A 113,518-nucleotide genomic window follows, 5' to 3' on the forward strand; every position below is an offset into this window, starting at 1 on the left:
CCTAGGCAGATGTTACCGGAGACAATATTTCTGTTGTTTTGGGCCGCCCCATCGAATCCGTACGTCCCGTTGTTCATCAGGCGGTTTCCGGTGAACGTTACCTCCGCCGCTATTGATCGCACCCCGGCGCCAGTGTTGTCACGCACCAATGACCCAACGATTGACGCTGAAATCAGTTCGTGATTGATAAATATACCTTGGGACGTGTTGCCGATGGCGTCAAAGCCGGTGATGCTGACATCCAACGGCAGTAGAGGGTTGTCTTGGGACACAACAACTCCGTTTACCCCATTGCCTACGGCCGAGCCGCCCTTAACCGTGATCACACCTTTGATGTTGGTGGCTAGGTCTCCCCGCCCGCGCAAATGAAATCCGGCATTCCCGTTGCCTTCTGCGTGGCAGTCGGTGATATCGAGGAGGTAGGCGCGGGGATCGAAACCCTTCTGCGCGTTGTTCCAAGAGCGGACGCGAGTCAGCCACACGCGATTGGCCGACTTGATGTCAATCCCATCCCCGGAGGTGGGGCTGGATGTTGACCAACCACCATTGGCCTCAATGTCGCAGTCTGTGATACGCACGTCATATTCAAGATTCTCGATACCCTGCAAGCCGATGCCGTAATAGATCGCGTTCTTGACGTGAACGCGCTCGATTGTGAGCCCCTTCGTTCCGGCGCCGCGGATGCCGTGATACCCCGCCATGACCCCTTGGGGGTCTGCCTGCTTGTTCCCGTCCACAGTCAAGTCAAGAATCTGGACGTTCTCGGCAAAGGTCTGGCAGCTGATGACGTGCATCGCCGCGCCGGCAATCCGTTTAAAGATCGTGATCCCCTTGCCGGCGCCTTGGATTGTGACATTCGAGGGGACAGAAAGCCCGACCCCACCGAGCATGATTGTGCCGCGCGGAAAGAGAACGACTCCGCCTCCAAGTGCACTGGCAAAGTCTATAGCATTCTGCGCGGCCACCCGGTCGTCAACGATCCCGTTAGCCTTCACTCCAAGCCAACGGGCATCAATCCGAATGGTGTCGACCAGCCCCCACCACGCGCCGTCTGCGGTTTGAAACTTCGCTGCGTGAGACGGCTCGCTTTCCACCTTCGCATACAGTGCCCCGCCGCCGTCCCCGGCGACTTGATAACCATCGACTGTTAGGGAATCCGTACTAGCGGGTATACCAATGCCGGCCATATCGGCTACTGATGGATACGGCTGAACAGCGGTCCTGACTGTCTCCACTGTCGGCGCTAGGGATTCTGGCGTGACGGCGATCTCGCTCGACGTACCTTCCGCCACGTCGTCTGGGGTTGCAGTCGGGATCTCAAAAACATGCGTATGGTATTGTACGGCCATAGGTCGTCCTTCCCGCGATGGCAGGGTGTTTATGTCGTGCTTCGGCTGTCAGGGGGTCTCTAGATCCTCGACCCGGCCCTCTAGGGCCGTCAGATCCTGCCTAAGCGCCTTGAGGAGAGCGCTCAGGGGTACGTGAACAAATTCCCCATTGATGAAGATGACGACGCGAATGGTCTCAGGATCGGAGACATCCGAAATCGCCTGGATCGGGAACTTTTCGCTCATGTCTTGATGCAATACAGCAAGGCCACGTTCCGGGGGCGCGTCTCGGAACCGCCGGCCGCGTTGGTTGTGAACGAGTGGCTGTGTGTGTCAGTGTTGGTCGTGAACGAATGGCTGTGGCTGTCTGTTGACGTTGTGAAGCCGTGCGAGTGGCTCCCGTCGGTACTAGTGTTCGTCGACCGCGAATTCGCTCCATCGGAGGCATAGAGGATCTGGTTCCCAGGGTCTATAACGCTCTGCGTGCTTGCTGGGGTTTGCCCCGAAACCGTGTGATTGTGGCTGCCGCCGGAGTTCGTGGTGCCGGTGTGGCTATGCGAATCGCTTGATGTCGTACCCGTGTGGCTATGAGAGTTGCTGGCCGTGGTGCCGGTATGGGTATGCTCGTCAAAAGCGTGCGCCTGAGTAGAGCCAAACACACGGCCTGTGTCCACACTTCGGCCGTCCGCCCACCCGCGGATGAACTCGCCGCGAAGCTCTGGGACATTGAACGTCGTCGATCTGTTCCCAGCGCCGAACGCGGTTCCGATCGCGGAGAACAGACCGGCATATGTCGTTCTCGAAACCGCCGCTCCGTTGCACTTGAGCCATCCGCTCGGGGCTGAATTTCGGGCGAAAGCGGAAACTGCGCCAGGCGGGACTTCAACTGTGGCCGCTAAAGGTGTGGGGTTCAGCAGAAGCCATGCCCCGGCACCTCCGTTCAGGAGCGTCGAGTAGACGACCTCGTAGATTCCGCCTATTTTCACCTCACCGCCGGATAGAGCAGTCTCGCCTGACGTCGTGAACTTCACTACCGGCTTGGAGCCCAGGGAATTAACGTTCAGGGACGTGGCAGCGGAGTTGTTGTTTGACGCGCGGAACGCCACACGCAGCCCGTTCGCAAGGGCAGAGAACGGCGTGGGAGCCGATACGGCAATGCCGTTCGCTGTCCCGGTCGCCGAGGCCACGCCGCCGAGATCGTCCAGCAGCTCCTTGATGCGCTGCATCATCACCCGCGCGGAGTTATTCACGGTGGAGGGCGGCTGCCCCTCTGCCCAATTGATGCTGCTATCCGCGTTCGCGTTGTTAGCCGCGATCCGAGACCATTCAAAAATGCTGCTCATGAGCTATATCACCCTGATTCGGAGTGCCTGGACGAGTTGGGAGAGGCCTGATGCTTGATCCCCGGAGGGGCCTACGATCTGGACCGGGGAAAACTGCGGGCCTTGGTCCTGCGCCATCGCCAGCATCCCGAAAATGTCGTTCGCGGTTTCACGCTTGGTTTTCGGGGCAGCTGCTTGCTGGACGGCGGCCGGTATGTTCGCGGGTGTCGGGGATACCGAGGGCTGGGCCGTCATGGTGGGGACGCCGCCGAAGATCGGTTTGTAGCTCTCCTGCCCCTTGGGGCCGTCCGGGACTGCCGATGTGGCCGGGGCGCCGCCGATCCCCGCCCTATTGTCCAGGCCGATGGCTTTCGCCCCATACCAGCGGCCCCAACCGTCTCGCGCTGCGGTATCGAGAGCATAGTCAATGCCCTTGAACGCATTTTCCGGCTTTCGAGGGTCTAGACCGGTCTGGCGGATGAAATCGTTTCCAAGCCCCGCCGGGAAGCCAGTTCCCTCGCCCCCTACCAGAAGCTGGAATGGACCGTAGGATGGCTCTCGGATACCATTCTTCCTTGCGTCCGACTGGCGGACAGGATCGGATAAGCCGCCCTCTGACTTCGCCACCCTCACGGCAATGTCGGGGTCAATGCCGCGCTGGCGGGCAGCCGCACGGATGTATTCCTCTATGGTGTTCATAGGGGCACCTTTGATTTTCCGTAATTTCAGGTAGAATCGCCGGCTATGACCAGAAACCAGCAAGGCTTCCTCGCCGCGATCGCCCTAATCCTGTTTGGGATTGTGATGGGCGTCATTCATTTCCTAATCAGCGGCGTCAGCGAACAGTTTGGCGCCGGGGTTGTCGTCGGCCTTCTAATCGGCTTCGGACTTTTGTTCCTCGCCTCACGCCAGGCTAGAGAAACCCCTTAGCGCTGCTGTGATCCGGCCACAGGTATTGCTTGGATCAGGAGTCTTGCTTCATCTGCTGCGATCTCGCCGCGCTTTGCTGCTTCCTGTACAAGCTTTATGGCCTGCGTAGCCTCTTGCGGGCTGATTGCATCGGCTGTCAGAATACGCGCAAGTTCCTGGTTACCTCTTTCCTGCGACGCAGATCTGATGCCGCCTGTTATCTTGTCTAGCACTGCGCCAGCCGCGTCACCGAAGCGCATATTTGCCGCCATCTTGAAAATTCCGTCGCCTGATTTGCCAACGGTCACGTCATTCTGGGCTGCCAGGCGAGCGGCGCTTTCGCTGTTGCCCGTCACAACGTCGCGAGTCCGTGCGAACGCTGCTTCTGCGTCGAGGGCGCCAAGCATCCGCTTCGCTTCTTCCGGGCCAACGAGAAGTTCCAGTTTTTCCTTATTGTAGCCCTGCGAGAAGAGGTTGCGAGCCGCAAGAGCGTCGTTGCGTGCAGTGCCCATGACGTCGGCCACAGCGGCTCGGCCGCCCTGCATGAATGCTTCTTTCTGTCCCTCGTCCATTTTCAGAAGACTGGTGCGAAGCTGGTTCGGGGTCATGCTACGCTTGAACACGGATTGGCCTTCCTCCAAGGCGTCGAGCACCGACGAAGGTCCTGAAAAGGCTTTGCGGGCCGCGGCATACTCAGGAACAGCGTCGTCAATCATGCCCACGAGCATGTCTTTCTGCTGCTGGAGTATGCGAGCTTCGTTGTTGCTACCCGCCCTCTTTGCGGCGGAGATAACGTCGTCAAGTGCGCGCTTGGTGAGGTCAAGCTGGCGAACGTCTGGGGTCGGTTTCCACGCGATCCCTTCATCCGCCGCCAATTCCTGCGCCTTCTTGAGTGCACGGTCCATTGATGGCCGCTTGAGGAGGGTCTCAAGTTCCTTCGTGAAAGGAACGGACTTGCCATAGGCTGCCTCATATAGCGGGGCGGATGCGGCTGCCCGCTTTGCAATAATATCGTCGGCGAGAGCAATAGTGTCGACGTTCTGGCCGATTGCCTCGTCGAGTGACGATGCTATTCGGCTACCCGCCTGCGCTTGGCGCTGCGAGACGGCGCTTCTAATGGTTTGCTGCGCCTCACCTGGCAACGACGCCAGCGCCCCGGCTTGCCGCTGCAGGTTCGGGCCAAGGTCCATGACCATCGCGTTGTCGCCGAGGTCGGCCAACTTGGTGGCGATTGGGCACAGGTCGAAGGAGATGCGCCCACCCACTGGATGCCCTTGCCCGCCGCCCCCTCCCTTTCCTCTGGCGCAGGAAGGAGTGAGGAACGTGGGTGAACCGCTCGATCCAGCCTTTCACCTATTGCCGGCCGAGCAGATCGACCGCGTTCTCGGACAGCACATGTGCGATATTGACCCAACATTTCTTGGGTTCACGAACATCTACCTCGCGCTGGCGTCGGTCATCCCGAAGCACTGGACGATTGTGGACCTCGGCTGCGCCTACGCCCCGCAGGCCTTCATCTTCAAGGACCACGAAACCTACATCGGCGTTGACCTTGGCATTGCTAAGGAGCGGTTCGAGGCCGGGAACACGACGCACTACACGATGCCCATAGCCGAATTTATCGACAAGTACGGCGCTGACTTCCATCAGGAAACGACCTTTGCGATCTGTTCCTACGTTCCGCCGTGGCAAAACGACAATATGGCTTTGGCCCGTGGAGCGTTCAAAAACGTGTTCACGTACTATCCGGCAAGCCCTCGGGACAGATTTATCGCCATCCGCCAGGCAGCTAGCGGGGAAAGCGGGACATGAGCGCACGCCGACCTTCCGTGATACCGTTCGGAAGCTGGCCGCCCAGAATGTCCGCGGACATGGCGGCCGGATACTGCGGAGAAAAGCACGTTGAGGACTTCCTCGAACGTGTCGGCACAACCTACCCTGCCCCGCGCGTGGTTGACACGACGCGCCGCAAGTTCTGGTATCGAGACGATCTCGATAAGGCAATGAACATCGCAACGGCCACGGGATCGACTGGGATGGGGGCTCTGTTCCGTGAAAAGATCAGGGAAAAGCGGAACCGTGGAACTGCCTAAGCACGTTCACCGAGTTACGAAGAAACGGAAAAGCGGCTCAACGACCGTCTATACGTTCTTCACTAAGTTCCGGAACACAAAGGCAGCGTGGCCGTCGATCGCCCTCCCCGAGCCTCTGGAGCGCGACTTCGAGGCGCGCCTTGCCATATGCGAAACGCTGGATCGTGACGATAAAGGTTTCATCCTGGCTGGCACGCGCCTACCAGACCACAAGGCGCCAGACTTCTGGAAGATTGCGGAAAGAGCCTTCGAAGGTCATATCCGCCGCGGCAGAGAGGGAGTGAAAGACTTCCGGTCGCTTGTCGAAGCCTTCCAAAGCGAGGCAAACCCATTCTGGACAAATCTGGCAGCCTCTACGCGCCGCGGATACACAGCGTCGGGGAAAATGATTGTCGAGTGCTGGGGTGACAGGCTGCCCGCCGATCTAACAACGGTCGACGCGCAGGACGCCATAGACGCGCTTGGCGAGACGCCTGCAACAGCGAACCAGTTCCGCGCCTTCCTATCCCGGCTCGTCGCTTGGGGAGTGCCGCGAGGTTACTGCACAGCCAACGTCGTTGAGAAGACGGAGAAGGTTCCAGGTGGCGAGCCTTGGGTGCCGTGGCCGAACTGGGCGTTCGAGACTCTTTTCGAGCATGCACCCTTCCATCTGCAGATGATCGCAGTGTCGGCGTTTTTCACCGGTCAGCGTCAGGTTGACGTCATTGGGATGAAAAAGCCGAAGAGCGACGACAAGACGATCGAGGTGCGCGCCCAGAAGACTAAGAACACTGTCTGGATCCCGATCCACTCGGAATATCGAAAGTGGATCGACCGCGCCCCGAAGTCCGATAGCATCATGCTCCATGCCGGCGCCCGCTCAGCCTTCTACAAGACCGCGGATGGCTTCCGGACGGAATGGCAGAAGCTGATGTCGCAGGATGAGTTCAAGCGATTCAGGGAGGATCGTATCGTCTTCCATGGGCTCCGGAAGAATGCCGTCATCAACCTTCTGGAGGTTGGTTGCACCGAGAGCCAGGCCGGAGCGATCTGCAACATGTCTTCGCAGATGGTCCAGCACTATGGGCGAGAGGTTGCCCTACGTAGCCTTGCGAAAGATGCGATGAGACTGATGGAAGAGCGTTGGTCGGAAATAGAACCGTTGGCATTCCGAAATAACGGTGATAGACAGGTATAATTGCGGTTGCCAATTCGCTAATTGTTCACGAGATGTCTCGTAGTTTAGGCGATTATGTTGGAAACCGAAAAGCCGGAAAACCGGGCTATTCTTCAAAACACGACAACTCTTAATCAGCGGGTCCACGGTTCGAGCCCGTGATCACCCACCAGACCTCCCCTTAGGGTTCAAGTTCCTGGAATTGCAGAGATTTTTTTGCGCACGCGCGACGTCTTCCGGCGGCTGTGCAGCAAAGGCTGCAGATGGCTACGGCCGCAGTGAGCGCAAGGTTCGACTCTCGAGCGCCTTCGACGTCTACCGCCCCCCAGGATCAACACTGTTCGCCCTGCGCGTTCGCGAATCTTGGCCAGATCAGACTGATCGGTCGGCCTTATGCGGTGTGCCTCGACCGCGCGGGCCCTCGCAGCGCGGTGACCTTCTGCTGCCATCACATCGTGCATGAAAAGCCGATAGCGGAGCCGCCTCTCCCATCAGCCCTGCCACTCGTTGCCACATCTCCAGAGACGGTCGAGATGGCGTAGGCATCAATCTTGTCTGAACAACTGTTGTGCCGGGGGCCTCACCCGGCTCATCCCAGATAATGGATATGCGGACGGCCGTGATGCATCGACCTTTCCACCCGCGCCTTCACGGAGAAGACGTCGCGCAGCAGCGCTTCCGTCAGCACCTCCTCGGGGGTGCCGGCGGCGGCGACGCGCCCGTTCTGCAGCACGATCAGGTGGTCGCAGAACATCGCCGCATGGTTGAGGTCGTGGAGGGCGACGACGCTGGTAACCGGCAGGCCGGCGACGAGGCGCAGCAGGCCGATCTGGTGTTGGATGTCGAGATGATTGGTCGGTTCGTCGAGAATGAGCTCGCGGGGCGATTGCGCCAGCGCGCGGGCAATGTGGACGCGCTGCTTCTCGCCACCCGACAAGCTCTGCCAGAAGTCGTTGCGCTTCTCGCCCATCCCTGCCCGTTCCAGTGCTTCTTCCACCGCCACCTCGTCGGCTTCCGACCATCCGGAGAACATGGACCGGTGCGGGAAGCGGCCGAGCTTTACAACGTCGATCACGCGCAGGTTGACGTTGGTCGTGGCATGCTGCTCGACGAAGGCGACGCGCTTCGCCAGCGCTCGGCGGCCGACTTCGCCTATGTCCCGGCCGTCGAGCGTGATACGGCCGGCGGACGGGGTCTTCAGTCCCCCGAGCAGGCGCAGGAGCGAGGTCTTGCCGGAGCCGTTGGGGCCAAGCAGGCCGAGCAACCGCCCGGGCTCAGCCCGCAGCGACACACCGTCGAGGACGGTGCGCTTGCCGATCTTCCAGACGAGATTGTCAGCCGTGATGCTCATGACGCGCGCTGGAACCGGTAAAGGACGAAGGAGAAGAATGGCACGCCGACCAGCGCCGTCACCACGCCGATCGGCAGCACTTGTTGCGGGATCAGGATGCGCGAGGCGATGTCGGCAAGCACCATGAAAATCGCACCCGCAATGGCACATGCCGGCAGGAGGCGGATATGAAGCGGACCGACGAGGAAACGGGCCGCATGCGGCACGACGAGGCCGACAAAGCCGATCGTGCCGACCATGCTGACGATTGTCGCCGTCATCACCGCCGTCAGCGCAAAGAGCGCGATGCGGGCGCGGGCGACGTTGACGCCGAGCGAGGCGGCGGCCTCGTCGCCGAAGGCGAAGGCGTCGAGGACGCGGGCATAGAGCAGGCAGGGGATGAGGCAGAGGCCGACCACGGTGGAGACCAACATGAATTCCGGCCAGCGAACACCGCCGAAACTGCCGAGCAGCCAGAACATAACGTCGCGTGCCTGCTGCGCATTGCCGGAGGTGGTGACGACGTAGGAGGTGGCGGCGTTGAACAGCTGCGAGGCGGCAACGCCGGCAAGGATGGTTCGGTCGGCGCCACCGCGCGTGCCATTGGAGAGCAGCGCCACGAAGAAGAAGGCGGCAAAGGCCCCGGCAAAGGCGCCGGCCGAGAGCGAGACGGCACCGGCGCCGAGGCCGAGAATGACGACCGCCACCGCACCCGTCGAGGCGCCGGCGGAAATGCCGAGCACGTATGGCTCGGCGAGCGGGTTGCGCAAGAGCGCCTGCATGATGGCGCCCGATAGCGCCAGCCCCGCGCCGCAGAAGGCGGCGACCAGCGCGCGGCTGAGGCGGTAGTCCCAGATCACCGTCTCGTGGATCTGGTTGAGCTCGACCGCGCTCCAGCCCAGCTGGTTGGTGACGGCGGAGATGGTCGTCGACAGCGGGATCGGCAGGTCGCCGATCCCGACGCTGATGGCAACCACCAGCCCGATCGCACCGCCGGAGAGAACCAGCAGCGCAAGCAGGGCGCCGAGCGCGCGGGCGGCCCCAATCGTCTGCGTCACTTGGGCAGACCGAGCGCCTTCAGCTGCTCGGCCACCTGCTCGGCACCGTAGATGGTGCGGATGGTCGGGTTCATCGCCTGGCCGTCCATGACGACGATCGCCTTGTTTTTCACAGCCGGCATCTGACTCACGGCCGGATCGCCGTTGAGGAAGGCGATCTTGGCTTCCGGTTTATCGAGTTCCCAGCGGTTGCGGTCGAGGCTCGCGACGACGATGACGTCTGGATTGGCGGCGATGATGCTCTTCCAGCCCAGCGTTGGCCATTCGGCCTCGGAATCAATCGCGACCACGCCGCCCAGCACGTCGGCGACGAAACCGGAGGCGCCGTTCTTGCCACCGAGATAGGCGTCGGCCGAAGGTGCGGGACTTGAGAACCAGAACACGTAGGAGAGCTTCTTGCCGTTGGTTGGCACGTTTGCGCGCAGTGCCGCCTCGCGCTGCTTCAGGTCCTTGATCAGCACCTGGCCGCGATCGGCCACGTCGAAGATCTGCGACAGCTCATCGATCTCCTTGTAGAGGAGATCCATGTTCCACAGCTTGTCACGGCTGCCGTACTGGTCTTTCACCTTGTCGGTGCTGAGGCAGGTACTGGGCGACAGATAGGTCGGAACACCGACCTTCTCGAAATCCTCGCGCTTGGCCACTTTGCTGGTCGGCCCGATCAGGCTTGGCAGGGCGGCGGCGACAAAATCCGGGTTCTCGGCCAGAAGTGATTCGAAGGTCGGGAATTCTACCGTCAGCAACTTGACCTTGGCATTCGCCTCCTCCAACTGCGGCATGACCTTGCTCGGCCAGAAGGCGGTGCCGACCATCTTGTCTTCAAGCCCGAGCATCAGCAGGATTTCGGCGCTGTTCTGGCCAAGACCGATCGCCCGCTCCGGCGCATGCGCGAAGGTGACTTGCGCGCCGCAGTTTTCAAGCGTCAGCGGATACCGGGTAGCGGCTGCGGACGCCGAGGTTGCGGCCAGAGCGGCGACGGAGGCAAAGACCGAGGCAGCGAGAAGCGATTTGAAAAGGTTCACTGGGCGGATCCTGTCGTTGCGGTTGCCTGCCCTATAGCTTCGGCCACAGCAAAAACAAGACCTACTTAATCATATTTTCAGACCTGGCTGCGCTGGGCGGCTCTCAATTCTGGCCGGCTAGCGCCACCAGTGGAACGACCGCTGTAACCACGGCTGGATAGGATCCGGGCGTGACAGCCGTCACGTGCCAGCCACCAAAGGGTCGACAGACATCGGGCTCGCGATTGCGGGCCCGTTTTGTTGGGGGCTTCTTCCGGAATAGACGCCGTGCTGTTCGCGCACGGCCGTGCATGCACCGGCCTTGCATGTACCGGCGGTGTGTCGCCCGTCAGAATTCCAGCCATCCGCCGGCGACGCGCACCGCCTGGCCGCCGATGCGTGCACCCACGATATGTCCGGCCGCGACGTCGAGATGAAGATGGATCATCGACGGTCGTTCCATCTCCACCCCCTGCTCGATCAGAATAGGGTGATGGCCGTCGACCATCTGGTCGAAGAGCTGGAGGGCGCCGGACAGCGCCGCCACCGCCGACCCTGTCGCCGGATCCTCGCGCCCCATGTCGGAAGAGAACATCCGCGCGTGGAAGCGTGCCAGATGATTGACCGCGCCTCGACAGTATAGATAGGCGGAAGCGAGCCGTCCCTCGGCAAAGGGCACGCAACGCTGCCATATCATCGGGTCGAACTCGGCGTCGGAGGCGGCAGCAAGGTCGTGCACCGGCACCATCAAATAGGCGACACCAGCGCTCCACAGGGACGGTACGTGGTTTTCGAAGCCGATCTGGGTGACCTTGAGGCCGAAGGCGTCGGCGATCGCCTGCCGGTCCAGCGCCGCGTCCAGGCGAACGGACTTGCGCGGCAGGTCGAACTCGGCAAAGGGCGCGCCCTCACTCGGCAGCTTCACCGCACAACGGACAGGCCCGATATTCTCCTCCAGCACGCTCACCAGGTCGAGCGGACGCGTCCGTTCGCCGTTGCTGGCCTCGGCAATCGCTATCGCGGCCCCCACGGTAGGATGTCCTGCAAAAGGCAGCTCCTGCGCGGGCGTGAAGATGCGCAGGCGCGCGGCATGGGCGGCCACCTCCGCCTTGTGGACGAAAACGGTCTCCGAGAGGTTGAATTCCGTGGCGATCGCCTGCATTGCCGCATCGTCCAGCCCGTCGGCATCGAACACGACGGCGAGCGGATTGCCCGCGAGCTTGCGGTCGGTGAAAACGTCATAGACGGCGTATCGACGCGCCACGGTTCACTCCTTCGAGAGATATCTGGGGCCAAACTGCACGAGCACCCTGTGGCCGGCAAGCGCAAATCACGCCTGTCCCCGCTGGAAGAACCATCGCAGGACCGGCGGCATGAAGGCGGCATAGGCGTGGCGCGCCGGATCGCTGTCGCGGATGGCCACGGCGCCGTCGATCTCCGGTTCGGTCTCCGTTGCCATGTGATCGGCGATCGCAGCCAGCAGTTCCTCGGCCGTCCGCGCGAAGCGGTAGACACGAAGGACGGTGACCACGCTGTCGACATGCAGGGCATGCAGCACCGGTTCGGCCAGCGCGGTCGAGAGGTCGAGCCCCGTCTCCTCGGCCACCTCCCGCGCCATGTTCGCCTCGATGTCGCAGAAGCCGTCCTTGATGTCGTGCGCGTCCAGCGAACCGGCCGCGCAATAGACCTTGCCGGGATTGGCGGTGTGCCGACCCATGCGGATCGCGACGACCGCCCCGTCGGACGAGACGAGCAGCGGCAGGCCGAAGAGATGCAGACCGCCTGCCCTCGGACGCCGCTTCCGCCACAGCAGGAAGGTCGAAAAGGGAACGAGATGGCCGGTTGCAAGGACGCCGGCATCGCAGATGTCCACCGCGCTCTGCAGGAGCATTTCGCCATCGTAGAGCGCCGGATTGGCTGCACTTTCCTCCCGCCAGTTCCGCGCGATGGCGTCGCGCTCGGCCAGGAAAAACGGATGGGCCGCATCCGATACGCGGATTTCGACCCGGCGAACCGGGAACACCTCCCCCTCGGGCGGCCAGGCGCGGAGCATCTTGTCGGCGGGCATGTCCATCACACGTCCAGCGTCATGACGACGGGGCAATGGTCGGAGGCCTTCGGGCGGTCCCAGCCGATGCGCGGATAGCGTTCGACCTCCTGCCCCGGCGGAAAGACGGTGCGGTACGGCTGTCCGCCGCGGATGATCTCCGGCACGCGGGTGTGATTGCGGCGGGCAAGGGTCGGCGACAGCAGGATATAGTCGAGCTGGCACAGATGGCGCTCCTCGGGTCCCATGCTGTGATAGAGCGTCCAGCGATCGTCCTCGGGTCGCCGCAGGACAGGATTTTCGACGAAACCGTCCCTCGTCAGCACGTCGAGGCAACTCTGGTCCTCGAGCACCCTGCGGAACGTGTATCCGTTGCGCCGGTCCCCCTCCACCGCCAGCTTCTCCTGATAGTCATTCAGGTCGCCGCAAATCGCGAAGGACTTCTTGGCCACGCCTCCGGCAGCGAACCGGTTCTCGATGATCCGGCGAACCGCGCGCGCCTCCGCAATCCGCAGCGGCATCGTCGAGGAGCGCCCGTCCAAGCCGTCGCGCCCCGGCCCCATCGACTTGAAATGCACGACGAAAAGGGTCAGCGGTCGGCCGCCGATCCGCAGGTCGAGTTCGAGGCAGTCGCGCTTGAACACGCGGTCTGTCGGACGAAGGGGCGCAAGTTCCGGCGCGTAGATGCCGAGATCGTCATAGGTCACGGCGGCATGACTGCGCACGTCCACGCACTCGATCTTCTGCCCGTCGCGGGTCGTCTCCCGCATCAGAACGGCCACATCGATGCCGCGCGTGTCGTTGCCCTCGATCAGATAGCGCTGGCGATAGCCGTTGCCGACCATCTTGAACAGGTAGCCGTATTCGAAGGCCTGCAGCGACTCCATGTTGTCGACCTCCTGCAGGCAGAGGATGTCGGCGTCGGCATCGGCGATCGCCAGCGCCGATTGCTGGCGCGCGTCGTCGGCAAGCCCGATCGTGCGCGCCTCCTCCAGACGCTGGAACTCCGCCTCGCTGCGGATGCTGAACAGCCGCAGCACCCGATCCTGCCGGGTCTGGTTGCGAAATCCGGTGAAATCGAAGCGGGAAAGCAGGTTTTCGACGTTGAAGGTGGCAAGACGCAGGGACATGAGAAAAAACCGTTGAAACGGCGCGGAGTTTACCCGCCGACGCCGCGAAGGGAAGCGCCTTTCTCCGCAACGTGCGCGATTGCCGCGCGCCATCTGGCGCCGGTGGGGAAATGACGGCTTGTTTGTCGGCGGCACAGGCTCCATGATCGCGGCGGAAGAGCGGAATCGGTCGGGAGGACCGAATGAGGGCTTGGACCATGATGGCGAGCGCCCTTGCGGCCGGGCTCTGCATTGCCCTGTTCGCCGCCTCAGTCCATGCTGCCGAAAGCTCCTACATCGCCGACGCGGGGGACGCCACGCGGGCGGTGGACGAAATCATCGCGCAGACCGGGCGAAGCCCTCGCCTGCAATCGATCGAGCTGACCGATCGCCGCGTCACGGTCGATCTGGAGGGCAAGCGCAGCAGCGACATCGACGAATGGCAGATTGGCCGCGTCACGCGCCTTTTCATGGAATTCGAGACGACGGTCGGCCCCCGCCCCTCCGGTTCGCCAGGCTTGGTGAGCGATGTTGAAAGCGGCTTCTTCGACCGCGGGGCGATCAATCTCGACATCGTTCCGGACATCGCCGCCCGTGCAGTCGCGTATGCCGACCTGGACGACGAGGCCCATGTCCAGTCGATCGAGATTTCGCGCGACGTGACGATCCTTCCCCAACCGGCCTATGGCGACGTTCGCTGGTCGATCTATGTCACCTCCGGCCGCGAAAGCGCCATCATCCGCGCCGACGCCGCCGGCAAAATCACCGGCGGTGATCTCGCCAACACCAACCGCGCCCGCAACATGGACCTGCTTGCCGATGCGAACTGGCCGCAGAAGCAGGCGATGGACGCGCTCATGGCGGCGATCGGCGGCGACAGGCGGCTGCGCGAGCTGACCGTTCGCCCGCGCGCGCTCTCGGTCGCCGCCGATCATCCCACCGTTGCCGGACGGAAAGAGGACTACAACTGGACGATCTCCGGCGTCACGCGCTCGCCGCTGCTGTCCCCCCTCGTCCACGGCGCCAGCGCGGATGAGCTGTTTTCGCTCAGCGACGTCGACCTGTCCTCGCTGGCAAAGATCCGCAACATCGCGCGGCGGGAGTGGGGCGACGACAAGGCCCGCCTCGAATACATGACGCTGAAGCGCGTTGCCGGACCGCCGGGCGCCGCGGAGATGCGCTGGATCGCCTACTTCAACGATCTCGATACCGAAGGTGGCATCGCCGCTTCCGCCGGCAGCATCGAAATCGCTCCTGACGGAAAGGTGCGCAAGGTCAACCGGCCGTCGTCGGAAGCTTCCGCGGCGGACTGGCTGGATCCAAAGGTGGTCGCAGAAACGTTCGTGCGCCTGGCGCGGGAATTCGGAACCGGCGCGCGCTTCGCGGAGATCACCTTCGACAGGGAAAAGGCGCGTATCCTCGCCGAAGATCCCGACAGGAACGAAACGATGGCCGAATTCGTAGCCGGCCCCGCACAGACGAGTCGTTCAGACAAGTTGATGCCGTGGGACGCCGAATTCCGCGCCGAGCGCCTGTTCCCCCTCGACGCTCTCGGTGCCTTCAACGCGCCGACAAAGCTGACCGGCTTCAAGGAGCGCGCCTATGCACTGCTCGGTGTCGACGAGAAATCCATGCCGCTTTCGCGCTATACCTTCGCCATTGGCCAGACGATGGGGCCTGACGGCAGCTACAGGGTGCCCTCCCCTGACGGTCGGCCGACGCTGGAGGTGCGCGTCGAAAGTGCGGACGGCCAGAAGATCGGCCGCGTCACCTTCTCCTCAGACGGCAGGGAAATCGACGTCGCAGCGCCTTGACCCGCGCGCAAGTCGTCGCGCGCGGAGCTCACCGCACGCGGATCAGGCCGCCATCTCCTCGCGAACCAGCGCGCCAAGCCGGGAGATGCCTTCGTCGATCGTCTTTTCGTCCGCGCAGGAGAACGAGATGCGGAAGGTGTTGGCGCCGCTGCCGTCGGCATGGAACGCCTTGCCCGGCACGAACGCCACCTTCTTCCGCTCGATCGCCTTGGCGAGCAGATCGGCGCCATCGAAGCCATCGGGCAGCGTCACCCAGATGAACATACCGCCCTCCGGCCGCGTCCAGCGAACGCCTTCGGGCATGTATTTGCCGAGCGCCTCGAGCATAGCGTCGCGACGCTTGCTGTAGGCGGCCTTGATCTTCTTCACCTGCGCCTCGAAGCCGCGCTCGGCGACCAGCGCAATGGCCATCTGGTTGATCGTCGAGGAATGCAGGTCGGCCGCCTGCTTCATCAGCACGAGCTTGCGGATGATGTCGGCGTTGGCGACGATGTAGCCGACGCGAAGACCCGGCGCCAGCGTCTTCGAAAAGCTGCCGCAATAGATCGTGCGCGTGGCGTTGATGTTGCCGCCCTTACGCGCCATTTCCAGCGCCAGGATTGGCGGAATGGCCTCTCCATCGTAGCGCAGCGACTGATAGGCGGCGTCTTCGATTACGGCGACGTCTAGCTCTTCGGCCAGATCGAGCAGCTTCTCGCGGCCAGCGCGGTCGACGGTCTCGCCGGTCGGATTGGCGAAATCGACCGAGAGATAGGCGAACTTCACCCTGCCGCCCGCCTCCTGCGCCACCTTGCGATAGGAGTCCGGCGTGCGGTTGCCGTTCAACGTCAGCTGGTCGTAGGCAGGCTCATAGGCGTTGAAGGCCTGCAGCGCGCCGAGATAGGTCGGCCAGGTCACGAGCGCGGTATCGCCCGGCGAAAGGAACAGCTTGCCGAGATAGTCAAGCCCTTGCTGGGAGCCGGAAACGATGAAGACGTTGTCTGCCGTGCAGCCGATGCCGAGCTTGCCCATTTCGCCGGCAAGCCATTCGCGCAACGGCTTGTAGCCCTCGCTGACGGAATACTGCAGGGCCGCATTCACCGCACTGCCGGAAAAGATATCGGCGTACGCCTTCTTGAACTCCTGGTCTGGAAACAGCGCCGGATCCGGAATGCCGCCGGCGAACGAGATGATGTCCGGTCGGTCGAGAAGCTTCAGCAGTTCACGGATTTCCGACGCCTTCATCCGGGATGAACGCGTGGCAAAGATATCTTCCCAATTCAGCATGGGGGTTTCCTCGGATTTTTTTGACGCGGGAGAGGACCACAGCGGCCACATTAAGTCAATAATACTGACCTATCCTCCGGCACTCCCCGGGCAGGCCGTATCACCGCTGCCGGATTGCGGCAAGGCTTGTCTTTCCTGTGGTCGTCTGCAGTGTTCAGGCCCGGCTAGCCACCAGGCTGGCCTGGCTTCCATCGGTGCCCGTATCGGCTGCACCGTTCCTCCAGCGTTCAGAACGCACGAAGTCGATGACCTCGGCCGCAGGCATCGGCCGGGCGAGCGCAAAGCCCTGCAACGCGTCACAGCCCATGTCGCGCAGGACCTGCACATGGGCCGCCGTCTCCACGCCCTCCGCCGTCACCGTGATGTTGAGCGACCGCCCGATCTCGATGATTGTGCTGACCAGCCGGCGCTGTGCCGCCGAGCGCACGATCGGCCGGACGAGCTGGCGATCGATCTTCAACCGCCGCGGCAGCAGCTTCGTCAGGCTGACGATCGAGGCATGCCCCGTGCCGAAGTCATCGACCTCGATTTCGACGCCGAGCCTGCGGATCTCCGCAAGGTTATCGAGGATCTTGGGATCGCAGTCGTCGAGGAAGATCGATTCGAGAAGTTCGAACGACAGGCGCTCCTTGTGCAGCGGCATGGCGCGCAATGACGCGCAAAGGTCCGGATCCTGCAGGCGTCTGGACGAAACGTTCACAGACAGCTTCGGAATGACGACGCCCTGCATGTCCCAGGCAGCCAGGTCGAAGAGCGCCCGCTCCAGGATCTGCCGGTCGATCGCAGCCACCGCATTGATGTCCTCGGCGATCGACAGGAACTCGCTCGGCGCGAGTATGCCGCGCTCGGGGTGATCCCAGCGCGCCAGCGTTTCCATGCCGACGATATCGAGCGTCCGGGCGCAGAACTGCGGCTGGTAGTAGGGCAGGAACCGCCGGCGCTCGAGGCCTGCCATGATCTCGTCGCCGGTCTTCCTGCTGACGATGATCTGCGCCTGGAAATCGCTGGTGAAGAATTCATGGCGCCCGCGACCGCGGTTCTTGGCGCGGTAGAGCGCCAGGTCGGCATTGATCAGCAATTGCCGTCCGTCGATCGAACTGCCCACCGCGCTCGCAATCCCGATGCTCGCGCCGAAACGACAGACATGCCCCTCGAACAGCACCGGCGCGCGCATGGCCGTCACGATCCGCTCGGCAAGTTCGTCCAGCTTGCGCTGCTCCGTTCCGCAGGCGAGGAAGACGAATTCGTCACCGCCAATCCGGGCGACGAAGTCGTCCGGTCCCATGTGCGCCCGCAACACCGCCGCCGCACGGTTCAGCATTGCATCCCCGGCCGTATGGCCCAGGGTGTCGTTGATCTCCTTGAAGCGATCGAGATCGATGTGGAGGATCGAAAGACGCGTGCCCTCCCGTCCGGCCCGCTGCGCCCGCTCCTCCAGCGTTGCATCGAGATAGCGTCGGTTCGGCAATTGGGTGAGGTGGTCGTGCAGGGCGTTGTGTTCCAGCCGCCCGCGCGCCTCCTCAAGCGCCGCGCTGCGCGCTTCGGCCAGTTCCTTCGCATGCTTCAGCTCCTGCTGAAGCTGGACGTCCTCGGTCACGTCCCAGTTGGCGCCGACGAGCCATTTCACGCCGTCGCTGTCGACGAACAGGGCGCCACGTGAGCGCAGGTGCCGGATTTCGCCAGCGCCGCGAACGATCCGGAAGGCGTTGCTGTACTCGCCGCCCTCGACAATCGCCCGCTTGACCGCCTCGGTGGCCTGCGCCCGGTCTTCCGGGTGGATGGCATTTTCCCAGTCCAGCGGCCGGACCCGGCCCGCGCCCTTGCCGTAGATGTGCCGCAGCCGATCGTCCCAGGTCAGCGTGCGGGCCATGAGATTTGCCTCGAAGACGCCGATGCGGGAAATATCGAGCGCGAGCTCCAGGCGGCGGGAGAGCTGCTCCAGCAACTCCTCGGCCTTGCGGCGTTCGGTAACATCCGTGTCCGTTCCGGCAATGCGCGACGGCTTGCCGTCCGGACCATAGGCGACGACGGCGCCACGGCTTTCGATCCAGATCCAGTGCCCGTCCCGATGGCGCTCGCGGTAGCAGAAGACGTTGAAGGCAGCCTCGGCCGTTTCCTGCCGCGCAATTTCCCGCAGGACGTGCTCCCGGTCGTCGGGATGAACCGTCTCGATCCAGGTCTCCAGTCGGCCGTCCACCTCCGCATCGGCCGCCAGGCCGCGAATGGCCTTCCATTGCCTGGAATAGAACAGGTCGCCCTTTGCGAAGTCGTGGTCCCACACCCCCTGCCCCGCGCTTTCGAGCGCGTTGTTCCAGCGGCTCTCGCGATCGGCAAGCTCCAGCTCGCGCCGCTTCTGTGCGTCGATATCGACGACCTGAAGCACGATCTGCGGACCATCGCGGCACTCGCTTCTGAAAATCGAAACCAGGCACCAGACCCCATCCCCGCTGGGCCTTCGCAGCATAAGCTCCAGCGCGTCGGACGGTGTGGCACCGACGAGGGCCGCAGACAGAAGCGTAACGAAACGCCCGTCGTCGGCGATCCTGTCGAGCGCCGGCAGTTCAGCGAGCTCGTTGACGCCGAAAATGCGCAGCAGCGCGGGATTTGCGGACACGAAGCTGAGCGTATCGTTGGCTATTCCCATGCCGAACGGCGACCGCCGACAAACCGGGTCCACCGGTTCGCCCGCTGGCGAATTCGTCTCCGGATCGTGGAATGCCCCCATGCACGCGCATCCATTCGCAATCATTGGATTGCGAGCATCAACGCATACCGTGAAATTCCGATTAATGACGCAGCTTCTGCGCGCGGAAGCGCTCAAAGTTTGTCAGGGGGAGCGGAACCCGGAGTTCCCGAACGCTCAGCGTCTGTCTGGATCAGAACAAACCGGACAGACGCAGGAAATATCAGGGCTTGAGGCGACTGAGGAACTGCGCGAAGACCATCCCGCCTTCCGGCCAGGGGCCATGGCCGGACTCCGCGTTCAGATGGCCGGAATCGCCGGCATCGATAATAAAGGAGCCCCAGGCATTGGCAATGTCGTCCGCATGTTCATAGCTGCCGAACGGATCGTTGCGGCTTGCCACCAGGAGGGAGGGGAACGGCAGCGGATCGCGCGGATAGGGTCCGAACGTCATCAGGTGCTTCGGCCGGATGGACGGATTTGCCACGTCCGGCGGCGCGACCAGAAACGCGCCGGCGACCTTGCTGCCGAGATGCGGAACCGCGTGGATTGCCGTCGCGACACCGAGCGAGTGCGCCACCAGCACGACGGGCTTCGTCGCCGCCTCGACCTCTTCGACCACGCGCGCAACCCAGTCCTCGCGCACGGGCTTCGCCCACTCCGCCTGTTCGACGCGACGCGCGGTCGACAACTTGGCCTGCCAGCGGCTTTGCCAGTGCTCCGGGCCGGAGTTCGTGTAACCCGGAATGATCAGGATGTCTGCGTCGGATGCTTTCATGGCTGGCGATGTGCGGTCGCCGCGCCCCCATGTCAAGGGCGAACCTCAAGAAGCAGGACAATCCGGGACAGGAATGCTATTGTCGGAGGACCATTGAGGGACCACCGTGCGGTGGCTCGAGGCCGTGCCACGGTGATCCTGCGGTTCGAACCGGCAAGGAGGACTGGAGCATGGCCACATTTCACGTGATGTCGGACGCGCAACACAGGGTCGCCCATCCACAGGTGCGCAAAATTACCGTGGGCGAAGTCTGGGACGCCTTTCTCCTGGGCATCGACGATTTCCGGGAGCAGCCATCGCATTACGCCTTTCTCTGCCTGCTGTTTCCGCTGTCCGGTGTCATCCTGATGATCTGGAGCTCCGGCGCCAATCTGATGCCGATCATGTTCCCGCTGACGGCAGGCTTCGCGCTGCTGGGTCCGTTGCTTGCACTCGGCCTCTATGAAATCAGCCGGCGCCGCGAGGCCGGGCTCGATACCTCCTGGTATCATGCCTTCGAGGTTCGCCGTTCGCCCGCCCTGCCCGCCATCCTTGCCGTCGGCGCCATGCTCGTGGTCCTGTTCATCGCATGGATCCTTGCTGCCGACCGGCTCTATGCAAGCCTGTTCGGTACCGAGCAGCCGCAGTCTCTTTCCATGTTCCTGTCGCAGGTTTTCGGCACGGCCGCTGGCTGGCAGATGATCATTCTCGGCCACCTGATCGGCTTCTGCTTCGCCGCCGTCGTGCTGGCAACGACCGTGATCGCGTTTCCGCTTCTGCTCGATCGGGATGTCGGCGCAGTTTCCGCCGTCGAGACGTCGCTGCGCGCCACGATGATGAACCCGATTCCGGTCGCGTTCTGGGGCCTGATCGTCGCCGCCTGCCTGATGCTCGGCTCCATCCCCGTCTTCGCCGGGCTTGCGGTGATGATGCCTATCCTCGGCCATGCCACCTGGCATCTCTACCGCAAGCTGATCGTCGCCGAGAAATGACCGGACGGGTCCCGCGCACCATCAGGTCGCGCGGGGCGGCCGGCCGGTCCTGTCGGATAGACGTGTTGGAGGGTCAAGTGCTGGCGGTCGCCCGCGGTTCGCAATCCGCTGGCCGAATGTTAGACACGGACGCGCGGCGCAACCTTCGAGTGCGCCGCGGCGGCGTGGCGTGTCGACGCGAGCGCGGGTCGAAGCAAGCACGGGCTCGCCGGCATCGGCAGCGCCGTCCACCAGGCAATACATTTCTAACAACGTCCAGCGACGCTGCCGAAAAACACCGCAAAATTCAACCTTCAGGCTTTCGTCTGCCCCCAAAGGCTTGCCAGGATCAATGTGGCGATCGCTCCCAGGATGAACGCGTCGAACCAGGCGAAATGATATACGAACGTTGCCATCACACTATCCTCCCGATCGTGAAACGACTACGCCGAAATCATGTTCCCTTTCCGCCAAGATTGCAATCTTGTTCTGATGGGTATCATTGCTTGCGCCACCTGACGTACACGCAGCGCATGTCGATCAGGCCTTTCCTGTTCAATCATCAGTTATGCGGGCCGACCTAACCGGCCTCAACCGGCGCAGCCGGGGTGGCTGCGGCTGTCGCTGGCCCGATCGATTTCACCGAGCCGCTGCTGTCGATGACGCAGGTGAACTTGCTGCCGGCTGCATCGAGATCAACACGGTAGTTCGTCGCGTCCAACTGGCTTGAGCTGGTCGGCAGGATCCTGCTGCTGTCGACGCCGGACGGAACCGCCGCAGCGGTGGCGCACATCAGCTGCAAATCCGCGGGCGCCGTCCCGAGGCTGGTCCGCGCCATGTCCTGCGGCGCCGGCGACGACTGGCAGCCGGCCACCATTCCTGCTGCGGCCAGCGTCAGCCAGCCGAATGCTATCCCCCGTGCATCCATTCCAGACACATCCTCTCTTTCGGCCCTCGCGGCCGGTTGCGTCCTGCCGTCGTCATTTTCACTTTTGTGCCATCGCCTCACACGCCCTTGTAAAGGGCCGCCCCCTGCATCAGCACGATCACCTTCGCACCGACGTCGACGCGATCGTAGAGGTCGATGACATCCTCGTTGTTCAGGCGAATGCAGCCGGACGAAACGTCCAGCCCGATCGTCCAGGGCTCGATCGTGCCGTGGATGCGGTAGATCGTGTCGCTGTCGCCGACGAACAGATACATAGCCCGCGGTCCGAGGGGATTGTCCGGTCGGCCGCCCGGCATGCCGGCGGCCCACTTCGCCGCATGGGGATCGCGCGCCACCATCTCCGGCGGCGGCGTCCAGGTCGGGTTCTCCGCCTTGCGGCCGACACGAACCATGCCGGCCCAGCCAAAGCCTTCGCGCCCGACGCCGATCCCGTAGCGGATCGCCTGCCCGCCCGGCTGCACCAAATAGAGAAAATGCTGGTTGCCGTCGATGATGATGGTGCCCGGCGCTTCGGCGGTCCTGAACGGAACGATCTGCCGCTGGAAGGCTTCGGGCAGTTGCTTGTTGCGGGCGTAGAGCTGCCGGGCCTTCTTCTTGTCGTAGTTGACCCATTTGCCCGTCTTGGAATCGTAGATCTGCGTTTGCGCCAGCGCCATGAGCGGAGCCAGCGCAATGCCGGCCGCTACCAGCCATCCGAGGCGGCCGAGCCGGCTCGTGCTTCTCTTTTCCCGAACAGCATTCATGGCTTGGCCCACCCCTCGACCCGCGCTTCGTTCTGCTCGACCCATTTCCGGGCGAATTCGAGCGGCTCCTGGCGCTCCACGCCGAGGGCGTAGCTCATCTGCGTCACCTCCTCGGCAGTGAAGTCCGCGTGCTCCAGAAAATTCGCGACATCGGGCCGCTTCTCGGTGAGTGCGGATGAATAGCCGATCTGGAAATGTGCCGCATCCCAGGCGGTCGTCGCACTCGACTTCTCGATCCAGAGCGGATCGCTGGCCGGCGCGAGCTTCCACTTGGCCGCATCGTGGGCCGGTTCTTCCAGCCGTGTCAGTTCGTGAAGCTGAAAGACGTGGTGCGGCGCGTAGCAGTAGAAGACCATCGGCTGATCGGTGGCGATCGCCGCATCGACCGCCGCCATGGCGACATCCTCTTCCGCCTCGACCAGCGTCATGTTTTCACCGTAGCCATAGCTCTTGGCGCGAACCCGTTCGATCCCCGTCGAAAGCCAGGTCGCAGCGCCGATCCACATCTCGCCCTTCCCATCGCCGTCGGTATCCAGGACTTTCGTCTTCTCGGGATCGCCGAGGTCGCCTATGGACTTGATCGTCCTGGCTGCCGAAGGCGTGGCGCACAGCCCCTGCCACGCAGCGACGCTCTTGCCGGCCAGCGTGACGGCGCCCTTCTCGTCGACATACTTCCTGACGAGGTCGTCGAAATTCGGCCGCCAGATTTCCGGCTGCACGTCGACCGTTCCCTTTTCCAGTCCGACGAACGCGTTCATCGTGCCCATCGGCTTGACGTCGACCGCAAGACCCAGCGTCTTTTCGATGCCGATCTTGAGAATGTTTGCGGTCGCCTGCCCGGAGGGCCAGTTCGGCGCGGAGATGACGAGATCAGCCGCCTGTGCGCCCGCAGCCGCAAGCACACTGGCAAGAACCGTCGACACTAGAAAATTCGATGCACGTCGCTTCACAGCACACTCCCAGGAATTCCAGAAAGAACTGCATGCACGCAAAGGCAATCATGTTGATGGATTTGACGCCGGCTCGCTTCTCTCGTGAAGCCTTCCCCTCCGGCGACGTCCCTCACCGCGCTGGCGAAGATGCACCGACTTGCCGGGGGCGTCAACGTGCCCTCGGACCGGGATCATACAAAAGAGGTGTAAAACGAAGAAACAGTGCAAGTCCGCACCGGAACAGTGCTGCAAAATTCCGGCAGACCGCGACGTGTGGCTAACAACTGTGGCAGATTATTTCTTCTTTTCTCTGACAGTACAGAACTATCAGGGGCCGCTCTTCCTTCGCAGGGAGATCAAAACGTTCTGACAGCCCCAACGACATCGACGACCACATCGAGGCCATCAAATTTCTTCGGAAGCTTCTGCACAATCGCCTGCTTCGAGACTTGAACGTTTATGGCAAGATCGTCGTGCTTGTCATTCAGGCTGATTCCGATACCGACCACACCGCTTTCATTGGCATACGCTTCCTCGAAGTCCTTCTGGATCGCGGTCGCCTGGTCGATCGAATGCCGCAACGCACCCATCGCAAAATCCTCAGATCAGTATTACGCCCAACTGAGCCTTGACCGACGATATAGGATTTCCGCCAGTGATGCCAAGATTTCCTGCACCGCCCGATTGCGAGCCTGCAAACAGCAGCGCCACCGGAACGCCCTGGCCATCGACGATCAGAGAACCACTGTCGCCGGGCGCGGAAAACGCGCGAGCGGGACTGTTGTTCATTTCGAACGTGATCTGGCCGTCGAAACGCGCAAGCCCGATCCCCATGTTGACGACATAGTTGTTCACGTTGACCGCCCGCACCTTGCCGGCCGTATGCCTCGTTGTCCGCCCGGTCTTGAACACCGGCATGCCCGGAAACGCCTGCACGACACCCGTCGGCTGCAGCGTCAACACCTGGACCGGAGGCGTACGGCTATCGTAGATGCCGCGCGTGTCCATGCCTCGCCCGTGGTCGCTCAACTCTGCGAACGCGGCATCCACGGCATTCGGCAAGCCGCCGAACTGTATCGGGACGAAGCGTGTCAGATTGCCAACCACATCGTTCACCCGGTGCCCCGCGTCGCCTGCCGCCTGCTGGATGACGGGCGTGCCTATCGGCACCTGGTTCACATCGGCCAGCACGTGGTTGTTTGAGAGAATACCCGCCTTGTCGCCTTGAGCGTCCCGGCAGAAGCAGCCAAGGGTGCCACTGTAGTTCACCGTTGCCGGCGATGTGCTGCATCCGATGCGGAGCGGCTGGTTCCGGGTCTGCGTCCACAGCGGGACTTGCCGGCCGATGTAGATGATCTCCGCCTCGCGCCGCGAGAGGGCTCGGATCTCGTCGACCACCGAACTGTTCATCAGCAGGTGGTTTTGAACGAGCACGGCCAGTTGCGCTTCCTCGTCCCCGGGTCCCTCCGCGACCCCGAGCGCAATATCTTCGGCGATACGCCGGCGGGCTCTGGCCAGCGAGCGACGGCGGGCTTGCTCCTCGTCCATGAGGACCGGATCGACAAAGGTGGAAGCCACCGGCGCCTCGCCGACAGCGGCCATCGGCATCTCTTCAAATTTGAAGATCTTGCGGAAGACCTCTCCCTGTAATTCCAATGCGGACTGCAGTCTCACGGCACGCCCTCCATCGGTCAGATACAACCAAAGGTAAAATAGCAGAAACAATGCCCGCAGGGAATGTTCTGTCGAAAGGCGGCGCCTGCATGTACGCCACGCAGGATAAACGGCCCGAGAGGCCCGTGTTAAACCCTAACAATCACGCTCAACGAAAACATGAAAAAACCGGACGGTTGCCCGCCCGGTTTCAGCGATGTGATGCAAGCTCGCCTCAGCGAGACGGCTAAACGATCAGTTGACGGCCTTGTCGACCAGCTTGTTCTTGCCGATCCAGGGCATCATGGCGCGCAGCTTGGTGCCGACTTCTTCGATCTGGTGCGCATCGTTGTTGCGGCGGATGCCCTTGAAGCGTGCGCCGCCGGCCTTCCATTCCTGCATCCACTCGGAGGTGAACTTGCCGGTCTGGATGTCCTTCAGGACGCGCTTCATCTCAGCCTTCGTTTCGTCGGTGATGATGCGCGGACCCGTGACGTATTCGCCCCACTCGGCCGTGTTCGAGATCGAGTAGTTCATGTTGGCGATGCCGCCTTCATAGATCAGGTCGACGATCAGCTTCACTTCGTGCAGGCACTCGAAGTAGGCCATTTCCGGGGCGTAACCGCCTTCGACCAGCGTTTCGAAGCCGGCGCGGATCAGTTCGACGAGACCGCCGCAAAGAACGACCTGTTCGCCGAAGAGGTCGGTTTCGCATTCTTCCTTGAAGTTGGTCTCGATGATGCCCGAACGGCCGCCGCCGACGCCGCAGGCGTAGGAGAGCGCGAGGTCGAGGGCGTTGCCCGAAGCGTTCTGGTGAACGGCGACGAGGCAGGGAACGCCGCCGCCCTTCTGGTATTCGCCGCGAACCGTGTGGCCCGGGCCCTTCGGCGCGATCATGACAACGTCGACCGAGGCCTTCGGCTCGATGAGGCCGAAGTGAACGTTCAGGCCGTGTGCGAACGCGATGGCGGCGCCGTCACGGATGTTGCCGGCGATGTCGGCCTTGTAGATGTCGGCCTGCAGTTCGTCCGGGGTCGCCATCATCAGGAGGTCGGCCCACTTGGCAGCTTCGGCAACCGTCATGACCTTGAAGCCGTCGGCTTCAGCCTTCTTGATCGTCGGCGAACCGGCCTTGAGCGCGATCACGACGTTCTTGGCGCCGGAATCCTTGAGGTTGAGGGCGTGTGCACGGCCCTGCGAACCGTAGCCGACGACGGCAACGTTCTTCGCCTTGATGAGGTTGAGATCGGCATCACGATCGTAATAGACGCGCATTTTCGTTTCCTTCCCTTGCTTGTCAGACAGTTTCGGCCCGCCGCCCTATGCGTCGGCCATTGCACCTACGCCGTAGAGGGTGAGGAACGACGTCACCGCCCGTTCCGCCCGCCCGGCGAATTCCTTTTTCATGGCCCGCGGATCCTCGCCCAGCAGCATGCGCAGATGGGCATCCGTCACGATCAGTCCGTAGAGCGTACCGTAGGCCTCGTCCGCATCATCGAACGCCAGCAGGCCCGCCTTTCGCCCGGCCTCCAGCAACGTCGTCGCGCGGCGGCCGATCTGACGGCGCCCGCGCTCCTCCAGCAACCGACCCAGCGTCGCCCCGCCGCTCGCCGCACCGCCACGACGCTCGCCCCTGACCGTCTGGCCAATCGCCAGCCTGTTCAGCGCCAGCGACACGTCGCCGGAAAGAACGTCGAGCAGGTCGAGCGCGAAGGCGGACAGATGCCGGCGCAGCCCCTCCACCGTAAGGCTCTCGGCCCTGACCTCGACGGTCCGGACCTTGCCCGCCTGATAGCCGATCATCGCCGACAGCAGACCGTCGCGATCGCCGAACCACTTGTAGAGGCTCTCCTTGGAGCAGTTCGCTGCGCGCGCGACGCCGGCGGTCGTCACCGCCTTTTCGCCGCCGTCCACGAGGAGGTTGAGCGCGCTTTCCAGCACGGCGCTCTGGCGCTCGGTCAGACCGGCCCCACTCGCTTTTGCTGCGCTCTCCTCGACGACCTGCACGATCCACCCTTAAACAGTCAAGCTTGCGTACCGTACGGTACGGTTCGGCGCCGTTCTAGGCCGTTTGACACAGACCGTCAACAGCAAATCCGCCATACGGCTCACGATCCCGCACGAACGCGTCAAAATCCGACCGGTCGACATGATTCCTCAGCGCATCTTCAGTTCACAGACGCAAAATTGTCCTTCTGCCGCTATGAATCTGCACATGAGAACATTTGCTCAACCGATTGAATGGAAACAAAATTTCCTCACAACCCTAAATTTCCGCCCGTTCGCGCATCATTTTTCCCTTCCCAAGACATTTCATCTCGATAGAATTGGTGAGGTCGCTTTCCGGGATGCAAGCAACCTGGGGGCGATCGCTGCAGGAGTAAGCAGCTAAACCCGACGCCAAGGAGACAGAAAATGATGAGTTTCCTGCCTGACCTTCACGAAGGACACGCTCCAATAACCCTGCAACTTCTTTTTCGCGACGCGATCGATGCCTTCCATGATTGGAAACTCGGCGAGCCGGAACCATCGGTGATGCACGAAGGCACGCTCGTGCCGATCAGCACAGTCTTTGATGCGATGCGGGGCTGCACGGATATCATGCCCAAGACCACCACCGAGCTTGTGACCGAACGCCTGACCAAGCCCTGGGACGGGCAAGGCCCGCTGGATGTCATGACGTTCTCCACGGCCGCCCGGGTCATGGGCGTCCTCATCCGCAAGCGCCGCCTGCAGGAGGTCGAGACCCCATCGGTCTACGTTCAGGCGGAAGGCTGCGCCGCATCGCCGCTTCATTGATGCATGAATTGGCCGCCGCGCCACTCAGCGGCGCGGCGGATTTCGTCCGGATGATACGCCGAGGGGTCGGGTGCCCTCTGCATACGCGGCCTCCAAAAAGAGCGCTTTTCGCCTAGCAAGGCGCGTGGCTCGTGCCTTGACCTCGTCAAGCGAACCAATTATTTCTCTTGGATCGACAATTGAACGACGACTTTTGCTTTTGCGCTTCAGCGCAGTTTGACGAACTTCCCCTTCAATTTCGACCAAATCGAGTTCTTCGGTCCCACGACCGGTGAGCTATCAGCAATGCCACAGAAAGGGTTTCGTCATGGCAACTGGTACCGTTAAATGGTTCAACACCACCAAAGGCTACGGCTTCATCGCTCCCGATAACGGCGAGCCGGACGTTTTCGTACATATCTCGGCCGTACAGCGCGCGGGCCTCGCAGGCCTGAACGAAGGTCAGAAGGTCAGCTACGAGCTCATCCGTGACCGCAAGTCGGGCAAGATGTCCGCCGACCAGCTGGTCGCCGCCTGATTTTTCAAGGCAGCGCCGCCGATTTCGGCAGCCCGCAATAATTTGGAAAGGCCGGAGCGATCCGGCCTTTTTTCATTGCGTTCACCACACGGCGAGCCGAGACACGCCTAGGCTCCCCCCCGGCTTTCCCGTTGCTGAATCGTTTCCCTCTGCGTGATCAGACGGGCACTGTGCTGGCCGCTGAGGAATATCCACAGCCAGCTCCAGGCGACGGCAAAACGGCTGCGCGTGCCGATCAGGAAGTAGATGTGGGCGATACCCCACAACCACCAGGCAAACGCGCCCTTCAGCTTGAACTTTCCGAATTCGATGATCGCCGCACGCCTGCCGATCGTGGCAAGGCTCCCCTGATGCCAGTAACGGAACGGCCCCGGCGCGGGCTTGCCCGATAGCCTGGCGCGGATCAGACGGGCGAGGTAGGTGCCCTGCTGCTTGGCGGCAGGCGCGATACCCGGCACGGGTTTGCCGCCCTCCTGCATCACCGAGGCGGTGTCGCCGATCACGAACACATCAGGGACGCCGGGCGCCGACAGGTCCGGCCCGACGATCGCCCGCCCGGCCCGGTCGGAGGGAATGCCGAGCCAGCGCGCGGCCGGCGAGGCCTGCACCCCGGCCGCCCAGACGAGCGTGCGGCTCGGCACGAACGCGTCGCCGATCGTCACACCTTCCGCCGTGCAGGCGGTCACCGGCACGCCGGTGCGCACCTCTACGCCCAGCGTCTCCAGCGAACGCCGGGCATAGTCCGACAGCTGTTCGCTGAAGGCCGCTAGAATGCGCGGTCCGGCTTCGACCAGAATGACCTTCGCCTGACGCGTATCGATGTGGCGGAATTCTGCCGGCAGGGTGCGCTGCGCCAGCTCGGCGATGATGCCGGCGAGTTCGACGCCCGTCGGGCCGGCGCCGATGATGACGAAGGTCAGAAGCGCCTCGCGCTCCGCCGGGTCACTCGCAAGCTCCGCCCGCTCGAAGGCAAGCAGGATGCGGCGGCGGATGGTCGTGGCGTCCTCCAGTGTCTTGAGGCCGGGAGCGACAGGCTCCCACTCGTCATGGCCGAAATAGGCGTGCGTCGCGCCTGTGGCGAGTACCAGCGTGTCGTAGGCGACCGTGCCACCGCTGCCAAGCTGCACGGTCTTTGTCGCCGGATCGACGCCCACGACCTCGTCCAGCAGCGTCGTGACCTCCGCCCGGTGGCGGTAGAGATGGCGGATCGGCCAGGCGACCTCCGAGGTCGCCAGGACCGTGGTTGCGACCTGATAGAGCAGCGGCTGGAAGAGATGATGGTTGCGGCGGTCAATCAGCGTGATCCGAAGGGGCGCACCCTTCAGCGAATTGACGAGCTGAAGGCCGCCAAATCCGCCGCCGACGACTACGAGGTGATGAAGATCCTGCATTCCGAAATTCCGCCTGCTTTGTGCCCGGCATCACCATCGAGACCTGACGAATGTCAGGCGATGCGCCTAGAGCTACAATCTTCGCGACAGTAGATGGGCACAACGGCTTTCTTTTCATGCGAGCCGTGCACTGAGAACAGCGGTCAGGCTTGGACGGGGTCGGCGATAGTCGGGCCCGTGCTGTCGGGACGATTGAATGCGCGAGCCTAGTCCCTGCCCTGTCCATCGAAGGCGCTGCGCGCCCTCCGGATGGCGGGATGATTGTCCTGCGACCACTGGACGAGCGTCCGCAGCGGCACCAGCAGGGATTGCCCGAGCTCGGTCAGCGCATATTCGACACTGGGCGGCTGGGTGGGATAGACCGTGCGGATCAGGTAGCCGTCGCGCTGCAGATCACGCAGGGTCTGGGTCAGCATGCGCTGCGAGATGTCCGGAATGAAACGGCGAAGCTGCGAAAAGCGCATCGGCCCGTCGGCAAGCGCCAGGATCATCAGCGAGTTCCATTTTCCGCCGATATGATCGAGCACGTCCCGCACCGGGCAATTGTCCATCGACATGGCGACGCCGTCGATGATGATCACCCGTTCACCTTCGGTCCGCTGCGTCATCCTGTTCATGGCGAGGTTCCTTCCAGGTAACCACGGAAGCCAAAACTGCCTCCTTTACAAGCGCCGTTCATAGCATAGAACAGGATAAAGTCTCAATACGAGACCATAAAACGGAAGGGAACCATCTCTCCCGAAGGACCTAGAAAGGGAACTGCCATGTCCGAGACCATTCTCATCACCGGCGCCGCCGGCCAGCTCGGCCGCATCGTGCTCGACCAATTGCTCGCATCGGGCCAGATCGCCCCCTCCTCCATCATCGCCGCCTCCCGCGACACGGCAAAGCTTGCGGACTACGGCGCCCGAGGCGTTGCCCTCCGCAGGGTCGATTTCGACGATCCGTCCAGCCTGCCCGCGGCCTTTGCCGGCGTCGACAAGGCACTGATCATCTCGACGGATGCGCTGGGCGAACCGGGCAAGCGGCTCAACCAGCACAAGGCCGCCGTCGAAGCCGCCGCGAAGGCGGGCGTGGGGCGCATCCTGTACACCTCCCTGCCGCAGCCCGACGACTCCCGCGTCACCTTTGCCGGCGATCATCTTGGAACGGAAAATGCGATCAAGGCGACCGGCATCCCCTGCACCATCTTCCGCAACGGCTGGTATCTGGAAAACCTGTTCATGGCGCTGCCGCATGCCCTGAAGACCGGCCAGTGGTACAGCGCCTCCGGCAAGGGCGTGATCGCCCATGTCGCACGCGCCGATATCGGCGCGGCGATTGCGGCATCCCTTCTCTCGCAGGACAAAGACAGCAAGATCTATACGTTCACCGGCCCGGTCGCCCATACCGTCGACGAGATCGCCGCCGCCGCCGCCAAGGCCACCGACCTGCCGCTGCACGTCGTCCACGTCAGCGACGAGCAGCTCGCCGAGGGGTTGAAGAGTGCCGGCCTGCCGGACTTCCTGATCCCGACGATCGTCTCGTTCGACACCAACACCCGCGACGGCAAGATCGCGATGGTGACAGGCGATATCGAAGCCCTGACAGGGCGCAAGCCGCAGACCCTGGAAACTTTCCTCGAACAGAACGCGAAAGCCCTGACGGCTTGAAGCCACCCGCCGGCGAGGCCGCGCGGGCGGCCTCGCGACCAGCCCGCGAAGTCCGTGCTTCCGATCACGGTTTGCCTGACGCAACCGGTCGGGCGCTCTTCGTGCGGGTTCAGCGTCCGAAATCGGATCTCGCGCTGATGGAGATCGGCTTCAGACCGCTTCGCCGCAGGCCCGGCGAAAGCGGCGAACCGTCTCGGCCATGCCGTATTCCAGCGCGTCTGCGGTCAGGCCGTGGCCGATCGACACTTCGGCAAGTGCGGGAATGCGTGCGGCCAGTGCGGGAAGGTTTGCCACGGTCAGATCGTGGCCGGCATTGACGGCGAGCCCGAGGTCGACTGCGATATCCGCGGTCCTGCCCAGTTCCTCGGCAAGTTGCCCAGCACGCACCGGATCGTCGAAGCAGCCGCCGTAGGGGCCGGTATAGAGCTCGATCCGGTCCGCGCCGACCTCGCGCGCGATCGCCAGCGCGTCGCGATCCGGCGTGCCGTCTGCGAAAAGCGAAACCCTGAGGCCCAGCGCCTTGAGGCGCCCCACCACAACCTCCAGCAGCTTGCGCTCCTTGCGAAAGTCCCAGCCGTGGTCGGACGTCGCCTGGGCGGGATCATCTGGCACAAGCGTCACCTGCTCCGGGCGATGTTCCTCGACGAGCCGCAGGAAGCCTTCTTCCGGATAGCCCTCCATATTGAATTCGGCATCGGGAAAAGAGCCATCGATCAGCGCCCTGATCGGCCCAAGGTCCGAAAAGCGGATATGGCGCTGGTCGGGGCGCGGATGCACGGTAAGCCCGCTTGCCCCCGCTTCAAGCGCAATCCGGCCGAGACCGGTAACGCTCGGCCACGGCAGGTCGCGCCGGTTGCGCAGCATCGCGATCGCATTCAGGTTCACCGACAGTTTCGCAGGCATGGCAGTCTCTTCCCTATTGGCCTGACCAAGCTCTAGCCTGTCGCCCTCGCGCATTCAATCTCCATGCGGCGTGAGCGACGGCCGCAATGCAATCAGCAGGAATGGCGTCGGCATTGGGAGAACCGTGGGTAATCGGTGCCGACACTTGCCGAAACGCAAGAATCTTCGCTACGCTTAAGCCGGCGCAGAGACCGCGCCAAATCACGAATCGAATGGACGGGGTATCGGTCATCGGCATGACTGCGACAGTTTGATGGACGGTGATCGCGCACTTCCCCCGCCACTCGTGCGGGCCTGTGTCGATGACATTCTGGCGAGCAAGAGTTTTTCTCGCTCCGGCCGCCTGCGCGCGTTCCTCTCCTATGTCGTCGAATGCGAACTTGCCGGCAAGGCTGCGCAACTGAAGGGCTATACGATCGGTGTCGATGTCTTCGGACGGCCGGAAGGTTTCGATGCTGGCAGCGATCCCATCGTTCGCGTCCAGGCAGGCAAGCTGCGCAAGCTTCTTGATCAGTACTATGAAATCGAGGGTGCCGATGCGCCCTTGCGCATCCGCGTCCCGGTCGGCAGCTATGCCCCGGAATACGAATGGCGCCATACCGAAGTTCAAGACGCAACCGCAGTCCACAACCCGTCGACGACGGCGCTGCCGTCTGGTTCGTTTTCAGTGACCGGGATGCCACCCAAAGCGCGGGAAGAACGGCGCACTCCGGCTTATCGCTGCTGGAAACCCGCGCCGATCTCCTCGCACCTGGCCCTGCTGACGCTTCTGCCACTGTTGGTGATGGCGCCGGTTTCGTATTCGGAACTTTCCGCAAACTCGATCGAAAACGTGCGCGTCTATGTCGAGAACGCACGCGCGGAACTGGACAAGAGCACCGAGCTTCCAAGCATCCGCATCGAGCGCTGCTGGCCCGGTACCGATGCATGCCGACAATTGGCGGACGCGATCGAGCGGGCGGCGCGATACTACAAGACGGTTCGCCTCGTCGAACGCCGCGCTGAGGGCGAGGAGACACCCCTCGCCTATCGGATACGCATCGAAACGACGCGCGACGGTGGTGAAATCTACGCACGGCTCGTTCATGAGCAGAGCAACGTCACGGTCTATGCCGGCCATTTTCCGGCGGGCAGGCTCGATGATTCGGCCAGCGCCTACCATGCGTTCCGATTCGCCACCCGGGCGCTCTCCACCAATGGCCGGCTTTACAGTCATGCCCGCAGCAGCGGTCTTTCGAGCAGCAGGATGCTCTGCCTGCAGGCGGCCGAAGCCGGACGGAATGCCTGTCTTCGGGAGCATCAGAAGGCGGCGGCGGGCGTTCGGTCGCAGCCGGGCCTCGTTGACGAAGATGTCCGGGCCGACCGGGCGGCTCGTTGAAGGTGCAGCATAAATTGCCCTTGCCCCCTAGATATGGGGGTATCAAAGATCGCACGCCGACGCTAACCTCCCTGCATTCGAAGCAGCGGTGCGCTCCTTCGTATTTTGCAAAGATGGCGGACGCGGCCTTGCCACATCGAGGGGTGCCGGCTGGGCTGCGACATGAAGGGAAAAGTGCCGATGCTGGCAAATTCTGTAGGTGGCCGTTCTGATGAACGGTGAAACCGTGAAGACGACCGAATCCGGCTCACGTACGATCCGCTTCCTGCCGGCCGCACCTTTGCCCGAAAACCTCCCGCAGGGCCGGCTGGCGATCGCGGACATGGCAAATGCCTTCGGCGTCACCCATCGCACCTTGCACTTCTATGAGGAAAAAGGGCTGCTGACCGCAGACCGCGTCGGCCCCATGCGCGTCTACGGCCCCCGGGAAATCCAGCAGATGGCGGTCGTCAATACCTGCCGCGAAACCGGAATGCCGGTAGCCGCCATCCAGGAATTACTCGATGCCCTCTGCCGGGCGGCCGACCAGGGCGAGGCCGATGCGATCTTCCGCGGCGCGATGATCTCGCGCAAGCGCGAACTGGCCGCCCAGCAATCGACGATCCGCCGCCAAATGCAGCAGATCGGCGAACTTCTCGAGTTCAATGGCGGTCCGGAAATCGAGATGAACGACAACACCCGGCCGGAAGTGCTGTCCGATGAGGAGTTGCGCTGCCTGACGCTGATGGCCGAGGGCTATCCGACGACGCGCATCGCCCGCGCGCTGGACGTGGATCCGGGCCAGGTGCAGTCGATGGAGAAGGAAATCATCCGAAAATTCAGCAGCAACAATCGCTTTCAGGCGGTCGCCAAGGCTGTGCTGCTCGGGATCATCGGCCACTGAAGTTCCGGCGCCTGCCGCCGGAATACGCCTGGGCGCAGCCTCACAGCTGCTGTCTGGCCTCCACGGATTGCAATCCGTCCCGGCAGCGCATCTTTCCGGCTGCGGTCAGCGCACGATCGTCAGGGTCTCCGCCGCCCGCGTGATTGCGGTGTAGAGCCAGCGCTCGCGCGTGTCGCGAAACGCCCAGCTTTCGTCGAACAGCACGACGTCGTTCCACTGCGAGCCCTGCGCCTTGTGAACGGTCAGGGCATAGCCGTAGTCGAATTCGTCGTATCGCTTGCGCGTCGACCAGGGAATTTCCTCCTCGACGTTCTCGAAAGCAGCCTTCAGCAGCTTGATCTTCGCAGCGCCCCTGTCCATGTCGTCGTCCTCGGGACGGATCATCAGGTTGATGCCCGGCTTCACCGTCTCCTTGGACGAGGTCATCACCTGCCATAGCGAGCCGTTCAACAGGCCCTTGGCCGGATCGTTGCGCAGGCACACGAGCTTGTCGCCCGATTGCGGATAGCCGGTCGAAAAACCCTTCAGCTCCCGCAGGCGCATATTGTAGCGTCGCCGGGTCTTGTTCGTGCCGACAAGCACCTGGTCGGCCTCCAGCACGAGCGGCTGCGTCACCTCGCCCTTCGGGATCACCTTGGCCGTGCCCCAGTCGCCATACAGGATCTCCTTGCCCTCGCGCACATGCATGGCGAGCTGGATGATCGGGTTGTCGCGTGCCTGCCGGTGGATGTCGGTCAGCAGATAGTCCGGCTCCTGGCTGGTGAAGTAGCCGCCGCCAGTAACCGGGGGCAACTGCCCCGGATCGCCGAGAACGAGGATGGGCGTGCCGAAGCTCATCAGGTCCTTGCCGAGCGCCTCGTCCACCATCGAGCATTCGTCGACGATGATCAGCGCGGCCTTGGCGACGGGGCTCTGGCGATTGATCGAGAACATCGGCGCGATCGACGTCTTGCCGGTCTCCTCGTCGGATACCTCTTCCTCGCCGCGCGGCCGGTAGATCAGGGAATGGATGGTGCGGGCATTGCTGGCGCCCTTGGATCGCAGCACCTGCGCAGCCTTTCCGGTAAAGGCCGCAAACAGCACGTCGCCGTCGACATGCTCGGCGAAGTGGCGCGCAAGCGTGGTCTTTCCCGTGCCGGCGTAGCCGAAAAGCCGGAAGAGCGGCGAACGCCCCTCCTTCAGCCAGCGCGAAACGGCCTTGAGGGCCTCGTCTTGTTGTGGTGCGAATTCCATGGGGCGACTTGGCAGGATTCGTTATTCCGAAGCAAGGAAAACCGCATGCATCCACTGCTTCCGCCCCGTTCGCATCCAAGCCCCGCCGGTCGGTTCGAGCACGATATTCCGGCACAGGCAGGATTTCGCAATAGAAAATGTCATTTGAACGCAATATCAAGGCGACGACCTCTCCCGGCACAGCGCATCGGAAATCGCCCTTGAACGCCAAGCATCCCAATTGCGATCCAGACAATGCGGTGACCGGCTTCGGCCGCCTGAAGCCCCATGCCCAATGGGTTTTGCTGGCAGCGCTGTCGGTTCCGCTTGCAGCGGCACTCGAATTCGCCGGCATCCCGGCGGGGCTGATGATGGGCCCGATGGTTGCAGCCGTGATCGTCGGCGTGAACGGCGGAACGATCCGGCTCCCCCGCATCTTCTTTTTCGGTGTTCAGGTCGTGCTGGCGATGATGATCGCCAGCATGGTCTCGCCCCATCTGGTTAGCACCTTTCTTTCGCGCTGGCCGCTGTTCCTTTTGATCGTCCTTGCCGTCATCGCCATGAGCACGTTTTGCGGCTGGGTCATTACCCGCATGCAGATCCTGCCCGGCACGACCGCCATCTGGGGCTCCTCAGCCGGTGCCGCCTCGACCATGCTGCTGATGGCGGGAGCCTACGGCGCCGACGTGCGTCTCGTCGCCTTCATGCAGTACCTGCGTGTCGTGTTCGTCGCGACCCTTGCCACCCTCATTGCCCATTTCGGCGGCCATCAGGCGGTCGGCGCCGACCAGCGCGCGCTGTTTGCGCCGTTCGACGCCGGCAACGTCGCGCTGACGCTGGGCATTGGCGTTGTGTTCGGGCTCATCGGCCGCTGGCTGCGGCTTCCGGCCGGATCGTTCCTCACCCCGTTTGCCGTCGGCTCGGCGTTGACGATGACAGGAACGGTGCACTTCGAACTGCCGCAATGGCTGCTGGCAATCGCGTTTGCCCTCCTCGGCTGGAACATCGGTCTGGGTTTCACCCGCTCCATCCTCCGCCATGCGCGCCGCGCGTTTGCGCCCACCGCCATCTCGATCATCGCGCTGCTTTCCTTCTCCGGACTGCTGGCATTCGCGCTCGTCGCATGGCTCGGCATCGATCCGATGACGGCCTATCTGGCAACGAGCCCCGGGGGCCTCGATTCGATTGCCGTCATTGCCGCATCGAGCAACGTGGATCTCTCCTTCGTCATGGCGCTGCAGACGGCCCGGCTGGTCATCATCACGCTCATCGGCCCCGTCATCGCCCGTTTCGTCGCCGACAAGGCTTGAGAGGCTTGACCCCGGGGCCTGCCTCCCGGTGTTGCCAAGACGGGAATGACCGCTACCATGTCCTCCTGGGAGGATGAGCGATGGTGGATTTCGTCGAGATCGTCGAGATGGCCGCGCGCGACGGCCTGCAGAACGAAAAGCGCATCATTCCCGCCGCCGAAAAGGTCGCGCTGATCGACCGCCTGTCGGCCTGCGGCTTCCGGCGCATCGAGGCGACGAGCTTCGTCAGCCCGAAATGGGTACCCCAACTGGCCGATGGGTCGGAGGTCATGGCGAACATTAAAAGGCGCCCCGGCGTTCGCTACGCCGCGCTCGTGCCGAACCTGAAAGGCTACGAGGCGGCCAGGACCGCCGGCGCCGACGAGGTTGCGATCTTCGTCTCCGCCTCCGAAGGGTTCTCGCGCGCCAACATCAACTGCTCGATCGCCGAGAGCCTCGAGCGGTTGAAACCCGTCGCCGAACAGGCTCAGGCAGACGGGATCGCGCTCCGGGGCTATGTCAGTTGCGTCGTCATCTGCCCCTATGACGGGCCGACACCGCCGGAAGCCGTCGCCGACGTGACGCAAAGGCTGCTGGCGCTCGGTTGCCACGAGGTGAGCCTGGGCGACACGATCGGCCGCGCCCGGCCGCCCGAGATCGCCACCATGCTGTCAGCGGTCCTCGCCCTTGCACCGCCGAACCGGCTTGCCGGTCACTATCACGACACCAGCGGCCGGGCGCTGGACAACATCCGCGTCAGCCTCGACATGGGCCTTCGTGTGTTCGACGCCTCTGCGGGCGGTCTCGGTGGCTGCCCCTATGCGCCGGGCGCCAAAGGCAATGTGGACACGCGGGCCGTCGCCGCCCTGCTGGAGAACCTCGGCTATTCGACAGGACTGGATATGGTGCGGCTTTCCGAGGCTGCGGACTTCGCCCGCGCGCTCGTCGCAGCCCCCGGAGAGGAACAGAGCCGATGACATTTCCGACCGCCGCATTCCAGACCATCGGGCTGTCCACGGATAGTCGCGGGGTAGCCACGCTGATGTTGTCGCGGCCCGCACAGCACAATGCGTTGTCGGCCGAAATGATCGCCGAACTCACGCAGGCTGCCGCCGCCATCGCACACGCCCCTTCCATCCGGGTGGTCATTCTGACCGGCGCGGGGGCGAGCTTCTGCGCCGGCGGCGATCTCAACTGGATGAAGGCACAGGTGGAGGCTGATCGAACAGAACGCATGTCGCAATCCCGCAAGCTCGCCCTGATGCTGAAGGCGCTGCGGGATCTGCCGAAGCCGTTGATCGCCCGCGTCAACGGCCAGGCCTATGGCGGCGGCGTCGGCCTCATCAGCATATGCGACGCCGCAATATCCGTTTCGGACGCCCGTTTCGGCCTCACCGAAACCCGACTGGGCCTGATCCCGGCCACCATAAGCCCCTATGTCATCGCCAGGATCGGCGCGGCAAACGCCATGCGCTACTTCACCTCCGCACGCATCTTCGACGCGACGGAGGCGCGCACCACCGGCCTGCTCAACGCCGTGGTCGATGCAGAAGCGCTGGACGACGCGATCGAGGCGGAAATTGCGCCCTATTTCGCCACCGCCCCCGCTGCTGTCGCCGCAGCCAAGGCATTGGTTCACGCCATAAGCGCTCCCCTCGACGCCCCGATCATCGAGGACACGCTGAAACGGCTGGCGGACACATGGGAGACACCCGAAGCGGCCGAAGGCATATCCGCCTTCCTGCAGAAGCGGCCTCCGGCATGGAAGACCGAGACGCGGTAAACGCCACCGCAACAGCGGTATCAAGGGGCGATGTAAAGTCGTCCGCAACCGGGTTATACTGGCGGAACAAACCAAAGTGGCAGGCGTTCAGTTCCGATGCAGCATCGAGGACATCGCAGATGGCACCGCGCGCGCAATGGAAAGGCTTCCTGAAATTCGGCGAGGTTGTTTGCCCGGTCTCGCTCTATACGGCTGCGTCCACCTCCGAGCGCATCGCCTTCCACACGATCAACCGCGAGACGGGGAATCGCGTTCGCCGCGAATTCGTCGACGGCGTCACTGGCAACCCGGTCGGTCGCGAGGACCAGGTGAAGGGCTACGAGATCGGCAAGGATGACTACATCGTCCTGGAACCGGAGGAAGTGGCAGCCGCGGTGCCCGAAAGCGACAAGACGCTGGAAGTCGGCTCCTTCGTCAACCTCTCGGACGTCGACGACGTCTATTTCGACAAGCCCTATTATCTGGCGCCGGGCGATCGCATGGCGGACGAAGCCTATGTCCTGCTGCGAGACGCGTTGCGCAAGTCGCACTCCGCAGCGCTCGGCCAGGCCGTGCTGTTTCGCCGCGTCCGCTCCCTCCTCATCCGCGCTGAAGGCGATGGCCTGATCGCGACGACGCTGACCTTCAACTACGAGATCCGGTCGGCGAAGGAGGCCTTTGCCGACATCCCCGACATGGAAATCAAGGGCGAAATGCTGGATCTCGCCCGCCACATCATTACCACCAAGGCGGGCACCTATGATCCGGCCGCGTTCCACGACAGGTATGAGGAAGCGGTGGCCGAACTCGTGAAGGCGAAGATCGAGGGCCGGACGATCGAACGCAAGAAGGAACCGAAGCGCGAGAACGTTACCGACCTGATGGACGCGTTGCGCCAGAGCGCCGCCGCATTAGGCGCGGCGGAAAAACCCGCACCCCGGCGCGCGGGGAAGGCGCAATCCAAGTCTTCGAAATCCGCGTCGAGCCACCGCAAGGCCGGCTGATCGATGGCGCTCGAAACCTATCATCGCAAGCGCGACTTCCAAAAGACCCCGGAGCCGAAGGGCCGGACGACGAAGGCACAGGGCAACAGCTTCGTCGTGCAGAAGCATGACGCGCGCCGCCTTCACTACGATTTCCGGCTCGAGATGGACGGTGTCCTGAAAAGCTGGGCCGTCACACGCGGGCCGAGCCTGGTGCCCGGCGAAAAGCGCCTTGCCGTCCATGTCGAGGACCATCCGCTGGAGTATGGCGGCTTCGAAGGAACGATCCCCAAGGGCGAATATGGCGGCGGCACCGTCATCGTCTGGGACCGCGGCACGTGGGAGCCGCTCGAAGATCCGCACAAGGGCTACAAGAAGGGGCACCTCGAATTCGAGCTGCATGGCGAAAAGTTGAACGGCCTGTGGCATCTCGTACGAATGCACGGCAAGCCCGGCGAAAAGGCGGACAACTGGCTGCTGATCAAGGGCGAGGACGAATACGCCCGACCGGAAGATGCGCCCGACATTCTGGAGGAACGTCCGGAATCGGTAAAAACAGGACGGGAAATCGCGGACGTCTCCGGCGAAGAGCCGGGCTGGTCGTCGAAAACCGGAAAGATCACGAGGAACAAAGCCCGCAAGACGAAGGATAAGGCCGATCAGGCCGAGGGCGAGGCAGATCCCGCCCCCAAGACAGCCACACCCGCAGACCCGTCAAAGGAAGAGGGGGCGGTCAAGGCGCGGCTGCCGGCATTCGTCGAGCCGTCCCTCGCCTCGCTGACTCAAAAGCCGCCGGCGGGATCACGATGGCTTCACGAGATCAAGTTCGACGGCTACCGGCTGCAGGCACGGATCGAGGCTGGGAAGGTCAAGCTTCTGACGCGCGGCGGGCTCGACTGGTCGGCGAAGTTCGGCAAGACCGTCCTGTCCGCCTTCCAGGAGCTGCCGGTCGGAAGCGCGCTGATTGACGGCGAACTGATCGTCGAGGGGCAGTCGGGCATTTCCGATTTCTCGGCGCTTCAGGCTGATCTGAGCGAGGGCCGCACCAACCGTTTCGTCTATTACGCCTTCGACCTGCTCCACCTGGACGGCTACGACGTGACCGCCCTTCCCCTCATCCGCCGCAAGGAACTGCTTCACACGATCATTGCCACGGAGACGGGCTCCTTGCGCTATAGCGCGCATTTCCTGGAGGACGGCGACCTGCTGCTGACGCAGGCCTGCCGCCTCGGGCTGGAAGGGATCGTCTCGAAGGTCGCGGACGATCGCTACCGTTCCGGCCGTGGCAAGAGTTGGCAGAAGGCCAAGTGCGCTCATGCGCAGGAGTTCGTCATCGCCGGCTGGGTGCCGTCGACGACTGCGCGCAAGGCGGTGGGCTCGCTTGTACTTGGAGTCTACGAAGACGGAAAGCTGCAGCATGTCGGCCGGGTCGGCACCGGCTTCAGCCACACGGTCGCCGCCGAGCTTGCGCGGCGGCTGGAGCGGATCAGGATCGAAACCAGCCCCTTCGCAACGCCGCTCACAGGCAACGAGGCCCGCGGCGTGCGTTACGTCCGCCCCGAGCTCGTGGCCGAAGTCGAGTTCCGTGCCTGGACCGCCGACGGCCACCTTCGCCACGCCTCGTTCCGCGGCCTGCGCGAGGACAAGCCGGCAAGCGAAATCGTCCGCGAGGAGAGCAAGGCCGCCGCCACTGCCGGAAAGGGCCGCAGCACGAACAAGGAGACGACGATGGCCAAACCTGCATCGAGACCGGCCTCGAAGGTCCAGTTGACGCATCCCGACCGCGTCTACTGGCCGAAGGAGGGCGTGACCAAGGGCGGCCTTGCCGACTACTATGCCGAGGTGTGGCCGTACATGGAGCCCTACGTCGTAGATCGCCCCCTGGCGCTTCTGCGTTGTCCCGACGGGATCGACGGCCAGCAGTTTTTCCAGAAGCACGGATGGAAAGGCATCAACGCGGCCATCCTGCAGGTCGAGGATCCGAAGGAACCCGGCGAGGCGCCCTATATCGCCATCAAGGATTTCGACGGGTTGATCGGGCTGGTGCAGGCGGCCTCGCTCGAAATCCACCCCTGGGGTTCGACCGTCGGCGACTGGGAGAGGCCCGATATGCTGATCATGGACCTCGATCCGGGGCCGGACGTCGGCTGGGCAAGTGTCATCGCCGCGGCGGAGGAAATCCGGGATAGGCTGCAGGACATGGGCCTGCACGCCTATGTCAAGACATCGGGCGGCAAGGGACTGCATGTTGTCTCCCCGCTGAAACCTTCGGCGGAGTGGCCGCAATTGAAGGGCTTCGCCAAGGATATGGCCGACCAGATGGCCGCGGACAGCCCGGGAAAATACGTCTCCACCATCGCCAAGGCGAAACGGCACGGCAAGATCCTGATCGACTACCTCAGAAACCAGCGCGGCCAGACAGCAGTGGCGCCGTATTCGACGCGTGCCCGTCCGGGCGCCCCCGTCTCCATGCCGCTCGGCTGGGAAGAACTCGATCCCGCAATCGGCCCTGCGCACTTCACCGTTTCGAACGCGCCGACGCGACTGGCAAAGCTCGCCTCAGACCCGTGGGCGGATTTCGGCCGTGACGCGGTCCCGCTTCCGGTCAAGCGGCAGCGGCGGGGGAACGCGGCCTGAGGCTCACTTCTTGTTCTTCTTGGCAGCCGCCACGCTTTTGCGAAGCGCATCCATGATGTTGATGACGTTGGAGGACGGCGCCGGCACCTCGGTCTTTTCCTTCACCGGTTTCTTCCGCCCCTTCTTCTTCGCCGCGATGATCTCCAGAAGTTTTTCCTGAACGGGATCGTCGGCTACGTCAGGGGACCATTTGCGGGTATTCTCGGCGATGAACGTTTCGGCGAGTTTCATCATCGACGGTTCCAGCTTCACCTTGCCGATCCCCTCGAAATAGGCATCGGCCGGGCGGACCTCCTCGCCGTAGCGAAGCGTCCACAGCACGATGCCCTTCTCTCGCGGCTCCAGCAGCACGGCACGCTCGCGCCGATACATGACCAGGCGCGATATTCCCACCATGTCGGCGGCCTTCATCGCGTCACGAATGACGCTGAAGGCCTCCTCTCCGACGGGATCGTTGGGTGTCAGGTAGTGTGGCTTGTCGAACCAGATCCAGTCGATGCTGTCGCGGCTGACGAATTTCTCGATGTCGATCGTCCGCGTGCTCTCGAGCGCCACGGCGTCCAGCTCCTCGTCTTCGAGTACGATGAAATCGCCCTCGCCGCGCTCGTATCCCTTCGCTTCCTCGTCCTCATCCACCACCTTGCCCGTTTCGGAATCGACGTAGCGGCTGACCACCCGGTTCTTCGTCGCGCGATTGAGCGTATGGAAGCGGACCTTCTCGTCCGCGCTCGTCGCCGGCATCATCGCCACCGGACAGGTGACGAGCGAGAGCTTCAGATAGCCTTTCCAGAAAATGCGTGGCGCCATGGCTGCCCCCTCGCGAAGCATCGTCAAAAAACGCGCCTCGCGCGTCTTGGTTCCGCTTTCCCGATCTGCCGGGCAGAAATCTTGCGCCCTCGGGGCGCATCCGACAAGCGCGCTTCCACGACCGGCGCGGGAATATTATCGTCAACCGCGGTGTCTCACGGCTGCACCCGCCTTTGCGGTGTCCATCCACCGGGCACAGGAACCAAGCGCCATGAGAAAACTGCTCCTCGCTTCAGCCGCCTTCATCCTCGCAAGCGCCGCCGCCGCCGTTGCGGCCGCTCCGGTCAAGACCGTCAAGACCGACAAGGGCGAAGTCCTTGCCGGCGAGAACGGCATGACCCTCTATACCTACAAGAACGACATGAAGGACATGTCCATGTGCTACGACCAGTGCGCGACCAACTGGCCGCCCTACATGGCCGCAGCCGACGCCAAGGCTGAGGGCGCCTATACGCTCGTCAAACGCAAGGACGGCCAGATGCAGTGGGCCAAGGACGGCATGCCGCTCTATTTCTGGATCAAGGACAGGAAGCAGGGTGATGCGACCGGCGATGGGGTGAAAGGCGTCTGGAATGCCGCACGGCCCTGACGACGGCGCCGCTGCCGCCTCGTTCGAAGAGGCTCTCCTGGCGCTCGTGCCCGGCTTGCGGCGTTATTCGCGGAGCCTGACGCGAACAGATGCCGACGGCGAGGACCTGTTGCAGGACTGCGTCGAAGCAGCACTCGCACGCCGCGCCCAGTGGCGCGGCGCCAATCTCCGCAGTTGGGCCTTCACCATCATGACCAACCTGTTCCGCAACCGCTACCGGGCGATGATGCGGCGCCCGACGGCGGCGATCGAGGAGGCCGAGCAGGTGGCGCTTGCCGATGACGACGGCGATCCCCTAGAGCGGACCCGTATCCGGGCGGCGCTGGAGGCGCTGACGCCCGACTATCGCACGACGCTGATGCTGGTGGTGGTCGAAGGCTATTCCTACCAGGAGACCGCGGACATGATGCGCGTTCCGATCGGCACCGTCATGTCCCGCCTGTCGCGCGCACGACACCAGCTTGCCTCCCGGCTGGCCCAGGATAACATCGTCCCCCTCAGGAGATCCAAATGATCCAAGCGACCGGCACAGTCGGCGAAAACGATCTGCATGCCTTCGTCGACGGCCTGCTGGATGAAGGCCGCCGCGCTGAGGTCGAAGCCTGGCTTCAGACAAACCCGCAGGATGCCGAGCGCGTGGCAAGCTGGTCGAGCCAGAACGAGCGCATACGGGAGGTGTTTGCCCGCGACTTCGTCTCCCGCGGCAGCGACGCCGAGATGCTCCGGCGCAATCGCCAGTCGCTCGGGTCGCGGTTCACCCGCCCCGCGATTGCCGCCGCCGCCGCACTGCTGATCTTCGCCGCCGGCTTCGGCAGCGGCCGGCTGACCATGGCGACGACTGCCCCGCCGTCCGGGGCGGCCACTGCCTCTCTTGCGCAGGAGGCGCGTTCCGCCTTCCTCGTCTACACCAGCGAGGTGCGCCATCCCGTCGAAGTCGCGGCCGACCAGCAGGACCATCTTGCCGCCTGGCTTGGCAAGCGGCTGGACTATCGTTTGCGACTGCCGGACCTTTCCGCGCTCGGCTACAGCCTTGTCGGCGGCAGGCTGCTGCCGGTCGGCGGCCAGCCGGGTGCGCTGCTGATGTACCAGAACGCCGGAGGCCAGCGGCTGACGATCATCGTCGGCCGCAACGCGGAACACCGGGAAACGAGCTTCCGCCTCGACACGGACGGTCCCGTCCGCACCTTCTACTGGATCGACGGCACAATCGGCTATGCCGTGACCGGAGAGATCCCGGCGGACGAACTTCGCGCCGTCGCCGACGAGTGCTACCGGCAGATGGAGGAAGCTTAGGGTCACCTCGGAGTTCTGCATCAGCCGTTCTCGCCGGCACACGCGTGGAAGCACCCGCCGAAACTTGGCATAGTGCCCGGCAACAGGACGAATCATCAGTTGAGGACGTAAATATGGTCGGCATTCGCGACATCACACTGCCGGGCGGCGGCAGCGTTCCCGCCCTCGGCCAGGGGACCTGGCACATGGGCGAAAGCAGAGCGGCGGCGCAAGGCGAGATCCGCGCTTTGCAGGCCGGGATCGACCTCGGCATGACGCTGATCGACACGGCCGAAATGTATGCGGACGGCGGCGCGGAAGAGGTTGTCGGCCGCGCCGTCGAGGGACGGCGCGACAGCGTGTTCATCGTCAGCAAGGTTCTTCCGTCGAATGCCAGCCGCAAGGGTACGGTCGCCGCCTGCGAGGCAAGCCTGAACCGGCTGGGAACAGACAGAATCGACCTCTACCTCCTGCATTGGCGCGGCCGCCATCCCCTTTCCGAGACCGTCGCGGCGTTCGAGGCTTTGAGGGCGGCCGGCAAGATCGGCGCATGGGGCGTTTCCAATTTCGACGTCGACGATATGGAGGAGCTTTTGTCGGTTGCTGGCGGCGACCACGTCGCCGCGAACCAGGTGCTCTATAATCCCGCCCGCCGCGGCATCGAGTTCGACCTTCTGCCCTGGTCCGACGCACGCGGGCTCGCCACCATGGCCTACTCGCCGCTCGACGAGGGCCGCCTCGTGCGCCATCCTGCCCTAGCCCGTATCGCCGCAAGCCACGGCGCCAGCGCGCCACAGGTCGCGCTGGCCTTCCTGCTTTCGCGCCGGCACGTCATCGTCATTCCGAAGTCCGGCTCGCCCGAACGCGTCGCGGAAAACCGCAAGGCCGCCGATCTGATCCTCACGTCCGACGATATGGCCGCCCTCGACGCAGCCTTCCCGCCGCCAAGGCGCAAGCAGCCGCTGGAAATGATATGACACACCTCCAAAACGCCATAAAGCTGCACAAACTCGAAAGCTCCCCCACCCACTAAAGCGTTGGCAATGGTGTTTCGAACTTTTTGTCGGTTAGGACTGGCTGGCGTGGCTGCCCTAAGTATCGGCCATACATCGAAAGCCACAGCTGCGGAGAACGGAAAAAATCGATCATCGACAATCCGCTTTGGCATCATTTTCGCGGATGGAAGAAAGCACCAACGGGAGACACGATGCAACGAGGCTGAGACTTGCGAGATTTATCGCAACGATGATTTGGGAGTGACGATCGCAATATTGAAAGAGAGAGAACCAAGGCGAAAAATATCGAAAACCGTTCGAATATCATGCAAGGATTTCGATTGTTTCTTTGAAAATTCCCAATCCATTATAGAGATATACGGTTCACAGCCTGTCCGTTTCCACAAGGGAGAGCGTCCCAGAGGATTGGAGTGGCAACAAAACGAACATTACGGAAGTCTCGCAATTCAGTTCGAGACAAAGGCGAAAACGCAATCTTTGATAAAGGAAACGTCAATCGAACTCGGCGGTCCACCCGACAAGAGTCGGGCAGACCAGCGCAAAATTTAGCCGGCAGCGGCTGAATCGTAGTTTGGCTCACATCCCCTGCGGGCCGCGGTTCATCGCGGCGATGCCGGTGCGGCAGACCTCGATCAGGCCGAGCGGCTTCATGATGGCGATGAACTGGTCGATCTTCGACACCTTGCCGGTGATCTCGAAGACGAAGTGCTCGGTGTTGGCATCGATGACCGAAGCGCGGAAGGCATCGGCAAGCCGCAACGCCTCGACCCGGTGATCGCCGGTGCCCGACACCTTGACCAGCGCCAGTTCGCGCTCCAGCGGCCGCTCATGGCCGAGGTCCTTGGCGCGGACGGTCAGGTCGACGACCCGGTGCACCGGAACGATACGCTCCAGTTGCGCCTTGATCTGCTCCAGCACGTGCGGGGTGCCGCGGGTGACGATGGTGATGCGCGACAGATGCGCCTGATGCTCCGTCTCCGAAACGGTCAGGCTTTCGATGTTGTATCCGCGGCCGGAAAACAGGCCGATGACGCGGGCCAGCACGCCCGGCTCGTTGTCGACGAGGACCGATAGCGTGTGGCTTTCCGAAACCTGCGTCTCGGGAGCGATGAAATAGGCCGAACCGGTCGGCTGAAGATGTGCGTTCATGGACTTCGTTCCTCCCGTATATCAGACTAGCTGGCGACCCTTGGCGTCGATCGCGTTCGCGACCGCCTCGTCCGTCGCCTCGTCGGGCAGCAGCATCTCGTTGTGCGCCTTGCCGGACGGGATCATCGGGAAGCAGTTTGCCAGGTTGGCAACGCGGCAATCGAAGATCACCGGCTTCTTGACCGAGATCATTTCCTGGATTGCGCCATCCAGATCGGCTGGCTTGTCGCAACGCAGGCCGACGGCGCCATAGGCTTCGGCGAGTTTGACGAAGTCAGGCATTGCCTCGGTGTAGGAATGCGACAGACGGTTGCCGTGCAAGAGCTGCTGCCACTGGCGGACCATCCCCATGTACTGGTTGTTGAGGATGAAGATCTTGATTGGCGCCTCGTACTGGATCGCAGCCGACATCTCCTGGATGCACATCTGGATGGAAGCGTCGCCGGCGATGTCGATGACGAGCGCGTCGGGATGGGCGATCTGCACGCCGAGGGCGGCCGGCAGGCCATAGCCCATCGTGCCGAGCCCGCCGGAGGTCATCCAGTGGTTCGGCTGCTCGAAGCCGAAGAACTGCGCAGCCCACATCTGGTGCTGGCCGACTTCGGTGGTGATGTAGGTGTCGCGATGCTTGGTCAGCTCGTACAGCCGCTGGATCGCGTATTGCGGCATGATGACGTCATCGTTGGGCTTGTAGGCCAGCGAGTTGCGCGCACGCCACTTGCTGATCGAGGTCCACCAGTCGGCCAGGTGTTCCTTGCCCGTGGTCTTTGCGGAGGCGCGCCACAGCCGGACCATGTCTTCGAGGACGCGGCCGACGTCACCCAGGATCGGAATGTCGACCCGGACGTTCTTGTTGATCGAGGACGGATCGATATCGATGTGGATCTTCTTCGAATTGGGCGAAAACGCATTCAGGCGGCCGGTAATGCGGTCGTCGAAGCGCGCGCCGATGCAGACCATGACGTCACAGTCATGCATCGCCATGTTGGCCTCGTAGGTGCCGTGCATGCCCAGCATGCCGAGCCAGTTCTTGCCGGATGCGGGATAGGCGCCGAGCCCCATCAGCGTCGAGGTGATCGGGAAACCGGTCAGTTCGACCAGTTCGCGCAGCAGGTGCGAAGCCTCGGGGCCAGAATTGACGACGCCGCCGCCGGAATAGATCACCGGCTTTCGGGCGCCCTGCATCAGGGCTACGGCCTCGCGGATGCGGTCGAGGTCGCCTTGGACCTTCGGCTCGTAGACGTGCTGCGAGGGCGTGGCGGACGGGGCGACATAGGTGCCGGTGGCGAACTGGATATCCTTCGGGATGTCGACAACGACCGGGCCGGGACGGCCGCTCTTGGCGACACGGAAGGCCTCGTGGATGGTGCGCGCCAGCTGGTTGACGTCCTTGACCAGCCAGTTGTGCTTGGTGCAGGGCCGGGTGATGCCAACCGTGTCGCATTCCTGGAACGCGTCCGAACCGATCAGCGAGGTCGGGACCTGGCCGCTGAGGCAGACGAGCGGGATCGAATCCATCAGCGCGTCCTGCAGCGGCGTGACGGCATTGGTCGCGCCGGGGCCGGAGGTCACCAGCATAACGCCGACCTTGCCGGTGGCGCGCGCATAGCCTTCGGCGGCGTGCCCTGCCCCCTGCTCGTGACGGACGAGGATGTGCTGTATCTCGTCCTGCTGGAAGATCTCGTCGTAGATCGGCAGGACGGCGCCGCCCGGATAGCCGAAGATGTGCTCGACGCCATTGTCCTTCAGTGCCTGCAGGACGATTTCGGCGCCCGTCATCTGGTTCTCAGTTCCACTCATCGGAATGTTTCCGTTCGTTACCATGGTTTGAAAGTGTGATTAGCGAAATCGTGGGCATAAAAAAAGGCCCCTTTCGGAGCCTGCTTACCGCGCATGGGTGCTTTCGCCCGGTGGTCACACCACCTTGCCCATGCGCCTTCCCACCACAAGAATCTTCGCGATATTCGAAATCATGAGGCGGATTGATAATCGCTAAAGCGTTGATCGTCAACCGCCGTTGATTGCTTCGTTTCGGCACAACCGAACGACAACCGGGAATGGTTCAGGCTGGCACGGCCTACGACCAGGATACGCATTGTTAAGCGAGCGCTGTTATTCTCGCCTCAAAAGGGGCAAGGAGTGCCTGCGTTGCGTAACACTGATTTACATCGTTCGTCGGCAGCCGGCGAACAGGATCGGCGAGACGACGATACACCTGGGAACCGTCTCTTGGGACGCGTCGTCGCCTGCAGCGGCTCGCGGGCGACCATCAGCGCGGTGGCCGAGGAAGGCCAGACCTCGCTGACGGAACTCTGGTCCGTCGGACGCCTGATCTCCATCTCGGTCGGCGACAACCGCATCGTGGCGCTCGTATATGCCATGGCGACCGACCAGCAGAGCTGGTCGACGAACGGCGACACGCTCTTTCACGTCGAGGTCGAGCTTCTCGGCGAGGTCCACATGGGACCGGACGGACGCGAGGAGTTTTCCGCCGGCATATCCGCCTATCCCTATCTCGGCGCGATCGCGCACCGTATCCGCGCCTCCGACCTCGCCAAAGTCTACGACACCGGCATGAACGACGTCTGCGTGATCGGCAAGCTGACGCAGGACGAGTCGCTGGACGCCACCATTCACGTCCCCTCGATGCTGTCCAAGCACTTCGCGATCGTGGGCACCACCGGCGTCGGCAAGTCGACAGCAGTCACGCTGCTCCTGCACAAGGCGATCCAGTCCGATCCGAAGCTGCGTGTGCTGATCCTCGACCCGCACAACGAATTCGCAGCCGCCTTCCCCGACCACGCGGTCGTCATCGAGACCGACACGCTCGACCTGCCGTTCTGGCTGTTCAAGCTGGAGGAGTTCGCAGAGGTCGTGTTCCGCGGCCGGCCGGCCGTCCCCGAAGAGATAGATGTGCTGCGCGACCTCATCCCCGAAGCGAAAAAGGCCTTTCGCGGCTCCGGCGAGGGCGGGCTGATGCGCCGTACCAACGAGAAGAGTTCGATCACGGCCGACACGCCGGTGCCCTTCCGCATCGCCGACCTGCTGGCGCTGATCGACGAGCGCATCGGCCGCCTCGAGGGGCGCACCGAAAAGCCGCACCTTCGCTCGCTGAAGGTCAAGATCATGTCTGCGATCAACGATCCTCGCTATCACTTCATGTTCTCCTCGAACACGATCACCGATACGATCCTGGATACGGTCGCGCGCATCTTCCGCATTCCGGGCAACGGCCGGCCGATCACCACGTTCCAGCTCGCCGGCATCCCCTCCGAGGTGGTCAACTCCGTCGCGTCCGTCCTCTGCCGCATGGCCTTCGAGATCGGCCTGTGGAGCAATGGCGGCGTCCACATGCTGGTCGTATGCGAGGAGGCGCACCGTTACGTGCCCGCCGACGCCAGCGCCGGCTTCCTGCCGACCCGGCAGGCGATCGCCCGCATTGCAAAGGACGGCCGCAAGTACGGCGTCTCACTCGGCGTCATCACCCAGCGCCCCGGCGAACTCGACCCCACGATCCTGTCGCAGTGCTCCACCGTGTTCGCCATGCGGCTTGCCAACGATCAGGACCAGGAGATCATCCGCTCCGCCATCCCCAATTCGTCCTCGTCCACGACGAGCTTCATCTCCTCGATCGGCAACGGCGAGGCGATCGCATTCGGCGAGGCAGTGGCCGTGCCGATGCGGATGAAGTTCTCCCGCGTCTCGGAAAGCCGCCTGCCGAAGGCAAACGGCGTCGTCGTCAAGGCAAGCGAGGATACGCCCGATACCGTCGACCTGCGCTCGATCGTCGGGCGCATGCGCTCGGTCTCCGGGCCGGACATCTCGTCCTTCCAGAGCTCCATCCTCGCCGCGGAAAACGACGCTTCGGCAATGCGCAGCACCTTCGCCGAGCCCCCGCCTTCCCGGCTGGACCGCGTAGACGACTATCGGGAAACGCAGCACGCCCAGCAGACCGTGTCGTCAAATGGCGATGCGGCGATGAGCGAACCGGACATCCAGCCCTATCGCCCGGACATGCTGCCGGGTGTCCCGGCAGGACCTTCGCCGCTCTCGGCGCACGACCGCTTCGAGGCGCTGCGGCGGGAGCTGAATGCCGGCCACGACGCGAGCCCTTCCCAGCCCAACAGGCCAGCGCGGCCCGCATTCGGCGAGACCGGTGAGACCCGGCGCGAAGGCTCCATCCGCGAACAGTTGCTGAAGAAGCCTCTCAGCAGCCTCGTGCGCAAGTAGCGCGGGAGCGGAACGGTTTCGTCCGCCGTCGCGCCGCCACCGGACGGGTGGCGCCTCGGCGTGCAACGCTCGCAGGCGCCCGGCCCTTTGTCAGAACGGCACTGGCGAAACCGCGTCCCAGCGCAGCCAGCTTTCGTCCATCTGGTTGCGGAACCAGGTCATTTGCCGCTTGGCATATTGCCGTGTCGCCGCAGCCCCCCGTTCGACGACGTCGGCTTCGCCCATGGAGCCAACAAGCAAAGCTGCAATCTGTGGCACGCCGATCGCCTTCATCACCGGCATCTCCGGCGGCAGGCGGAGCGCCAATAGCGTACGCACCTCGTCAACGGCGCCGGATTGAAGCATCGCCGCAAAGCGCCGGTCGATGCGCTCGTGCAGCAGTGCGCGTTCGGGCAGAACGACGATCTTCAACGCCCGGGCCGGATCGATCACCGCAGGGGCTGCGGCAGATTGCAGTTCGCGAATGGAGCGGCCGCTGACCTCAAGAATTTCCAGCGCCCGCAGGATACGCTGCCCGTCATTGGCGCGGATCGCCTCGGCCGAGCGTGGGTCGCGCTGCCCAAGCTCCGCATGCAGGGCAGGCGCTCCCTCGTCCGCAAGGCGCGCGCGCAATTTCTGGCGCACCGCATCGGGGACTGCCGGCATGTCGGAAAGGCCGCCCGTCAGCGCCTTGAAATAAAGGCCCGTCCCCCCGACGAAAACGGGAAGCTTCGACCTGCGGCGCAGATCCGCCACGACGTCCGTCGCCTGCCGCAGCCATTCGCCGCTCGAATAGGCCTGTCCCGCCGGCGTGTGCCCGTAGAGCAGGTGTTCGATACCGCCCATCTCGTCCGGCTGCGGGCGCGCCGTCAGCACGTTCAGCGTATCGTACACCTGCATGCTGTCGGCATTGACGACGACCCCGCCATGCGCCTGCGCCAGCCGTACTGCCAGCGCGGACTTGCCGCTGGCCGTCGGGCCGGTTATCAGGATCGCGTCCATGTCACCTTCAGGAATCCTCATCATGGCTCTCGTTGCCACGCTTATCGCCAATCCGTCAAATCCGGTCCTTGCATCCCAAATGGGGGAGCGGGCCGCGGATGCGGTCAATGCCTCCGGCCTCTACTGGCTGGCCGACGGGGTGGCCTGCGACATCGCGCTGCGCGAAGGCACTGATGCAGCGTCTGCGCGCCACGCGATCGCCGCCGTCATCGGCGCAGCCCCGCTCGACCTCGTCATCCAGGAGGCGGAGACGCGGCGCAAGAAGCTTCTGATCGCGGACATGGACTCCACCATGATCGGGCAGGAATGCATAGACGAGCTCGCAGCCGAAGTCGGCCTGAAGGAGCGCGTTTCAGAGATCACCGCCCGCGCGATGAACGGCGAGATCGCCTTCGAGCCGGCCTTGCGCGAACGCGTCGCCCTGTTGAAGGGCCTGCCGATCACCGTCGTCGACGAGGTCATCGCCAAGCGCATCACCCTGACCCCGGGTGGCCCGGAGCTCATCGCGACGATGAAGGCCCGCGGGCACTATACCGCGCTGGTTTCCGGCGGCTTCACCGTCTTTACCGGCAGGATCGCCGCACGCCTCGGCTTCGACGAGAACCGTGCCAACATCCTGCTGGAGAACGGCGGGCTGCTCACGGGCGAAGTCGCCGAACCCATTCTCGGCAAGCAGGCGAAGGTCGATGCGCTTCAGGACATTTCCGACCGGCTCGGCATCTCGGTCGAAGAAGCGATGGCGGTCGGCGACGGCGCCAACGACCTCGGCATGCTGCACCTTTCGGGAGCCGGCGTCGCCCTGCACGCAAAACCTGCGGTAGCCGCCGAGGCCAGGATGCGCATCGATCACGGCGACCTGACGGCACTGCTCTACATCCAGGGATACCGCAGGTCGGACTTCGCCGCACCGGCGCAGCCATGACGACCGGCGTCATCACCCGGACAGGCCGGCTGACGGTCCGCAACTGGATCGAAGGCGACCGCGATCTCTTCCATGAGATCAACTCCGAGCCCGAGGTGATGCGCTACTTTCCGTTCCGCCGCTCCCGCGCGCAGTCCGACGAATTGTTCGACCGGCTCCGCGCCATGATCGGCGAGACCGGCTTCGGCTTCTTCGCCATCGCGCTGCGCCGCGACGACCGACCCATCGGCTTCTGCGGCCTTGCCCGCACCGATCTCGCCCCGTTCCTGCCGGACGGCACCGTCGAGATCGGCTGGCGGCTGGCCCGTCCCTACTGGGGCAACGGCTACGTCACCGAGGCAGCTTCCGCGCTTCTTGCGCACGGGTTCGAAAAATGCGGTCTGGAGGAGATCGTCTCCTTCGCCGTCCCCGAAAATGCGCGCTCGACATCGGTGATGACGCGGATCGGCATGCGGCGCGATCCCGGCCGCGACTTCGATCATCCGCGCGTGCCCGAGAGCCACCCGCACCTGATCCGCCACGCGCTCTACGCCATCACCCGAGGCGAATGGCAGGCAAGGCGGCCCGCGAACGCGATCTCGCAGGCCCATTGAACCGAAATCTGACGTTGAATCAAATTGCGAGGGCGGTGACTCCGCTTCACCGCCCTCGCCTGCAAGCCATTGATCTAAATATATAACTACTCGATCCGAACCGTGACGAAGCGCAGCGCGCCCGTCTTGTCGGCGATCATCAGAAGCGCATTCCGGCGGTCCTGGGATTTCAGTTCGGCGATACGCTTGGACACTTCCTCCGGGCTCGACACGGCTTCCTGGCCGATCTCCACGATCACGTCGCCTGCCTGAATCCGCCGCTCGGCCGCAGCCGACGTCTCGTCGACAGCGGTGACGACCACGCCCTTGACGGTGTCGACGATCGAATAGGTCTTGCGAGCCGCCTCGTCCAGGGCGCCGAGCGTCATGCCCAGGATCACCGGCGCAGGCTTGGCGGGCTCGGCCGGAGCCTTCTCGCCGCCGTTGTCCTCGCCCGGCTGGGATTCGTTCTCTGCAAGCTTCTCCCCGTCCTCGAGACGGCCGAGCGTCACCTTGACGTCGACCTCCTTGCCGTCGCGGATGACCACCACATCCACGGCCTTTCCGACTGGGCTTTCTGCCACGACGCGCGGCAGATCTCGCATTTCCTCGACGTCCTTTCCGTCGAAGCGGACGATCACGTCGCCGGTCTTGATCACCCCGTTGTCCACCGGTCCGCCCTTGATGACGCCGGCGACCAGCGCGCCCTTCGCAGCCGCCATGCCGAGGCTCTCGGCGATGTCGTCGGTGACCGGCTGGATCCGCACGCCGAGCCAGCCGCGCCGCGTCTCGCCGAATTCCCGAAGCTGCGCGATAACGTTTTCAGCAAGTTCCGTCGGCACGGAGAAGCCGATGCCGATCGAACCGCCGGACGGCGAGATGATGGCCGTGTTGATGCCGATCACCTCACCCTTCATGTTGAACAGCGGGCCGCCGGAATTGCCGCGGTTGATGGCCGCGTCAGTCTGGATGAAGTTGTCGTAGGGACCGGCATTGATGTTGCGCCCTCGCGCGGAGACGATGCCCACCGTCACCGACCCGCCGAGCCCGAACGGATTGCCGATCGCCATCACCCAGTCTCCGATGCGTATCTGGCGGGAATCGCCGAACGGAACCGCCACAAGGGGCTCCTCCGGCTCGACCTTCAGCAGAGCCAGGTCCGTCTTGCTGTCGACGCCGACGAGCTTGGCCTTTAGCTTAGAGCCGTCGGCAAAGTTCGCCTCGATATCGTCGGCGCCCTCGATCACGTGGTTGTTGGTGACGATGAAGCCGGTCGGATCGATGACGAAACCGGAGCCGAGCGAATTGACCGTGCGCGGGCTGCCGCCCTCGCCTTCCTCGCCCTTGAAGAACTCATCGAAGAAATCCTGGAAGGGCGAACCCTCGGGCACCTGCGGCGCTGGCGCGTCATCGTCCGACTTCACGTTCTGGGAGGTCGAGATGTTGACCACGGCGCCGAGGAGGCGCTCTGCCAGATCGGCCACCGATTGCGGTCCCTGCGGCACCTGCAGCGGCGACTGCACCTGTGCCTGTGCCTGGGGCTGCGGCGAAGGCTTCTGCGGCTGGACCGGAGCCGGCACCTGGGCCTGAACCGGGGCGTGAATGGGGGCCTGCACCGGAGGCTGGATCTGAGCCTGCGCACGAGCGATTGCTGGCAGCATCCCCGTGCTTGCGAGCAGTGCCGAAAGAACCGTCGCCAGCACCCGCGTGCCAATCTGCCGTGACCTGCTGCTCGATGCCATCTGCACTGTCCTTTCGCGTTGTCCTGGCCGCCATCTTCGCCACGGATGCGGCGGAAATGCGGATAGCCGGAATGCCGGCCGCGTCGCGCTGGCCTCGCCGGTGACATCTCGATGATTCGCCGACAAGAGGCCAGCAGTTGATGACACCTTACACCGTTCGTCCCACGGCCGTTGATCAAATCACCGACAGCGCAAGCGCCTCCAACCACGCAGAAACGCGTGCACGCTCCTGCGCCCCTAGCCCCGTACCAGCCAGATCAGCCCGACGCCGCCCGCGATGGCGGCAAGACCGGCAAGCCTCAGATGGCCCTCGGGAATGGACGGCAGGATCGCCGCCATGCGCTTCAAAGACGAAGGGGCCAGCGCGTACGCCAGCCCCTCGATGACCAGAAAGAACGCGAATCCCGTCAGAAGATCCGCCATGGCACCGGCCTCAGTCTGCCGGTGCGGGTGCAGTCGGGGGTACCGGCGCGGCGGGAGCAGCTGCGCCGGGCTGTGACTGGCCGCTGAGGCTGCCGAAATAACGGAAGAATTCCGAATCCGGCGACAGCACCAGCGTCGTGTCGCTGACGCCGAGGCTCTGACGATAGGCCTCCATCGAGCGATAGAAGGCGAAGAACGCAGGATCGCGTTCGAACGCCTCGCCGAAGACGCGGTTGCGTTCGGCGTCGCCCTGACCGCGGATGATCTCCGACTCGCGCTGTGCTTCCGCCACGATCTCGACGACCTGGCGGTCGGCGACGGCCCGGCGGGTCTGGCCGCGCTCGTTACCGCGGGCACGGATCAGCTCGGCCTCGGCAAGACGCTCGGCCTTCATCCGCTCGAACGTCTGCTGGGAGACTTCCTGCGTCAGGTCGGTACGGCGGATGCGCACGTCGGTGATCGTCAGCCCGAGATTCTGGGCGTCCTGCGCAAGTTCGTTGCGGACCTCGCGCATCATCGACGCGCGCTCGTCCGAAAGGGCCGCCTCGAAACCGCGCAGACCGTAGACGCGGCGAAGTGCCGCATCCAGTCGGGTGCGCAGCCGTGCCTCGGCGGCATCGCGGTCGGCCGAAACGGCCTCCCGGAACCGGCGGGCATCGCTGATGTGGTAGACGACGAAGGCATCGACCTCATAGAACTTGCCGCCCGAAACCTGCACGCGGATGTTGTCCAGGTCGAAGCGAAGCGCCTGATCGGACACGTACCGCACGCGATCTGCGTCCATGAAGGCAAACGGCAGCTTGAAGTACAGGCCAGGCTCCGTCTTGACCGACTGGATCTCACCGAAGCGGACGACCACCGCCTGCTGGCGGGCATTGACGATGAAGATCGACGAATAGGCGAGGAAAAGCACGACGGCGAGGCCAACGAGGATGGCCGGCAAACGGTTACCCATTACTGCGTGCCTCCCTGCTGCTGCGCCGGCGTGGTCCTGCCGAGCTCGTTGAGCGGCAGGAAGGGAACGACACCCTGTCCGCCCTGCTTTTCGTCGATGACGACGGTCTTGGAGCCCTTCAGGACGCCCTCCATGGTTTCAAGGAACATGCGCTGACGGGTCACGTCGGGCGCGAGCTTGTACTGATCGTAGATCGAGATGAAACGCTGCGCCTCACCTTCCGCCTCGTTGACGACGCGGTTCTTGTAGGCCGCGGCTTCTTCGCGGATCTGTGCGGCCTGACCGCGGGCGAGACCGAGCTTCTGGTTGGCGTACTGGTTGGCCTCTTCGACGAAGCGATCCTCGTCCTGCTCGGCGCGCTGCACCTCGTCGAACGCGTCGGCGACTTCGCGCGGCGGGGCCGCATCTTCGATTGCAACCGTGTTGATCGCAATGCCCGAACCGTACTCATCCATGGTCGACTGGATCGTGGCCTTGACGGCTTCAGCGATCGCCTGACGGTTGTCGCGGAAGATGTCCTGCGCCGGACGCCGGCCCACGACCTCGCGCATCGCGCTTTCGGCGACCTGCTGGAGGGTGGCGGACGGGTTTTCGAGGTTGAACAGATAGGCGCGCGGATCGGTGATCGAATAGAGCACCGAGAACTGCACGTTCACGATGTTCTGGTCGCCCGAAAGCATCAGTCCGCTGTCTTCGGCGTTTACCGACGCACCGCGGCGGCCGATGTTCTGCTGCTGCTCGGTGACCGTCACGATCTCGACGGTCTCGAACGGCCAGAAGTGGAAGTGCAGGCCGGGCATGGAAATTTCGTCCTTCGGCTTGCCGAAGCGCAGTTCCACGCCGCGTTCGTCCGGCTGGACGGTGTAGATCGAGTTCATCAGCCAGAAGACGCCGATCAGAAGCGCCGCGATGACGAAGATGCCGCCGTTGAAGCCACCGGGAACCACGTTTTTCAGCTGGTCCTGTCCGCGCCGGATGATCTCTTCGAGATCCGGCGGACCGCCGCTGCCGCTACCGCCGCCGCGCGGGCGGTTCGGTCCCTGCCCCCAGGGTCCCTGATTGTTGCCGCCGCCGCCCCCCCAAGGGCCGCCGCCGCCGTTCTGATTGCTCCAGGGCATCAATACCTCTTTCTCTGGAAATCCCGCTCTCGTGCGCGCGAAGTCTCCTTCGGCACATGATGTGAACCCGTTATATGTATCCCCCATGCCGCTTTCAACGGAGCGGGTCTAACTTCCGGGCAAATGGGGCAAAATAGTTCGTGAACAGACCCTTAGAGGGCCAAATCGGGGTCAGAGCGCCTGACATAGGTCAGGAAATGCATGCCGTGGCTGTCTTTCTCGCCCTGCGGGATCTCCTCCTCCTGAGCAATCTCGAAAACGGCTGGATCGATCATTGGGAAGCGGGTGTCGCCCTCCACCTCGGCTTGAACCTGGGTGAGGTGGATGGCATCGGCGGTTGCGATCGTCTGGCGATAGATGTCTCCACCGCCGATGATGCAGATTTCGTCGACGCCGAGCGCCTGCGCCTCGCGGCGGGCATAGACGAGCGCCTCGTCCAGCGAACGGGCGACAATCACCCCGTCGGGACGAAAGGCGGTGTCGCGGGTAACGACGATGTTCGGCCGGCCCGGCAGCGGCTTGCCGATCGACTGGTAGGTCCTGCGCCCCATCACCACCGGCTTGCCGATCGTCACCTGCTTGAAGCGCTTCAGGTCTGACGGCAGCCGCCATGGCAGATCGCCGTCACGCCCGATCACGCCATTCAGCGCCGCGGCCACCACCAGAACGATCTTCGGTTCACTCATTGCAATGCCTCTTTTCGCTGCGCCAGGCGCATTCTACGCATCATCGCGCGCCTGTGCGCGGGCGAGTGCCGGCCTTGCGGCCATGCGGGCGACATAAGCGTCGATCGCGGCGCTTTCGGGGAGGATGGCGCGAAACCACATCAGCGAGCTCGCCAGAATGACGTCGACCGAACAGGGCCGCTCGCCAAGCAGGTAGGGATGCTGCGTCAAGGTGGCGATGAAGCGTTCCGACATCGCCTTGTAGGTCCGCCCAGCCTCCGCGTTCGTCGCCGTCCAGCCGGTCATCTGCGCAACCGCCGAGGGCTCGCCGACGCCGGCGTAATAGGAAAGCCAGGAAAGATAGGGGCCGCGCTCGGAGGTCCCGATATCGCGTCCCATTGCGCAGCCGGGGAAAAGGTCGCTCAGGTACAGCGCGATCGCCGTCGTTTCCGTCACCAGCACGCCGTCATGCAGCAGCGCCGGCACCTGCCGGTGCGGGTGCGGATTGTCCGCATCCGGCTCACCCGAACCGTCGGCGCGCCGAATGCTCACCTTGCGGATGTCATACTCCGCCCCGAGCTCCTCCAGAAGCCAGAGCATGCGAAACGACCGCGATCGCGGCGCGTGAACGAGCGTCAGCATGGCTTCCTCCTCTGCCAGCGCTTTTGCCGCTAGACGGCAATCGGCGCCTTGATGCTCGCGTCAGCCTCATAGCCGACAAGCTCGAAGTCTTCGTAGCGGAAGCCGAAGAGATCCTTCACCTCCGGATTGATCTTCATGAACGGCAAGGGCTTCGGCTTGCGCCCAAGCTGCTGCTCCGCCTGCTCGAAATGGTTCGAATAGATATGGGCGTCGCCAAGCGTATGAACGAAATCGCCGGGGAGGAGATCGGTGACCTGCGCCACCATCATCGTCAGGAGCGCATAGGAGGCGATGTTGAACGGCACGCCGAGGAAGATGTCGGCCGAGCGCTGGTAGAGCTGGCAGGAGAGCCGGCCGTCGCTGACGTAGAACTGGAAGAGGCAGTGGCACGGCGGCAGCGCCATCTCGTCCACCAGAGCCGGATTCCATGCCGACACGATATGGCGGCGCGAATGGGGGTTCTTGCGGATCGCCTCCACCAGGCCGGCGATCTGGTCGATGTGTCGCCCGTCCGGCGCCGGCCAGGACCGCCACTGGTAGCCGTAGACCGGGCCGAGATCACCGTTCTCGTCCGCCCACTCGTCCCAGATGGTGACGCCGTTGTCGCGCAGGTAGGCGATGTTCGTGTCGCCCTTCAGGAACCAGAGCAGTTCGTGAATGATCGAGCGCAGATGCAGCTTCTTCGTCGTCAGGACCGGAAAGCCCTCGGAAAGATCAAAGCGCATCTGGTAGCCGAAGACCGAGCGCGTGCCCGTGCCCGTCCGGTCCGAACGGTCGGAGCCGTTGGCCATCACGTGACTGAGGAGGTCGAGATACTGCTTCATGTGTCGGCCACCGATTCTGATACCGCTCCCAATCTAGGGCGAGGATGACGTCCGACCAATGCGGAAAAGGAAATTTCCAGTGCTTTTCGGCCCGCCGGCGACGGACCGGCGGGCCGAGCGCATGGCTCTCAGGCAAGTGCGCTCAGCTTGTCGAGTTCCTTGGCAGTGAGGTAGTAGAATGTCACGCGCGACTTCGAGCGGTCATCGGCCATGGCGGCGCAGACATTCTCCACCGCCTTTTCGGCCGCCTCGCCGGTAACGCCCAGCTTCTTGCCGCACCACTTTTCCTTGACCCGATCCAGTTCCTCCGGATCCGAGCAGGAGACGAGCGCGGAATCGCGGTTGCGCAGCGCAATGCCGAGGTGGCTTACGATCTTCTTGACGACGGCTTCATCCGCACCGCTGTCATATTTGCGGACGTCTGCGAGATAGTCGGTCATGCTGTCTCCTCTTCAGTTGCCGGGCCAGGGACCGGGTCGGCGCCTCGTGCCGAGGCTGGCAGTTTTTCACGCAAAAATGGCAAGTCAAGCGCAAAGAGGCCCCCTGGTGGAGTATCGCTCCCCGGCGCCTTGTCGGAATGGCTAAAGAATTGTCACAAGGACCTTTTCTTGGGCGCGCGAAACTCTTATATGTCGATTGCTGCCTTGTGCAGCTATGGCAATAAACGGGCGGTGTAATAAACCCATTGGACCCGGGGGCGGTACCCGGCGCCTCCACCAAAAACCGATCTGCGCGATCGGCTTTTGATGGGGGCGAAATAGGATCGACAAGGGCGTAAAGATCGACTTTTTGCTCGGCATTGTACCACCGTTATCGGGCTAAACTTATAGTTGCAAACGACAACTATGCTGAAGCACGTCTCGCTGCTTAATCGCGGTGCGACACTTCAAATCAAGTCCTTGCGGGTAGCACTGTAAGGCGGGGTCCGAAGGCACCTGGCAACAGAAGCCTTCACCTTCTCCCCTCTTTCGAAATGGTTTATAGCTGTCGATCGGATGACTCGCGCCGCATCGCGACTTGCGGGTTTTCGACAGGTAGTGAACGGGCCGGCGAGGCCGATCGCATTTGACGTCGGCGACCGATTTCGGCAAAAGGCGACAAAGCATGCGAAACGAGAAGAAAGACGGGCTCTGATGGCGCAAGACCACATCCGCTATGACATACTGGCTCAGGACGCGCTCCGTAGCGTCATCCGCAAAGTCCTGAGCGAAGTGGCGGCAACGGGCCATCTTCCTGGCGACCATCATTTCTTCATCACCTTTCTGACCGGCGCCCCCGGCGTGCGGATTTCCCAGCACCTGAAGTCCAAGTATCCCGAGCAGATGACCATCGTCATCCAGCACCAGTTCTGGGAACTCAAGGTCACAGAAAGCCTGTTCGAGATCGGCCTTTCCTTCTCCGATACGCCTGAAAAGCTGGTGATTCCGTTCAACGCCATCCGGGGCTTCTACGACCCGTCCGTCAGCTTCGAACTCGAGTTCGACGTCGCGATCGACGAGGAGGAGGAAGAAGCCCCGGCGGCCGAGATCACCGCCTATCCGCTCGACAAGGCCGAGGACGAGGCGCCGAAGACCGGTGGGGACGACGACAAGAAGCCGGGTGGCTCGGTCGTCTCCCTCGACTCTTTCCGCAAGAAGAACTGAGGAAAGGCGGCGGCATGAGCGGCGACGTCGTCAATCTCCGCCAGTTTCGCAAGCAGAAGGCCCGCTCCGAGAAGGAGCGGCAGGCCGAGCAGAACCGCATCTCCTTCGGCCGCACCAAGGCCGAGAAGAACCTGACCCGCGCCCTGAACGAGAAGGCAGAAAAGACGCTCGACCAGGGCCATATCGACAAGCCGGAATGACCGGCGGCTTCCAGAAATTTCATACACTTGCGGGATGACGATGATGCGGTACGCAAGCGACCTGAATCGGATTGCGAGCAAAAGCCGTTGATCCGCAAGCACTCAGCCACCCTGCACGGCCATCGCACCAGCTTCTCGCTGGAGGAACCATTCTGGCAGGAACTGAAGACGATTGCCGCCGGTCGCGGTATTGCCCTTGCCACCCTGTTGACCGAGATCGACGACGCCCGCCCGCCCGAGAGCAACCTCTCCTCGGCCCTGCGCGTTCATGTCCTGGAAGCGCTGAAGACGCGTATTCGCCAAGGCGCAACCGAATAGGCGCCCTGCAACAGGATGTCGCGCGGGCGTGTCACCGCGCCAGCCCAGAGCGAGCCGCCCCGCCCTCCCGCCAATGTTCCCACGCAGGAGCCGGACGGTTCAGTTCACACCGGGAAGCGCGTCGAAATTCAGGCTGTCGCCGCTGATCGGCGGCAGGGGTTCGCGGACAACCCCCTCGCTCGGATCGACGCGGAATCCCTCGCCGGGCTGCGCCGGCCGCTGCTGCTCGGCCGCGCGGCGCTCGGCCTCGGCGCGGGCCGCCTGTTCCGCCCTCACCTGCTCGGCGCGCCTGCGCGCCTCCGCGCGTTTGCGTTCTTCTTCGGCTGCGCGAAGCCTTGCCGCTTCCGCAATCGCAGCGCGCTCCTGCGCACGGGACCGGTAGAGAGCCGCCTCGCGGCGCAAGCGCTGCTTTTCGAGAGCGCTCGCCTGCAGGATTTCGACGCGCCGCCGCTCCCGCTCGAACCGCCGCAGCGACAGGTAATTGCCGAGCGGCTGGGCATCGAGGCGCATCCTGGGCTCTGCGATCGGTCCGTCGAAGAAGAGCGTCACCTCGGGCTCGCCCCCGGCCATGGCTTCCTCACCGGCACGCAGCCGCATTCCCACCTGCCCCGCAAGCGTCCGGTCGGCCAGATTGATTTCGACGCCGCCGCTGAAGGTCGCAGCGCCGTCCGTCCCCGTTACCGCATCGGCGCGAAGCTTGCCGGAGGCGATCGTGAAGGGAATGTTGACGGCGCCGAGCAGCGCGTCGCCGCCGAGCGTCTCGCCACGCGCAATCTCCTCGGAACGGCTTTCGGTGATATCTCCCTCCGTCACGTCCGCTGCAGCCAGGATCGCCCCGAAGCCGTCGCTCCGCAGACCGCGCAGTTTCAGTCCATTGAGACGCGCTTCCCCCGAACCGCTGGCGGCCGCGATCATCGCAGCCGCGCTCTCGCCGGAAGCGTCGAGCGCAAGGGTGATGTCGCCGCGGCCTTCGGCGACAGGACTGCCCGAGGCCGTCCAGACCATCTGCGAAACATCAGCGCCCGAAAGCCTCAGGCGCGTTTCCAGGAGGCCGGTCGTACCGGCATTCGAAAGCTTGAAGCGGCCGCCGAGCTTTCCGCCCAGCCAGTCGCCGCCGACGTCGTCCAGCGCGATGTCTCCCCCGGTCCAGGCGAGCGTTCCGCCAAAATTCTCGACCGGCCCGTAAAAGCCCGTCCAGAAGCGGGCCGCCGTCAGTTGGACGTTCACATCGGCGTTTTCACGTGCGGGACTTGCCACGGGCTCCGCACTGAACCCTTCTCCGTCCACACTCTCGATCGGCCCGAGGATCCCCTCCGCAAGCCAGGCCAGATCCAGCGTATCGAAGGCAAGCGCGCCCGTCGCCTTCGGCGCGGACGCCGTCCGGTCGATGCGCAGTTCGCCCGAAACGCCGTTGCGGTCGACCGTGCCGCCGATATCCGTAAGCTGGATGGCGTCCCCGCCAATCGCAGCTTTCGCCCTGAGCGCCACCGGAAGCCCGGCGCCGGTCTGCGGCAGCACGATATCATTCATCAGCAGATAGGGCTCGATATCGGCGGAGTCGGCCGAGATCGCGAGATCGCCTTGAAGGAACCGTTCCGCCGAAAGATCCACCCTGCCATCGACAGCAATCGACGTGTCGCCGGCCGTAAAGACGAAGGAGACTTCACCGGGGCCGGTCTTCGACTGCGAGAACTTGACAGCAACCACCCCGTCCGCCTCGCCGTCGAAGGGCAGAGGCTGCAGGCCAAGCTGTCCCGCAAGCACGACGGTGCGCGGATTGGCCAGCATCACCTCTCCCTCGATGTTGCCGCCGTTCAAAAAGTCACCGAAATTCTCAGCCGAGACGCGGGCATCCACGCGCCCGCCATTGGCCGTTCCGGCCACGATCATCCCCAGCGGGCCGCTCCGGTCACCCGGCAGTGCCAGCGTGACCTTGAGGTCGGCATCGTCGTAGTAGCCAGCGCCGGTGACAAGGCGGGCAAGCAGCGGATGCGGCGGGAGGTGCCGCGAAATCAGCTCCAGCACGGGCCGGATCTCCCCCGCCCGCACGGTCAGATCCAGTCCGGCCGATGGCGTGGCAAGCGTGCCGCCCATCTGCCCCCGGACGGACACCGCAGCCCCCGCAAGCGAAGCGACGTCCAGCCGGCTGACATCGAGCTCGCCGTTCCTGAGCGACAGCTTGGCATCGACCCCTTGCGCCTCTTCTCCGAAGGCCGTGAAGCGGTCTGCCTTCAGGGCAACCGCGATCGAATGGCGCAAGAGGGTATCGGCGGAAGCTTCGCCGGCGAACAGCCCGGTCAGCGCGCGAAGCGTCTCGATCTCGACGCTGTTGCCACCCAGCTCCACCGACAGCGCCGGCGCCGCGTCGGCGCGCGATTCCCGCTCGATCCGCCCGGTCAGAGACGCCCCCCCGGCGGCGATCTCCAGCTTTTCGAAGCGTTGCAGCTCGTCGGTCAGCTCCACCTCGGCGGCAAAGCCGGCGCTGCGCAGGCGGCGAATTTCCGGGTCCACGGAGCCTGCCAGCCAGGCGGCGAGGCCGGAGGGCTGGTTCGAGGCAACGAGCAGGTCACCGCTGAAGCCGCGATGCCCCCTCAGCGTCAGCCGGCCCTTGGCATCGACGGTGGTGCGGCCGGGAAACTGCGCCGTGCCGCGCGCCACCTTCCAGCCCTCGCCATCCGGCTCGACATCCAACAGCACCTCGCGGACGGTCGTGTCCCCGATAACGATCGCCGGCAACTTGAGGCTGGCGCGCCCCGGCACCTGCGGAATGGGAATATCGGCGAGGATGGAGAGAAGGTTGTTGAGACGCTGGCGAGCGGAAATGTCGGCGTTGCGGCCGGTCTTGCCCTGCTCCCCGTTGCGCCCGATCCGGCTGACGTCGATCTGCTGGCCATCCGCGATCAGCAGGAATTCAGGGTGCCTGCCGGTGTCGAGCGTCGCCTCCCCTGTCACGATATAGGGATCGGAAGGATCGCCCGCCGACAGCTCGTACTTGGGCACCCGCACGCGCTCGTTGGTCAGCTCGAAATCGCCGGTGATCCGGAGCGCATTCGGCTGCGGCTTCTCGTTCGCCGGCCGCTTCTGCGACAGCACGAAGGTGCCGCCATATTGCGGCTTGAAGTCGGCGACCTTCAGATCGCCGTCGAGATCGGCGCTAAAGGCGATCTTGTCGGGAACGATCCGCGCCTTCACCTTCAACGTGCCGTGCTCGTCGAGTTGGCCGGTGGAGACCTGGAATGCACCGGGATTACCGTCGAGCGTTCCCCGCCCGTCGATGCGCCACGGACCGGTCAGCGACCGTGCAGACATCTGTGCGTTGAGGTCGGCAAGTCGGCGCGTGCGCCCGGCCTGCTCGTCGACGAACTCGATTTCGCCGCCGGTAACCGAGACGTTCTCCAGAACCACGGTCTTGGCCGGGATATCGGAGCGGCGGCCGCGCGCCCAGTCGAGCGTGCCGTCGGAAAGCAGCGTCAGGCGCACCTTCGGCCCGTCGATGCGCATGTCGAAAATCAGCGCCTCGCCGCTGAGAAACGGCGCCAGCTCCGCGTCCATGGAAAAGCGGTCGATGGTGACGATCGGCTCCGCCCCCTCCTCCTCGCCGACGCGCACGTCGTGCAGCGTGACGGAGGGAAAGGGAATGAGACGGGCATCGACAGTCCCGTGGACGACCACCTTGCGGCCGACGATCCGGCTTGCCTCGCGCTCGAAATCCTGGCGGAAACCGGTCCAGTCGATGAAATACGGGGCAAGCAGCGCCGCAAACAGCGCCAGTACCACCAGACCACCTACCGCCAACATCACCCGTGAGAGCACGCCGCCAATCCCGACATCTACTTCAATCGTCTGCCGTCAGAATAAGGCCCAGCGCACGTCTTTCGCGCATTCGCGACGGTATTCCTGCCGGCAACATCTTCAATGACTATAAGCAGATGGCAGCCGCCATGTCTCACTCCGGGCGAAAAATCTTTCCGGGATTGAGGATGTTGTCCGGGTCCAGGGCCCGTTTCACCTGCCGCATCACGTCCACGGCTTCGCCCAGCTCCCGCGGTAGGAAGGACTGCTTGCCCTGCCCGATGCCGTGTTCGCCGGTGCAGGTGCCGTCCATGGAAAGTGCGCGCGCGTTCAGCCGGGCCACGAACGCCTCCACCTTCTCGATCTCGGCGCTGTCCTTGTCGTCGAAGACGACGCTGACATGGAAATTGCCGTCGCCGGCATGGCCGACGATCGGTGCGAGCAAACCATGCTCCTCGATATCGGCCTCGGTCGCCGCGACGCAGTCGGCAAGGCGCGAGATCGGCACGCAGACATCTGTCGCAAGCACGGCCGCTCCCGGCCGCAGCCCTTTAGCGGCCCAGTAGACGTCGTGGCGCGCCTTCCACAACCGCGCGCGCTCCTCCGCATCCGCGGTCCATTGAAAATCGCCGCCTTCGCATTCCGAGGCAACTTCGCCGAACTGGCGCGACTGCAGCGCCACGCTCTCCTGGCTGCCGTGGAACTCGACGAAAAGGGTCGGCTGCTCGGTGAGCGTGAGCCCGGAATAGGCGTTGCACGCCTTGATCTGCAGCGTATTCAGTAGCTCGATGCGGGCGACCGGAATGCCGAGCTGGATCGTCGCGATGACGGCGTTGCAGGCGTCCTTCAGCGTCGGGAACCCGCAGATGCCGCCGGCGATCACGTCCGGAATGCCCTGCAGGCGCAGCGTGATCGAGGTGAGAACGCCGAGCGTGCCTTCCGAACCGACATAGAGCCGGGTCAGATCGTATCCGGCAGACGACTTGCGGGCGCGCCGCGCGGTGCGGATCTCCTCACCCTTTGCCGTCACGACGGTCACGGCCAGCACGTTGTCCTTCATCGTGCCGTAGCGCACCGCATTCGTGCCCGAGGCGCGCGTCGAGGTCATGCCGCCGATCGAGGCGTTCGCGCCGGGGTCGATCGGGAAGAAGAGCCCCGTATCGCGCAGATAGGCGTTCAGTTCCTCGCGTGTAATGCCGGGCTCGACGGTGCAGTCGAGGTCCTCCGCATTGACCTGGATGACCCGGTTCATACGGCTGAAATCGATGGAGATGCCGCCGAAAGGCGCATTGATCTGCCCCTCGAGCGAGGAGCCGGTGCCGAATGGGATGATCGGCACCCCGTGCTCGGCGCAGAGCCGCACCGCCGCCTTCACGTCATCGGCGTTCTCGGCAAACAGCACGCCGTCCGGCAGTTGCGCCGGTATATAGGTCATTGTGTGCGCGTGCTGGGCGCGGATTGCTTCGCCGGTTTGAAAACGCTCCGCGAAGATCTGCCTGAAGGCGGAGATGGCGGTCGCGATCGCCTCTTCGTTGCGTGCCCCTACCCTGATGTCCGAAAGCGCCACTATCGTCTCTCCCTCTGCGTCCGCGGACTTATCGGAAACCGCAGCACGCCTGTCCAGAGCAAGTTTGCCATGCGCGCCGCCGTAACCCCCGCGGGCGCGCAGTCTGCAAACCATTTGTAATGTACAGTTTCATGGCGGATAATTGCAGTCACGGATGGAAAGGAGCGCAAGCCATGAGCCAGCGCAGCATCTGGACGATCGTTGCAGTCGTTATCCTGTTGGCGATCCTCACCGTAGGCTATCGCATAACCGGTGAGCGCCTGACATTGGCAACCGCGACGACGACACCACCTGTTTCGAGCGAGCAGACCGGATCGACCGGCGGTACAACGGCCCCATCGACGGGCACGGCAATCCAGCCGAAACCGGTCGACGGCGCACAGCCGGCGACGAGCAACTGACAGCGCGCCGTCGCACCGAGCCTCCACTCCGCCTCGACATCGCGCCGGCGAAAAGGTGACGGTCATTCGGAACGAACACCCGTCAAAACACCAGAAAGTCGGCCGCCGTCAGATCAAGCCCTGCACCGATATTGGCAAACCGCACCGCCGCCACCTTGCCGGCGCCGTCGGCATCGTATGAAAGCGCGCCAGCCTTGTCGTCGTAGACGATGCGGTCGTGCGAATCCGTCGCCTTCGTACCGATGGCAAGGGCCGAAACCGTCAGTGCGCCCACCTTCAGTTTCGTGAAGGTATCCTGATCGAGGAGGATACGGTCTTCCGAAACGTCGAAGTCCCTGATGGTGTCGATATTGGCCTTGCCGAGCCGCGTATCGAACACAAACTGGTCAATGCCCGATCCGCCGAGCAGGACATCATTTCCCGCACCACCGCTCAGCCGGTCGTTGCCACCGCCGCCGCTCAGCCGGTCATTGCCGGCACCGCCCGAAAGCCTGTCGCTGCCAGCCTCCCCGAATAGCCGGTCATCGCCCGTGCCGCCGAGAAGCGTGTCACCGCCGGAGCATCCGTAGAGCCGGTCGTCGCCGCTACCGCCGCTCAGCCGATCGTTGCCGCGGCCGCCCAGCACTGTGTCACCGCCGCCGCGTCCGGAGATGCTGTCGCCGCCCGCCAGCCCGTCGATCCTGTCGGAGAGGTTCGACCCGCTCAGCGTATCCGCCTTGGCGGTCGGGCGGATATGGGCCGGACTGCCGTCATGGGTGCCGACGAGGCGATCGAGATCGCGCTCGGGCGCGGCGAACGGGATGAACCCGTCTTTCAACGCCAGCTTCTCGAACTGTGCGACGCGCTTGCTACCGTCGATATAGTCGACCGCAAACACCGGCTTGCCGTTGTCGAGGAAATCCCGCTTGAGGACCTCGATCGTCTCCTCGTCGGGATTGAGGGGATTGTTCTCGTCGGCATCGCCGCCATGGTATACGTCCTCCACCGCGATGGCACCGATGGCGTCCAGATAGGCCTTCTTCCGCGCGGTGTCGGAACCGAGGTCGTTGATGATCCAGGCGCCGTTCTGCGGGATCACGAAGAAGTCTGGATTGGTCTCGCGTGCATGATCGGTCAGCGCGACGATGAAATCCACCATCCGCTGGGCGGCCTGCTTGACGTTCTTCGGATCGCCCGCCTCCCTGTCCCTGGCGGACATTTCCGCGCCCCAGAAATAGTAGCCATCGACGATATCGAGATAGGCGGCATCGAAGCCTGCCTTGACGATGGCGTCGAGATCCCCGGTCTTCTTGTCGTTGAAGATGATCTTTTGCCAGTCCTTGTCCCAGTAGCGAACCTTGCGCGATTCAGGCCAATCGGGATTGAGCGGTCCGAGCCAGTCCGGCGCCTTGCCGGTGAGCTTGCCGGGCGCCTCGCCGCCGACCGTCCAGTTCTTGTGCCAGTAGTCGCGATAATCCGAAAGCCTCGCCGATGGAGATGTAGGAGACGACGACGGAACGCCCGCCCATACCGTCCTTCATGCGGGCAATCTCGTCGTGGAAAAAGCGGCCGCCATTGGTACCGTCCCGCGACGAATCGATCACCAGAAGATCATGCGTGGCCGATGCAAGCAGATCGGCGTTGGCGGGCTTGCCGTTGATCCCCTGCAGGGCATAGCCCCAGTTCTGCACGGCAACCCAGCCCGTCGAAGTCTTGAATTTCACCATCCCGGTGCCCCTTGCTGAACGGCCCGAAGTGGCCGGTCTTCACTTGTGCGACCGTTGATGCGAGCAGCCAACCACAAGTCCGGGCGTCGTATTGGCAGCAGCAAGACGGTCGTCAAAGCCGTTGCATAGCGCCTTGATCCTAACGTGTGGTAGCGGGGCTCGATGAAATTTGCGCGAAAAGCGAACGAAACGCGCCGCCGTTTTTATCGGCGGCGCTTACAAAACTTCGTTCACGGATACGGAATTGGAATGCCCGCTCACTCAGCCGCCTGCGCCGGTGGCGGCAGCAGGTTCCGGTCTTCCACTTCGACCGGCTTCAGCTTCATTCTGGCGGCGGCTTCCATTTCCCGCTGCAGCCTGTGCTCCTCGTCCGCATGCGGCTTGGTGAAGCGCGCGATGGTGAGATAGGCCACGGGCGTCAGGTAGAGGGTCACGACGGCAGCAAGGCCGAGCCCGCCGACGAGCACCCAGCCGAGCGAGATGCGCGCCTCGGCGCCCGCGCCGCTCGCCAGAACTAGCGGCAGCGCGCCGACCACGGTGGCGATCATGGTCATCATCACCGGACGCAGGCGGATGTTTGAGGCGTTCTCGATCGCGCTACGCACGTCCTGGCCGCGGTCGCGCAACTGATTGGCGAACTCCACGATCAGGATACCGTTCTTGGCCATGATGCCGACGAGCAGCACCAGCCCGATCTGGCTGTAGATGTTCAGCGACGTCCCCGTCAGGATCATGGCGAAGACGGCGCATGCGAGTCCCAGCGGCACGGTCGTCATGATGATGACCGCGCTGACGAAGCTTTCGAACTGGGCCGCCAGAACGAGGAAGATGATAACGATGGCAAACCCGAAGGTGATCATCAGCCCGTTGGCGTTTTCGCCAAGCGTCGCCGCCTCGGCCATGGGCAGCAGGCGCGAGCCTTCCGGCAACAGCGGCTCGGCCATCTGCTGCACCATTGTGAGCGCGTCGCCGAGCGCCAGACCATCCTTAAGCCCGGCCGACAGCGACACCGCACGAAGCTGCTGCTCGCGCGTAAGTTGCGGCGCCACCGCCTGTTCCTCGAGCGTGGCGATCGACGACATCGGCACGATCTTGCCGTCCTTCGTCTTCAGGAAGATGTTTTCAAGGTCGGTCGGGTCGTTGACGGGATTGGTGGTCGACGAGATGAGCACCGGATAGGCCTGCCCCTCGACATAGACGTCGACGACGCTGGAGCCGTCGATCACGGCCTTCAGCGCGGCGGAAAGCCCGTTGATGTCGATGCCGAGATCGGAGGCGCGTTCGCGGTCGATGGTCACCGATAGCTGCGCCTGGTTCGCCTCGTAGTTCAGCCGCACGTTCTCGAACCGGCCGCTGTCCTCGATCTTGCGCACCAGTTCGGCCGCCGCGTCACCAAGCTTCTGGTAGTTGTTGCCGATCAGGGCGACCTGCAGGCCGCTCCCCGCTCCGCGAATGCCGAGGCTGTTGGGCTGGATCGCAAAGGCGCGGACGGAAGGCACGTCGGCGGTTGCGGCATTGATATCGGTCACGATCTGCTGCTGCGTGCGCTCGCGCTCGTTCCACGGGGCAAGGGTCAGCACCATGAAGCCGCTATTGGCCGAACCGCCCTGACCGGAGACGGAGTACATGTTGACGATCTCGCCGCCGTCATAGAGCGGCCTCAGCTTCTCCTCGATCAGCCGCATCTGCTCCTGCGTGTATTCCAGCGACACGCCCTGCGGCGCGTTGATGCGCATCATCACCAGCGAGCGGTCCTCATTCGGGGTCAATTCCGATTTCAGCGTCAGGAAGGCTCCCGCGCCGAAGGCGGTGAACATGAGGGCGACCACGTAAACGACGAGGGGAGCATTCAGGCAGGCCCGCAGCGTTCTGCGATAGAATCCGGACGCGAAAGTTCCGATGCGCCCGAGGATTCCACCGTGCCCGTGTTCGGCCTTTTCCTTCGTCAGCATACGCGAGGCGAGCATGGGGCAAAGGGTCAGCGCCACGAACCCGGAAAGGATGAGCGCGAATGCCAGCACGAAGCCGAATTCGCGGAAGAGCCGCCCCGTCTGTCCGGGAAGGAAGGACAACGGCACGAAGACCGCGCACAGCGTTGCCGTCGTCGCGATGACGGCGAAGAAGACCTCGAGCGTACCGAGCACCGCCGCCGCGCGCGGCCCCAGCCCCTCGGCCCGCCGCCGCACGATGTTCTCGAGCACGACGATCGCGTCGTCCACGACGAGGCCGGTCGCAAGCACGATCGCAAGCAGGGTGAGGATATTGATCGAAAAGCCGGCGAGATAGATCGCCGCCAGCGTGCCGATGAGCGCGATCGGCATAGTGATCGTCGGGATAAGCGTGGCGCGCCAGTCAAGCAGGAAGAGATAGATCACCAGCGTGACGATGATCACGGCCACCGCCAGCGCGATCTCGACCTCGTGCAGCGCGCCCTGGATGAACACGGCGTCGTCGCTCGTCACGCGCAGTTCGGTGCCCTCGGGCAGAATGCCCTTGAGCTGCTCGACGGTCGCGCGGACGCCGTGCGAAATATCGAGCGTGTTGGATTGCGCCTGCCGGATGATACCAAGCCCGATGCCCGGCCGGCCGTTCGAACGCAATGCTGTGGTGCCGTCGTCCGGTCCGAGCGTGATCGTGGCGATGTCACCCAGCCGGACGCGGTTCTGCAGCAACAGGTTTTCGAAATCCTCGGGCGTCGCGAGATCCGCCGTCGCGCGCACCGTCAGGTCCTGGTTCACGCTGGTCAGTGAGCCGGCCGGCACGTCGAAGGAAGCGGTCTGCAGCGCCGTGCTGAGGTCGGCGATCGTCAGTCCGCGGCTTGCAAGCTTCGCCTGGTCGATGTCGACGCGGAACACCTTCTCCTGTTCGCCGTAAACGTTCACGTCGGCGACGCCCTCGACCGCAGCCAGCCGGTCGGTGACCTCGTTCTCAGCCAGAAGCGTCAGGTCTTCCATCGACAGCCGGTCGGAAGTCAGCGCCAACCGCATGATCGGCTGGCTGTCCGCATCCGCCTTGACGACGCGCGGCTCCTCGGCGCCATCGGGTATCTGGTTGGCCACGCGCCCAAGCGCGTCGCGAACGTCGTTCGCCGCCTGGCTGACATCGGTGGTATCGCTGAATTGAAGCGTCACGCGGCTTTGGCCGAACGAGGATGTCGCCGAGATGTCCTTGATGCCCTGCACCCGCGACACCGCCCCCTCGATCACGTCGGTCAGTTCGCGGTCCACCGTTTCGGGTGAAGCCCCCTCGAACTCGGTCGTGACGCTGATCACGGGCTGATCAACCGAGGGAAGCTCGCGGATTTCGACGCCGTTGAAGGCGGCAAGGCCGGCCACGACGATCAGCGTGTTGACGACGAGCGCAAAGATCGGCCGGCGAACGAAAAGTGCGGTAAATCCGGTCTGCCCGGTTTGGCTGTGGTTATCCGCCCCGCCGTTGCCCATCACGTGCCCTCCGCTACGGCGGGCTGGGTGGGTGCTGCAGTGGCCCCCATGACTTTGACATCGCTGCCGTCACGCAGGCGCTGCAGCCCCTCGGTAACGACCATGTCGTTCTCGGCAAGCTCGGCATCGACGAGCACCTTGTCGGGATTGCGCTGGATGATGAGGACCGGAACCTTCTCCGCCTTTTCACCGACGATGTGCCAGACATATGAGCCTTCGGCGCTCCACTGCAGCGCCAGCGGATCGACGCTCGGGTAGCGATCGCCCGCAAACTGCATCGATACCGAGAACGACATGCCGGCGCGCAGGACGTCTTCCGGATTGTCGATTTTTGCACGGACGCGCAGCGTACGGCTCGCCTGGTCGATACGGTTGTCCACAGCCTCCACCGAACCGGTGAACACCTCGCCCGGCCGGGCAATTGCGGTCGCCGAAACCGGGCCGCCCACGCGGATCTTGTTGACGAAGCGCTCCGGCACCCAGAAATCGACCAGGATTTCCGACCGGTCGTCCACCCGCGCGATTTCACTGGCGGTCGTGACATAGTCCCCGGGATTGACGGAGATGATGCCGACGACACCGTCATAGGGCGCATTGATGTCGCGGCGGCGGAGGTCGAGCTCGGCCTTCTGCAGCGCCAGTTCCGCCGCCTTCAGTTCGTCGCGGGCATCCTGGATTGCCACGTCCGTTACGGCCGCTGCCCGCTTCAGGTTTTCGTAGCGCTCTACCTTGTCGGCAGCACGGTCGCGCGTCAGCCGGGCCTGATCGGCTGCGATCCGCTGCTCGTCATTGTCCAGCCGCGCGATCACCTGCCCCGATGTCACCTTGTCACCCGACTTGACGAACACGTCCGTCAGGTTGCCCGTCGAGTACGGCGTCGCAACGACGCTGCGGATCGCTTCGCCATCGCCGATCGCGTTCAGGCGGTCGTTCACCACCGCAAAAGCCACCGGCTTCGTCACAACCAGCATCGGGCCACCGAAACCGCCACTCTGCCTACGGGCGGCGCCGCCCTTCTCTGCCGTGCTGTCTGCGGGCGCAACCCAGGCAACCAGGCCAGCCGGAATTCCCGCTGCCTTCAACGTGTCGGCGGCCCCCGGGGCGAGACGGCCCCAGACGAGAACGCCAACGCCGACCACGGCAAGGCTGACCAGCAGTTGCTTCCAAATGCGCATTCAGGACTCCGGACATAACTTGGCTGTCCGCTTCCAGAGCGGTTCGCCGATCGGACCAAGTATCGTGTTTTGGCCCTGAACCGGCAATGAAAGAATACCAACATTACGTAATTGTAAGAATTGCTGGAAAATCCGTTCTCCACCCTCCGCAATGGCTGGAATGCCGGCGTCTGGACCATGCGCCGGCTTGTTGCTAGCGTTCCTCCCGGCGGCCAGTATCCGCCTATTTATTAGACAGTTAAAATATATTTATGGAAGGGGAATTTGAATGTGCAACGCATGCGTCATCGAATCGGTAAAGACCAACATGCTCTCGCGCCGCGGCCTCTTTCGCGCCGCCGCTGCGGGCGCGATAACGGCTGCAGCCGTCGGTACCGGCGCGCTCAGCCCGGCGATCGCCGCAGCGCCTGCGAGCGTAACCGACCTGACCCACGAGCTCTACGAGGAGTTCCCCACGTTTTTCGGCCCGCAGCAGTTCTTCCGCGAGCAGAAGTTCAATTTCAAGGAGCATACGTTCAACCTGTTCGAACTGCGCTACAGCGAGCACACCGGCACGCACATGGACGCGCCGCTGCACTTCTCGGCCGACGGGATGTCGGTCGCGGAAATCCCGGTCGAAAACCTTGTGGTGCCTCTGGCCGTCATAGACATCAGGCAGAAGGCCGCAGACGATCCCGATGCGCAGCTCACGCCTGACGACCTCAAGGCATGGATTGCCGCGAATGGCGAAATTCCCGACAACGCCTGCATCGCCCTGAATTCCGGCTGGTCGGCCCATCTCGGCACAGACAAGTTCCGCAATGCGGATGCCGAGGGGAAGATGCACTTCCCCGGTTTCCACGTCGAGGCAGTCCAGGCCCTGCTGGAAACCAAAGCGGCCGGAATCGCGGTCGACACACTATCGCTCGACTATGGCATTTCGCCGGACTTTGCCACCCACAACACCTGGCTGCCCGCAGGCCGTTGGGGCCTTGAAGCGGTGGCGAACCTGGACAGGCTGCCGGCGAAGGGCGCCACGCTCGTGGTCGGCGCGCCGAAGGTGCGCGGCGGCACGGGCGGCCCCGCCCGCGTCCTGGCACTGGTCTGACGCAAGAAGGCGGACCGGCGGCGTCTCGCCGTCGCCGGCACCGCATCCGGCATAAGGCATAAAGCATAAGGCATAAGGCAGAAGGCAGAAGAGGAATAGGAGCCCATGAGCACGATCAGACCGGCCGCCGATCTCGAGGCGGATCCCCGCGTAAAGGCGGTGTTCGACGACATCCGCGCGACGCGCAAGTCCGATTTCATCAACAATATGTGGCTCTACCTCGCCTTCGACCCGGCCCTGCTGGAAAGCACCTGGCAGGAGGTCAAGGCCGTCATGGCGACGCCTTCGACGCTCGACCCGCTGGTGAAGGAGATGCTCTATATCGCGGTCTCCGTCACCAATGGCTGCAGCTACTGCGTCCACTCGCACACGGCAGCGGCAAAGACCAAGGGAATGTCCCCGGCCCAACATGCGGAACTTCTCGCCATTATTTCGTTGGCCGGCAAGACCAACCAGCTCGCGACCGCTCTGCAGTTGCCGGTGGACGCCACCTTCGACGCCGACCGTAACTGATCGGGGCATCACGCATGCCATGCCCCGCCCGGAGCAAGCGCCTCGGGCGGCTTTTTTGTTGCGCCTTTGCATCGGTGGCGGTCTCCCGCGCTCCCATGACGGAGATGTGATGGGCCCGCCGTATTGTCATGAAGCGGGGAGCGCCGCTAGGCATAGTTCACACGTGCAATTTCACCTGAAAGACACTTCCTGAAATGTCCGCAGAATTCCTCCCGTCACGCAGAGCGTTCGTTCTCGCTGCCGCATCCGCCATGCTTGCTGGCTGCACCACCGCCGGCCCCGGCGGGCGAAACGCTCCCGTCCCCTTGGCGCCCCGGCGGCCGATCGTGCCGCCGACGGCTGCGGAGCTGGACGTCATGTACGGTCCGGTCGAGGACGGCGGCTACAAGATCCCGGCCATTCCCTATCAGCAGATCGATCCCAAATTTTATCGTCAGCGGGTCGCCGATCCGACGGGCGAACCCGCCGGCACGGTCGTCGTCGATACGCCGAACCGCTTCCTCTACGTCGTCGAGCCGGGCGGGACCGCCATGCGCTACGGCGTCGGCATCGGCCGCGACGGCTTTTCCTGGGAAGGCGAAGGCACGATCCACTGGCGCCAGCCCTGGCCGCGCTGGAAGCCGCCGAACGAGATGGTCGCGCGCCAGCCGGAGCTCGTTAAATACTCGATCGAGAACGGCGGCATGGCCCCCGGTCTCAAAAATCCGCTCGGCGCCCGCGCGCTCTATATCTTCCAGAACGGGCAGGACACGCTGTATCGCCTGCACGGCAACCCCGAATGGCGCTCGATCGGCAAGGCCGTTTCTTCCGGTTGCGTTCGCCTTATGAACCAGGACGTCATCGACCTCTACGATCGCGTGCCCTACCACGCGCGGATCGTCGTTCGCCAGTAGCGGCGTCAGAGGGCTAACGGGGAGAGCTCCAGCAAGGCTTCCCGCGGCCGGAAAGACGCGGGCGGCGCCTTTGCGAACCTGAAGCGGCAACAGGCGCGGAATAAAAGAAGAACGCGCAACTGGCCTTTCGTCCCCGAATCACTACATTGAGCCGCATGATGAGCGGTTACGACGATATTCCCTTCTTCGACGACGACGATCCGGCGTTGCGGAAGCCTCCTGCCCCGAACCACAAGACCGGCAGCCCGGCTGAGGGCGGCATCGCCGCTCGCGCCATGGCCGCCCGCGACCAGCACCGTGTGCCCGACTATCTCTCCGGCCTGAACCCCGAGCAGCGCGAAGCGGTCGAGACTCTTGACGGACCGGTGCTCGTGCTCGCCGGCGCTGGCACCGGCAAGACCCGGGTGCTGACGACCCGTATCGCCCACATCCTTGCCACCGGCCGCGCCTTCCCCTCGCAGATCCTCGCTGTTACCTTCACCAACAAGGCCGCGCGCGAAATGAAGGAGCGCATCGGGCTGCTGGTCGGCGGCGCCGTCGAGGGCATGCCCTGGCTCGGCACCTTCCACTCGATTGGCGTCAAGTTGCTGCGCCGCCATGCCGAACTTGCGGGACTGCGGTCGGATTTCACCATCCTCGATACCGACGACGTGGTCCGCCTGATCAAGCAGATCATCCAGGCCGAAGGGCTTGACGACAAGCGCTGGCCGGCCAAGCAGTTCGCCGGCATGATCGACGGCTGGAAGAACAAGGGGCTGGACCCCGCGCAGATTCCCGAGGGCGACGCTCGTGCCTTTGCCAACGGCAAGGGCCGCGAACTGTACACGGCCTACCAGAACCGCCTGAAGACGTTGAACGCCTGCGACTTCGGCGACCTGCTCTTGCATCCGATCCGCATCCTGCGCAGCCACCCCGACATCCTGCGCGAATATCACCAGAAGTTCCGCTACATCCTCGTCGACGAGTACCAGGACACCAACACCGCCCAGTACATGTGGCTCAGGCTCCTGGCACAACGCTCCCCCAGCTCCCGCGCGGGCACTGCCGATGGAGAACAAGTCAGCGGTAGCTGGCCGGGCGACGTTTCGCCCGCGTCCGCCCAGGCCGGCGCCGGCAGGCGCGATGCAGCCGTGAGCGCAAGCCAGAAGCCGCAGATCAACATCTGCTGCGTCGGCGACGACGACCAGTCGATCTATGGCTGGCGCGGGGCGGAAGTGGACAACATCCTGCGGTTCGAGAAGGATTTTCCCGGCGCCAAGGTCATCAAGCTGGAGCGGAACTACCGCTCCACCGCCCACATCCTCGGCGCCGCCGGCCACCTCATCGCCCACAACGAGGACCGGCTGGGCAAGACGCTGTTCACCGACCGGCACGATCCCGAAGACGGCAAGGTCATCGTCCATGCCGCATGGGATAGCGAGGAAGAGGCGCGTGCGATCGGCGAAGCAATTGAAAGCCTCCAGCGGCCCGACCGCGACGGGAAACGCCACAATCTCAACGATATGGCGATCCTGGTGCGCGCCTCCTTCCAGATGCGCGAGTTCGAAGACCGCTTCGTCACGCTCGGCCTAAACTATCGCGTCATCGGCGGCCCGCGCTTCTACGAGCGGCTGGAGATCCGCGATGCCATGGCCTATTTCCGCCTGGTCTGCCAGCCGGCCGACGACCTCGCCTTCGAGCGCATCGTCAACACGCCAAAGCGCGGCCTCGGCGACACCACCATTCGCAACCTGCATGACTATGCCCGTGCCCGCGACATACCCATGCTGGCGGCCGCCGGCGACATCATCGAGACGGATGAACTGAAGCCGAAGGCCCGCAAGGCGCTGTTCGACGTCGTGGCCGACTTCAAGCGCTGGTCGGCGCTGCTGGAAAACACGCCGCACACCGAGCTCGCCGAGAAGATCCTCGACGAGAGCGGCTACACCGCGATGTGGCAGAACGACAAGTCCGCCGAAGCCCCGGGACGCCTGGACAACCTGAAGGAACTGATCCGGTCGATGGAGCAGTTCGAAAGCCTGCGCGGCTTCCTCGAGCACGTCTCGCTGGTGATGGATGCGGAGCAGAACGAGGACCTCGACGCCGTATCGATCATGACGCTGCATTCGGCCAAGGGGCTGGAGTTCGAGACCGTGTTCCTGCCCGGCTGGGAGGAAGGGCTGTTCCCGCATCAGCGCGCGCTGGACGAGGGCGGGCGCTCGGGGCTGGAGGAAGAGCGGCGGCTCGCCTATGTCGGGATCACCCGCGCCAAGCGCAATTGCCACATCTGGTTCGTCTCCAACCGCCGCATTCATGGCCTGTGGCAGTCGACCATACCCTCTCGCTTTCTCGACGAACTGCCGGAAGCCCATGTCGAAGTCGCCGAGACCGAGCAGTCCTACGGCGGCTATGGCGGGCGGGGCGGCTACGGGCAGTCGCGCTTCGACAAGCAGGAACCGTTCCAAAACGCCTACTCCACGCCCGGCTGGCGCCGCGCGCAGGCGAACAAAACCGACGCCACCCGCGACAACTGGGGCAACCGCTCCGGCCATGCGATCGAACGCATCGGCTATGGCGAGAGCGGCCCGCGCGCACGTACGATAGAGGGCGAGCTCGTCGCCAAGTCCACCACCACGGAGCCTTCGCGCTTCTCGGTCGGCGATCGGGTCTTCCACCTGAAATTCGGCAACGGCAACATCTCGGCGATCGAGGGCAACAAGCTGACCATCGACTTCGACCGCGCCGGACAGAAGCGCGTGCTGGACGGCTTCGTCCAGCCGGTGTGATTTCCCCGCTCTCGCCGGCATCCGCGCCGATCGCAAGATCGCTGCATTTGCCAACAGAAGCGTGTGCAGGGCGGGCGATCCCGCCCTCCCCGGCGATCGCCGAAAGAACCAACAGTCTCCTATCGTGATTGGACATCCGCCGCCAATGGGTTCACGCTATTTGCGTGGGGCTGCATGAGCATCGGGGGCGGAACAACCATCCTCTACATGGGAGTCCAAGATGAAGCATCAAACAGTCGAACAACTGCGGCTTGTTGCGGAAGTCGAGTCCTTTCCAGCTCAGACCATGACGCGCACGGAGCGTCTGGAACGCTGGGCGGAACTCCTGGAGAAGAATCCGCACTGGCATCTGTCGACCTTGCGTCAGACGGAACATCAGTCGCCGAGCGTTCGCGCCAACATGCGCGGCGACGGCTCACCGATTTCGGTGGCATTCGCCGATCCGGTGCTGCGGTCGGCCGGGCTGGCTGATGATACATATGGCGAGGCTCGCCGGTTCTTCGAGCTGTCGGACGACGAATTGCACGAGGTCATCTGCTACTGCCACTACGGTTCGGCTGTCAGTGCCGGCACCGCCGCGGCTCAGATTCGTGCCGTTCTCGCGCCGAAGCCTCCCGGCTTCTTCGCGATATTGCGCAGGTTGTTCATGGCATAGCGCAAGCCTTGGGAACGGGACTGTTTCGAAGGCGGGAGCCTGCGTCGATCAGAGATGTGGCAGCGTGGCGCTCATCGGGAGCAACATATGCGCCCAATGATCACCTGTGCCTGATCGTGACCGCACGCGGCACGGGGCCGACTGATCGACCTCGTGTGCGGCGACGGGTTCCGTAGCCGGACAGCAACGCGCGCGATCGCGGGTTGCTGTTGGTCTGTCGGCTGTCAGCCTTTTCCGCCAAACAGTGACGCGAGCCGTGTTTTTCCGGAGGACATGCTCGGGACCACTACCAGCGTGTCGATCTCCCCGCGCTTGAAGGCGGCGAGGAAGCGCGGATAGTTCTTGAAGGCAACGCAGCCGTGCGAGTTGCCGTTGCGGCCGAGCAGGTAGGAATGGGTCAAAAGCCCGGTGCGGCCGTGCGGATGCACGCCATTGACAGGGGTCATGCGCAGGGCTTCGACGCCGTGGAAGAGCTTCTCGCGCATGGTCAGCTTGAAAGTCCCCGGCGGCGTGGAGCCGCGCATCTTCATGTGAACGTACTTGGGATTGTCACGCATTTTGCCGATACCCGAATGCGCCTCAAGCCGCTCGCCGTTCGGCAGGTGCACGACGCCAGCCGAAATATCGTAGTAGGCGGTGCGGCCGCGAGAACGGTTGCGCGAGCCGAACAGGCCGGGCTTGGTCTCGCGCATCTCGTCGTCGCTGTCGACCTGGGCGGGGCTCGCATAGGCCAGCTCGCGGGCAACAGGCTTTGTACGCTGGTTCTGGGGCTTCTCCACGATCTTCGCAAGTGCCTTCGGACGCGCCTCCGGCAGCGGGATCGTATCGGGAAGAGCCGCCACCGCATCGCGCGCCTCTTCCGCCATCACCAGGCTGAAAGGCTTGCCGGATACGGAGGCGCGGGTCACGCCGGGATCGACCAGTGCGGAGACCAGCGTCGCCTGGACGGTTGCGTTTGCCTCGGCGATAGCTCCGGCCTTGGTCCGCGATGCGGCCGCGACGGCATAGGCCTTCGCCGTCTTCGCCGTCTCGCGCTCCATGCGGGCGACCGCTTGCGCCTGGCGCCTGTCGTAATGGTCCTTGATCACCGCCACCGTCAGCCCTGCGGGCCACAGCTGGTCGGCCGGCGTCTTCGACAGGCGGGCGAATTTTCGGACGCGAATGTTGCGCTCGACCGGCTGCGCCCGCGCCACGCTCGGCAGATCGAGCGAAGCCTGCAGACGCCCCTGCTTGCCCGCCGCTGCCGGCGTCATCGTCTGCACAGTCGCCAGCGCTGCGACGATCCAGGCTCCGGCCGCGACCGAGAGGCAGGCGCCAATCGCGGCAAGAGCCATGCCGCGCGGTTTTCTGATGAAGGACAGCCAGCCGAAGCTGGGCGAATTTCCACTGCACGCGACAACGACTGACGCCATAGTACTCGCTACCCACGGTACGCGTTACTCGATCCGGCGCCAATCGTACGGATTGCCGTCGGGACCGACACCAAGGCGTCCAAGCGCCGATTTTTCCGGGCGCCCCGTGCCATGCGTGCTGGTCGAAACAATGACCAAATTGATGTCAAACTATGGTAAGCAATTGGTTTACGCCGCTTGCCAAGACGCGCACCAGCGCTCGCCAGGCACGAGTATGACGGCGAATCACCAAACGATTTCAAAGGGGTCAGCTGGCCCAGATCGGCGCAGATTTTTTTTGGCAAGACCGCTATCGGCGACGCTTAACGCGGAAAGCTTTTTTGCTTGCGCATTCCCTTTTGTCGATTTTTTTCAGGACGAACGGCCAGCTTTATCGCCGCGGCACCGCGCGACGACAAACGCAAAAGCAACCCTGGCGCGCCGCCGGATGGGCTTCAGGCGACTTTCAGCGGCGGCATGCCGTCATGAATGGCGTGCCGGATTTCCGCCCGGAATGCGGGTGTATCATCATGGCCATGCACGGTGACGGCGTGAAGGACGGCCGCATCGACCAACTCCTCTTCGGTGTCGGCGGATATGGCGATCGTGCACTTCATTTCGCTCGGAAACTCCCGGCAGTCTATGTATTTGCGACCCATGGCTTCCTCCCGATTGCGCCCCGGCGCACGCCGGGCGGAAGAGAATACGCCCCGGCTGTGACCTCGACAAATCACAAAGGGTACGCCGCCCTGGGTTCAGACAAGCGCCGGCATGCGCTGCAGCCAGTCCGTGCGGGCCTCGTATGCCGCTGCCAGTTGCAGAACGGCTGCGTCGGCACGCGGACGGCCGATGATCTGGATCCCTGCAGGCAGCCCGGCTGTCCCGAACCCGGCCGGCATGGCCGCGACCGGCAGCCCCGCCATCGTCGGCCCGATGACCACCTCCATCCAGCGGTGGTAGGTATCCATCGATCGTCCCGCGATTTCCTTCGGCCAGTCGAGGTCGACGTCAAAGGGAAAGACCTGCGCGGACGGCAGAACGAGGAAGTCGTTCGTCTTGAAGAGGTCGAGAACATGGCGATACCACTCGCTGCGGATCGCGGAAGCGGCAAGGACGTCGGTGGCGGACATCGCCTGTCCGTTCTCGACCTCCCAGCGCATCTCGGGCTTCATCTGCGCCCGCTTGTCCCCATCGGCGTAGTCTGCGGCCTGTCCGCCCGCGACGAGGAAGTGGCGATAGGTGCGCCACCCCCACCACAGGCGTTCCATGTCGAAGCGGACAGGCACGTCGCTGACCGAAGCGCCGAGCGAGGAAAAGACGGTCAGCGCGTCGCGGCAGAGTTCCAGAACGCCCGGCTCGAATGGCAGATGGCCGCCATAATCGCCAAGCCAGCCAATCCGGACGCCGGACCAGTCCTTCCGCGCTTCGAGCAGCAACGCCTCATCCGGGAGGGAAAGCGGATCGCGCGCATCGTATCCGGCCTGGATCGAAAGCAGCGCCGCCACGTCGGCAACGCAGCGTCCCATCGGCCCGTTGACCGCATGCTGGCCGAGATAGAGCTCGCTCCCCAGCGACGGCACCCGGCCGAAACTCGGACGAAAGCCGACGACATTGTTGAAGGCGGCCGGGTTGCGCAGCGAACCCATCATGTCGCTACCATCGGCAACGGCAACCATCCGCGCCGCAAGAGCGGCCCCTGCCCCTCCCGAAGAGCCGCCAGCACTTCGGCTGAGGTCGTAGGGGTTCCGCGTCGCGCCGAAAACGCCGTTATAGGTGTGCGATCCGAGCCCAATCTCGGGGGCATTTGTCTTGCCGATGAAGATTGCGCCTGCGGCGCGTATCCGCTCCACGTGGATGTCGTCGAAGTCAGGCACGTAGTCGTTGTAGCTGCGTGATCCGTAGGTGCAGCGCAGGCCCTTCGCCTCGGACAGGTCCTTCACGGCAAAGGGAATCCCATGCAGCCAGCCGCAGGTGTGTCCCTCAGACAGCGCCCGGTCCGCCGCATCCGCTTCAGAAAGAAGCGGCGCCGTATCGCGAAGACTGACGATCGCGTTCACCTTCGGGTTCAGCGCCGCGATCCGGGCGAGATAGGCTTCCATCACCGCCCGGCAACTGACGTGGCGGGAATGGATCGCACGCGAAAGCGCCGTTGCGGAAAGGCTCGTGATTTCATCCATTCGGCGCTGCTCCCCTGCTGGCCCCTGCCGGCCAAGGCAGGACGGCGAGGCAAGCTAGCGCATGCGGCAAGAGTTAGAAATCACTGCACAAAAGAAAAAATCGAGGACGGACGGACGGGCTCGCCGTGCTGCAGGCCGAGTGCGCCGAAACGCACCGTATCTGCGGCTCACATCGGCTAATCACAATGTCGCAGGGTCAGCTTCGCTCAGCCTGCCGTACCATTTGCCGACGCCAAGCGGCGCGATGCTTGCCGGCCCGGGCGCAGCGCCCTAACGTGCCGAGGGAATCACCGGGAAGGGCTTTTCATGACGGCACCGCTTATCGAACTCTGCGTAGAAGGCATCGACGGCTTTCTGGCCGCGCAGGAGGCCGGCGCCGATCGCGTCGAGCTTTGCGCCAGCCTCATGGAGGGCGGCCTGACGCCGAGCCTTGCCACCATTCGCGCCGCCGTGAAGGCGGCCCGCATCCCCGTCCATGTCATCATCCGCCCCCGCGGCGGCGACTTCCTCTACTCCGAGGCGGAATTCGACACGATGCGCGCCGACATCGAAGCCCTGCGTTCCGAAGGCGTGGCCGGCGTCGTCATCGGCTGCCTGACGCCGGATGGCCGCATCGACGAGATGAGGACCAAGGCGCTCGTCGCCGCCGCCCGCCCCATGTCGGTCACCTGCCACCGCGCCTTCGACATGACCGAGGATGCCGGCGAGGCGCTCGAAGCGCTCATCCGCTGCGGCGTCGACCGGGTGTTGACCTCCGGCCAGCGCGATACCGCACTGGAGGGGATCGCGATCCTGCGCCAGTCGGTGGACCAGGCTGGCGACCGCATCGTCGTCATGGGCTGCGGGGCACTCGACGCGAACAATATTGCGGCCGTCCGTGACGCGACAAGGTTGAAGGAGCTGCATTTCGCCGCCCTCAAAACCGTGCAGAGCGGCATGGCGTTCAGAAATCTGCATGTTGGGATGGGCGGCACCGAGAAAGACCGCGAGTATGAACTGACCCTGACCGATCCCGAAGCCGTCCGCGCAACGATCGCAGCCGCGAAGAGCACCTAGTCAAGCAGCACCGTGGCCGCAGCAATCAGACGGCGCGTCAATTGGCGCGGATTGCAAACCGGCTCGCCGATCCTACCTGAGGAAAAGAAATCAGGCTGAAGTTCAACCGGAGACTTGCCCATGACCGCCTCCCGCCTTCGCATCGCCCTCGCAGCGGGCCTTGCCCTTCTCGCCACGTCCGCTGCAGCCGATACGGTCGGCGAGGTCGGGGTAGACTGGATGGGCAATGACATCCTGGTCGATGCGGTGAGCGATCCGAAGGTGGCCGGTGTCACCTGCCACATCACCTATTTCGACCGCGGCGTCCTTGACCGGCTGAAGAACGGCAACTGGTTCGAGGATCCTTCCAACAACGCCATCGCCTGCCGCCAGACAGGCCCGGTCACGATCGGCGACATCGACCTGTCGAAAGGCGGCGAGGAAGTCTTCAAATCCAGCCTGTCGCTGGTCTGGAAGAAACTTGTGGTGACGCGCATCTACGACCGCAAGAACGACACCCTGATCTATCTCGCCCACTCCCGCGAGTTGACCGAGGGGTCGGCGAAGATGTCGATTTCCACGGTGCCGCTGTTTCAAAGCAACGTCACCTGGACAGACGGAAAGCCGCAATAGGCGGCCCACGCCGGACCCATTGCGGCCACCCTCCCGAAAGGCCGCAAGCTCCGCTTGACGACGCCGGCTATAGGACGATGCCCGTTACATGACGATGAAGGTCACGCTGCCGTCGCCGTTCTGCTGAACCGACAGGATGTGCTCGACCTTGACCTGCTGCGCTTCAAGCGCGGCGACCAGGTCCGGGTTGGAGCGAATGTCCGACTGCAGCTTCTGCACGTCGTCGGCCTTGTCGTCGCTCATCATCCGGTATTGCTGGCGCGTGTCCTCGTCGGCAATTTCGTCCACGCGCTGCACGGCGATCTTGGTCACGTCAACGACCTGAAAATCACCCATGCCCGATACGCCGGGTGAAATGGAGCCCGTGCTCATCATGTCGGTAGACTGGCGATCGGATGGCTGAGCAGGGGCAGGCGCCGCCGGCTGCATCGTGTCTGGCGAAACCTGGGCCATTTCCACCGGACGCGGGGTCGGCACCGGCACTTTCCTGCCGTCGATAAGGGTTGCCGAATAGGCGGGAACGGCGATGGCACTGGCAAGCAGAATGGACGAAAGAGCTGTAAACGGTTTCATCTTTTTCTCCCTTCGGGCGCTGTTGTCGCGCACATTCGAAGGGGAAATGCCGGTGCTTGCGGATTGTTCCGCCCGCCCGGTTCAACCGCCCCGCGCTTCCGCCAGGATCTGCGACGCGCGGACGGTCGCGACACCCGCCGCCGCCATGGCCTTTTCCGCCACAGCGATCGTGGCCGGATCGATACCGCGGCTCAGGTCCTCGACGAAGCGAACCCGCACGCCCGGCAGCATGTCCACCGCGTCGATCGCCGAGGCCTGGACGCAGTAGTCGGTCGCAAGCCCGCCGATATCGAGCTCGGTGACGCCCCGCTCCTTCAGATAGTCGGCAAGCCCGGTATGGGCGGAACGGTCGTTGTCGCGAAAGGCCGAATAGCTGTCGACAAGCCGATCCATGCCCTTCTTCTGGATATAGTCGATCTTGCTGAGATCGAGTTCGGGATGCAGTGCGGCGTCGTCCGTGTGCTCGACGCAATGGTCGGGCCAAAGCACCTGCGGCTGCCCCTTCAGCTCTCCCATCTCGAAGGGCTGCTTGCCGGGATGGCTGGAGGCGAAACTGCCGTGGCCGACAGGGTGCCAGTCCTGCGAGGCGACCACCAGATCATAGCCGCCTTCGTCCATCAGCCGGTTGGCGATCGGGATCACCTCGTCTCCTCCAGGCACGGCGAGATTGCCGCCGGGGCAGAATCCGGTCTGTAGATCGATGAGCAGCAGGCACTTCATGATGGTACTCCCGTCCGACGGGAGAGGTCCCGACACGGCGAGAATGGAACATTCCGCCGCCCGAAATCAAGAACTTGATGAACCGAAGCTACGAACACATTGACCAGAAACGCAAAACCCCGGCGGGTCGGCCGGGGCTGCGAACCACGCCGGAAATCGAAGTCGCTCAGGCGGCCTGTGCCAGTTCGTCGGCGATGACGGTGTCGAGATTGAGGAAGCAGACCATGGTCTTTTCCAGAGCGACGATGCCACGGCAGAACGCGCGCTGCGCTTCCGGAATGATCTCCGGTGCGGGCTGCAGGTCTTCGCTTTTGATGGTCATCATGTCCGAGACCTGTTCCACCAGCAGCCCGACGAGCTTGCCGGCAATGTCTGTGACGATGATGGCAGAGCGCTCCGACGGCTCGGTCTGCTTCATGCCGAGACGGCAGGCCATGTCGATCACGGGGATGACGGCGCCGCGCAGGTTGATCAGCCCGAGGACGTAGGGCGGCGTGTGCGGCATCGGCGTCACCGGCGCCCAGCCGCGGATTTCGCGGATTGCCATGATGTCGATGCAGAATTCCTGGTCTCCGAGATGAAACGAGACGATTTCGAGATAGGCACCGGATTGCTTGATGGCATTCGTCATGGTTCAGCTTCTTCCCAGACTTCGGAGGCAGGATCGCAAATGCGCGAGGCTCGACAGCCACGGGACCTCATGCCCGAGGGGCCGCGACGGCCCATACGCGTCCGGAGATTCGCAAGGATAGATTAAGGAAGCGCTAAAAATGGACCGCCAACTCTCCGTTCCGGCACACCCGAACCGCTGGAAATCATCGGCCGAGCGCCGTAATCAGGCCACCATTCCGCCCGGCCGGATGTTGCGCTAGGATGCCGGCATGACACGGAACCGCCTGTCCCTCCGATCCACACTGGCCGTGGCCCTTGCGGCGACGCTTGCCACGGCGATCCTCGCCATCGCCTTTGCCGGCTGGATCGGGCACGGTTCGTCGATCCTGCTTTCCATGGCCGAGAGCGGCCTTGCCTGGTGTTTCTGAACTCGCGCTGACAATCACTTTCTCGCGATAATCGCCATGCGGCGATCGGCACATTTGCGCCTCCTACGGCAAGGCACTAAAGACAGCGATGGAGCCGCCCGCAGCCGCGGATCGGCCGTCACTGATGTCGGATCGTTCCATGAAAACCATACGCATTGCACTTTGGATCGCTATCGTCCTCCTCGCCGGCCTGCTCGGCTGGTTGACGCTGGAACTGAACCGGGCGGACGAAAAGCTCACCGAGGGACCGTTCGGCGTTCCCTTCACGCTTGTTGCGCAGGATGGAAGCCCGATCGACGAGAAGGCGTTCACCGGCAAGCCGACCGCGCTGTTCTTCGGCTTCACGCATTGCCCCGAAGTGTGCCCGACAACGCTTTTCGAGCTCGACGGATGGCTTTCGAAGACCGATCCCGACGGCACGAAGATGCAGGCCTACTTCATCACCGTGGATCCGGAACGCGACACCCCTGAAATCGTCCAGAACTATGTATCCAACGTTTCCAAGCGGATAACCGGCATCTCCGGCCCCGCAGACAAGGTGATGGACATGGTCAAGGGCTTCCGCGTCTATGCGCGGAAGGTGCCGGTCGACGAGAAACAGCCAGACGGCGAATACACCATGGATCACACCGCCTCCGTCTTCCTCCTCGATCGCGACGGCCGTTTCCGGGGCACGATCGCCTATGGCGAGAACCCGGATGTTGCCGTACAAAAGCTGGAGAACCTCATCAAGGGATAGGAATCTCCGATCATGGTTTCACGCGCCGACACTTCGATTCTCATCGCCGGCGCGGGACCTGTGGGCCTTGCGCTTGCGCTCGAACTGGCGCGCCGCGGCCTGAAGCCGCGCATCGTCAGCGAAAACGACGGCCCTGTGGCGGGAGAAGAGAGCCGCGCGCTCGGCATCAATGCCCGCACGCTGAGGCTGCTGGCCCCTTCGGGCGTGACCGCCGATATCCAGGCCCAGGCGCTGCAGATCGAGGGCCTGCGTCTTTCCTCCCTCGGCAACCCGCTTCTGACGGTCAGGACGAACCGGTATCGCGGCGAATATCCGGCGCTCAGCATCCTGCCGCAGGGGGTGACGGAACGCCTTTTGCTGGCACGGCTCAAGGCGCTCGGTATCGCGCCCGAATGGCGCACCGCAGTCATTTCCGTCAACGGTGGCACCCGCGCGCCGGAGGTTACGGTGCATCGCGACGACGACAGCGGCGAAACAGTCAAGCCGTCGATCCTCATAGGCGCGGATGGCGCGCATTCGCTCGTTCGCCGGTCCTGCGGGCTCTCCTTTCCGGGAAACGCCCTGGAGAACGAATTCTTTCTCGCCGACTACGCCTATGATGCGCCCGTCGACGCCAGCCATGCGCGCGTCGACTTCACCAATCCTGGCGTGCTTGCCTGCATCCCGATCCGCACCAACCTCCTGCGCTACATCTCGACGCATGCCGATTTCGAAGAGCGCATCGCCCATCCTGCGGCGCCCGCGGCCCAGACCTGGCGTTCGCAGTTCAAGATCAGTTTCCGCCATGTCCCGGAGATGGCGAAGGGACGCGTCTATCTGGCTGGTGACGCCGCGCACATCCATTCGCCGATCGGCGCTCGTGGCATGAACCTCGGCATCGAGGATGCCTGCTGGCTCGCCTGGCTGATTGCCGAGGGGCGGGAGGAGGAATATTCGCGGCTTCGCCTCCCCGCCGTACGCCGCGTGCTGCGCCAGACGCGAATGCTGACGGCGATCGTCACCATGGACCGGCCTTCGTCGCTGACGTTGCGCAACCGCCTGCTGCCGCTTCTTTCCCACCTGCCCTTTGCCGAAGACGCGTTGCTTAAGGGCATCGCCGGGATGGACACGCCGCATCCGCCCTGGCTCGCCGCAGCCTGAATTCTTTGCGCCTTGCTGCGGGACATGCTACGTCGCCGCGCACCATGGCGCTGCCGGATGCTCCGCATGTCGCAGCCCCCCATCTTTCAGGCGCCGGGCCAGCCCCGCCAATCAGGAACAGCCGACCGTGAGCGAAATCCGCCTCTTCATTTCCACGACAGAGAAGAACGCCGACGCAATTCTCTCCCTGATGACCGATGCCTTTGAGGACGAGGGATACGCGATCGCGACCATGGAGATCGACGAGAAGCGCGACATCTGGGAAGCCTCGCTCTACCTGATGATGGACGAGGAAGAGGAGATGCGGGAGCGTTTCGCGAACCTCCTCAAGCCGGCATTCCCCGAGGCGGAGATCCAGCGTGAGGTCATTCCCGACGTCGACTGGATCGCCAAATCGCTGGAAGGCCTGCAGCCGGTGCGCGCCGGACGTTTCATCGTCCACGGTTCGCATGACCGCGGAAAGGCGCGGGCGGGCGAGATCGCAATCGAGATCGATGCCGGCCAGGCCTTCGGCACGGGCCACCACGGCACCACCGCCGGCTGCCTGGAGGTCATAGAAAGCGTCACGCGCGCGAGAAAGATCCGCTCCGCCCTAGACCTCGGCACCGGCAGCGGCGTGCTGGCGATCGCGGTCCGCAAGCTGGCGGCCATTCCGGTGCTGGCAACCGACATCGACCCGATCGCCACAAGGGTGGCGCGCGAGAACGTCCGCAAGAATGGCATTGCGACCGGGTTGACGCTCGAGACGGCTCCCGGCTTCCACCACACCGCCTTCCGCCGCCACGGCCCGTTCGACCTCATCATCGCCAACATCCTCGCCCGCCCGCTGATGCGCATGGCGCCGCAACTCGTGGCAAACCTGGCACCGGGCGGCCAGGTGGTGCTCTCCGGCATCCTCGCAAACCAGCGCTGGAAGGTGATAGCCGCCTACAACGGCGCGGGCCTGCGCCATGTCCGTACGATCTGGCGCAATGGCTGGGTGACCATCCATCTCGACAGGCCGGATTTCGACAGGCCGTAACGACCGGGAAAAGAAAAGCCTCCCGACCGCGCAGGGTTGCGGTCGGGAGGCTTAAAAAGAAAAGGCGGTGCCAGAGACACCGCCTATTGGCCGGTTTCCCGACCTGTCCGCGAGCTAGGAGGAGGAGTGCTCAAGCGGACTCTACGTATTCCGAACGCCTACCCGGAGGAGGGAGGAGGAGTGACCGGACAAGCGCCTGATCGGAACACCTAGCAAGATCGCCTCACGGCGAAACTTTCGATTACTTTCGTTTCGAGCGCGTTTCGCGTTCGCTTCGATGCGCGCTTTATAGCTCAGCCGGAAATTTATCACAGCGTTTTTTAAGCATGGGAGCCATGCACCTGGCGCATAATGAAACTTTGAGCCTCACGTTACGAGAGGATCTCACATCTCACGGCAAACATCACCGGTTCGCTCCCGGCGTCAGGAAGGGCGCGGGCTTGGCAAAGGCACGTCCGACGCATTGTCGTTGGCCCAGGTACTGATCGCATGGACCTGGCCGGGGATCTGGTCCTGCAAATAGGTTTCGTGCCCCGGCAGGCCCATCGGATAAAGCGCGTCTCGACTGGCCTCATAGGCCGCACTCTGGTCGGTGCAGAGGCGAATGCGCATGTCCTGCGGCGCGACATCGGTCCGGTTTTGCAGATTGTCGACCAATCCCGCATCGGAAGAAGGGAGGCGGCCGTCAAAGGCTTGCGTCAGATATTGCGCAGACCGTTCGTTTCGCTCGCGCTCCGTGGTCGCCCCCAGAACGACCACCATCACGCGCCTGCCATTTCGTGTGGCCAGCCCAACGATGTTGCGCCCTGATGCGCACAGGAAGCCCGTCTTCATTCCGATAGTGCCACTGAAGCGGGTCAGCAGCAGGTTGTTGGACTTGATCTCCTTGCCGTCGATCGTGACCGCCGAGGCCATGAAGAACCGCCGGTGTTCCGGGAACGCCCGGTCCACTTCCATGCCAAGAATCGCAAGATCGCGCGCGGTCGTATAGTTGTTCCTGTCGAACAGGCCGTTCGGGTTGGAAAAATGGGTGCCAGTCAGCCCCAGGCGAGCCGATGCCTCGTTCATCCGCCGGACGAAAGAGGCTTCGTCGGAAGCCACGGCTTCTGCAAGGGCGACAGCGACGTCATTCGCCGATGCGGCGATCATGGCGAAAAGCGCGTCTTCCAGCGTCATCGTCCGCCCGAAGGTCAGGCCGGATTCCAGAAACGCCTGCTTGATCGCGTTACGCGTCATCATGACGGGTGTCGTCAGCGTCACCTCGCCGGATCGAAGCGCTTCAAAGACGACGAGCGCCGTCATCAGCTTGGTCGTCGAGGCCGGATACCAGGGCACCCCGGCGTCCTCCTGATAAAGCACCTGATGATTGTCGGCATCCACGACAAGAACCGGCGTGGCGTTTGCCGCTGCCGATGTGACCCATGTGAAAAGGGATGCGATGAACACCAGTCTTTTCCATGGTCGTCCGGCCATTTTGTTCGTGGTCATGTGCCAGTCTCCAGAGGGAAGGACGCCCAAATGACACGATGCGCCGCCAAAGCACAAGCACTTGCTGCCGCGGCGATCGTGCGCAGGCGGCCGCAATGGTCACGAAGCGCACGGCCAATAGGACGCCGTCGCTTATTCGCAGCCTTCTCGGTGGACGCAATTCCCCTTCGCCGGCAGTTGCACTAGAGTCCGCTCCGAATCCAGTCTCATTCGGAAACCAGCCATGTTCCAGAGTTTCGACGTCACCTCCACCCCGCAGTTCGGCCGCGAGCGCGCCGATGCGTTGCGCGCCACTTTCGACGACCTCGGCATCGACGGCTTCCTGGTGCCGCGCGCCGACGAGTTTCAGGGCGAATACGTGCCGAAGAGCGCGGAACGGCTGGCGTGGCTGACCGGTTTCACCGGTTCTGCCGGCATTGCGCTGGTGATGCGCGGCGACGCGATCGTCTTTGTCGACGGGCGCTATGTCACCCAGCTGGCCGAACAGGTCGACGGCAGCGTCTTCAAGGGTGGAGACCTCGTCGGCGAGCCGCCGCATCTGTGGATCCCGAAGAACGCGCCGAAGGGCTTCCGGCTGGGAATTGACCCGTGGCTGCATACCGCCGCCGAGGTGCGCAGGCTCGAAAAGGCGCTCGAAAGCCTCGGCGGCCAGCTCGTCCTGCTGACGGCCAATCCGCTGGACCGGATCTGGAACGGCCGCCCAGCAGAACCGCTCGGCCGCGTCCGCATCCAGCCGCTCGAATTCGCCGGCAAGCTTGCCAAGGACAAGCTCGCTGACATGGCGGCGAAGGTCTCCGAGGGTGGAGCGGACGTGCTTGCCGTCACCGACCCCTCGACGATCGCCTGGCTCTTCAACATTCGCGGCAGCGACGTGCCGCACACCCCTCACCCGCTTGCACGCGCCATCCTTGATTCGAACGGCAAGGCCGAACTTTTCATCGACAAGCGCAAGACCGGGATCGAGGAAGAAGCCTATCTCACGCAAATGGCCGACCTGCTCGCCCCGTCCGCCTTCGCCGGCCGCATGGAAGGGCTCGCGCGCCAGGGCAAGCGCATCATGCTTGATCCCGATCAGGGACCGTTTGCGCTGGGCGAGGCGATCCGCTCTGCGGGCGGCACCGTCATCGAGGCGGCCGATCCCGCCCGCCTGCCGCGCGCCTGCAAGAACGAGGTCGAGCTCGCCGGCTCCGCCAAAGCGCATCTGCAGGACGGCGCAGCCATGGCCGAATTCCTGGCCTGGCTCGATTCGACCACGCCCGGAACCCTGTCTGAGATCGAGGTCACGAAGAAGCTCGAAGCCTGCCGGGCAAATGTCGGTGAACGGATGCAGAATCCGTTGAAGGACATCTCCTTCGACACAATCGCCGGTGCGGGCGCCCACGCCGCGATCATGCACTACCGCGTGACGACGGATTCGGACGCGAAGCTGGAAGACGGGACGCTGTTCCTGATCGATTCCGGTGCGCAGTACATCAACGGCACAACCGACATCACCCGCACCGTCGCGATCGGCAGCGTGCCCGACGAGCAGAAGCGCTTCTTCACGCTCGTGCTGAAGGGCATGATCGCCATCAGCACTGCCCGTTTCCCGAAGGGCACGCGCGGCTGCGATCTTGATCCGCTTGCCCGCATCGCGCTTTGGAAGGCAGGCGGCGACTATGCGCACGGCACGGGCCACGGCGTCGGCTCCTATCTGTCCGTGCACGAAGGGCCGCAACGGATTGCGCGCCTGTCGACGCAGGAGCTGCTCCCCGGCATGATCCTTTCGAACGAGCCCGGCTACTATCGCCCCGGCAGTTTCGGCATCCGCATCGAGAACCTGATCCATGTCCTTCCCGCCGCGCCGATCGAAGGCGGCGACGCCGACATGCTGGGTTTCGAGACGCTGACCTTCTGCCCGATCGACAAGCGCCTCGTCGTCACGGAACTCCTGACGCGCGAGGAACTGCACTGGCTCGACACCTATCATGCGCTGACGCGCGAAGCGCTGCTGCCCCTGATCGATGACGCTGGCGTGCGTGACTGGCTGGTGTCCGCAACCTCGCCCTTCAGCCACGGCTAGTTCGCCGTCCGAGGTGAATTTCGAAAACATGGGTCGCGACAAACCGATGCCGCGGCCCGATTTCAGGCGGTGAGTACGTAGCGCATGACCATGACGGCGCACCATCCAACGGCGAGCATCGGCAGGCTGGACAGCCGCAGGCTGGCGATCAGCGCCGCCGCCATTGCCACCTGAACGTCAGGGCCGCCGGTAAAAAAGGCGGGAGCGACGAGCGTGGTCAGGACCGCCGCCGGCACCGCGTTCAATGCGGCCTCCAGGCGCGGCGGGATCGATTTCATCCGCATGACGAGGATATAGCCGCCGATGCGCGTCAGGAAGGTCGCGACGGCGCCGGCGAGGATGACGGCGACCATGTCGGCATGGAAGAACGCGTCCATATCAGACCTCCTGGCCGGCTTCGTGCAGCTTCGGGTTCCGCTTCCCCGGCAGCATTGCCGCCAGCAGCATTCCGGCGATGGCACCGATGCTGACATGCCAGGGCGAGCCGACGGTATGGTAGGCGATCACCGATACCGCGCCGCTGATCGCAACGACGGGCAGAAAGTTCGCACGCTTGCGGAAGCCGAGCACGAGGGCCATGAAGTAGATCGGCAGGAGCACGTCGATACCGATCAGCTTGGGGTCACCGATCAGCTTCCCGAAGACGGCCCCCAGCACCGTCATCGCCTGCCAGGGCACATAGATCACCAGGCCAAAGCCGAGATACCAGGAAAAGCTCACCTTTCCCCTTGCCTCGCCACGCCTGACCGTCTCCGCAAATTGCGGATCCGTCAGCAGGAAGAACGCCACGAACTTTTCGCCGGCCGAGAAATGCCGCACAAACGGCGCCATCGCCGCCGAATAGAGGATGTGCCGGAAATTCACCGCGAAAATCGAAAGCACGATGACCCAGGCGGCGATCTTCTGGCCGAACAACTCGATACCGACGAGCTGGCTGGCGCCCGCAAAAATCGTCATGCTCATCAGAAGCGCCTCGGCGATCGTCTGGCCGTTGGCGACGGCGACTGCCCCGAAAAGGGCACCGAAAGGCGCGGCGGAAATGCACACCGGCGTCCCCTGGCGAACGCCCTCGAAGAATTCACGTTTGTTCACGAATGTCCGTCTCCTGCATGCAGAAGCTCCGCACGAAGACATGCCTGGCGAAAGCGGGAACCGGTCTCGGAGAAGACATGGCGAAAGCAGCAAGCAGCGTGTCGGGGGCGGAGCTTCCGATCTGCACAGGCTTAGTCGGACACAACACTCAGCGCAATTGAATAAGGCTGATGTATCGATCGCTTTTGCTGAACGTTGATCCGGCGTCGTGCCGACGTCGGATCAACGTTTTCTCACGCCGGCTTGGTCTTTACCTGGAAGGTGTGTTCCTGGCCGGGAAAAGTGCGTGCCTTGACCTCTTCGGCATAGGCCTCGACGGCAGCGCTGATCTGCGGCGCAAGGTCGGCGAAGCGCTTGACGAAGCGCGGCTTGAAATCCGTGAAGATGCCGAGCGCGTCGTCCACCACCAGGACCTGACCGTCGCAGGCCGGCGAAGCGCCGATGCCGATGGTGGGTACGCTCAGCGCGCCCGTAATTTCGCGGGCCACCGGCTCGACCGTTCCCTCGATCACAATTGCGAAGGCGCCTGCATCGGCGATCGCCTTGGCATCGCGGCGGATCTTCTCCGCCTCCTTGTCGCTGCGGCCGAGCGAGCGGTAACCGCCCGTGGTATTGATCAGCTGCGGCATGAGGCCGACATGGCCGAGCACCGGAATGCCGCGCTGGATGAGAAAATCGACCGTCTCGGCCATTTCCGCCCCGCCTTCGAGCTTGACCGCGCTGCATCCCGTTTCCTTGAGGACGCGCGCGGCGCTATGGAAGGCCTGTTCCTTCGATTCCTGATAGGAGCCGAACGGCAGGTCGACGACCACGCAGGCTCTTTCAGAACCGCGCATGACCGCCTGTCCGTGCGCGATCATCATTTCCAGAGTGACGCTGACGGTGGAATCCAGGCCGTAGACCACCATGCCGAGCGAATCGCCGACGAGCATGAAATCCACGTGCGGATCCAGCAGCTTGGCGATCGGCGTCGTATAGGCCGTCAGGCTGACGATCGGACGCTCACCCTTCAGGCCCCTGATATCGGCCGGAGCGAGACGCCGCTTCGCTACATGTACGCTCATGGTCAGGCTACCTTTGCTATTGTCTGCTTTTTGGGTGCGATAACGCGGTTATCGAGCAACTTGGTGCTCCCTATGCGCACGAAAAGCAATAAGAGCACCGGCCGATCGCCGATATCTGCGATTTCCGCCAGCGTGTCGGGATGGCGAAGCGCCACGACTTCCGGCTCGGCGAGCGGCTCGGCGGCGATAAAACCGCGAACGGCAGCTTCGACCCTGGCAGGATCCGTTTCGCCTTCGGCGATGATCCGCGCCGCCTCGTCCAGAGCGCGCGGCACGATGACTGCGGCAGCACGTTGCGCGGTATCGAGATAGACATTGCGCGAAGAACAGGCGAGCCCGTCGGCCTCGCGCACGGTGGAAACACCCACGACCTCGACCGGCTGCGCCAGATCCTCGACCATGCGGCGGATGATCGTGAGCTGCTGGTAGTCCTTCTCGCCAAAATAGGCGCGATCCGGCCCGACGATATTGAAGAGTTTGCTCACGACCGTGCAGACGCCGGAAAAATGCCCCGGCCGCACCGAACCTTCGAGCTGCGATCCCAGCGTCGGCACGTCGACGACCGTTTCCATTGGGCGCGGATACATGTCTTCAACGCCTGGAGCGAACAGGAAATCGACACCGGCGTCCTCCAGCATTCTCTGGTCGCGCGGCAGGTCGCGCGGATAGCGTGACAGATCCTCGCTGGCACCGAACTGCAAGGGATTGACGAAGATCGAGGCGACGACCACCTCGTTGGCTTCGCGCGCACGGCGCACCAGCTCCATGTGACCGACGTGCAGGTATCCCATCGTCGGCACCAGCCCGATTGCCTTGCCGCTCGCGCGCAACGGCGCAAGGGCCGCGCGTAGCCCCGCGATTGTCGTAAAGGTCTGCATAGGACGGATCCTCCAATCCCTTGCCGCACCCGCCGTCCGAACAGACGTGACAGATGCGGCGGCACTCTTCATCTTCGGCGCATCCGCTGCAACGCCGTCTCCGGCATTTGCGGCAGCACCTCCACACCCCCTCCCAAGGATGCGGCTGCCCGCTGCAGTCTTGCATGGCGGGGCAGCGGCGCTTTCTATCTTGTGCAGCGCAAAAACACAATCGCCAACCCGGCGCCGGACCATTCTCAGGCGCAGAGATCCCCTATGCGATATTGTGCCTGTACTTTTTCCCTTCTTACCAGTAGGAACGCACCAAACCGGCGCCGGCGGAGATGCTGGCGCATACCAGTGCCCGTCCCGTCGCGCGGCCAAGCTCAAGACATCCGAAAGACATCCGATGACCGAATACGAAGGCCTCGCTCCGGCTATGGCAAGCGCGTTGGCAAAACGCGGCTACACCACGCTGACGCCGGTGCAGAAGGCCGTCTCCGACGCGGCCCTGGAGGGAGCGGACCTGCTCGTCTCCGCCCAGACCGGCTCCGGCAAGACCGTGGCATTCGGCCTCGCCTTCGCGCCGACGCTGCTCGGCGGCGAGGACCGGTTCGGCCGCGCCGGCGCGCCGCTTGCGCTCGCCATCGCGCCCACGCGCGAACTCGCCCTGCAGGTGAAGCGCGAGCTGGAATGGCTTTACGGGGAGACCGGTGCCGTCATCGCATCCTGCGTCGGCGGCATGGATATCCGCAACGAGCGGCGGGCCCTGGAACGCGGCGCCCAGATCGTCGTCGGCACGCCCGGACGGCTGCGCGACCACATCGATCGCGGCGCCCTCGACCTTTCGCAACTGAAGGCAGTGGTGCTCGACGAGGCGGACGAGATGCTCGACCTCGGCTTCCGCGAGGATCTCGAGTTCATTCTCGATGCAGCCCCCGAAGACCGCCGCACGCTGATGTTTTCGGCAACCGTCCCGCGCGCGATCGAGGAACTCGCCCGCAGCTACCAGCGCGACGCCGTTCGCGTGACGACTGCGGCCGAGCGCGGCCAGCATGGCGACATCGCCTATCGCGCGCTCGCCGTCACCCCGCACGATCGCGAGAACGCGATCGTCAACGTGCTGCGTTTCTACGATGCGCCGACGGCGATCGTCTTCTGCTCCACGCGCGCTGCCGTCAATCACCTGACGGCCCGGCTGAACAACCGCGGCTTTGCGGTCGTCGCCCTTTCCGGCGAACTGTCGCAGAACGAGCGCATGCATGCGCTGCAGGCGATGCGCGACGGGCGCGCCCGCGTCTGCATCGCCACCGACGTCGCCGCCCGCGGCATCGACCTGCCCAATCTGGAACTGGTCATCCACGCCGACCTCCCCACGAACCCGGACACGCTGCTTCACCGGAGCGGCCGCACCGGACGCGCCGGCCGCAAGGGCGTCAGCGCTCTGATCGTTCCCCTCCCCGCAATGCGCCGCGCCGAGCGGCTGCTGCAGACGGGCAAGATCAAGGCCGAATGGGCTCAGGCCCCGTCCGCCGAGGAAATCCTGCGCCGCGACGACGAAAGGCTGCTTGCCGACCCGATCCTCACCGAACCCGTCGCCGAGGACGAGGAGGCCTTCGTCGAGACGCTGCTTTCGGCCTTCGAGCCCCGGCAGTTGGCCGCGGCCTTCACCCGCCTCTATCGTGGCGGTCGTTCCGCCCCGGAAGAGCTGCGGGAGGTGGACCTGACGCAGCGCCGCCCCGCACGCGAACGCCCGCAGGGCGAGGCCGGCGAACGCACCGAACGTGCGCCACGTGCGGCTTTCGGCCCGGGCAAGTGGTTCTCGCTGTCGGTCGGCCGCAAGCAGAATGCCGAGCCGCGCTGGCTCATTCCCATGCTCTGCCGCGCCGCAAACATCACCCGTGACGAGATCGGCGCGATCCGCATGCAGCCCGAGGAGACCTATGTCGAGCTTGCCGAGCACATCGCCGACGAGTTCCTGGGAAGGATCGGCCCGAAGCACCTCATAGAAAAGGGCATTCGCGTGAAGGCGCTGGATGGAGTGCCGGACATGCCGGCGCGCTCGCGTGCCATGCCGGCAGGCGACAGGCCCAGCCGTGCCTTCGGCAAGAACCGCGATTCCGATGGCGACCGCGAAACCGGCAAGCCGCGTCGCGCCGACAAGCCGCGCTCCGACGATCGCGATTTCGAGGCAAAGCCGCCCCGCAAGAAGTGGGACGCGGCCCCCTCTGCCGAGAAGCGGGCGCACAACGCTCCCTTCCGCGACGAGCGCCCGGCCAAGGCCGGCGACGGCAACAAGGGCGGCAAGGGCAAGCCCTACAAGGACAAGTTCCACAACGACAAAGGGACGGGCAGCCAGCATGGCGCAGGCCATTCGCCGGCAAAGAAGAAGCCGCGCAAGTCCGGCGGCTGATCGCCGCCCGCCGTCCCCTGCCCCGAACATGCCCTCAGCATGCCCCGGGCATTTGCGCACTGGCCGCCCAAATGCCCGGAATTTCCCGCTTACCGCGCCATTTCGGCGGGATTTCGCTTCACCCGCGAGCGGAACGATCCTATTGTCGCAGCAAGGCGACAGGATTGCCGAATCAGGATGGGTGCGTGGGCATCTGTTGGCGGGCTGAATGGCAGACGTGGAACGAAATCCGGGCGAAAACAGCGTTGCATCAGGCGCCATGGAGCGCCTGACGGAGGAGTTCTGGGATCGCTACCGGCGTTTGTACGACGCGATCGCCGACGACAACCTGCCAACGGTGCGCCGCCTCGACCGGGAATTGACCTCCGCCCTCTCCGCGCTCATCGATCACCAGACGCTGGATGCCGCCGAGCAGCAGGCGCAGTTCACCGCCCTGCTGAAGCTCCTGCGCGAGCAGGCCGACGACGCCTCCAGCGTGCGCAACAATGCGGACCTGATAGAACTGCTGCTCAGGCGCTACATCACCGTTCGCACCCGCCCCGTCGACCAGAAGGGCCTGCCCGCCTTGTCGGCACCCGTCAGGAACGGCGTTCTCGATGTCGGCCAGCTCGACACCCTGGCCGAGCGCGTCGCCGTCGTCACGACCGACTATCGCTACCTCTATGCCAATGCCAGCGATGCGGAGCGGCTGAAGCGAAAGCCGCACGAACTCGTCGGCCGCCACGTCCGCGAGATCGTCGGCGTCGAGAGCTTCAACGGCCGTATCAAGCGCAATCTGGACCGGTGTTTCGCCGGCGAGGTCGTGGAAGACACCAATGCCCGGGAAACCGATGGCAAGATCATCGTGATCCGCCGCAGGCTGACGCCCTGTTACGCCGACGAAAAGACGCTGATCGGTGCACTGGTCGTGATCCACGAAGGCCCAGACCGCCGCCGCCGCGACAACTGACGCCCCGATCATCGGCGCCGCCAAGCTGATCGCTCACAGCGCCGCAGGACACCGGCAGGTGACGGCCGCCGTCGATCGTCTCCTGCAGCGTGCGGCAGGGGAGACGACAGCCTGTATCGAGGCCCACGCCTCAGGCCTTGACGCGCTCCAGCCAGGCGTCCTCGTCGATCACCTCGACGCCGAACTCGCGCGCCTTTTCCAGCTTGGAGCCGGCACCCGGTCCTGCCACCACGAGATCCGTCTTCTTCGACACCGAGCCGGAGACCTTGGCGCCGAGACGTTCGGCCATCGCCTTGGCTTCGTCGCGCGTCATCTTTTCCAGAGAGCCGGTGAAGACGACGGTCTTGCCGGCCACCGGGCTGTCGCTTGCCACCGGCACCTCGGCGGCTTCCGGCGTGACTTCCGCCAGCAGGCGCTCGATCACGTCCAGGTTACGCGGCTCCTTGTAGAACTCGACGATGGCGCGGGCGACGACCTCGCCGATGCCGTCGATGTTGTTGAGGTCGTTCCAGGCGTCGCCGCTGAGGGGCGCCGCCTCCTTCATCCCGGCCTCGAACGCCGTATAGGTGCCGTAGGCTCGCGCCAAGAGCTTCGCCGTCGTCTCGCCGACATGACGGATGCCGAGGGCGTAGATGAAGCGATTGAGCGCAACAGTGCGGCGCGCATTGATCGCCTCGAAGAGCTTGCGTACGCTCACCCTGCCGAAACCGTCGATGTTTTCCAGCTTGGTCAGGGAGGCTTCCTGCCGCCTCTCCAGCGTGAAGATGTCAGGCGCGGTGCGGATCGACAGCGCCGGGTCGTCCGCCTCGAAGAAGAAGTCGATCTGCTTCGATCCAAGGCCCTCGATGTCGTAGGCGTTGCGCGAAACGAAGTGCTTCAGGTGCTCGACCGCCTGCGCACGGCAGACGAAGCCGCCGGTGCAGCGGCGAACCGCATCCACCTTGCCCGTCTTCTCGTGAATGTCGCGCACGGCATGGCTGCCGCAGACCGGGCAAGTCTTCGGGAACTCGTAGGGCACGGCCTCTGGCGGACGCTTTTCCGGCACGATGTCGACGATCTGCGGAATGACATCGCCAGCGCGCTGGACGATGACGACGTCGCCGACGCGGATGTCGCGTCCGTCGCGGATCGGCTCGCCGCTGTTGCCGAGACCGCGGATATAGTCTTCGTTGTGCAGCGTCGCATTGGTCACGACCACGCCGCCAACCGTCACCGGCTCCAGCCGCGCAACCGGCGTCAGCGCACCCGTCCGGCCGACCTGGATGTCGATCGCCGTCAGGGTCGTCAGCGCCTGTTCGGCGGGAAACTTGTGCGCGGTGGCCCAGCGGGGGCTGCGTGAGCGGAACCCAAGCCGCGCCTGCAGGTCGAGCTGATCGACCTTGTATACGACGCCGTCGATGTCGTAGTCGAGGTCCGGCCGCTCCAGCCCGATCTCGCGATAGTGGGCGATGATCGCATCCACGTTGAAAAGCCGCTTCATCAGCGGATTGACCGGAAAGCCCCACGATTTCAGCGCCTGCACCATGCCGAACTGGGTATCGGCGGGCATCTCGCTCATTTCGCCCCAGGCATAGGCGAAGAAGCGCAGCTTCCGGCTCGCCGTCACCGTCGGGTCGAGCTGGCGCAGCGAACCCGCAGCCGTATTGCGCGGATTGACGTAGGTCTGCTTGCCTTCGGCCGCCATTTGCGCGTTCAGGGCCTGGAAGTCGCTCTTGGCCATGTAGACCTCGCCGCGCACTTCCGCGATCGCAGGAGCCCCGGCGGGAAGCCGCTTGGGGATCTCGGCGATGGTGAGGATGTTGGCCGTCACGTTTTCGCCCGTCGTGCCGTCGCCGCGCGTCGCCGCATTGACCAGTCGCCCGTTCTCGTAGCGGATCGACATCGACAGGCCGTCGATCTTCGGCTCGGCGGTAAAGGCGATCGAGTCGTCCGGCAACCGGCCGAGGAAACGATAGACCGAGGCGATGAAGTCGCGCACGTCCTCGTCCGAAAAGGTGTTGTCGAGCGACAGCATCGGCCGGGCGTGCATGATCGGCGCGAAGGTCGCAAGCGGGGCCGCGCCCACGCGGCGCGAGGGGCTGTCGTCGCGCACAAGCGCCGGGAACCGCGCCTCGATCGCGTCATTGCGACGCTTCATCGCGTCGTAGTCGGCATCCGAAATCTCCGGCTGATCCTTGCCGTGGTAGAGTTCGTCATGCCGCGCGACCTCGGCTGCCAGAAAGGCAAGCTCGGCTGCCGCCTGCTCCTCGCTCAACGCTTCGACCGGGATTTTCTCGTTTGCCATGGCTCACTCCGCGATTCCGCGTGATGTTTTAGAGGAACTGGCATGAAAGGAAAGATCGCATCCGCCCTGTACACACCGGGTCCGAGCGCAACACCGGCAGCAACCAGCAAGAACGCCCGAGACGGGGCACCAGCTTCGCGCGAACTCCGCATCATAGATCAGGTGGCACCATCTTTATGCGTCCGGAGACAAGGACATGACCTCGATTTCGTCGATCGGTGCGGGCAGCCTCCTCTATCGGCGCAGCGCCCCCGCTCTAGAGCCGGAAGACACAGCACTCCAGGAGGCGCGCGAGGCCCTGTCGACCCTTAAGCGCACGTCCCAGCAGACGCAACAGGACCGCGAGGCCGCCGCCGAGGAAAAGCTCGAGCGGATCAAGGAAGAACTGCGCATGCTGATCCAGTTCGGTTTTCCGCCGGAGGTGATCGCACGGCGCCTGGCGCAACTCGGCAAGGAGCTCGGTGCGGCCATTCGCCAGTACGCAGACGGGGCCGCCACGCAGGCTGGCGCTCAGGTCGCAGCAGCAGGGACGGTCGCGGATACGGTCGCGACCGACGGAGCATCACAATCAGCAACCGTGGAAACGGACGGAGCGTACGCGCAAGCGCGCGGGGAAGCCAGCGCAGACGATCGTGAGGACGACCGACCGCCGTTCGGATATGGCGAGACCACCGATCTTGCGCGAGATCGGACACCGGCCGGAGGGTCCGACCGCAACATTGCCGACGAGTTCAAGAGCCTCGCCGCCCGGATCAAGGCAATGATGCGCGAGGCCGAAGAGGACATGGAGCAACATAACAAGACGACGGCAGGTTTTCAGGACGGATCGGCAGGTATCGACGCCGCGCTTTCGCTGCTTGACGGTGCGACTGGGAACGCCGCAGGCTCAACCCTGTCTGCGTCCATGGCTCTGACGCTTTAACGGCAGACAACTTCGAGCTTGGCTCAGCCCGGCAAGCGCGCCGCGACAGAAACGCCTCACACGCCGCCGGACAGCAATCTGGCCGCCGCTGCCCTCGCCTCTTCCGTCACCGATGCCCCGGCCAGCATGCGGGCGATTTCCTCGGTGCGGGCGTCCTCGTCCATGCGGGCTACGCGGGTCGCAATCGTCTCGCTCCCGTCGACCGGCCCCTTCGAGATGAGCAGATGCGTCGCCGCACGCGCGGCCACCTGAGGCGCGTGCGTGACCGAGAGAACCTGAACCGTGGAAGACAGGCGCTTCAGCCTCTGGCCGATGGCGTCCGCCACAGCACCGCCCACGCCGGTATCGATTTCGTCGAAGACCAGCGTCGGTGCGGAACCGCGATCGGCGAGCGCCACCTTCAGCGCCAGCAGGAAGCGCGAAAGCTCGCCTCCGGATGCGACCTTCATGATCGGGCCGGGACGCGTGCCGGGATTGGTCTGGACGTGGAATTCGACGGTGTCGATCCCCTCTTCCGCCCCGCTCTCGGGATCGGTCGTGATCGTGACCATGAAGCGGGCGCGCTCGAGCTTCAGCGCCGGCAGCTCCGCCATGACGGCGGCGGCCAGCGCCTCGCCGGTGTGATGACGGCGCTCCGAAAGCGCGCGCGCTGCGGCATCATAAGCCGCACGCATGTCCTTCATGCCCTGTTCGAGATGGACGAGCTTTTCCTCGCCTGCATCGAGATCGGCCAGATCGCCGATCATCCGCGCTGCTAGTGCCGGCAGCCCGGAGACCGGCACGGAATACTTGCGCGAGGCCGCGCGCAGCGCAAACAGCCGCTCTTCCGTCCGTTCCAGCAGCTTCGGATCGAATTCGGTCTTGCGCAGCGCGGCCTCGACCGCCATCTGCGCGTCGGAAAGCTGGTCGACGGCGCGGCCGAGCAGCTCGACCGTCTCTTCGAGCAGCCCCGGCGCTTCCTGGGCCTTGCGCTCCAGCCGCCGCACCATCGAGGCGATCACCGGCACGGGCGAAGCATTGCCGTTGAGGAAGTCGCTCGCCTCGCTGATGTCGCCGGCGATCCGCTCGGCCTTCATCATGCGCGTCCGCTCCTCGGCCAGAACCTCTTCCTCGCCGTCCTGCGGCGAGAGCTTTTCCAGTTCTTCCACCGACGAGCGCAGATAGTCCGCCTCGCGCGCCGCAGCCGCCACCTTTTCCCGGTGCCGGCGAAGCGCACGCTCGGCTTCGCGCCAGCGCTGATAGAGGACCGCGACCTCACCTGCCGCCTCGCCGAGGCCGCCGAAGGCGTCCAGCAGCAGCCGGTGGGCATCGGTATCGATCAGCGCACGGTCGTCGTGCTGGCCGTGAATTTCCACCAGCCTCTGGCCCGCCTGGCGCATCAGCTGCACCGAAACCGGCTGGTCGTTGACATAGGCCTTGGTGCGTCCATCGGCGGACTGCACGCGGCGGAAGATCAGATCGCCATCGTCATCGATGCCGTTGTCGCGCAGCAAGGCGCGCGCGGCATGCTCCTGCGGCACATCGAACACCGCCGTCACCTGCCCCTTGTCGAGCCCGTGGCGAACGAGCGAGCCGTCGCCGCGCCCGCCGAGCGCCAGCGAAAGGCTGTCGAGAAGAATGGATTTTCCAGCACCGGTCTCGCCGGTCAGCACGGACAGGCCGGCGTCGAAGCCAAGGTCAAGCCGTTCGATCAGGACGATATCGCGGATCGAAAGCTGTGCCAGCATCCGGTGTCGTATCTCTTTAGCTCAGGCGCCAATCAACTGCTTGCCGGCGCGCGAAATCCAGGAACCCGCATTCTCCCGCGGCTCCAGTCCCTTGGACTGCAGAAGCTTGTAGGAGTCGGCATACCACTGGCTGTCCGGATAGTTGTGACCAAGGACAGCGGCGGCGGTTTGCGCTTCGGTGGAAATACCCATCGCATAATAGGCTTCGACCAGACGTGCCAGCGCTTCTTCGATCTGGTTGGTGGACGGATACTGCTCGACGACGGTCCGGAAGCGGGTAATGGCCGCCAGATATTCCTTGCGCTCGAGATAGTAGCGCCCGACCTGCATCTCCTTGCCGGCCAGCTGGTCGCGCGCGAAACGGATCTTCGTCTGCGCGTCCTCGACATACTCAGAATCCGGATACTTGTTGACGACGTTCTGCATCGCCTCGATCGTCTTCGTCGCGGCGCGCTGGTCCTGCGTCACGCTCGGGATCTGCTTTGCATAGGCGAGGCCGACAATGTACTGGGCGTAGGCGGCGTCTTCCGATTCGGGATAGAGGTTCAGATAACGCGTTCCGGCGGTAATCGCCTCCTCGGTCGCGCCCTGCCGATAGTTGACGAAGGCGTTCATCACCAGAGCCTTGCGCGCATACTCGGAGAACGGATGCTGCCGGTCGATCGCCGCGAACTTGCGCGAAGCCTCGGTCACCTTGCCGGCATTGAGGTTGGCAAGGCCCTGATTATAGAGCACTTCCGGCGACTCGGTCTCTGCTGTCAGCTTGGTGATGTCGATATCGGGATCGCTTTGGCATGCTGTCAGCACCAGCGGCGCCGTCGACAGGAGAGCGACGCAGATAATCCGCGTCCAACGCTTAGCATCGACAATCCCTGCAAATTTCATCTGACAATCCCAATATCAGCACGGCGCCCTGTTCGAGCGCCGTTCAATTACCGCGTTCTAGCCCCAAACTTGCGGAGACCGCAACGCCATGCAGGCGCATTAACGCAATTTTATGGCAAAGATTGTGTGAAACCATCGCGATGCGGGGATATCCCCCGCTTCCCGACTCAGGCCGACCAGGGGGCGAATTCCGGTGCGTTGACCGCGATGAGTTCACGCTTGCCTGCACGTGCGCGGGGAGCGGAAGCCTCGACCACCTCGTATGCCGTGCGATCGTTCAAAAGCGCCTTCAGCGCCATCGCGTTCATCTTGTGCCCGCCGCGATAGGAGCGGTAGCAGCCGATGAACTGCGCACCGGCCAGCGCCAGGTCTCCGACGGCGTCCAGCGTCTTGTGACGGGCGAACTCGTCGCCATAACGCAGCCCCTCGACGTTGATGACCGTGTTGTCATCGGAAATGACCACGGAGTTTTCGAGCGACGAGCCGAGTGCGTAACCGGCGGCCCACAGACGCTCGACGTCGCGCATGAACCCGAAGGTGCGGGCGCGGGAAAGCTCGGTCCGGAACGTGGCAGGCGTCAGTTCGCCCTTCCAGGCCTGGCGGCCGATCAGCGGGCAGTCGAAATCGATCTCGACCTCGAAGCGCGTGCCGTCATGCGGGGAGAACTCGGCCCACGACGAACCCGATTCGACGCGCACCGGCTTGATGACGCGGATGTAGCGGCGCTTGACGGCAAGCGGGCGCAGACCAACCTGGTCGATCGCTTCGATGAAGGGCGCCGAGCTGCCGTCCATGATCGGCATTTCCGCGCCGCTGACCTCGATGAGGACGTTGTCGAGCGACAGCGCATAAAGCGCAGCCATCACATGCTCGATCGTCGCGATCGACTTCTCGGGTGAGAAGCCGAGCACGGTGCAAAGATCGGTATTGCCCACCTGCGAGGAAACCGCGCGGTATTCGTTCACGTTGCCGTTGTCGTGCACGCGCTGGAATACGATGCCGGTGTCGGCCTCGGACGGATGAAACGTGATCGAGACGGTAGCGCCCGAATGGACGCCGGTTCCCGAAATCGTGACCGGGCTAGAGATCGTCGTCTGAAAACCCAGCAAGCTGATGGACATTCTAATTCGCCTTATCTTTAGACCGGCGCTGCACGCCGGCCGTCACTTATAACTTCGCGCGCCTCTCAACCGCCGACATCCGGCAACGGGGGCTGCACTACCGAAACCTTGGCAGGGCCTGGAAAACCGCCCATGAATCAATGCCATGGCCTCGTTTCTGGCCGGAATGTAGTTGCGCGCCCCGTCCGATACAAATCACTGTTTCTTTCGCTTTGTTACGCCCCACAGAAACCAAATAACAATCTGAAATTGCTGATAAAAATTCGGGCCCGGATCATCGATCCGGGCCCGAATATGACATCATGTTACACCCGTCAGTTCGACTGGCGGCGCAGGAAGGCGGGGATCTCCAGCTGGTCGTCCTCGCTCAGCGCGCGCGGCTGCGAATTGACGCGGCCGTGGTCGTCGAGCTGTCCGCGGCGCGGTGCGTAGACGCTCGCCTCCGGCGACAGCGTGCGGCGTTGGGGTGCCGGCGCTGCCGGCTCGACAGCGGCGTGATGCTCTTCCTCGTCACGGCGCGAGAGCGAGTTGGTGATGCGCTTCAGAAGCCCCATCGGACCACGCTCTTCCGGCTGCGCCTGCACCGGCGGCTGAACGCGGCGTTCCATCTCTGCCTGGACGACCGGGGGGAAGTCCTCGATCTTGGGCATACGCGTCGCTACCGGCTCTTCGCGGATGATCGGAGCGGCCGGCTCGGCGCGCTGGGCGACGGGCGCAGGCTGCTGATACTGCGGCTGCTGATACTGAGCCTGCGGTGCCGGTGCCGGACGGGCGGCAACCGGGGCTTCCGCTGCCGGAGCGGCAGCAAAGAGGCGGCTCTGCGGGCGGAACTCTTCGTGCTGGACCGGAGCGGGCTTTGCTTCCGGCAGGGAGAGCTCGCGCTCCAGGCCGAGTTCAGCGGCTCGGATCGTCTCGGCGATCGGATCGACCGCCTTGACCGGCTGCGGAGCGACAGGTTGCGGCGCTGCCGGCTGCGTCATGACCGGAGCTGGCGCCGGAGCGACCGGCTGGGAGACCTGCGGCTGCGGCGGAACGGCAGCCGACGGACGGACCAGCGGCTTGTTCACCGGACGAAAGTCGGCAGACTTGCCGGCAACCTCAGCGGCGGCGCGGTCGATGCCGGTGGCAACGACGGAGACGCGGATCAGGCCTTCCAGTTCCTCGTCGAAGGTGGCGCCGAGGATGATGTTGGCGTCCGGATCGACTTCCTCGCGGATGCGGGTCGCAGCCTCGTCCACTTCGAACAGCGTGAGGTCGCGGCCGCCGGTGATAGAGATCAGCAGGCCCTGTGCGCCCTTCATCGAGGTTTCGTCGAGCAGCGGGTTGGCAATGGCGGCTTCGGCTGCTGCCATCGCGCGGCCTTCGCCGGAAGCCTCGCCGGTGCCCATCATCGCACGGCCCATTTCGCGCATCACCGAGCGGACGTCGGCGAAGTCGAGGTTGATCAGGCCTTCCTTGACCATCAGGTCGGTGATGCAGGCGACGCCCGAATAGAGCACCTGGTCGGCCATGGCAAACGCGTCGGCAAAGGTGGTCTTGTCGTTGGCGATCCGGAAGAGGTTCTGGTTCGGGATCACGATCAGCGTATCCACCGACTTCTGCAGTTCCTGGATACCCTGCTCGGCAAGTCGCATGCGGCGGCCGCCTTCGAAGTGGAACGGCTTGGTGACGACGCCGACGGTCAGGATGCCCTTGTTGCGGGCCGCCTGCGCGACGATCGGAGCTGCACCCGTGCCCGTACCGCCACCCATGCCGGCGGTGACGAAGCACATGTGCGTGCCATGCAGGTGATCAATGATCTCGTCAATGCACTCCTCGGCGGCCGCGCGGCCGACTTCGGGCTGCGAGCCGGCGCCGAGACCCTCGGTCACCTGGGCGCCCATCTGGATGATGCGTTCGGCCTTGGTCATCGTCAGCGCCTGGGCATCCGTGTTGGCGACGACGAAGTCGACGCCCTGGAGGCCGGCCGTGATCATGTTGTTGACAGCGTTGCCGCCGCCGCCGCCGACACCGAACACGGTGATGCGGGGCTTCAGCTCAGTGATGTCCGGCTTCTGCAGCTTGATCGTCATTGCATTTGTTCCTTTGTCTGTTCCGGCCCGCGTCGCCACACGGCCAAATTGTCCAATTTCGTATCCGCCTTACGCTTCACCCGGCGGCAAACCCGTCAGAAACTTTCCTTCAGCCACTGCCCCATGCGGGCGATCCGGCCGTTTCCTCCTGCAAGCGACGCAAGCATGCCGCCCTGCGTCGAATGCGCTTCCAACTCCGCCACCTGCGGATAGATCATCAGGCCGACCGCCGTGGAAAACGCCGCACCCTTGGCCGCGGCAGGCAGGCCCGAAACGCCGAGCGGCCGCCCGACGCGAACGTTGCGCGCGAGGATCCGGCGCGCGGCTTCCGGCAGTCCCGTGAGCTGGCTGGCACCACCCGTCAGCACGATTCTCTTTCCGACGATTGGCGAGAAGCCGGAGCGCTGGATCCTGTCGCGGATCAGCTCCAGCGTTTCCTCGATGCGGGCGCAGACGATGCGCGAAAGCAGCGCGCGCGGCACGTGGGTCGGCTGGTCGCGATCGTCCTCGCCGATCGGCGGGACGGCTACGATGTCGCTTTCGTCGGATGCGTTCGGCAGCGCCGAACCGTGCACGACCTTCAGCCGCTCGGCATCCTCGATCCGGGTGGAGAGGCCGCGGGCGATGTCAGTCGTGACATGGTGGCCGCCGAGCGCGACGGCGTCGGCATGCACGAGCTTGCCCTCGGCGAAAACCGAGATCGCCGTCGTGCCGCCGCCCATGTCGATGCAGGCGCAGCCAAGTTCCACTTCGTCGTCGACGAGTGCCGAGAGGCCGCTCGCATACGGGGTTGCCACCATGCCCTCGACCGAGAGGTGCGCACGGTTAACGCAAAGCTCCAAGTTCTTCAGCGCCGTCCGCTCGGCCGTCAGCACATGCATGTCCACGCCGAGGACGTCGCCGTACATCGACAGCGGGTCGCGGATGCCGCGCTCGCCATCGAGCGAGTAACCTGTCGGAAGCGAATGCAGGATGGCCCGGTCCTGGCGGATCGAGCGCTGGCCGGCGGCGGCCAGCACCTTGCGCAGGTCGGCCGCTTCGACTTCCTGGCCGCCGAGGTCGATCGTGCCGGTGTAGATGTCGCTCTGCAGCCGCCCGGCTGAAACGTTGACGATCAGGCTATCGATCGTCAGCCCCGCCATGCGCTCTGCGGCATCCACCGCCAGCCGCACGACGCTTTCTGCCGCATCGAGGTCGGCGATCACGCCGTTCTTGACGCCGCGGGAGCGATGATGGCCGATGCCGATGATCTCGATCGAGTGCGTGCGGCCCGGAAGGATTTCGCTTTCCGGACGCGGCGTCAGCTTGCCGATCATGCAGACGACCTTGGTCGAGCCGATATCGAGCACCGAAACGACATGAGACCGCTTCGAATTGAGCGGCTTAAGGCGAGGCAGACCGAAATGGGAGGAGCCGAAGATACTCATGAGCGATCGGTTACCTTCTTGAGTTCCTTAGTGCGCTGATCGAGGACGACCTTGCGGCGCTCCAGCGCCCCCTCGGTCAGGCGGATCGTCGTGCGGTCTTCGAGCCTCAGGTCGACGGCTGCGATATCGCGCTCGAGGACCCCCTGCTCCGCCTGCAGCCGGAAGAGCTGCTCCATCGCACGCGGCACGTTCATTTCCGGCAGCATGACGATCACGCCGTTGTCCAGACGCAGGTCCCAGCGGCGGCCGGCAACCCGGACATAGGCCCGAACGCGCGCCTTGATCTCCGGCCAGTTGTCGAACTGCTTGTCGAAATCGGCGGCGGCAGCCTCCGCGTCCCGGCCAACGAACAGCGGCAATGCCGAGAACTTGTTGTCGCGCAGCGGTGCGATGACGCTGCCGTTCTTTTCGATCAGCGACAGGTCGTTGCCGTGCTGCCAGATCGCAAACGCGGTGCGCTCCTTCAGCGTGATCTCGATGGTGCCGGGATAGACCTTGCGAACCGAGACATGCTCGACCCAGGGCAGCTTTGCGAGCTTCTGCCGCGCCTCCTCGATATCGAGGGCGACGAGCGAGGTCGTGCCATCGAGGCCGAGTTGCTCGAGGATATCGATCTCGGAGGTCTCGCGGGCACCGGAAACCTTCACGTCGTCGATGGCAAAGCCGGCAGCCGTCGTGGTCGACTGGGCGAAATCCTGCGTGTGGCCGCCGAGCGACATGCCGTAGAAGCCGGTCGCGGCCAGGAACGAGACGGCGGCAACCGTGCCGGCGTGGCGCGGTATCGGAACCCGGCCGACAGCAAGACTGACGGCAAAACGCACGATGCGACGCAGCGGGCGCGGCAGTACCCGACCGGATTCGGCCTCCACCAGACCTGCAGCGTCCGGCTGACGTACCCTGCTTCTTTTCTTGCCGGTCAACGCAAACAAGACGCGTCCTCCACCATACAACTCAAGAATTCGCCAAAGGAATGACCGGCATGATCGGCCATCTCGGGCACCAGGGACGTCGGAGTCATGCCGGGCTGCGTATTGATTTCCAGCCACACGATCTCGCCATTTTCGGAGAAGCGGTCATCATATCGAAAGTCCGATCTGCTGACGCCGCGGCACCCGATCGCTTGATGCGCCTTGAGTGCGAGTGTTTGTATTTTTTGGTAAATATTTGGTGAAATTTGCGCAGGAAGAACGTGGCGAGAGCCGCCTTTAACGTATTTTGCATCATAATCGTAAAAACCGTGCCCCTGCGGCACCACTTCCGTCACCCCGAGAGCAACATCGCCCATGACGCCGCAGGTGAGTTCGCGGCCGTAGACGTAGCGCTCGACCATGACCTGGTCACCATAGCGCCACTCGTCGGAAGTGATCACCTGCGGGGGATGCGGCTGATCCTCCTTCACGATCACCACGCCGAAGCTGGACCCCTCGCGGACCGGCTTGACGACATAGGGCGGCTTCATCGGATGGCTCGACGTGATGTCGAAGCGGTTCATGAGCCGCGCTTCGGCAACGGGTATCCCCGCGGCCTTGGCGACGATCTTCGCCTGGGCCTTGTCCATGGCAAGCGCCGAGGCGAGAACGCCGGAATGGGTATAGGGGATCTGCAGATATTCCAGGAGGCCCTGGATCTTTCCGTCTTCGCCGAACGGGCCGTGGAGTGCGTTGAACGCGACGTCCGGCTTCAGATCCGACAGCACGGCGGCGACATCGTAGCCGACGTCGACGCGGGTCACACGGTATCCATGAGCTTCGAGCGCATCCGCGCAGGCATTGCCCGACGAAAGGCTGACAGGCCTTTCTGAGGAAAACCCACCCATCAGCACAGCGACATGCTTGCTCATCTAGACCCCCGGACTCTCGCACACTTTGGCTGGAGTCGCTTGCGCGGGCCTGATGCCAACCTGCGCAGCGACTCGAATTGCCGCTCTGGTGTCACTACAACGACATTATGGTTAATGAACCGTTTACTTTCGTTAACCGGACGACGCGAACGGGTTAACGCGGGCGTGCCGAATCAAGACGTTCAACCGATTCCTGCCTTGGAATCAGAGAGTTGGCCGCAATGCAAGCTTTGCGTACGAGCTATGAAACGACA

General features: G+C 63.9%; 105 protein-coding genes, 1 other RNA gene and 1 pseudogene. 43 read left to right on the top strand and 64 right to left on the bottom strand.

Translation table 11 applies throughout. The annotated features are described in order from the left end of the window. The 4 genes from CRO48_RS11785 to CRO48_RS11795 all read right to left on the bottom strand — a co-directional run. On the bottom strand, positions 1–1,349 hold a 1,349-nt coding region (locus tag CRO48_RS11785; RefSeq protein WP_141402045.1), incomplete at its 3' end, for a right-handed parallel beta-helix repeat-containing protein. A gap of 48 nt (positions 1,350–1,397) precedes the next feature. Then, positions 1,398–1,574, bottom strand: a complete 177-nt coding sequence (locus CRO48_RS32190) for a hypothetical protein (RefSeq protein WP_176526732.1) — start codon at positions 1,572–1,574, stop codon at positions 1,398–1,400. Then, positions 1,571–2,671, bottom strand: coding sequence for a tail fiber protein (locus CRO48_RS11790; RefSeq protein WP_097139446.1), 1,101 nt, complete (start codon positions 2,669–2,671; stop codon positions 1,571–1,573). Before CRO48_RS11790 ends, CRO48_RS32190 begins: the two co-directional genes overlap by 4 nt. 3 nt (positions 2,672–2,674) lie before the next feature. Continuing rightward, positions 2,675–3,349 (bottom strand): hypothetical protein, encoded by a 675-nt coding sequence (locus CRO48_RS11795; protein ID WP_097139448.1) that lies wholly within the window; start codon positions 3,347–3,349, stop codon positions 2,675–2,677. A gap of 45 nt (positions 3,350–3,394) precedes the next feature. Between CRO48_RS11795 and CRO48_RS11800 the strand changes: the two genes are divergently transcribed. After that, positions 3,395–3,580, top strand: a complete 186-nt coding sequence (locus tag CRO48_RS11800) for a hypothetical protein (RefSeq protein WP_097139451.1) — start codon at positions 3,395–3,397, stop codon at positions 3,578–3,580. Here the strand turns inward: CRO48_RS11800 and CRO48_RS32195 are convergent. Next, the gene (locus CRO48_RS32195) at positions 3,577–4,749 is read right to left on the bottom strand and encodes a hypothetical protein (RefSeq protein WP_176526733.1); all 1,173 of its coding nucleotides are present in this window, start codon (positions 4,747–4,749) and stop codon (positions 3,577–3,579) included. The genes CRO48_RS11800 and CRO48_RS32195 overlap by 4 nt on opposite strands. Between CRO48_RS32195 and CRO48_RS33475 the strand changes: the two genes are divergently transcribed. The 3 genes from CRO48_RS33475 to CRO48_RS11820 all read left to right on the top strand — a co-directional run bounded on the left by CRO48_RS33475 (position 4,720) and on the right by CRO48_RS11820 (position 6,829). Then, complete coding sequence (locus CRO48_RS33475; protein ID WP_176526734.1) at positions 4,720–4,890, top strand: DUF551 domain-containing protein; 171 nt, start codon at positions 4,720–4,722, stop codon at positions 4,888–4,890. The two genes, CRO48_RS32195 and CRO48_RS33475, sit on opposite strands and share 30 nt — an antisense overlap. Next, positions 4,883–5,371, top strand: coding sequence for a hypothetical protein (locus tag CRO48_RS11810; RefSeq protein ID WP_141402046.1), 489 nt, complete (start codon positions 4,883–4,885; stop codon positions 5,369–5,371). The genes CRO48_RS33475 and CRO48_RS11810 overlap by 8 nt, the downstream gene beginning before the upstream one ends. A gap of 267 nt (positions 5,372–5,638) precedes the next feature. After that, a complete protein-coding gene (locus tag CRO48_RS11820; protein WP_097139460.1) occupies positions 5,639–6,829 on the top strand; it encodes a site-specific integrase in 1,191 nt (396 codons plus the stop codon). A gap of 568 nt (positions 6,830–7,397) precedes the next feature. On the opposite strand, the gene CRO48_RS11825 is transcribed toward CRO48_RS11820, so the two are convergent. The 6 genes from CRO48_RS11825 to CRO48_RS11850 form a co-directional block, all read right to left on the bottom strand. Beyond that, positions 7,398–8,159: an ABC transporter ATP-binding protein gene (locus CRO48_RS11825; protein WP_097139462.1), complete on the bottom strand. Its 762-nt coding sequence runs from the start codon at positions 8,157–8,159 to the stop codon at positions 7,398–7,400. Continuing rightward, positions 8,156–9,184 (bottom strand): FecCD family ABC transporter permease, encoded by a 1,029-nt coding sequence (locus CRO48_RS11830; protein ID WP_176526746.1) that lies wholly within the window; start codon positions 9,182–9,184, stop codon positions 8,156–8,158. The genes CRO48_RS11825 and CRO48_RS11830 overlap by 4 nt, the downstream gene beginning before the upstream one ends. 8 nt (positions 9,185–9,192) lie before the next feature. After that, the gene (locus CRO48_RS11835; RefSeq protein WP_097139466.1) at positions 9,193–10,218 is read right to left on the bottom strand and encodes an ABC transporter substrate-binding protein; all 1,026 of its coding nucleotides are present in this window, start codon (positions 10,216–10,218) and stop codon (positions 9,193–9,195) included. Positions 10,219–10,546: 328 nt separating this feature from the next. Beyond that, positions 10,547–11,461 carry a PhzF family phenazine biosynthesis protein gene (locus CRO48_RS11840; protein WP_097139468.1) on the bottom strand — a complete coding sequence of 305 codons (915 nt, stop codon included), beginning with the start codon at positions 11,459–11,461 and terminating at the stop codon, positions 10,547–10,549. A gap of 66 nt (positions 11,462–11,527) precedes the next feature. Continuing rightward, on the bottom strand, positions 11,528–12,265 hold the full coding sequence (locus CRO48_RS11845; protein ID WP_097139941.1) for an NUDIX hydrolase: 738 nt from the start codon (positions 12,263–12,265) through the stop codon (positions 11,528–11,530). 5 nt (positions 12,266–12,270) lie between these two features. Then, complete coding sequence (locus tag CRO48_RS11850; RefSeq protein WP_097139470.1) at positions 12,271–13,374, bottom strand: endonuclease/exonuclease/phosphatase family protein; 1,104 nt, start codon at positions 13,372–13,374, stop codon at positions 12,271–12,273. Positions 13,375–13,556: 182 nt separating this feature from the next. On the opposite strand from CRO48_RS11850, the gene CRO48_RS11855 reads away from it, so the two are divergent. Continuing rightward, entirely contained in the window at positions 13,557–15,167 is a 1,611-nt protein-coding gene (locus tag CRO48_RS11855) for a hypothetical protein (protein ID WP_097139472.1), read from the top strand. A gap of 42 nt (positions 15,168–15,209) precedes the next feature. On the opposite strand, the gene CRO48_RS11860 is transcribed toward CRO48_RS11855, so the two are convergent. From CRO48_RS11860 to CRO48_RS11870, 3 genes are all read right to left on the bottom strand, one after another. Next, positions 15,210–16,433: an aminotransferase-like domain-containing protein gene (locus tag CRO48_RS11860; protein WP_097139475.1), complete on the bottom strand. Its 1,224-nt coding sequence runs from the start codon at positions 16,431–16,433 to the stop codon at positions 15,210–15,212. 154 nt (positions 16,434–16,587) lie between these two features. Further along, entirely contained in the window at positions 16,588–19,158 is a 2,571-nt protein-coding gene (locus CRO48_RS11865; protein ID WP_176526735.1) for a sensor domain-containing protein, read from the bottom strand. Between the two features lie 181 nt (positions 19,159–19,339). Beyond that, positions 19,340–19,894, bottom strand: coding sequence for an RBBP9/YdeN family alpha/beta hydrolase (locus CRO48_RS11870; RefSeq protein ID WP_097139479.1), 555 nt, complete (start codon positions 19,892–19,894; stop codon positions 19,340–19,342). Positions 19,895–20,064: 170 nt separating this feature from the next. Between CRO48_RS11870 and CRO48_RS11875 the strand changes: the two genes are divergently transcribed. Further along, complete coding sequence (locus CRO48_RS11875; RefSeq protein WP_097139481.1) at positions 20,065–20,865, top strand: DUF2189 domain-containing protein; 801 nt, start codon at positions 20,065–20,067, stop codon at positions 20,863–20,865. A 559-nt stretch (positions 20,866–21,424) separates the two neighbouring features. Here CRO48_RS11875 and CRO48_RS11880 read toward each other — a convergent pair. The 7 genes from CRO48_RS11880 to CRO48_RS11910 all read right to left on the bottom strand — a co-directional run bounded on the left by CRO48_RS11880 (position 21,425) and on the right by CRO48_RS11910 (position 27,128). Further along, the gene (locus tag CRO48_RS11880; RefSeq protein ID WP_097139483.1) at positions 21,425–21,772 is read right to left on the bottom strand and encodes a hypothetical protein; all 348 of its coding nucleotides are present in this window, start codon (positions 21,770–21,772) and stop codon (positions 21,425–21,427) included. A gap of 77 nt (positions 21,773–21,849) precedes the next feature. Further along, positions 21,850–22,449, bottom strand: a complete 600-nt coding sequence (locus CRO48_RS11885) for a L,D-transpeptidase (RefSeq protein ID WP_245423512.1) — start codon at positions 22,447–22,449, stop codon at positions 21,850–21,852. 83 nt (positions 22,450–22,532) lie between these two features. Beyond that, positions 22,533–23,486: an ABC transporter substrate-binding protein gene (locus CRO48_RS11890; RefSeq protein WP_245423499.1), complete on the bottom strand. Its 954-nt coding sequence runs from the start codon at positions 23,484–23,486 to the stop codon at positions 22,533–22,535. 338 nt (positions 23,487–23,824) lie between these two features. Next, entirely contained in the window at positions 23,825–24,058 is a 234-nt protein-coding gene (locus tag CRO48_RS11895) for a hypothetical protein (protein WP_097139485.1), read from the bottom strand. Positions 24,059–24,068: 10 nt separating this feature from the next. After that, positions 24,069–25,142: a hypothetical protein gene (locus CRO48_RS11900; protein ID WP_141402047.1), complete on the bottom strand. Its 1,074-nt coding sequence runs from the start codon at positions 25,140–25,142 to the stop codon at positions 24,069–24,071. 234 nt (positions 25,143–25,376) lie between these two features. Next, positions 25,377–26,396: a ketol-acid reductoisomerase gene (ilvC, locus tag CRO48_RS11905; protein ID WP_097139489.1), complete on the bottom strand. Its 1,020-nt coding sequence runs from the start codon at positions 26,394–26,396 to the stop codon at positions 25,377–25,379. A 45-nt stretch (positions 26,397–26,441) separates the two neighbouring features. Then, the gene (locus CRO48_RS11910) at positions 26,442–27,128 is read right to left on the bottom strand and encodes a TetR/AcrR family transcriptional regulator C-terminal domain-containing protein (protein ID WP_097139491.1); all 687 of its coding nucleotides are present in this window, start codon (positions 27,126–27,128) and stop codon (positions 26,442–26,444) included. Positions 27,129–27,536: 408 nt separating this feature from the next. On the opposite strand from CRO48_RS11910, the gene CRO48_RS11915 reads away from it, so the two are divergent. Beyond that, positions 27,537–27,920: a BRA0787 family protein gene (locus tag CRO48_RS11915; protein ID WP_097139494.1), complete on the top strand. Its 384-nt coding sequence runs from the start codon at positions 27,537–27,539 to the stop codon at positions 27,918–27,920. A gap of 307 nt (positions 27,921–28,227) precedes the next feature. After that, positions 28,228–28,437 (top strand): cold-shock protein, encoded by a 210-nt coding sequence (locus CRO48_RS11920; RefSeq protein ID WP_097139496.1) that lies wholly within the window; start codon positions 28,228–28,230, stop codon positions 28,435–28,437. Between the two features lie 107 nt (positions 28,438–28,544). Here CRO48_RS11920 and CRO48_RS11925 read toward each other — a convergent pair whose 3' ends face one another. Both CRO48_RS11925 and CRO48_RS11930 read right to left on the bottom strand, forming a co-directional pair. After that, entirely contained in the window at positions 28,545–29,828 is a 1,284-nt protein-coding gene (locus CRO48_RS11925) for an NAD(P)/FAD-dependent oxidoreductase (RefSeq protein ID WP_097139498.1), read from the bottom strand. A gap of 206 nt (positions 29,829–30,034) precedes the next feature. Beyond that, complete coding sequence (locus CRO48_RS11930; RefSeq protein WP_097139500.1) at positions 30,035–30,445, bottom strand: winged helix-turn-helix transcriptional regulator; 411 nt, start codon at positions 30,443–30,445, stop codon at positions 30,035–30,037. Positions 30,446–30,592: 147 nt separating this feature from the next. Between CRO48_RS11930 and CRO48_RS11935 the strand changes: the two genes are divergently transcribed. Next, positions 30,593–31,480 carry an SDR family oxidoreductase gene (locus tag CRO48_RS11935; RefSeq protein WP_097139502.1) on the top strand — a complete coding sequence of 296 codons (888 nt, stop codon included), beginning with the start codon at positions 30,593–30,595 and terminating at the stop codon, positions 31,478–31,480. Between the two features lie 150 nt (positions 31,481–31,630). Here CRO48_RS11935 and CRO48_RS11940 read toward each other — a convergent pair whose 3' ends face one another. Then, positions 31,631–32,383: a pyridoxine 5'-phosphate synthase gene (locus tag CRO48_RS11940; RefSeq protein WP_097139504.1), complete on the bottom strand. Its 753-nt coding sequence runs from the start codon at positions 32,381–32,383 to the stop codon at positions 31,631–31,633. Between the two features lie 253 nt (positions 32,384–32,636). Between CRO48_RS11940 and CRO48_RS11945 the strand changes: the two genes are divergently transcribed. After that, positions 32,637–33,761 (top strand): hypothetical protein, encoded by a 1,125-nt coding sequence (locus CRO48_RS11945; RefSeq protein ID WP_097139506.1) that lies wholly within the window; start codon positions 32,637–32,639, stop codon positions 33,759–33,761. Between the two features lie 211 nt (positions 33,762–33,972). Further along, on the top strand, positions 33,973–34,644 hold the full coding sequence (locus tag CRO48_RS11950; RefSeq protein ID WP_097139947.1) for a MerR family transcriptional regulator: 672 nt from the start codon (positions 33,973–33,975) through the stop codon (positions 34,642–34,644). Between the two features lie 105 nt (positions 34,645–34,749). Here CRO48_RS11950 and CRO48_RS11955 read toward each other — a convergent pair whose 3' ends face one another. Then, entirely contained in the window at positions 34,750–35,877 is a 1,128-nt protein-coding gene (locus CRO48_RS11955; RefSeq protein ID WP_097139508.1) for an ATP-dependent DNA helicase, read from the bottom strand. A gap of 200 nt (positions 35,878–36,077) precedes the next feature. On the opposite strand from CRO48_RS11955, the gene CRO48_RS11960 reads away from it, so the two are divergent. From CRO48_RS11960 to ligD, 5 genes are all read left to right on the top strand, one after another. Then, entirely contained in the window at positions 36,078–37,166 is a 1,089-nt protein-coding gene (locus CRO48_RS11960) for an AbrB family transcriptional regulator (protein ID WP_407071922.1), read from the top strand. Between the two features lie 80 nt (positions 37,167–37,246). After that, on the top strand, positions 37,247–38,122 hold the full coding sequence (locus CRO48_RS11965) for a hydroxymethylglutaryl-CoA lyase (protein ID WP_097139512.1): 876 nt from the start codon (positions 37,247–37,249) through the stop codon (positions 38,120–38,122). Then, the gene (locus tag CRO48_RS11970; protein ID WP_097139514.1) at positions 38,119–38,928 is read left to right on the top strand and encodes a crotonase/enoyl-CoA hydratase family protein; all 810 of its coding nucleotides are present in this window, start codon (positions 38,119–38,121) and stop codon (positions 38,926–38,928) included. The genes CRO48_RS11965 and CRO48_RS11970 overlap by 4 nt, the downstream gene beginning before the upstream one ends. A gap of 119 nt (positions 38,929–39,047) precedes the next feature. Next, positions 39,048–39,911 carry a non-homologous end joining protein Ku gene (gene ku, locus CRO48_RS11975; protein WP_097139516.1) on the top strand — a complete coding sequence of 288 codons (864 nt, stop codon included), beginning with the start codon at positions 39,048–39,050 and terminating at the stop codon, positions 39,909–39,911. A gap of 3 nt (positions 39,912–39,914) precedes the next feature. Beyond that, entirely contained in the window at positions 39,915–42,527 is a 2,613-nt protein-coding gene (gene ligD, locus CRO48_RS11980) for a DNA ligase D (RefSeq protein WP_097139518.1), read from the top strand. Between the two features lie 3 nt (positions 42,528–42,530). Here ligD and ku (CRO48_RS11985) read toward each other — a convergent pair whose 3' ends face one another. Further along, a complete protein-coding gene (gene ku, locus CRO48_RS11985; protein ID WP_097139949.1) occupies positions 42,531–43,334 on the bottom strand; it encodes a non-homologous end joining protein Ku in 804 nt (267 codons plus the stop codon). Positions 43,335–43,545: 211 nt separating this feature from the next. On the opposite strand from ku (CRO48_RS11985), the gene CRO48_RS11990 reads away from it, so the two are divergent. From CRO48_RS11990 to CRO48_RS12005, 4 genes are all read left to right on the top strand, one after another. Continuing rightward, positions 43,546–43,923 carry a COG4315 family predicted lipoprotein gene (locus CRO48_RS11990; RefSeq protein WP_097139520.1) on the top strand — a complete coding sequence of 126 codons (378 nt, stop codon included), beginning with the start codon at positions 43,546–43,548 and terminating at the stop codon, positions 43,921–43,923. Next, positions 43,907–44,437, top strand: a complete 531-nt coding sequence (locus CRO48_RS11995; protein WP_097139522.1) for an RNA polymerase sigma factor — start codon at positions 43,907–43,909, stop codon at positions 44,435–44,437. Before CRO48_RS11990 ends, CRO48_RS11995 begins: the two co-directional genes overlap by 17 nt. Next, positions 44,434–45,216: an anti-sigma factor family protein gene (locus CRO48_RS12000; RefSeq protein WP_097139524.1), complete on the top strand. Its 783-nt coding sequence runs from the start codon at positions 44,434–44,436 to the stop codon at positions 45,214–45,216. Before CRO48_RS11995 ends, CRO48_RS12000 begins: the two co-directional genes overlap by 4 nt. Positions 45,217–45,329: 113 nt before the next feature. Continuing rightward, positions 45,330–46,172, top strand: coding sequence for an aldo/keto reductase (locus CRO48_RS12005; protein ID WP_097139526.1), 843 nt, complete (start codon positions 45,330–45,332; stop codon positions 46,170–46,172). 615 nt (positions 46,173–46,787) lie between these two features. On the opposite strand, the gene ilvN is transcribed toward CRO48_RS12005, so the two are convergent. Further along, on the bottom strand, positions 46,788–47,360 hold the full coding sequence (ilvN, locus tag CRO48_RS12010; protein ID WP_097139528.1) for an acetolactate synthase small subunit: 573 nt from the start codon (positions 47,358–47,360) through the stop codon (positions 46,788–46,790). Positions 47,361–47,381: 21 nt separating this feature from the next. Continuing rightward, positions 47,382–49,160: an acetolactate synthase 3 large subunit gene (locus tag CRO48_RS12015; protein ID WP_097139530.1), complete on the bottom strand. Its 1,779-nt coding sequence runs from the start codon at positions 49,158–49,160 to the stop codon at positions 47,382–47,384. Positions 49,161–49,508: 348 nt separating this feature from the next. Here CRO48_RS12015 and CRO48_RS12020 point away from each other — a divergent pair, with 348 nt between their 5' ends. After that, entirely contained in the window at positions 49,509–51,590 is a 2,082-nt protein-coding gene (locus CRO48_RS12020) for an ATP-binding protein (RefSeq protein ID WP_097139532.1), read from the top strand. Between the two features lie 90 nt (positions 51,591–51,680). Here CRO48_RS12020 and miaA read toward each other — a convergent pair whose 3' ends face one another. Further along, positions 51,681–52,595 carry a tRNA (adenosine(37)-N6)-dimethylallyltransferase MiaA gene (miaA, locus tag CRO48_RS12025; RefSeq protein WP_097139534.1) on the bottom strand — a complete coding sequence of 305 codons (915 nt, stop codon included), beginning with the start codon at positions 52,593–52,595 and terminating at the stop codon, positions 51,681–51,683. Between miaA and serB the strand changes: the two genes are divergently transcribed. Both serB and CRO48_RS12035 read left to right on the top strand, forming a co-directional pair. Then, positions 52,594–53,493 (top strand): phosphoserine phosphatase SerB, encoded by a 900-nt coding sequence (gene serB / locus CRO48_RS12030; protein WP_097139536.1) that lies wholly within the window; start codon positions 52,594–52,596, stop codon positions 53,491–53,493. The two genes, miaA and serB, sit on opposite strands and share 2 nt — an antisense overlap. Beyond that, the gene (locus CRO48_RS12035) at positions 53,490–54,086 is read left to right on the top strand and encodes a GNAT family N-acetyltransferase (RefSeq protein ID WP_097139538.1); all 597 of its coding nucleotides are present in this window, start codon (positions 53,490–53,492) and stop codon (positions 54,084–54,086) included. Before serB ends, CRO48_RS12035 begins: the two co-directional genes overlap by 4 nt. Before the next feature lie 86 nt (positions 54,087–54,172). Here CRO48_RS12035 and CRO48_RS12040 read toward each other — a convergent pair whose 3' ends face one another. The 8 genes from CRO48_RS12040 to CRO48_RS12075 all read right to left on the bottom strand — a co-directional run bounded on the left by CRO48_RS12040 (position 54,173) and on the right by CRO48_RS12075 (position 60,874). After that, positions 54,173–55,807: a DegQ family serine endoprotease gene (locus tag CRO48_RS12040; protein WP_097139540.1), complete on the bottom strand. Its 1,635-nt coding sequence runs from the start codon at positions 55,805–55,807 to the stop codon at positions 54,173–54,175. A gap of 237 nt (positions 55,808–56,044) precedes the next feature. Then, a complete protein-coding gene (locus CRO48_RS12045) occupies positions 56,045–56,230 on the bottom strand; it encodes a DUF2065 domain-containing protein (protein WP_097139542.1) in 186 nt (61 codons plus the stop codon). Between the two features lie 10 nt (positions 56,231–56,240). Beyond that, a complete protein-coding gene (hflC, locus tag CRO48_RS12050) occupies positions 56,241–57,185 on the bottom strand; it encodes a protease modulator HflC (protein ID WP_097139544.1) in 945 nt (314 codons plus the stop codon). Further along, the gene (hflK, locus tag CRO48_RS12055) at positions 57,185–58,303 is read right to left on the bottom strand and encodes an FtsH protease activity modulator HflK (protein ID WP_097139545.1); all 1,119 of its coding nucleotides are present in this window, start codon (positions 58,301–58,303) and stop codon (positions 57,185–57,187) included. The genes hflC and hflK overlap by 1 nt, the downstream gene beginning before the upstream one ends. Positions 58,304–58,455: 152 nt before the next feature. Then, positions 58,456–58,989 (bottom strand): dihydrofolate reductase, encoded by a 534-nt coding sequence (locus CRO48_RS12060; protein ID WP_097139548.1) that lies wholly within the window; start codon positions 58,987–58,989, stop codon positions 58,456–58,458. 33 nt (positions 58,990–59,022) lie between these two features. Next, complete coding sequence (locus tag CRO48_RS12065; protein ID WP_097139550.1) at positions 59,023–59,610, bottom strand: glutathione S-transferase family protein; 588 nt, start codon at positions 59,608–59,610, stop codon at positions 59,023–59,025. Between the two features lie 29 nt (positions 59,611–59,639). Beyond that, positions 59,640–60,434: a thymidylate synthase gene (locus CRO48_RS12070; RefSeq protein WP_097139552.1), complete on the bottom strand. Its 795-nt coding sequence runs from the start codon at positions 60,432–60,434 to the stop codon at positions 59,640–59,642. A gap of 128 nt (positions 60,435–60,562) precedes the next feature. Continuing rightward, the gene (locus tag CRO48_RS12075; protein WP_097139554.1) at positions 60,563–60,874 is read right to left on the bottom strand and encodes a DUF2853 family protein; all 312 of its coding nucleotides are present in this window, start codon (positions 60,872–60,874) and stop codon (positions 60,563–60,565) included. A gap of 159 nt (positions 60,875–61,033) precedes the next feature. On the opposite strand from CRO48_RS12075, the gene ssrA reads away from it, so the two are divergent. The 4 genes from ssrA to CRO48_RS12095 all read left to right on the top strand — a co-directional run bounded on the left by ssrA (position 61,034) and on the right by CRO48_RS12095 (position 62,595). Beyond that, positions 61,034–61,390, top strand: a transfer-messenger RNA (tmRNA) gene (ssrA, locus tag CRO48_RS12080). Positions 61,391–61,567: 177 nt separating this feature from the next. Beyond that, complete coding sequence (locus tag CRO48_RS12085) at positions 61,568–62,077, top strand: SspB family protein (RefSeq protein ID WP_097139556.1); 510 nt, start codon at positions 61,568–61,570, stop codon at positions 62,075–62,077. Between the two features lie 14 nt (positions 62,078–62,091). After that, positions 62,092–62,277, top strand: a complete 186-nt coding sequence (locus CRO48_RS12090) for a DUF4169 family protein (protein ID WP_097139558.1) — start codon at positions 62,092–62,094, stop codon at positions 62,275–62,277. An 87-nt stretch (positions 62,278–62,364) separates the two neighbouring features. Then, positions 62,365–62,595, top strand: coding sequence for a ribbon-helix-helix domain-containing protein (locus CRO48_RS12095; protein WP_097139560.1), 231 nt, complete (start codon positions 62,365–62,367; stop codon positions 62,593–62,595). Positions 62,596–62,694: 99 nt separating this feature from the next. On the opposite strand, the gene CRO48_RS12100 is transcribed toward CRO48_RS12095, so the two are convergent. Continuing rightward, complete coding sequence (locus CRO48_RS12100; RefSeq protein ID WP_097139562.1) at positions 62,695–66,408, bottom strand: AsmA family protein; 3,714 nt, start codon at positions 66,406–66,408, stop codon at positions 62,695–62,697. Positions 66,409–66,541: 133 nt separating this feature from the next. Next, the gene (locus tag CRO48_RS12105) at positions 66,542–67,954 is read right to left on the bottom strand and encodes an FAD-binding oxidoreductase (RefSeq protein WP_097139564.1); all 1,413 of its coding nucleotides are present in this window, start codon (positions 67,952–67,954) and stop codon (positions 66,542–66,544) included. A 173-nt stretch (positions 67,955–68,127) separates the two neighbouring features. On the opposite strand from CRO48_RS12105, the gene CRO48_RS12110 reads away from it, so the two are divergent. After that, entirely contained in the window at positions 68,128–68,355 is a 228-nt protein-coding gene (locus tag CRO48_RS12110) for a hypothetical protein (protein ID WP_097139566.1), read from the top strand. Positions 68,356–68,437: 82 nt separating this feature from the next. Here CRO48_RS12110 and CRO48_RS32885 read toward each other — a convergent pair whose 3' ends face one another. The 5 genes and pseudogenes from CRO48_RS32885 to CRO48_RS12130 all read right to left on the bottom strand — a co-directional run bounded on the left by CRO48_RS32885 (position 68,438) and on the right by CRO48_RS12130 (position 74,679). Then, the gene (locus CRO48_RS32885) at positions 68,438–69,172 is read right to left on the bottom strand and encodes a calcium-binding protein (protein ID WP_280952670.1); all 735 of its coding nucleotides are present in this window, start codon (positions 69,170–69,172) and stop codon (positions 68,438–68,440) included. A gap of 12 nt (positions 69,173–69,184) precedes the next feature. After that, a pseudogene (locus CRO48_RS32890) lies at positions 69,185–69,670 on the bottom strand (endo alpha-1,4 polygalactosaminidase); the annotation flags it as partial. A 31-nt stretch (positions 69,671–69,701) separates the two neighbouring features. Then, the gene (locus tag CRO48_RS12120) at positions 69,702–70,061 is read right to left on the bottom strand and encodes a hypothetical protein (protein ID WP_097139570.1); all 360 of its coding nucleotides are present in this window, start codon (positions 70,059–70,061) and stop codon (positions 69,702–69,704) included. 257 nt (positions 70,062–70,318) lie between these two features. Then, on the bottom strand, positions 70,319–73,504 hold the full coding sequence (locus CRO48_RS12125) for an efflux RND transporter permease subunit (protein ID WP_097139572.1): 3,186 nt from the start codon (positions 73,502–73,504) through the stop codon (positions 70,319–70,321). Continuing rightward, positions 73,504–74,679 (bottom strand): efflux RND transporter periplasmic adaptor subunit, encoded by a 1,176-nt coding sequence (locus CRO48_RS12130; protein WP_097139575.1) that lies wholly within the window; start codon positions 74,677–74,679, stop codon positions 73,504–73,506. The genes CRO48_RS12125 and CRO48_RS12130 overlap by 1 nt, the downstream gene beginning before the upstream one ends. Before the next feature lie 268 nt (positions 74,680–74,947). Between CRO48_RS12130 and CRO48_RS12135 the strand changes: the two genes are divergently transcribed. From CRO48_RS12135 to CRO48_RS12155, 5 genes are all read left to right on the top strand, one after another. After that, positions 74,948–75,766 (top strand): cyclase family protein, encoded by an 819-nt coding sequence (locus CRO48_RS12135; RefSeq protein WP_097139577.1) that lies wholly within the window; start codon positions 74,948–74,950, stop codon positions 75,764–75,766. A gap of 105 nt (positions 75,767–75,871) precedes the next feature. Then, positions 75,872–76,279: a carboxymuconolactone decarboxylase family protein gene (locus CRO48_RS12140; protein WP_097139578.1), complete on the top strand. Its 408-nt coding sequence runs from the start codon at positions 75,872–75,874 to the stop codon at positions 76,277–76,279. A 194-nt stretch (positions 76,280–76,473) separates the two neighbouring features. Beyond that, complete coding sequence (locus CRO48_RS12145) at positions 76,474–77,172, top strand: L,D-transpeptidase (protein ID WP_097139580.1); 699 nt, start codon at positions 76,474–76,476, stop codon at positions 77,170–77,172. Between the two features lie 155 nt (positions 77,173–77,327). Continuing rightward, positions 77,328–79,937: an ATP-dependent helicase gene (locus tag CRO48_RS12150; RefSeq protein ID WP_097139582.1), complete on the top strand. Its 2,610-nt coding sequence runs from the start codon at positions 77,328–77,330 to the stop codon at positions 79,935–79,937. A 220-nt stretch (positions 79,938–80,157) separates the two neighbouring features. Next, positions 80,158–80,592 (top strand): hypothetical protein, encoded by a 435-nt coding sequence (locus tag CRO48_RS12155; protein ID WP_097139585.1) that lies wholly within the window; start codon positions 80,158–80,160, stop codon positions 80,590–80,592. Positions 80,593–80,816: 224 nt separating this feature from the next. Here the strand turns inward: CRO48_RS12155 and CRO48_RS12160 are convergent, their stop codons facing one another. From CRO48_RS12160 to CRO48_RS12170, 3 genes are all read right to left on the bottom strand, one after another. Next, positions 80,817–81,926: a DUF2778 domain-containing protein gene (locus tag CRO48_RS12160; protein ID WP_176526737.1), complete on the bottom strand. Its 1,110-nt coding sequence runs from the start codon at positions 81,924–81,926 to the stop codon at positions 80,817–80,819. Positions 81,927–82,438: 512 nt separating this feature from the next. Next, entirely contained in the window at positions 82,439–82,642 is a 204-nt protein-coding gene (locus CRO48_RS12165) for a DUF1059 domain-containing protein (RefSeq protein ID WP_097139589.1), read from the bottom strand. 96 nt (positions 82,643–82,738) lie between these two features. Continuing rightward, positions 82,739–84,160, bottom strand: a complete 1,422-nt coding sequence (locus tag CRO48_RS12170) for an amidase (RefSeq protein WP_097139591.1) — start codon at positions 84,158–84,160, stop codon at positions 82,739–82,741. 306 nt (positions 84,161–84,466) lie between these two features. Between CRO48_RS12170 and CRO48_RS12175 the strand changes: the two genes are divergently transcribed. After that, positions 84,467–85,216, top strand: a complete 750-nt coding sequence (locus CRO48_RS12175; RefSeq protein ID WP_097139592.1) for a copper homeostasis protein CutC — start codon at positions 84,467–84,469, stop codon at positions 85,214–85,216. Here CRO48_RS12175 and CRO48_RS33245 read toward each other — a convergent pair. Then, complete coding sequence (locus tag CRO48_RS33245; protein ID WP_280952667.1) at positions 85,213–85,338, bottom strand: hypothetical protein; 126 nt, start codon at positions 85,336–85,338, stop codon at positions 85,213–85,215. The two genes, CRO48_RS12175 and CRO48_RS33245, sit on opposite strands and share 4 nt — an antisense overlap. On the opposite strand from CRO48_RS33245, the gene CRO48_RS12180 reads away from it, so the two are divergent. Next, positions 85,337–85,828 carry a CreA family protein gene (locus CRO48_RS12180; RefSeq protein ID WP_097139594.1) on the top strand — a complete coding sequence of 164 codons (492 nt, stop codon included), beginning with the start codon at positions 85,337–85,339 and terminating at the stop codon, positions 85,826–85,828. The genes CRO48_RS33245 and CRO48_RS12180 overlap by 2 nt on opposite strands. Before the next feature lie 84 nt (positions 85,829–85,912). Here CRO48_RS12180 and CRO48_RS12185 read toward each other — a convergent pair whose 3' ends face one another. From CRO48_RS12185 to CRO48_RS12195, 3 genes are all read right to left on the bottom strand, one after another. Then, positions 85,913–86,401 carry a hypothetical protein gene (locus CRO48_RS12185; RefSeq protein ID WP_097139596.1) on the bottom strand — a complete coding sequence of 163 codons (489 nt, stop codon included), beginning with the start codon at positions 86,399–86,401 and terminating at the stop codon, positions 85,913–85,915. 81 nt (positions 86,402–86,482) lie between these two features. Further along, positions 86,483–87,121 carry a bifunctional nicotinamidase/pyrazinamidase gene (gene pncA / locus CRO48_RS12190; protein ID WP_097139598.1) on the bottom strand — a complete coding sequence of 213 codons (639 nt, stop codon included), beginning with the start codon at positions 87,119–87,121 and terminating at the stop codon, positions 86,483–86,485. Positions 87,122–87,287: 166 nt separating this feature from the next. Then, positions 87,288–87,752, bottom strand: a complete 465-nt coding sequence (locus CRO48_RS12195; RefSeq protein WP_097139600.1) for a chemotaxis protein CheW — start codon at positions 87,750–87,752, stop codon at positions 87,288–87,290. A 250-nt stretch (positions 87,753–88,002) separates the two neighbouring features. Between CRO48_RS12195 and CRO48_RS32200 the strand changes: the two genes are divergently transcribed. The 4 genes from CRO48_RS32200 to CRO48_RS12215 all read left to right on the top strand — a co-directional run bounded on the left by CRO48_RS32200 (position 88,003) and on the right by CRO48_RS12215 (position 91,061). Next, positions 88,003–88,161 carry a hypothetical protein gene (locus tag CRO48_RS32200; protein ID WP_097139602.1) on the top strand — a complete coding sequence of 53 codons (159 nt, stop codon included), beginning with the start codon at positions 88,003–88,005 and terminating at the stop codon, positions 88,159–88,161. A gap of 139 nt (positions 88,162–88,300) precedes the next feature. After that, positions 88,301–88,900, top strand: coding sequence for an SCO family protein (locus CRO48_RS12205; protein WP_097139951.1), 600 nt, complete (start codon positions 88,301–88,303; stop codon positions 88,898–88,900). A 12-nt stretch (positions 88,901–88,912) separates the two neighbouring features. Next, on the top strand, positions 88,913–90,040 hold the full coding sequence (locus CRO48_RS12210) for an FAD-dependent oxidoreductase (RefSeq protein ID WP_097139604.1): 1,128 nt from the start codon (positions 88,913–88,915) through the stop codon (positions 90,038–90,040). A gap of 127 nt (positions 90,041–90,167) precedes the next feature. After that, a complete protein-coding gene (locus CRO48_RS12215) occupies positions 90,168–91,061 on the top strand; it encodes a 50S ribosomal protein L11 methyltransferase (RefSeq protein ID WP_097139606.1) in 894 nt (297 codons plus the stop codon). Positions 91,062–91,484: 423 nt separating this feature from the next. Here the strand turns inward: CRO48_RS12215 and CRO48_RS32895 are convergent, their stop codons facing one another. Beyond that, positions 91,485–92,549, bottom strand: coding sequence for a D-alanyl-D-alanine carboxypeptidase family protein (locus CRO48_RS32895; protein WP_097139608.1), 1,065 nt, complete (start codon positions 92,547–92,549; stop codon positions 91,485–91,487). A gap of 223 nt (positions 92,550–92,772) precedes the next feature. Between CRO48_RS32895 and CRO48_RS12225 the strand changes: the two genes are divergently transcribed. Next, positions 92,773–94,611 carry an aminopeptidase P family protein gene (locus CRO48_RS12225; RefSeq protein WP_097139609.1) on the top strand — a complete coding sequence of 613 codons (1,839 nt, stop codon included), beginning with the start codon at positions 92,773–92,775 and terminating at the stop codon, positions 94,609–94,611. A 62-nt stretch (positions 94,612–94,673) separates the two neighbouring features. Here the strand turns inward: CRO48_RS12225 and CRO48_RS12230 are convergent, their stop codons facing one another. The 4 genes from CRO48_RS12230 to panC form a co-directional block, all read right to left on the bottom strand. After that, positions 94,674–94,988, bottom strand: coding sequence for an AzlD family protein (locus CRO48_RS12230; protein ID WP_097139611.1), 315 nt, complete (start codon positions 94,986–94,988; stop codon positions 94,674–94,676). A gap of 1 nt (position 94,989) precedes the next feature. Beyond that, positions 94,990–95,703 carry an AzlC family ABC transporter permease gene (locus CRO48_RS12235; protein WP_097139613.1) on the bottom strand — a complete coding sequence of 238 codons (714 nt, stop codon included), beginning with the start codon at positions 95,701–95,703 and terminating at the stop codon, positions 94,990–94,992. Between the two features lie 233 nt (positions 95,704–95,936). Then, complete coding sequence (gene panB, locus CRO48_RS12240; RefSeq protein ID WP_097139615.1) at positions 95,937–96,767, bottom strand: 3-methyl-2-oxobutanoate hydroxymethyltransferase; 831 nt, start codon at positions 96,765–96,767, stop codon at positions 95,937–95,939. A gap of 2 nt (positions 96,768–96,769) precedes the next feature. Next, positions 96,770–97,645 carry a pantoate--beta-alanine ligase gene (gene panC, locus CRO48_RS12245; RefSeq protein ID WP_097139617.1) on the bottom strand — a complete coding sequence of 292 codons (876 nt, stop codon included), beginning with the start codon at positions 97,643–97,645 and terminating at the stop codon, positions 96,770–96,772. A 388-nt stretch (positions 97,646–98,033) separates the two neighbouring features. On the opposite strand from panC, the gene CRO48_RS12250 reads away from it, so the two are divergent. Both CRO48_RS12250 and CRO48_RS12255 read left to right on the top strand, forming a co-directional pair. After that, positions 98,034–100,037 carry a DEAD/DEAH box helicase gene (locus CRO48_RS12250; RefSeq protein ID WP_097139619.1) on the top strand — a complete coding sequence of 668 codons (2,004 nt, stop codon included), beginning with the start codon at positions 98,034–98,036 and terminating at the stop codon, positions 100,035–100,037. 208 nt (positions 100,038–100,245) lie between these two features. Then, positions 100,246–100,986 carry a PAS domain-containing protein gene (locus tag CRO48_RS12255; protein WP_097139621.1) on the top strand — a complete coding sequence of 247 codons (741 nt, stop codon included), beginning with the start codon at positions 100,246–100,248 and terminating at the stop codon, positions 100,984–100,986. Positions 100,987–101,116: 130 nt separating this feature from the next. Here the strand turns inward: CRO48_RS12255 and ligA are convergent, their stop codons facing one another. Continuing rightward, positions 101,117–103,270 carry an NAD-dependent DNA ligase LigA gene (gene ligA, locus CRO48_RS12260; RefSeq protein WP_097139623.1) on the bottom strand — a complete coding sequence of 718 codons (2,154 nt, stop codon included), beginning with the start codon at positions 103,268–103,270 and terminating at the stop codon, positions 101,117–101,119. Between the two features lie 196 nt (positions 103,271–103,466). On the opposite strand from ligA, the gene CRO48_RS12265 reads away from it, so the two are divergent. After that, the gene (locus CRO48_RS12265; RefSeq protein WP_097139625.1) at positions 103,467–104,192 is read left to right on the top strand and encodes a hypothetical protein; all 726 of its coding nucleotides are present in this window, start codon (positions 103,467–103,469) and stop codon (positions 104,190–104,192) included. Between the two features lie 56 nt (positions 104,193–104,248). Here CRO48_RS12265 and recN read toward each other — a convergent pair whose 3' ends face one another. The 7 genes from recN to CRO48_RS12300 all read right to left on the bottom strand — a co-directional run bounded on the left by recN (position 104,249) and on the right by CRO48_RS12300 (position 113,264). Further along, positions 104,249–105,919: a DNA repair protein RecN gene (gene recN, locus CRO48_RS12270; protein ID WP_097139627.1), complete on the bottom strand. Its 1,671-nt coding sequence runs from the start codon at positions 105,917–105,919 to the stop codon at positions 104,249–104,251. Positions 105,920–105,940: 21 nt separating this feature from the next. Beyond that, entirely contained in the window at positions 105,941–106,804 is an 864-nt protein-coding gene (locus CRO48_RS12275) for an outer membrane protein assembly factor BamD (protein ID WP_097139629.1), read from the bottom strand. Between the two features lie 167 nt (positions 106,805–106,971). Beyond that, on the bottom strand, positions 106,972–107,925 hold the full coding sequence (gene lpxC, locus CRO48_RS12280) for a UDP-3-O-acyl-N-acetylglucosamine deacetylase (RefSeq protein WP_097139630.1): 954 nt from the start codon (positions 107,923–107,925) through the stop codon (positions 106,972–106,974). Positions 107,926–108,239: 314 nt separating this feature from the next. Further along, on the bottom strand, positions 108,240–109,997 hold the full coding sequence (gene ftsZ, locus CRO48_RS12285; protein WP_097139632.1) for a cell division protein FtsZ: 1,758 nt from the start codon (positions 109,995–109,997) through the stop codon (positions 108,240–108,242). 95 nt (positions 109,998–110,092) lie between these two features. Further along, on the bottom strand, positions 110,093–111,424 hold the full coding sequence (ftsA, locus tag CRO48_RS12290; RefSeq protein ID WP_097139634.1) for a cell division protein FtsA: 1,332 nt from the start codon (positions 111,422–111,424) through the stop codon (positions 110,093–110,095). After that, positions 111,421–112,353, bottom strand: coding sequence for a cell division protein FtsQ/DivIB (locus CRO48_RS12295; RefSeq protein ID WP_176526738.1), 933 nt, complete (start codon positions 112,351–112,353; stop codon positions 111,421–111,423). Before CRO48_RS12295 ends, ftsA begins: the two co-directional genes overlap by 4 nt. After that, positions 112,341–113,264, bottom strand: coding sequence for a D-alanine--D-alanine ligase (locus CRO48_RS12300; protein WP_097139638.1), 924 nt, complete (start codon positions 113,262–113,264; stop codon positions 112,341–112,343). Before CRO48_RS12300 ends, CRO48_RS12295 begins: the two co-directional genes overlap by 13 nt. Positions 113,265–113,518: the final 254 nt, after the last annotated feature.

This window comes from Rhizobium subbaraonis, from assembly GCF_900220975.1.
Classification (GTDB): Bacteria; Pseudomonadota; Alphaproteobacteria; order Rhizobiales; family Rhizobiaceae; genus Mycoplana; species Mycoplana subbaraonis.

Excerpts from the sequence above, each read along its gene's own strand:
- hflK (WP_097139545.1), bottom strand. The coding sequence starts at position 58,303 with ATGCCCTGGAGCAATCAGAACGGCGGCGGCGGCCCTTGGGGGGGCGGC.
- panC (WP_097139617.1), bottom strand. The coding sequence starts at position 97,645 with ATGCAGACCTTTACGACAATCGCGGGGCTACGCGCGGCCCTTGCGCCG.
- CRO48_RS11895 (WP_097139485.1), bottom strand. The coding sequence starts at position 24,058 with ATGGGTGCGTTGCGGCATTCGATCGACCAGGCGACCGCGATCCAGAAG.
- CRO48_RS11850 (WP_097139470.1), bottom strand. The coding sequence starts at position 13,374 with ATGTCCCTGCGTCTTGCCACCTTCAACGTCGAAAACCTGCTTTCCCGC.
- CRO48_RS12110 (WP_097139566.1), top strand. The coding sequence starts at position 68,128 with ATGAGCCAGCGCAGCATCTGGACGATCGTTGCAGTCGTTATCCTGTTG.
- CRO48_RS12225 (WP_097139609.1), top strand. The coding sequence starts at position 92,773 with ATGTTCCAGAGTTTCGACGTCACCTCCACCCCGCAGTTCGGCCGCGAG.
- CRO48_RS11880 (WP_097139483.1), bottom strand. The coding sequence starts at position 21,772 with ATGGATGCACGGGGGATAGCATTCGGCTGGCTGACGCTGGCCGCAGCA.
- CRO48_RS12130 (WP_097139575.1), bottom strand. The coding sequence starts at position 74,679 with ATGCGCATTTGGAAGCAACTGCTGGTCAGCCTTGCCGTGGTCGGCGTT.
- CRO48_RS12205 (WP_097139951.1), top strand. The coding sequence starts at position 88,301 with ATGAAAACCATACGCATTGCACTTTGGATCGCTATCGTCCTCCTCGCC.
- CRO48_RS11845 (WP_097139941.1), bottom strand. The coding sequence starts at position 12,265 with ATGCCCGCCGACAAGATGCTCCGCGCCTGGCCGCCCGAGGGGGAGGTG.
- CRO48_RS11860 (WP_097139475.1), bottom strand. The coding sequence starts at position 16,433 with ATGCTGAATTGGGAAGATATCTTTGCCACGCGTTCATCCCGGATGAAG.
- CRO48_RS32200 (WP_097139602.1), top strand. The coding sequence starts at position 88,003 with ATGACACGGAACCGCCTGTCCCTCCGATCCACACTGGCCGTGGCCCTT.
- CRO48_RS12165 (WP_097139589.1), bottom strand. The coding sequence starts at position 82,642 with ATGGGTCGCAAATACATAGACTGCCGGGAGTTTCCGAGCGAAATGAAG.
- CRO48_RS12075 (WP_097139554.1), bottom strand. The coding sequence starts at position 60,874 with ATGACCGACTATCTCGCAGACGTCCGCAAATATGACAGCGGTGCGGAT.
- CRO48_RS12065 (WP_097139550.1), bottom strand. The coding sequence starts at position 59,610 with ATGCTGACGCTCGTTCACGCGCCGCGATCGCGGTCGTTTCGCATGCTC.
- CRO48_RS11940 (WP_097139504.1), bottom strand. The coding sequence starts at position 32,383 with ATGCCTGCGAAACTGTCGGTGAACCTGAATGCGATCGCGATGCTGCGC.
- CRO48_RS12070 (WP_097139552.1), bottom strand. The coding sequence starts at position 60,434 with ATGAAGCAGTATCTCGACCTCCTCAGTCACGTGATGGCCAACGGCTCC.
- miaA (WP_097139534.1), bottom strand. The coding sequence starts at position 52,595 with ATGATGAGGATTCCTGAAGGTGACATGGACGCGATCCTGATAACCGGC.
- CRO48_RS12210 (WP_097139604.1), top strand. The coding sequence starts at position 88,913 with ATGGTTTCACGCGCCGACACTTCGATTCTCATCGCCGGCGCGGGACCT.
- CRO48_RS11885 (WP_245423512.1), bottom strand. The coding sequence starts at position 22,449 with ATGGCGCTGGCGCAAACGCAGATCTACGATTCCAAGACGGGCAAATGG.
- CRO48_RS12185 (WP_097139596.1), bottom strand. The coding sequence starts at position 86,401 with ATGAAACCGTTTACAGCTCTTTCGTCCATTCTGCTTGCCAGTGCCATC.
- CRO48_RS12275 (WP_097139629.1), bottom strand. The coding sequence starts at position 106,804 with ATGAAATTTGCAGGGATTGTCGATGCTAAGCGTTGGACGCGGATTATC.
- ftsZ (WP_097139632.1), bottom strand. The coding sequence starts at position 109,997 with ATGACGATCAAGCTGCAGAAGCCGGACATCACTGAGCTGAAGCCCCGC.
- CRO48_RS12175 (WP_097139592.1), top strand. The coding sequence starts at position 84,467 with ATGACGGCACCGCTTATCGAACTCTGCGTAGAAGGCATCGACGGCTTT.
- CRO48_RS12265 (WP_097139625.1), top strand. The coding sequence starts at position 103,467 with ATGACCTCGATTTCGTCGATCGGTGCGGGCAGCCTCCTCTATCGGCGC.
- ku (WP_097139516.1), top strand. The coding sequence starts at position 39,048 with ATGGCACCGCGCGCGCAATGGAAAGGCTTCCTGAAATTCGGCGAGGTT.
- CRO48_RS11995 (WP_097139522.1), top strand. The coding sequence starts at position 43,907 with ATGCCGCACGGCCCTGACGACGGCGCCGCTGCCGCCTCGTTCGAAGAG.
- CRO48_RS11950 (WP_097139947.1), top strand. The coding sequence starts at position 33,973 with ATGAACGGTGAAACCGTGAAGACGACCGAATCCGGCTCACGTACGATC.
- CRO48_RS11965 (WP_097139512.1), top strand. The coding sequence starts at position 37,247 with ATGGTGGATTTCGTCGAGATCGTCGAGATGGCCGCGCGCGACGGCCTG.
- CRO48_RS32195 (WP_176526733.1), bottom strand. The coding sequence starts at position 4,749 with ATGGACCTTGGCCCGAACCTGCAGCGGCAAGCCGGGGCGCTGGCGTCG.
- serB (WP_097139536.1), top strand. The coding sequence starts at position 52,594 with ATGGCTCTCGTTGCCACGCTTATCGCCAATCCGTCAAATCCGGTCCTT.
- CRO48_RS12060 (WP_097139548.1), bottom strand. The coding sequence starts at position 58,989 with ATGAGTGAACCGAAGATCGTTCTGGTGGTGGCCGCGGCGCTGAATGGC.
- ftsA (WP_097139634.1), bottom strand. The coding sequence starts at position 111,424 with ATGAGTATCTTCGGCTCCTCCCATTTCGGTCTGCCTCGCCTTAAGCCG.
- CRO48_RS33245 (WP_280952667.1), bottom strand. The coding sequence starts at position 85,338 with ATGGGCAAGTCTCCGGTTGAACTTCAGCCTGATTTCTTTTCCTCAGGT.
- CRO48_RS12300 (WP_097139638.1), bottom strand. The coding sequence starts at position 113,264 with ATGAGCAAGCATGTCGCTGTGCTGATGGGTGGGTTTTCCTCAGAAAGG.
- CRO48_RS12085 (WP_097139556.1), top strand. The coding sequence starts at position 61,568 with ATGGCGCAAGACCACATCCGCTATGACATACTGGCTCAGGACGCGCTC.
- CRO48_RS11945 (WP_097139506.1), top strand. The coding sequence starts at position 32,637 with ATGGACGGTGATCGCGCACTTCCCCCGCCACTCGTGCGGGCCTGTGTC.
- CRO48_RS12015 (WP_097139530.1), bottom strand. The coding sequence starts at position 49,160 with ATGAGTGGAACTGAGAACCAGATGACGGGCGCCGAAATCGTCCTGCAG.
- CRO48_RS11935 (WP_097139502.1), top strand. The coding sequence starts at position 30,593 with ATGTCCGAGACCATTCTCATCACCGGCGCCGCCGGCCAGCTCGGCCGC.
- lpxC (WP_097139630.1), bottom strand. The coding sequence starts at position 107,925 with ATGTCCATCAGCTTGCTGGGTTTTCAGACGACGATCTCTAGCCCGGTC.
- CRO48_RS11825 (WP_097139462.1), bottom strand. The coding sequence starts at position 8,159 with ATGAGCATCACGGCTGACAATCTCGTCTGGAAGATCGGCAAGCGCACC.
- CRO48_RS11875 (WP_097139481.1), top strand. The coding sequence starts at position 20,065 with ATGGCCACATTTCACGTGATGTCGGACGCGCAACACAGGGTCGCCCAT.
- CRO48_RS11970 (WP_097139514.1), top strand. The coding sequence starts at position 38,119 with ATGACATTTCCGACCGCCGCATTCCAGACCATCGGGCTGTCCACGGAT.
- ku (WP_097139949.1), bottom strand. The coding sequence starts at position 43,334 with ATGGCGCCACGCATTTTCTGGAAAGGCTATCTGAAGCTCTCGCTCGTC.
- CRO48_RS11915 (WP_097139494.1), top strand. The coding sequence starts at position 27,537 with ATGATGAGTTTCCTGCCTGACCTTCACGAAGGACACGCTCCAATAACC.
- CRO48_RS12045 (WP_097139542.1), bottom strand. The coding sequence starts at position 56,230 with ATGGCGGATCTTCTGACGGGATTCGCGTTCTTTCTGGTCATCGAGGGG.
- CRO48_RS12145 (WP_097139580.1), top strand. The coding sequence starts at position 76,474 with ATGTCCGCAGAATTCCTCCCGTCACGCAGAGCGTTCGTTCTCGCTGCC.
- CRO48_RS12000 (WP_097139524.1), top strand. The coding sequence starts at position 44,434 with ATGATCCAAGCGACCGGCACAGTCGGCGAAAACGATCTGCATGCCTTC.
- CRO48_RS11870 (WP_097139479.1), bottom strand. The coding sequence starts at position 19,894 with ATGAAAGCATCCGACGCAGACATCCTGATCATTCCGGGTTACACGAAC.
- CRO48_RS12125 (WP_097139572.1), bottom strand. The coding sequence starts at position 73,504 with ATGGGCAACGGCGGGGCGGATAACCACAGCCAAACCGGGCAGACCGGA.
- CRO48_RS12135 (WP_097139577.1), top strand. The coding sequence starts at position 74,948 with ATGTGCAACGCATGCGTCATCGAATCGGTAAAGACCAACATGCTCTCG.
- CRO48_RS11865 (WP_176526735.1), bottom strand. The coding sequence starts at position 19,158 with ATGGGGGCATTCCACGATCCGGAGACGAATTCGCCAGCGGGCGAACCG.
- CRO48_RS12195 (WP_097139600.1), bottom strand. The coding sequence starts at position 87,752 with ATGACGAATGCCATCAAGCAATCCGGTGCCTATCTCGAAATCGTCTCG.
- CRO48_RS11800 (WP_097139451.1), top strand. The coding sequence starts at position 3,395 with ATGACCAGAAACCAGCAAGGCTTCCTCGCCGCGATCGCCCTAATCCTG.
- CRO48_RS12255 (WP_097139621.1), top strand. The coding sequence starts at position 100,246 with ATGGCAGACGTGGAACGAAATCCGGGCGAAAACAGCGTTGCATCAGGC.
- recN (WP_097139627.1), bottom strand. The coding sequence starts at position 105,919 with ATGCTGGCACAGCTTTCGATCCGCGATATCGTCCTGATCGAACGGCTT.
- CRO48_RS12040 (WP_097139540.1), bottom strand. The coding sequence starts at position 55,807 with ATGGCATCGAGCAGCAGGTCACGGCAGATTGGCACGCGGGTGCTGGCG.
- hflC (WP_097139544.1), bottom strand. The coding sequence starts at position 57,185 with ATGGGTAACCGTTTGCCGGCCATCCTCGTTGGCCTCGCCGTCGTGCTT.
- CRO48_RS12150 (WP_097139582.1), top strand. The coding sequence starts at position 77,328 with ATGATGAGCGGTTACGACGATATTCCCTTCTTCGACGACGACGATCCG.
- CRO48_RS12035 (WP_097139538.1), top strand. The coding sequence starts at position 53,490 with ATGACGACCGGCGTCATCACCCGGACAGGCCGGCTGACGGTCCGCAAC.
- CRO48_RS32895 (WP_097139608.1), bottom strand. The coding sequence starts at position 92,549 with ATGACCACGAACAAAATGGCCGGACGACCATGGAAAAGACTGGTGTTC.
- panB (WP_097139615.1), bottom strand. The coding sequence starts at position 96,767 with ATGAGCGTACATGTAGCGAAGCGGCGTCTCGCTCCGGCCGATATCAGG.
- CRO48_RS12250 (WP_097139619.1), top strand. The coding sequence starts at position 98,034 with ATGACCGAATACGAAGGCCTCGCTCCGGCTATGGCAAGCGCGTTGGCA.
- CRO48_RS12005 (WP_097139526.1), top strand. The coding sequence starts at position 45,330 with ATGGTCGGCATTCGCGACATCACACTGCCGGGCGGCGGCAGCGTTCCC.
- ilvC (WP_097139489.1), bottom strand. The coding sequence starts at position 26,396 with ATGCGCGTCTATTACGATCGTGATGCCGATCTCAACCTCATCAAGGCG.
- CRO48_RS12170 (WP_097139591.1), bottom strand. The coding sequence starts at position 84,160 with ATGGATGAAATCACGAGCCTTTCCGCAACGGCGCTTTCGCGTGCGATC.
- CRO48_RS11955 (WP_097139508.1), bottom strand. The coding sequence starts at position 35,877 with ATGGAATTCGCACCACAACAAGACGAGGCCCTCAAGGCCGTTTCGCGC.
- ligD (WP_097139518.1), top strand. The coding sequence starts at position 39,915 with ATGGCGCTCGAAACCTATCATCGCAAGCGCGACTTCCAAAAGACCCCG.
- CRO48_RS32190 (WP_176526732.1), bottom strand. The coding sequence starts at position 1,574 with ATGAGCGAAAAGTTCCCGATCCAGGCGATTTCGGATGTCTCCGATCCT.
- ligA (WP_097139623.1), bottom strand. The coding sequence starts at position 103,270 with ATGGCAAACGAGAAAATCCCGGTCGAAGCGTTGAGCGAGGAGCAGGCG.
- CRO48_RS11925 (WP_097139498.1), bottom strand. The coding sequence starts at position 29,828 with ATGCAGGATCTTCATCACCTCGTAGTCGTCGGCGGCGGATTTGGCGGC.
- CRO48_RS11790 (WP_097139446.1), bottom strand. The coding sequence starts at position 2,671 with ATGAGCAGCATTTTTGAATGGTCTCGGATCGCGGCTAACAACGCGAAC.
- ilvN (WP_097139528.1), bottom strand. The coding sequence starts at position 47,360 with ATGAACGCACATCTTCAGCCGACCGGTTCGGCCTATTTCATCGCTCCC.
- CRO48_RS11930 (WP_097139500.1), bottom strand. The coding sequence starts at position 30,445 with ATGAACAGGATGACGCAGCGGACCGAAGGTGAACGGGTGATCATCATC.
- CRO48_RS12090 (WP_097139558.1), top strand. The coding sequence starts at position 62,092 with ATGAGCGGCGACGTCGTCAATCTCCGCCAGTTTCGCAAGCAGAAGGCC.
- CRO48_RS12155 (WP_097139585.1), top strand. The coding sequence starts at position 80,158 with ATGAAGCATCAAACAGTCGAACAACTGCGGCTTGTTGCGGAAGTCGAG.
- CRO48_RS12140 (WP_097139578.1), top strand. The coding sequence starts at position 75,872 with ATGAGCACGATCAGACCGGCCGCCGATCTCGAGGCGGATCCCCGCGTA.
- CRO48_RS12120 (WP_097139570.1), bottom strand. The coding sequence starts at position 70,061 with ATGGTGAAATTCAAGACTTCGACGGGCTGGGTTGCCGTGCAGAACTGG.
- pncA (WP_097139598.1), bottom strand. The coding sequence starts at position 87,121 with ATGAAGTGCCTGCTGCTCATCGATCTACAGACCGGATTCTGCCCCGGC.
- CRO48_RS12230 (WP_097139611.1), bottom strand. The coding sequence starts at position 94,988 with ATGGACGCGTTCTTCCATGCCGACATGGTCGCCGTCATCCTCGCCGGC.
- CRO48_RS11795 (WP_097139448.1), bottom strand. The coding sequence starts at position 3,349 with ATGAACACCATAGAGGAATACATCCGTGCGGCTGCCCGCCAGCGCGGC.
- CRO48_RS11990 (WP_097139520.1), top strand. The coding sequence starts at position 43,546 with ATGAGAAAACTGCTCCTCGCTTCAGCCGCCTTCATCCTCGCAAGCGCC.
- CRO48_RS11920 (WP_097139496.1), top strand. The coding sequence starts at position 28,228 with ATGGCAACTGGTACCGTTAAATGGTTCAACACCACCAAAGGCTACGGC.
- CRO48_RS12160 (WP_176526737.1), bottom strand. The coding sequence starts at position 81,926 with ATGGCTCTTGCCGCGATTGGCGCCTGCCTCTCGGTCGCGGCCGGAGCC.
- CRO48_RS12180 (WP_097139594.1), top strand. The coding sequence starts at position 85,337 with ATGACCGCCTCCCGCCTTCGCATCGCCCTCGCAGCGGGCCTTGCCCTT.
- CRO48_RS11855 (WP_097139472.1), top strand. The coding sequence starts at position 13,557 with ATGAGGGCTTGGACCATGATGGCGAGCGCCCTTGCGGCCGGGCTCTGC.